The sequence below is a fragment of the Aeromicrobium camelliae genome, assembly GCF_003850045.1.
Classification (GTDB): Bacteria; Actinomycetota; Actinomycetes; order Propionibacteriales; family Nocardioidaceae; genus Aeromicrobium; species Aeromicrobium camelliae.
This window is the reverse complement of sequence record NZ_RQJX01000006.1, coordinates 57,519-148,987: the sequence shown is the minus strand read 5'-3', so window position 1 is coordinate 148,987 and position 91,469 is coordinate 57,519. Positions and strand designations below refer to the sequence as shown.

At 69.1% G+C, this 91,469-nt stretch carries 84 protein-coding genes and 1 tRNA gene (1 of these 85 only partly in view); 58 read left to right on the top strand and 27 right to left on the bottom strand.

Going from position 1 to position 91,469, the window contains the following annotated elements:
• On the bottom strand, positions 1-718 hold a 718-nt coding region (locus EHW97_RS06700), incomplete at its 3' end, for a DUF222 domain-containing protein (RefSeq protein WP_124236388.1).
• A gap of 417 nt (positions 719-1,135) precedes the next feature.
• Here EHW97_RS06700 and EHW97_RS06695 point away from each other — a divergent pair.
• From EHW97_RS06695 to EHW97_RS06570, 26 genes are all read left to right on the top strand, one after another.
• A protein-coding gene (locus tag EHW97_RS06695; protein ID WP_378079894.1) for an IS3 family transposase occupies positions 1,136-2,316 on the top strand; the annotation gives its coding sequence in 2 pieces (ribosomal slippage) (positions 1,136-1,402 and positions 1,405-2,316; 1,179 coding nt in all).
• A gap of 173 nt (positions 2,317-2,489) precedes the next feature.
• Positions 2,490-3,284, top strand: coding sequence for a thymidylate synthase (locus tag EHW97_RS06690; protein WP_124236387.1), 795 nt, complete (start codon positions 2,490-2,492; stop codon positions 3,282-3,284).
• Positions 3,281-3,769, top strand: coding sequence for a dihydrofolate reductase (locus EHW97_RS06685; RefSeq protein ID WP_124236386.1), 489 nt, complete (start codon positions 3,281-3,283; stop codon positions 3,767-3,769). The genes EHW97_RS06690 and EHW97_RS06685 overlap by 4 nt, the downstream gene beginning before the upstream one ends.
• 23 nt (positions 3,770-3,792) lie before the next feature.
• Complete coding sequence (locus EHW97_RS06680; RefSeq protein ID WP_166367415.1) at positions 3,793-4,215, top strand: MarR family winged helix-turn-helix transcriptional regulator; 423 nt, start codon at positions 3,793-3,795, stop codon at positions 4,213-4,215.
• A gap of 9 nt (positions 4,216-4,224) precedes the next feature.
• Complete coding sequence (locus EHW97_RS06675) at positions 4,225-4,740, top strand: DUF2306 domain-containing protein (protein WP_124236384.1); 516 nt, start codon at positions 4,225-4,227, stop codon at positions 4,738-4,740.
• A gap of 4 nt (positions 4,741-4,744) precedes the next feature.
• Positions 4,745-5,536, top strand: a complete 792-nt coding sequence (locus tag EHW97_RS06670; protein ID WP_166367414.1) for a thioesterase family protein — start codon at positions 4,745-4,747, stop codon at positions 5,534-5,536.
• A gap of 93 nt (positions 5,537-5,629) precedes the next feature.
• The gene (yhfZ, locus tag EHW97_RS06665) at positions 5,630-6,544 is read left to right on the top strand and encodes a GntR family transcriptional regulator YhfZ (protein ID WP_124236382.1); all 915 of its coding nucleotides are present in this window, start codon (positions 5,630-5,632) and stop codon (positions 6,542-6,544) included.
• A 14-nt stretch (positions 6,545-6,558) separates the two neighbouring features.
• Positions 6,559-6,939: a transcriptional antiterminator gene (locus EHW97_RS06660; protein WP_124236381.1), complete on the top strand. Its 381-nt coding sequence runs from the start codon at positions 6,559-6,561 to the stop codon at positions 6,937-6,939.
• Complete coding sequence (locus tag EHW97_RS06655) at positions 6,936-7,295, top strand: DUF2620 family protein (protein WP_124236380.1); 360 nt, start codon at positions 6,936-6,938, stop codon at positions 7,293-7,295. The genes EHW97_RS06660 and EHW97_RS06655 overlap by 4 nt, the downstream gene beginning before the upstream one ends.
• A 3-nt stretch (positions 7,296-7,298) precedes the next feature.
• Positions 7,299-8,690: a YhfT family protein gene (locus EHW97_RS06650; protein ID WP_124236379.1), complete on the top strand. Its 1,392-nt coding sequence runs from the start codon at positions 7,299-7,301 to the stop codon at positions 8,688-8,690.
• On the top strand, positions 8,690-9,610 hold the full coding sequence (locus tag EHW97_RS06645) for a phosphotriesterase family protein (RefSeq protein ID WP_124236378.1): 921 nt from the start codon (positions 8,690-8,692) through the stop codon (positions 9,608-9,610). The genes EHW97_RS06650 and EHW97_RS06645 overlap by 1 nt, the downstream gene beginning before the upstream one ends.
• Complete coding sequence (locus tag EHW97_RS06640; RefSeq protein WP_124236377.1) at positions 9,607-10,743, top strand: aminotransferase class V-fold PLP-dependent enzyme; 1,137 nt, start codon at positions 9,607-9,609, stop codon at positions 10,741-10,743. The genes EHW97_RS06645 and EHW97_RS06640 overlap by 4 nt, the downstream gene beginning before the upstream one ends.
• Positions 10,743-11,906 carry an alanine racemase gene (locus EHW97_RS06635; protein WP_124236376.1) on the top strand — a complete coding sequence of 388 codons (1,164 nt, stop codon included), beginning with the start codon at positions 10,743-10,745 and terminating at the stop codon, positions 11,904-11,906. The genes EHW97_RS06640 and EHW97_RS06635 overlap by 1 nt, the downstream gene beginning before the upstream one ends.
• Positions 11,903-13,162 (top strand): phosphopentomutase, encoded by a 1,260-nt coding sequence (locus EHW97_RS06630; protein ID WP_124236375.1) that lies wholly within the window; start codon positions 11,903-11,905, stop codon positions 13,160-13,162. Before EHW97_RS06635 ends, EHW97_RS06630 begins: the two co-directional genes overlap by 4 nt.
• Positions 13,159-14,178, top strand: coding sequence for an SIS domain-containing protein (locus EHW97_RS06625; RefSeq protein WP_124236374.1), 1,020 nt, complete (start codon positions 13,159-13,161; stop codon positions 14,176-14,178). Before EHW97_RS06630 ends, EHW97_RS06625 begins: the two co-directional genes overlap by 4 nt.
• 53 nt (positions 14,179-14,231) lie before the next feature.
• Positions 14,232-15,146 carry a 4-hydroxy-tetrahydrodipicolinate synthase gene (dapA, locus tag EHW97_RS06620; protein ID WP_124236373.1) on the top strand — a complete coding sequence of 305 codons (915 nt, stop codon included), beginning with the start codon at positions 14,232-14,234 and terminating at the stop codon, positions 15,144-15,146.
• A 16-nt stretch (positions 15,147-15,162) separates the two neighbouring features.
• Positions 15,163-16,842, top strand: coding sequence for a ribonuclease J (locus EHW97_RS06615; protein ID WP_124236372.1), 1,680 nt, complete (start codon positions 15,163-15,165; stop codon positions 16,840-16,842).
• Between the two features lie 184 nt (positions 16,843-17,026).
• Positions 17,027-17,674 carry a sirohydrochlorin chelatase gene (locus tag EHW97_RS06610; protein WP_124236371.1) on the top strand — a complete coding sequence of 216 codons (648 nt, stop codon included), beginning with the start codon at positions 17,027-17,029 and terminating at the stop codon, positions 17,672-17,674.
• Between the two features lie 51 nt (positions 17,675-17,725).
• Entirely contained in the window at positions 17,726-20,200 is a 2,475-nt protein-coding gene (locus EHW97_RS06605; RefSeq protein WP_124236370.1) for an FtsK/SpoIIIE family DNA translocase, read from the top strand.
• 59 nt (positions 20,201-20,259) lie between these two features.
• Positions 20,260-20,856 (top strand): CDP-diacylglycerol--glycerol-3-phosphate 3-phosphatidyltransferase, encoded by a 597-nt coding sequence (pgsA, locus tag EHW97_RS06600; protein WP_124236369.1) that lies wholly within the window; start codon positions 20,260-20,262, stop codon positions 20,854-20,856.
• Entirely contained in the window at positions 20,853-21,347 is a 495-nt protein-coding gene (locus tag EHW97_RS06595) for a CinA family protein (RefSeq protein WP_124236368.1), read from the top strand. Before pgsA ends, EHW97_RS06595 begins: the two co-directional genes overlap by 4 nt.
• Before the next feature lie 37 nt (positions 21,348-21,384).
• Positions 21,385-21,681 (top strand): helix-turn-helix transcriptional regulator, encoded by a 297-nt coding sequence (locus EHW97_RS06590; protein ID WP_124236367.1) that lies wholly within the window; start codon positions 21,385-21,387, stop codon positions 21,679-21,681.
• Positions 21,681-21,875, top strand: coding sequence for a DUF3046 domain-containing protein (locus tag EHW97_RS06585; protein WP_124236366.1), 195 nt, complete (start codon positions 21,681-21,683; stop codon positions 21,873-21,875). Before EHW97_RS06590 ends, EHW97_RS06585 begins: the two co-directional genes overlap by 1 nt.
• A 175-nt stretch (positions 21,876-22,050) precedes the next feature.
• Positions 22,051-23,136, top strand: coding sequence for a recombinase RecA (gene recA / locus EHW97_RS06580; protein WP_124236365.1), 1,086 nt, complete (start codon positions 22,051-22,053; stop codon positions 23,134-23,136).
• A complete protein-coding gene (locus EHW97_RS06575; protein ID WP_124236364.1) occupies positions 23,136-23,651 on the top strand; it encodes a regulatory protein RecX in 516 nt (171 codons plus the stop codon). The genes recA and EHW97_RS06575 overlap by 1 nt, the downstream gene beginning before the upstream one ends.
• Before the next feature lie 21 nt (positions 23,652-23,672).
• On the top strand, positions 23,673-24,134 hold the full coding sequence (locus tag EHW97_RS06570) for a hotdog fold domain-containing protein (RefSeq protein ID WP_124236363.1): 462 nt from the start codon (positions 23,673-23,675) through the stop codon (positions 24,132-24,134).
• Between the two features lie 6 nt (positions 24,135-24,140).
• Here the strand turns inward: EHW97_RS06570 and EHW97_RS06565 are convergent, their stop codons facing one another.
• From EHW97_RS06565 to EHW97_RS06550, 4 genes are all read right to left on the bottom strand, one after another.
• Positions 24,141-24,980, bottom strand: a complete 840-nt coding sequence (locus tag EHW97_RS06565; RefSeq protein ID WP_124236362.1) for an amino acid ABC transporter permease — start codon at positions 24,978-24,980, stop codon at positions 24,141-24,143.
• On the bottom strand, positions 24,980-25,624 hold the full coding sequence (locus EHW97_RS06560; protein ID WP_124236361.1) for an amino acid ABC transporter permease: 645 nt from the start codon (positions 25,622-25,624) through the stop codon (positions 24,980-24,982). The genes EHW97_RS06565 and EHW97_RS06560 overlap by 1 nt, the downstream gene beginning before the upstream one ends.
• Before the next feature lie 71 nt (positions 25,625-25,695).
• Positions 25,696-26,586 carry a glutamate ABC transporter substrate-binding protein gene (locus tag EHW97_RS06555; protein ID WP_124236360.1) on the bottom strand — a complete coding sequence of 297 codons (891 nt, stop codon included), beginning with the start codon at positions 26,584-26,586 and terminating at the stop codon, positions 25,696-25,698.
• Positions 26,587-26,605: 19 nt separating this feature from the next.
• Positions 26,606-27,334: an amino acid ABC transporter ATP-binding protein gene (locus EHW97_RS06550; RefSeq protein WP_133424837.1), complete on the bottom strand. Its 729-nt coding sequence runs from the start codon at positions 27,332-27,334 to the stop codon at positions 26,606-26,608.
• A 341-nt stretch (positions 27,335-27,675) separates the two neighbouring features.
• Between EHW97_RS06550 and miaB the strand changes: the two genes are divergently transcribed.
• The 4 genes from miaB (at position 27,676) to pyk (ending at position 36,871) form a co-directional block, all read left to right on the top strand.
• Positions 27,676-29,160, top strand: a complete 1,485-nt coding sequence (gene miaB / locus EHW97_RS06545; RefSeq protein ID WP_124236358.1) for a tRNA (N6-isopentenyl adenosine(37)-C2)-methylthiotransferase MiaB — start codon at positions 27,676-27,678, stop codon at positions 29,158-29,160.
• A 155-nt stretch (positions 29,161-29,315) separates the two neighbouring features.
• The gene (gene gltB / locus EHW97_RS06540) at positions 29,316-33,851 is read left to right on the top strand and encodes a glutamate synthase large subunit (protein WP_243696325.1); all 4,536 of its coding nucleotides are present in this window, start codon (positions 29,316-29,318) and stop codon (positions 33,849-33,851) included.
• On the top strand, positions 33,844-35,307 hold the full coding sequence (locus EHW97_RS06535; RefSeq protein ID WP_124236357.1) for a glutamate synthase subunit beta: 1,464 nt from the start codon (positions 33,844-33,846) through the stop codon (positions 35,305-35,307). The genes gltB and EHW97_RS06535 overlap by 8 nt, the downstream gene beginning before the upstream one ends.
• 106 nt (positions 35,308-35,413) lie before the next feature.
• Complete coding sequence (gene pyk / locus EHW97_RS06530; protein WP_124236356.1) at positions 35,414-36,871, top strand: pyruvate kinase; 1,458 nt, start codon at positions 35,414-35,416, stop codon at positions 36,869-36,871.
• A 354-nt stretch (positions 36,872-37,225) separates the two neighbouring features.
• On the opposite strand, the gene EHW97_RS06525 is transcribed toward pyk, so the two are convergent.
• Positions 37,226-37,308 (bottom strand) — tRNA-Leu (locus EHW97_RS06525).
• 32 nt (positions 37,309-37,340) lie between these two features.
• Between EHW97_RS06525 and EHW97_RS06520 the strand changes: the two genes are divergently transcribed.
• The 3 genes from EHW97_RS06520 to EHW97_RS06510 all read left to right on the top strand — a co-directional run bounded on the left by EHW97_RS06520 (position 37,341) and on the right by EHW97_RS06510 (position 39,744).
• Positions 37,341-37,946: an ANTAR domain-containing response regulator gene (locus EHW97_RS06520; protein ID WP_279432304.1), complete on the top strand. Its 606-nt coding sequence runs from the start codon at positions 37,341-37,343 to the stop codon at positions 37,944-37,946.
• A gap of 138 nt (positions 37,947-38,084) precedes the next feature.
• Positions 38,085-39,344, top strand: a complete 1,260-nt coding sequence (locus EHW97_RS06515) for an ABC transporter substrate-binding protein (RefSeq protein WP_124236355.1) — start codon at positions 38,085-38,087, stop codon at positions 39,342-39,344.
• Positions 39,345-39,468: 124 nt separating this feature from the next.
• A complete protein-coding gene (locus EHW97_RS06510) occupies positions 39,469-39,744 on the top strand; it encodes a hypothetical protein (RefSeq protein ID WP_124236354.1) in 276 nt (91 codons plus the stop codon).
• Between the two features lie 56 nt (positions 39,745-39,800).
• Here EHW97_RS06510 and EHW97_RS06505 read toward each other — a convergent pair whose 3' ends face one another.
• The 4 genes from EHW97_RS06505 to EHW97_RS06490 are packed head-to-tail and all read right to left on the bottom strand — an operon-like array spanning position 39,801 to position 43,787.
• Positions 39,801-40,586: an ABC transporter ATP-binding protein gene (locus EHW97_RS06505; RefSeq protein WP_124236353.1), complete on the bottom strand. Its 786-nt coding sequence runs from the start codon at positions 40,584-40,586 to the stop codon at positions 39,801-39,803.
• The gene (locus tag EHW97_RS06500; RefSeq protein ID WP_124236352.1) at positions 40,579-41,493 is read right to left on the bottom strand and encodes an ABC transporter ATP-binding protein; all 915 of its coding nucleotides are present in this window, start codon (positions 41,491-41,493) and stop codon (positions 40,579-40,581) included. The genes EHW97_RS06505 and EHW97_RS06500 overlap by 8 nt, the downstream gene beginning before the upstream one ends.
• On the bottom strand, positions 41,483-42,472 hold the full coding sequence (locus tag EHW97_RS06495) for a branched-chain amino acid ABC transporter permease (RefSeq protein ID WP_124236351.1): 990 nt from the start codon (positions 42,470-42,472) through the stop codon (positions 41,483-41,485). The genes EHW97_RS06500 and EHW97_RS06495 overlap by 11 nt, the downstream gene beginning before the upstream one ends.
• 4 nt (positions 42,473-42,476) lie before the next feature.
• Positions 42,477-43,787, bottom strand: a complete 1,311-nt coding sequence (locus EHW97_RS06490) for an ABC transporter permease subunit (protein ID WP_208001923.1) — start codon at positions 43,785-43,787, stop codon at positions 42,477-42,479.
• 227 nt (positions 43,788-44,014) lie between these two features.
• On the opposite strand from EHW97_RS06490, the gene EHW97_RS06485 reads away from it, so the two are divergent.
• Both EHW97_RS06485 and polA read left to right on the top strand, forming a co-directional pair.
• On the top strand, positions 44,015-44,620 hold the full coding sequence (locus EHW97_RS06485; RefSeq protein WP_166367412.1) for a GNAT family N-acetyltransferase: 606 nt from the start codon (positions 44,015-44,017) through the stop codon (positions 44,618-44,620).
• A 43-nt stretch (positions 44,621-44,663) separates the two neighbouring features.
• Positions 44,664-47,330, top strand: a complete 2,667-nt coding sequence (gene polA, locus EHW97_RS06480) for a DNA polymerase I (protein WP_166367411.1) — start codon at positions 44,664-44,666, stop codon at positions 47,328-47,330.
• A gap of 7 nt (positions 47,331-47,337) precedes the next feature.
• Here polA and EHW97_RS06475 read toward each other — a convergent pair whose 3' ends face one another.
• On the bottom strand, positions 47,338-48,540 hold the full coding sequence (locus EHW97_RS06475) for an oligosaccharide flippase family protein (RefSeq protein ID WP_124236347.1): 1,203 nt from the start codon (positions 48,538-48,540) through the stop codon (positions 47,338-47,340).
• A gap of 161 nt (positions 48,541-48,701) precedes the next feature.
• On the opposite strand from EHW97_RS06475, the gene EHW97_RS06470 reads away from it, so the two are divergent.
• The 6 genes from EHW97_RS06470 to coaE all read left to right on the top strand — a co-directional run bounded on the left by EHW97_RS06470 (position 48,702) and on the right by coaE (position 56,080).
• A complete protein-coding gene (locus tag EHW97_RS06470) occupies positions 48,702-49,232 on the top strand; it encodes a hypothetical protein (RefSeq protein ID WP_124236346.1) in 531 nt (176 codons plus the stop codon).
• Positions 49,233-49,234: 2 nt separating this feature from the next.
• Positions 49,235-51,439: a hypothetical protein gene (locus EHW97_RS06465; RefSeq protein ID WP_124236345.1), complete on the top strand. Its 2,205-nt coding sequence runs from the start codon at positions 49,235-49,237 to the stop codon at positions 51,437-51,439.
• Between the two features lie 68 nt (positions 51,440-51,507).
• A complete protein-coding gene (locus tag EHW97_RS06460; RefSeq protein ID WP_124236344.1) occupies positions 51,508-52,761 on the top strand; it encodes a M18 family aminopeptidase in 1,254 nt (417 codons plus the stop codon).
• Between the two features lie 209 nt (positions 52,762-52,970).
• Positions 52,971-54,431: a 30S ribosomal protein S1 gene (rpsA, locus tag EHW97_RS06455; RefSeq protein ID WP_124236343.1), complete on the top strand. Its 1,461-nt coding sequence runs from the start codon at positions 52,971-52,973 to the stop codon at positions 54,429-54,431.
• Positions 54,432-54,584: 153 nt separating this feature from the next.
• Entirely contained in the window at positions 54,585-55,481 is an 897-nt protein-coding gene (locus EHW97_RS06450; protein ID WP_124236342.1) for an SH3 domain-containing protein, read from the top strand.
• Positions 55,478-56,080, top strand: a complete 603-nt coding sequence (gene coaE / locus EHW97_RS06445; protein ID WP_124236341.1) for a dephospho-CoA kinase — start codon at positions 55,478-55,480, stop codon at positions 56,078-56,080. The genes EHW97_RS06450 and coaE overlap by 4 nt, the downstream gene beginning before the upstream one ends.
• 1 nt (position 56,081) lies before the next feature.
• Here the strand turns inward: coaE and EHW97_RS06440 are convergent, their stop codons facing one another.
• From EHW97_RS06440 to EHW97_RS06430, 3 genes are all read right to left on the bottom strand, one after another.
• A complete protein-coding gene (locus tag EHW97_RS06440) occupies positions 56,082-56,978 on the bottom strand; it encodes a sigma-70 family RNA polymerase sigma factor (protein WP_124236395.1) in 897 nt (298 codons plus the stop codon).
• A gap of 156 nt (positions 56,979-57,134) precedes the next feature.
• On the bottom strand, positions 57,135-59,240 hold the full coding sequence (locus EHW97_RS06435; RefSeq protein WP_124236340.1) for a S9 family peptidase: 2,106 nt from the start codon (positions 59,238-59,240) through the stop codon (positions 57,135-57,137).
• Entirely contained in the window at positions 59,237-60,559 is a 1,323-nt protein-coding gene (locus EHW97_RS06430; RefSeq protein WP_124236339.1) for a DNA polymerase IV, read from the bottom strand. The genes EHW97_RS06435 and EHW97_RS06430 overlap by 4 nt, the downstream gene beginning before the upstream one ends.
• A gap of 123 nt (positions 60,560-60,682) precedes the next feature.
• On the opposite strand from EHW97_RS06430, the gene EHW97_RS06425 reads away from it, so the two are divergent.
• The 3 genes from EHW97_RS06425 (at position 60,683) to EHW97_RS06415 (ending at position 64,547) form a co-directional block, all read left to right on the top strand.
• Positions 60,683-61,675, top strand: a complete 993-nt coding sequence (locus tag EHW97_RS06425) for a DUF4192 domain-containing protein (RefSeq protein ID WP_166367410.1) — start codon at positions 60,683-60,685, stop codon at positions 61,673-61,675.
• A 21-nt stretch (positions 61,676-61,696) separates the two neighbouring features.
• Positions 61,697-63,175: a glutamate-cysteine ligase family protein gene (locus tag EHW97_RS06420; protein ID WP_124236337.1), complete on the top strand. Its 1,479-nt coding sequence runs from the start codon at positions 61,697-61,699 to the stop codon at positions 63,173-63,175.
• Between the two features lie 112 nt (positions 63,176-63,287).
• A complete protein-coding gene (locus EHW97_RS06415; protein WP_208001922.1) occupies positions 63,288-64,547 on the top strand; it encodes an RNA polymerase sigma factor in 1,260 nt (419 codons plus the stop codon).
• 251 nt (positions 64,548-64,798) lie between these two features.
• On the opposite strand, the gene EHW97_RS06405 is transcribed toward EHW97_RS06415, so the two are convergent.
• Positions 64,799-64,999 carry a DUF7455 domain-containing protein gene (locus EHW97_RS06405; RefSeq protein WP_378079898.1) on the bottom strand — a complete coding sequence of 67 codons (201 nt, stop codon included), beginning with the start codon at positions 64,997-64,999 and terminating at the stop codon, positions 64,799-64,801.
• Positions 65,000-65,181: 182 nt separating this feature from the next.
• On the opposite strand from EHW97_RS06405, the gene EHW97_RS06400 reads away from it, so the two are divergent.
• Positions 65,182-67,257, top strand: a complete 2,076-nt coding sequence (locus EHW97_RS06400) for a DNA gyrase/topoisomerase IV subunit B (RefSeq protein ID WP_124236335.1) — start codon at positions 65,182-65,184, stop codon at positions 67,255-67,257.
• 57 nt (positions 67,258-67,314) lie between these two features.
• On the opposite strand, the gene EHW97_RS06395 is transcribed toward EHW97_RS06400, so the two are convergent.
• Genes EHW97_RS06395 through EHW97_RS06380 form a run of 4 tightly spaced genes read right to left on the bottom strand, consistent with a single transcriptional unit; the run spans position 67,315 to position 72,695 of the window.
• Positions 67,315-67,818 (bottom strand): beta-class carbonic anhydrase, encoded by a 504-nt coding sequence (locus EHW97_RS06395; RefSeq protein ID WP_124236334.1) that lies wholly within the window; start codon positions 67,816-67,818, stop codon positions 67,315-67,317.
• Positions 67,815-69,512 carry an MFS transporter gene (locus EHW97_RS06390; protein ID WP_124236333.1) on the bottom strand — a complete coding sequence of 566 codons (1,698 nt, stop codon included), beginning with the start codon at positions 69,510-69,512 and terminating at the stop codon, positions 67,815-67,817. Before EHW97_RS06390 ends, EHW97_RS06395 begins: the two co-directional genes overlap by 4 nt.
• Positions 69,509-70,219: an LppX_LprAFG lipoprotein gene (locus EHW97_RS06385; protein WP_124236332.1), complete on the bottom strand. Its 711-nt coding sequence runs from the start codon at positions 70,217-70,219 to the stop codon at positions 69,509-69,511. The genes EHW97_RS06390 and EHW97_RS06385 overlap by 4 nt, the downstream gene beginning before the upstream one ends.
• Positions 70,220-70,223: 4 nt before the next feature.
• The gene (locus EHW97_RS06380; protein ID WP_124236331.1) at positions 70,224-72,695 is read right to left on the bottom strand and encodes a DNA gyrase/topoisomerase IV subunit A; all 2,472 of its coding nucleotides are present in this window, start codon (positions 72,693-72,695) and stop codon (positions 70,224-70,226) included.
• Positions 72,696-72,790: 95 nt separating this feature from the next.
• Between EHW97_RS06380 and EHW97_RS06375 the strand changes: the two genes are divergently transcribed.
• From EHW97_RS06375 to EHW97_RS06360, 4 genes are read left to right on the top strand one after another with little or no spacing between them, the layout of a single operon-like run.
• Complete coding sequence (locus EHW97_RS06375) at positions 72,791-75,484, top strand: bifunctional acetate--CoA ligase family protein/GNAT family N-acetyltransferase (RefSeq protein WP_124236330.1); 2,694 nt, start codon at positions 72,791-72,793, stop codon at positions 75,482-75,484.
• A complete protein-coding gene (locus EHW97_RS06370) occupies positions 75,481-76,062 on the top strand; it encodes a DUF5998 family protein (protein ID WP_124236329.1) in 582 nt (193 codons plus the stop codon). Before EHW97_RS06375 ends, EHW97_RS06370 begins: the two co-directional genes overlap by 4 nt.
• Positions 76,059-77,144, top strand: a complete 1,086-nt coding sequence (locus tag EHW97_RS06365) for an alkaline phosphatase family protein (RefSeq protein ID WP_124236328.1) — start codon at positions 76,059-76,061, stop codon at positions 77,142-77,144. The genes EHW97_RS06370 and EHW97_RS06365 overlap by 4 nt, the downstream gene beginning before the upstream one ends.
• 15 nt (positions 77,145-77,159) lie before the next feature.
• A complete protein-coding gene (locus EHW97_RS06360) occupies positions 77,160-77,816 on the top strand; it encodes a thymidine kinase (protein WP_279432303.1) in 657 nt (218 codons plus the stop codon).
• A 161-nt stretch (positions 77,817-77,977) separates the two neighbouring features.
• Here the strand turns inward: EHW97_RS06360 and sepH are convergent, their stop codons facing one another.
• The 4 genes from sepH to EHW97_RS06340 form a co-directional block, all read right to left on the bottom strand.
• Complete coding sequence (gene sepH / locus EHW97_RS06355) at positions 77,978-78,835, bottom strand: septation protein SepH (RefSeq protein WP_166367409.1); 858 nt, start codon at positions 78,833-78,835, stop codon at positions 77,978-77,980.
• 84 nt (positions 78,836-78,919) lie between these two features.
• Positions 78,920-80,107, bottom strand: coding sequence for an MFS transporter (locus EHW97_RS06350; RefSeq protein ID WP_124236326.1), 1,188 nt, complete (start codon positions 80,105-80,107; stop codon positions 78,920-78,922).
• Positions 80,108-80,143: 36 nt separating this feature from the next.
• Entirely contained in the window at positions 80,144-81,553 is a 1,410-nt protein-coding gene (locus EHW97_RS06345; RefSeq protein ID WP_124236325.1) for an FtsX-like permease family protein, read from the bottom strand.
• Positions 81,550-82,284: an ABC transporter ATP-binding protein gene (locus EHW97_RS06340; protein ID WP_124236324.1), complete on the bottom strand. Its 735-nt coding sequence runs from the start codon at positions 82,282-82,284 to the stop codon at positions 81,550-81,552. The genes EHW97_RS06345 and EHW97_RS06340 overlap by 4 nt, the downstream gene beginning before the upstream one ends.
• Positions 82,285-82,436: 152 nt before the next feature.
• Between EHW97_RS06340 and EHW97_RS06335 the strand changes: the two genes are divergently transcribed.
• From EHW97_RS06335 to EHW97_RS06325, 3 genes are all read left to right on the top strand, one after another.
• On the top strand, positions 82,437-83,477 hold the full coding sequence (locus EHW97_RS06335; RefSeq protein WP_124236323.1) for a ferrochelatase: 1,041 nt from the start codon (positions 82,437-82,439) through the stop codon (positions 83,475-83,477).
• Positions 83,474-84,268: an inositol monophosphatase family protein gene (locus EHW97_RS06330; protein WP_243696324.1), complete on the top strand. Its 795-nt coding sequence runs from the start codon at positions 83,474-83,476 to the stop codon at positions 84,266-84,268. The genes EHW97_RS06335 and EHW97_RS06330 overlap by 4 nt, the downstream gene beginning before the upstream one ends.
• 64 nt (positions 84,269-84,332) lie before the next feature.
• Positions 84,333-84,632, top strand: coding sequence for a DUF4193 domain-containing protein (locus EHW97_RS06325; protein WP_121794849.1), 300 nt, complete (start codon positions 84,333-84,335; stop codon positions 84,630-84,632).
• On the opposite strand, the gene EHW97_RS06320 is transcribed toward EHW97_RS06325, so the two are convergent.
• Together EHW97_RS06320 and EHW97_RS06315 are read right to left on the bottom strand one after the other, a co-directional pair.
• Positions 84,633-85,031, bottom strand: coding sequence for a DUF4235 domain-containing protein (locus EHW97_RS06320; protein WP_124236322.1), 399 nt, complete (start codon positions 85,029-85,031; stop codon positions 84,633-84,635).
• Positions 85,032-85,086: 55 nt separating this feature from the next.
• Positions 85,087-85,533, bottom strand: a complete 447-nt coding sequence (locus EHW97_RS06315) for a DUF3093 domain-containing protein (protein WP_166367408.1) — start codon at positions 85,531-85,533, stop codon at positions 85,087-85,089.
• Between the two features lie 51 nt (positions 85,534-85,584).
• On the opposite strand from EHW97_RS06315, the gene dut reads away from it, so the two are divergent.
• From dut to EHW97_RS06295, 4 genes are read left to right on the top strand one after another with little or no spacing between them, the layout of a single operon-like run.
• The gene (gene dut / locus EHW97_RS06310) at positions 85,585-86,064 is read left to right on the top strand and encodes a dUTP diphosphatase (protein WP_124236320.1); all 480 of its coding nucleotides are present in this window, start codon (positions 85,585-85,587) and stop codon (positions 86,062-86,064) included.
• Positions 86,064-86,714, top strand: coding sequence for a DUF3710 domain-containing protein (locus EHW97_RS06305; protein ID WP_124236319.1), 651 nt, complete (start codon positions 86,064-86,066; stop codon positions 86,712-86,714). The genes dut and EHW97_RS06305 overlap by 1 nt, the downstream gene beginning before the upstream one ends.
• A gap of 26 nt (positions 86,715-86,740) precedes the next feature.
• A complete protein-coding gene (locus EHW97_RS06300) occupies positions 86,741-87,100 on the top strand; it encodes an OB-fold nucleic acid binding domain-containing protein (RefSeq protein WP_124236318.1) in 360 nt (119 codons plus the stop codon).
• Positions 87,097-87,762 carry a DUF3159 domain-containing protein gene (locus EHW97_RS06295; protein WP_124236317.1) on the top strand — a complete coding sequence of 222 codons (666 nt, stop codon included), beginning with the start codon at positions 87,097-87,099 and terminating at the stop codon, positions 87,760-87,762. Before EHW97_RS06300 ends, EHW97_RS06295 begins: the two co-directional genes overlap by 4 nt.
• A 2-nt stretch (positions 87,763-87,764) precedes the next feature.
• Here EHW97_RS06295 and EHW97_RS06290 read toward each other — a convergent pair whose 3' ends face one another.
• Together EHW97_RS06290 and EHW97_RS06285 are read right to left on the bottom strand one after the other, a co-directional pair.
• Positions 87,765-88,427, bottom strand: a complete 663-nt coding sequence (locus EHW97_RS06290) for a potassium channel family protein (RefSeq protein WP_124236316.1) — start codon at positions 88,425-88,427, stop codon at positions 87,765-87,767.
• A complete protein-coding gene (locus EHW97_RS06285; RefSeq protein ID WP_378079897.1) occupies positions 88,427-89,071 on the bottom strand; it encodes a potassium channel family protein in 645 nt (214 codons plus the stop codon). Before EHW97_RS06285 ends, EHW97_RS06290 begins: the two co-directional genes overlap by 1 nt.
• Positions 89,072-89,164: 93 nt before the next feature.
• On the opposite strand from EHW97_RS06285, the gene EHW97_RS15510 reads away from it, so the two are divergent.
• Together EHW97_RS15510 and EHW97_RS06275 are read left to right on the top strand one after the other, a co-directional pair.
• Positions 89,165-91,177, top strand: coding sequence for an APC family permease (locus EHW97_RS15510; RefSeq protein ID WP_124236314.1), 2,013 nt, complete (start codon positions 89,165-89,167; stop codon positions 91,175-91,177).
• A 77-nt stretch (positions 91,178-91,254) separates the two neighbouring features.
• Positions 91,255-91,469: the start of a class I SAM-dependent RNA methyltransferase gene (locus EHW97_RS06275; RefSeq protein WP_424922779.1), read on the top strand. Its footprint extends 913 nt past the window's final position; only the first 215 of its 1,128 coding nucleotides appear in the window; it begins with the start codon at positions 91,255-91,257; its stop codon lies off the right edge, out of view.

The following is a 91,469-nucleotide window of genomic DNA, read 5'->3' as shown; positions in this document are numbered from 1 at the left end:
TCGCGAGGTTCGGGGTGCGGGCGGGTTCGTTGTCGGGGTCGATGTGGTCGAGCGCGTCGACGAGCAGGTCGGCGCGGCGCTGGTGCAGGGTCCGGTCGTCCTCACTGAGTGACTTCGCTGCGTGGTCGAGTCGCTGATCGATCCCCGCGAGGACATAGGACGGGAGGTTCTCCGCGAAGAGGTCGCCGGTGCCGTCCTCATGATGATGAATCGTGACCGACCGTTCGGTGACGATGTCTTCGTAGCGTTTCTCGACTTCGTCGGGTTCGTGGCGTGCGATGAACCGCTTGACCCATCGGCGCAGCTCAGCGACGGTGTGCGTGGCGGCGTAGGCGACCGATCGTGCGTCAAGCCGCTCGATGAAGCGCTGCTTCGTGAGCTTCCACGCGCCGTTCGCGATCACCGACATTCGCGCGGCGTCGATCTTGCCCGTACTGAACGCCTTCCAGACGGTTGGCAGGTCGTCACGCGCGGTCTCGGCTTCGTGAATCCGACCTGCGACCTGGTGCTCAGACCAGCCGTTCGCCTGCGCGATCACCGAACGGACGGCCGCGAGCGCGAGGTCCTGCTGCTGCGGCTCCACCTCCCGCTCGATCCGAACGCGTTCGGTATCGAGAACCTGGAGCATCGCGGCCCAGCGTCGGTAGTCCAGCTGAGCACTCTCGCGCCGCAGTTCGGCCATGAAGGCCACCTGCGCGTCGGGAGTGCTCTCGATCATGTTCCTAATCTAGAGAAGACCACCGACACTTTTCGTCCCTTGTGCACAGCGCCTGACTGGGTGGTCGAGTAGGCCCGAGGAACGAGGGCCGTATCGAGACCACATCACGTCAACTGGTCTCGCTCCGTCGCGGCTACGCCCCTTGTGCCACGGCTCCATCACGGCTCGCAGAGCTCGTCGCTACTCGACCACCTACAAGCTCGCTGCTTGCCCTACTCGATGACGTACCCGCATGGGCGGTCGAGTAGGAGGTTGTATCGAGACCGGGTTGCGTTGCTGGTCTCGATGCGCCGCTAGTGGCGTCCCGCATAGTGGTGTAACTGCTCGGTGGTCGGCCCCGTCGTGAACGGGCGTGAGGTACGGATCGGTGACAACTGATCGTTAGTGCCGGGAGGCGCTGGCGGGAAGGATGTCATCATGCCCGGTCCCTATCCGAGAGAGTTCCGCGAAGACGTCGTCGCGGTCGCCCGCCGCCGTGAGAGCGGCGTCACCATCAAGCAGATCGCCACTGACTTCGGAGTCAGCGAGGCGACGCTGCAGAACTGGCTCCGCCAAGCAGATGTCGAGGAAGGCAAGCGTCCCGGTCAGACGGCAGACGAGGCCGCCGAGATGCGAGAGCTGCGCCGCCGTAACCGTCTCCTCGAGCAGGAGAACGAAGTCCTCAGGAAGGCAGCGGCATATCTGTCGCAGGCGAACCTGAAACTGGGTGGCTCCCCAAAATGACGTACCCGCTCGTTGCCGAGCTCGCCGAGGCGGGGATCCCCGTCACGGTGTCGTGCCGGGTCCTGAAGCTCGCAAGACAGCCCTACTACCGGTGGCGCAATGACCCAATCCGCGACGCGGACGTCCTCCGCGCGTATCGGATCAACGCCCTCCACGACGCGCATGAGGACGACCCGACGTTCGGTTACCGATACCTCGCTGACGAAGCACGCCGCGCAGGGTGGCGGATGAGTCGCCGGACGGCGTGGAAGCTGTGCTCGCAGGCTGGGATCCTCTCCTCCGCGCAACGCCGCCGGCGCGGGAAGGGCAAGAAGGCCGGCCCACCCGTGTTCGACGACCACGTGCAACGCGTCTTCCGGGCCGATGCCCCGAACCGGGTCTGGCTCACCGACATCACCGAGCACCGCACGACGACCGAAGGCAAGCTTTACTGCTGCGCGATCAAAGACGTCTTCTCAAACCGGATCGTGGGGTACTCGATCAGCGACCGGATGACCTCGAAGCTCGCGGTCGACGCACTCCGCAACGCCGTCGCCCGCCGCGGCGATATCGCCGGATGCATCTTGCATGCCGACAGGGGCAGCCAGTTTCGAAGCCGCGCCATGGCCCGGGAACTGCGCCGGCACGACATGGTCGGTTCGATGGGCCGAGTCGGCGCCGCGGGCGACAACGCAGCTATGGAGAGCTTCTGGTCGCTCCTGCAGACCAACGTCCTCAACCAGCAGCGGTGGACCACCCGGCAGGATCTGCGGCTCGCCATCGTCGTCTGGATCGAGCGGAAGTACCACCGGCAACGAGCCCAGGACTCCCTCGGCGGCTTGACCCCCATCGAGTTCGAGTCCAAGCTGGCCGAGCCGCTCACCCTCGCGGCCTAAACCACACCTGTCACCAGTTCATTCCTCACGCCCATAGGCGCGCCGTCCCGCGGTCTCGATAGGCTCCCTCGTTCCTCGGTCGCTACTCGACCACCTGCGACGGACGACGTATTCGCGAGATCGGCGCGTGTGGTGCGTCCGGGGTGTCCCTGGTCGGCGGTAGTCTGAGCGTCATGCGGGCCTACCTCGATCTCGTGCAGCGCATCCTCGATGAGGGTGTCGAGAAGTCCGATCGCACCGGCACCGGAACGCTCAGCGTCTTCGGGCACCAGATGCGATTCGACCTGTCCGAGGGCTTTCCGCTCGTGACCACCAAGAAGGTCCACGTCCGTTCGGTCGTGGGGGAGCTGATCTGGTTCATCTCCGGCGACACCAACATCGGGTACCTCAAGGACAACAAGATCTCGATCTGGGACGAGTGGGCCGACGACGCCGGTGATCTCGGTCCGGTGTACGGCCACCAGTGGCGTTCGTGGCCGGCTCCCGACGGTCGTCACATCGATCAGCTCGCGCAGGTCATCGAGAACCTGCGACGCGACCCCGACTCGCGGCGGCACCTGGTGAGCGCCTGGAACGTCGCCGACCTCGACCGCATGGCGCTGGCCCCCTGCCACGCGTTCTTCCAGTTCTACGTCGCGGACGGCAAGCTGTCGTGCCAGCTCTACCAGCGATCCGGCGACGTCTTCCTCGGCGTGCCGTTCAATATCGCCTCCTACGCGCTGCTCACGCACATGGTGGCGCAGGTCGTCGGGCTCGACGTCGGCGATTTCGTCCATACCCTCGGCGACGCCCACCTCTACCTCAATCACCTCGACCAGGCGCGCGAGCAGCTGACCCGCGATCCGCGGCCGCTGCCGACGCTCCGACTCGATCCCTCGATCCAGTCGATCGACGACTTCGCGATCGAGTCCGTCGAGATCCTCGGTTATGACCCGCACCCGGCCATCAAGGCGCCGGTCGCCGTATGACCGTCACCCTCGTCGTCGCGGTGGGGGAGAACGGCGTCATCGGCCGTGACGGTCAGATGCCCTGGCCGCGCACCGGCGACCAAGTGCAGTTCAAGGAGCTGACCTGGGGCCACCCCATCATCATGGGCCGCACGACCTACGAGTCGATCGGCCGTCCGCTCCCCGGACGCACGTCCATCGTGCTCACCCGCGACCCCTCGTGGCAGGCCGTGCCCGAGGTGCGCGTCGTCCACGACGTCGACGCGGCGCTCGCCGCCGCCCGCGAACTCGACGACGAGGTGTTCGTCATCGGCGGCGCCCAGGTCTACGAGGAGCTACGGTCCCGGCGACTGGCTGACCGGATGGTGGTCACCCATGTGGCGCTTGCCCCCGACGGGGACGCGTTCTTCGGCGCGATCGACCCCGGCGAATGGCAGGAGTCGTCGCGCGAGGCCTACGGCGGCTACGACATCGCGGTCTACGAGCACAGAGACTTGCAAGAGTAAGTTTCGGGTGTAAAGTACTGAGCGTGGATCACGCTCACCCTTCTCCTGCTCACGCCCTTCACGTGCTCGTGGCGCGTCTCGACCGCGCCGCCGACCGCATCCTGGGGGAGCGCGCGGGTATCACCTACACGCGGTTCCTGGCGTTGCTGACCATCGACCGGCTCGGCCCCAGCACGCAGCGCGCGATCGCTGATGAGCTGGCGGTCTCCGAGCCGTCGGCCAGTCGCATCCTCGCCGCGCTGGCGGGCGACGACCTCGTGGAGGTGGCGCGTGTGCCCGGCGGCGGAAATCGCCGCACCGTCACGTTGACGGACAAGGGCGGCCGGCTGTTGGCCGACTGCTCGCAGGTGCTGGAGGGGGCCTTCGCGTCCCTTGCGGACTCCGCCGGCATTCGCCTCAGCGACATCGACGACCCCGTACAGCGGCTCCTCGCCGTTCTCTCCTAAGGAGTGCTCATGTGGACACCGTTGCTCGCCTCGCACGCGGCGGCTGCGCTGGTGGCGCTCGGTCTCGGCGCCTGGCAGCTCTTCGGCTCGGCCAAAGGCACGCCCGCGCACCGGCTCATCGGCCGGGTCTGGGTCGGGCTCATGCTCTTCGTGGCCGTCTCCTCGTTCTGGATCACCGAGATCCGGCCCGGGAGATTCAGTGCGCTGCACATCCTCAGTGCCGTCACGATCGTCACCGTGACGCTCGGCCTCGTCGCTGCCGTGCGAGGGCAGGTGCTCGCGCACCGTGGTCACATGACCGGCAGCTGGCTCGGCCTCGTGGGTGCCTTCGTCTTCGCCGTCGCGATCCCGAGTCGCCATGTGCCGCAGTTCGTCCTCACCGAGCCGCTCGGCGCCGCGACCGCCGGTGCGGCGATCGTGCTGACCACGGCCGCTGTCGTCATCGCCGGTCACCTGCTTGCCCCCGCAAGCCCGCGTGGCGGTGAACCGGGGGCGGCCAAGCTGCCGACGGGTCGGGCAGGATGAGGTCGTGACCGACGACACGTACGCACAGGACACCGCCTCCCGGCCGATCGCACCCGGCCGCCGCCAGCTGACGCTCACGGACCGGTGGAACACCCCGCTGGGCAAGCCGAACGGGGGATACCTCCTGGCCGCCATGCTGCGCGGTCTGGCCGCCGAGGTCGAGGGTGCGGGCGATCCGCTCGTGGCGTCGGTCAGTTACCTGCGGTCCCCCGAGGCCGGCGAAGCGGAGCTCGTCACTGAGCCGATCCGCGTCGGCCGTCGCGTTCAGACCGCCTCGGCGACGCTGAGCCAAGAGGGGAAGGGGGTCGCCCACCTCGTCGCCAACTTCGCCGGCCGGCCCGATGGGGGTCGCACCGAGGAGTTAGGTGAAGCGCCGCAGCTGCCCGATCCCGAGCAGTGCTTCGACCCGCTCGCCTCCGGGATGAAGCCCGAGGGCATCTTCGGGCAGGTGGAGTACCGGCTTCCGGGCGCACCGGGATGGGCCACGGGTGCTCCGTCGGGCGACCCGAGCGCCCTGTTGTGGCAGCGGCTGCGTGGCGGCCGGGAGGTCGACTTCCCGGCTCTGGCGCTGCTGTGCGACTCCTACGCGCCTCCGGTCATGGAGATCGGGGAGTCGGTGTCGATGACGGTGCAATTGACCGTGCACCTGCATCGGCTGCCCGCTCCCGGCTGGATCGCGACTCGCCTCCACACTCGCCACGTGGTCAACGGCTTCCACGAAGAGGACTGCGAGCTGTGGGACAGCGAGGGCAAGCTCGTCGCGCAGTCGCGGCAGCTCGCCATCCTGCTCGGCTGATTCTTCCCGGCATTTCCTCACCGGAGCGACCGCGCTGAGACGCGGTCTGTTCCTCCTCTAGTCAATATCCAGAATATTGGATACAGTCACGGCATGTCCCGCATGCAGGTGCTCATGTCGAAGGCGGGTGCCGTCGCGCACCAACTCGCCGTCGAGCTGTCGAGCGCCGCGCCCGGCGACCGCATGGCCACCGTGCAGGAGCTCAGCGAGCGACACGGCGTCGGCAAGGGAACGGTGCAGGCCGCGTTGGCGCTGCTGGAGGAGGCGGGCGCAGTGCGCATCCGTCCGCGGGGGAAGCTCGGCACGTTCATCGCCGAGATCGACCACAGTCTGATCTGGGAGCTTGCCGGCGGACAGTCCGTGTCGGTCGCCATGCCGCTGCCGTACTCCCGGCGGTACGAAGGCCTCGCGACAGGCCTGCACGCCGCCTTCGGCCGCGCCGGCGTTCCGCTCACGCTCATGTTCGTCCGTGGCTCCATCGACCGAGCCCGAGCGCTTCACCAGGAACGCGCCGACTTCGCCGTGATGTCGCGGTTCTCCGCCGAGGCCGAGCCGGGCGTCGAGATCGTGCACGACTTCGGACCGCACACCTACGTCGGCGCGCACGGTCTCGTGGTCGTCGAAGGACGCGACCCCGACGACCCGGATCTTCGCGTCGCCGTCGACCCGGCCTCGGTCGACCAGCGGGAACTGACGATGGCGCGGTTCCCCGACCTGCCGCCCGAGCGACGCGTCGAGGTGTCCTACAACCAGCTCACCCGCTACTTCGCCGAGGGCCTCGTGGACGCCACGGTCTGGAACCTCGACGAGATCGACGCTCACATCTCGATTCCCGTGACGGTGCACCCGCTCGACGGCGTCGACGACCACGCCACCACGTCGGCGGTCATCGTCGCCCGCAGCGGGGCCGACGCGGTCCCCACGCCGGTGCGCGCCGCACTCGGCGACGACTTGATCATGGAGTCCGCCGACGAGGTCGTCGCCGGGCGCCGCATTCCCACGTACTGACAGGACGCCCCTTCATGGATGACCCGCTGCGCCAACGGCTCGAGCTGTTCCGCGCCATGCCCGACACCCCGCCGGGAGTCGTCGACTTCGTCGAACGAGAGCTGCACCGGCTCGAGAGCGACTACCTCGTCACCGAGGCGACCGCCGGATCGCTCACGTCGCACCTCGTGGCCGCGCTCGGGCGGATGATCCGCGAGGAGCCGGACATCGATCCGCCGGGCGACACCGTCTACCGCGAGGTCGTCGATGCGTTCCCCACCGCGGTCGACGCATCCGCCGACCTTTCCGCCCGCGCCCACCAGGAGCTGGGAACCGGATTGTCGGCGATCGAGCAGCAGTACCTGAGTCTTCACCTGGGCACCCTCGCCCTCACCGCACGCAAGGAGAAGTCATGAGAATCATCGCTGGGGGAGTGGCGAAGGCCGAGGTGGCCGAAGCGCTGCGCCCGTTGCTCCGCGACGAGGACACCGTCGTCATCGGCACCGACATGGACGCGGCCGTCCAGCTGAAGTCCGGCCAGGCCGACTACTACCTCGGCACGTGCCACACCGGCGCCGGGGCGAGCCTCGGCGTGCTCGTCGGATTCCTCGGATCGGACAAGACGCACACCTTCGGCCGCACCGTGCCGAGCGCCCAGGCGGTGCAGGACGCCGTCGACGCGGGCAACCTCGCCTTCGGTTTCGCGCTCGACCAGGTCCAGGACGTGGTGCCCCTGCTGTGGGCGGCGCTCGACGCGAAGCGTGAGGGCTGACCCATGACCCTTCTCGCTGCGGAGACCACCACCGTCTCCTTCGACCCCTGGCAGGCCGTCTTCGTCATCGTCCTGTGCGCCTTCGCGGCCGTCATCGCCAACGCGGCCCTCGCCGTGTTCAACGACGGTGCGCGTCCGTTCCTGCTCGACTACATCCAGGGCCGCTCCACCCGGCTCGCGACCGCCACGATCGTCTTCGGTCTGTCGGCCGGCTTCATCTTCGGGCTCGGCGCGCCGATGGCGCTGTCGACCGGCGTCCTCAACCCCTGGCTGGTCTTCCTGCCGGTCGAGATCCTCGGCCTGCTCGCTCCGTGGCGTTCCCTCGCCGCGGTCGCCGGTGCCGCTTGGGGCGCGGTCTGCGTCTTCGGACTCAACGCCGCGAACTCGGCCGCCACGGCCCTGCCCATCGACTTCATCACGTCGCTGCAGCAGATCTCGACGCCGATCCTGTGGCTGTTCACGATCTTCCCGGTGCTGGCCATCACGCGCCAGTTCGGCCGGGTCAAGGGCCTCATCACCTTCGTCGCCGAGATCGCCGTCGTGCTGCTGTCGATGAAGCTGTGGCCCGACCTGTTCGCCGGCTCCATCGCCATGGCGCTCGGCGTCATCCTGCTGCTGGTCTTCGCCGTCACGCGCGACCGGGCGACAAAACGGGTCGCTGTGCTCGAACTCGCCGGCAAGTCCGAGGCAGAGCGGCAGGCCTACGCCGACCAGCAGGCCGCGTCGGCCGCCGCGTCGGACCAGCTGTTCGGACCCAACGCCGACCGGCTGCGCAAGAACGTCGTGTGGCTGGCCGTTCTCGGCGGACTCGTGTGCGCGCTCGCCGCGAGCGGCGTGTTCGGCGGTGGCGAAGCGACGAGCTTCCTCGTCGCCGACGGCTCCTACGCCGAGGCCGCGCAGGTCGACTTCCTCCGTGCCTTCGGCTTCGTCCCGCTGATCGCGACGACCGCGCTCGCGTCCGGCGCGTACGCGATGGCCGGGTTCACCTTCGTCTACCCGGTCGGTTACCTCACGCACCTGCTGGTGGACCAGTGGGCGCTCGCACTCATCATCGCGTTCGTGCTCGGCGCCATCATCATGAGCGCCGAGGTGCTGCTGCTCAGTGCTCTCGGCCGCTGGCTGCAGCACTGGCCGAGCGTCCGGGACGCCGCCGACCACATCCGCAACGCGATCACCGAGTCGCTGTCGCTCGCGATCCTCGTCGGTTCGCTCATGGCCGGCCTGGCGATGGGTGGCGGCCTCGGCATCGCGATGGTCGGTGGACTGTACCTGCTGAACGAGTCGATGGGACGTCCGATCGTGCGGATGGCCGCCGGTCCGACCGCCGTCATCGTGAGCGGTGTGGTGCTCAACCTGCTGTACCTCGTCGACCTGGTCGCGCCGGTGGCGTCCTGATGCCGATCCGCACTGTCAACGGGCTCCTCGAGCCCGACGAGGTGAACGGGCCGGTACTGGCGCACGAACACCTCACGCTCGACCTCACCACGGCGGACGACCCGTCCGCCGTGGTGAGCGACCGCGACGCCGTGGTCGCAGAGCTGGCGCGCGCGAAGGACGAGCACGGGCTCGCTCTCGTCGTCGACCTGACCTGTCGAGGGATGGGCGGCGACGCCGCCGCCGTGCGACGCATCGCTGAACGCGCCGGTGTCGAGGTCGTCGTGGCCACCGGCTGGTACTACGAGCGGTTCCATCCGCAGGGCGAGCCCGGTGACTCGGTCGAGCGGGCCGTCGAGCTGCTCGTCCGTGACATCCACGACGGGGTGGGCGAGAGCGGCCTTCGCCCCGGCGTCCTCGGGGAGATCGGCAGCCACGGTGCTGCGAGCCCGGCGGAACGGACGAGTCTGCTGGCCTCCGCACGTGCCGCGGCGCAGACCGGCCTGTCGCTCGCGACCCACGCTCACCTCGGCAGCGGCGCTCTCGAGCAACTCGAGCTGCTGACGTCGCAGGGCCTCGAGCCCCATCGGATCTCGATCGGCCACCAGGACCTCAGCGACGACGGCGACCAGCATCGCCGTATCGCCGAGGCCGGCGCGTACATCGCGTTCGACACGGTCGGCAAGACGTCGTATCAGGCCGACGAGCGCCGCCTGACCATGCTGCTCGACCTCCTCGAGGCAGGGTACGGCCGCCACATCCTGCTGAGCAACGACATCTCACGCGACAGCTATCTCACCGTCAACGGCGGCCAGGGTTTCGGGCACGTGCTCGGTCCCTTCCGTGCGGCGCTCGACCGCCACGGGGTCGACGACGCAACCGCCGATCTGCTTTACCGCGCCAACGCGCTGCGCTGGCTGAATGGAACGGAGAAACCATGAGCTCCCTGGCTCACGGCAGCACGGAACGTCCCACCCTGCCGCCGACGACCCCGCTGCCGATCGCCACCGCCGAGGACGCGATCGACGCGCAGCAGCGTCTGGTCGAGGCGATCGCCGAGCATTTCCCCGACGGGGCGATGTTCCGCGCCGACGTCGGAGTGCTGCCCGGGCTCGGACAGCCGGACACCACGCGTCGGGCCGAGCTGACGCTGGCGCAGGCCTTCGGCGCCGAGGACGCCTGCCTGGTCCAGGGCGCAGGTACCGGTGCGATCCGTGCGGCGCTCTCCGCCGGGCCCTGGGCCCGTGGCGAACGGCGGCTCCTGGCGCACGCTGCTCCGGATTACTCGACGACGGGCACGACCTTGCACGACGGCGCGGCCGAGGTCGTCCGGGTCGACTTCGATGACGAGGCGGCGTTCGACCGGGCCCTCGCCGAGGATCCCGCGCGCTGGGTGTACGTCCAGCACACGCGGCAGCGGTTGACCGATCAGCACCAGCCCGGAGACGTCATCGCGCGCGCTCGGGCCGCTGGACGGCACGTCATCGTGGACGACAACTACGCGGTCTACCGCACGCCGCGGATCGGTGTCGAGTACGGCGCGAGCGCCTCCGCATTCTCGCTGTTCAAGCTCAACGGACCCGAAGGTGTCGGGGTCGTGCTCGGCGATGCGGCCATCGTCGAGCAGGCGCGAGCGGCCAACTACTCCGGCGGCGGACAGGTGCAGGGCGGTCAGGCCCTCGCCGCGCTGCAGGCGCTCGTCATGGTCCCCCTGAACTGGGCCGCCCAGGCGCGCGCTTCGGTGGAGCTGGCCGAGCTGCTGGTGTCGGGTGAGGTTCCCGGCATCGTGGACGCGCGTCTGGCGAACGCCCAGGACCTCTGCGTGATCGCGCTGCTCGACCGCCCCGTCGCGGGCGACGTTCCTCAGCGGGCCGCCCGCTTCGGTGCGGCGCCCTATCCGGTCGGATCGAACTCGCGGTACGAGATCACGCCGCTCGTCTATCGCCTCTCCTCCTCGACGCTCGACGCGCAGCCGGAGCTGCGTGACTGGGCCGTGCGGATCAACCCGATGCGGGGCGGAGCGCGCCTGACCGCGCGGATCCTGCGGGACGCGCTTGCCGGGGGCGACCGCTGATGTTCCTCACCATGACGGAGCGGCGCAACCCTGCGCTGATCGACGTCGCCGTGGCGCTGCACCAGTCCGGCGCGATCGAACCCGACACCTACGTCATCGACCGCGATACGGTCGGTGCCAACGCCGCGGCACTCGCCGAGACCGCGCGGGCCCACGACGTCGGCCTGTGGTTCGTCTCCAAGCAGTACGGCCGCAACCCCCTGATCTCCGAGACGATCGCCGAGCACATTCCGGCCGCCGCCGCCATCGACCATCGTGAGGCCGACGCCGTGCTCGCCGCAGGGGCACGATTGGGCAATCTGGGGCACCTCGTGCAGGTACCGCGTCGTCGGCTGCCTGCTCTGCTCAGCCACGACCCCGATTTCGTCACAGTCACGGACACGGCCAACCTCGAAGCAGTCGACTCCGTCTCCGGCGAGCTGGGCCGTCGCCAGCGGATTCTGCTGAAGATCCGCGGAACGCAGGAATCGACGTACCCCGGCCAGGACGGCGGGTTCGAACCCGACGCCGTGGCGGCCGTCCTCGACCGGTACGCAGGACTGAGGGGAGCGGAGATCGCCGGTGTCACCGGCTTCCCGTGTCTCAGCTTCGAACCCGAGACAGGGCGTCCCGAGCCCACGCCCACGCTCGACCGCGTGCAGGCGGCCGCGAAGGCGATGCGTGAGGCGGGGATCGACCCGGTCGTGTCGCTGCCGAGCCACACCAGCGTCAGTTCCATCCCCGAGATCGCGCGACTGGGTGGCGCGTTCGGTGAGCCGGGTCATGCCCTCACCGGGACGACTCCTCAGCATGCCGTCGACATGGACCTGCGCGAAGTGCCGGCGCTCGTGTACGTCTCCGAGATCGCCCAGCTGGGCACTGCTCCGAGCGTGTTCGGAGGCGGCTTCTACCACCGCGGACATGCCCGTCACGTGATCGTCGCGACGCCCCGAGGGCGGCGGCGTGCGGTACTGCACAAGGCCCCGGCAGCGAGCATCGACTACTACCGGCGATTCACCTGGGTCGATGACGGTCCCGAGGCCACGATCGGTGACACCGCCGTCATGGCCCTCCGGACGCAGATCTTCGTCACCCGGTCCCGGGTCGCGGTGGTCTCCGGAGTCGGGACCGGACGGCCGCAGCTGGACGGCATCTACGACCCCGTGGGAAGGCGTGTGGCATGACCGCTGGCTCGCACCGATCGGCGACGATCCTCGTCCTCGACGGTTTCGGTATCGGCGCGATGCCCGACGCCGCCGCGCTGCGCGTTGAGGACGCGTCGGCGGACACCCTCGGGGCCGTCGCCGACTGGTCGCTGCGTGAGCGCGGCCGGCCGCTGCGCGTCCCGCATGTGGCCGGGCTGGGGCTCGTGGAGGTCCGGCCCGACCTCGCCGCCGGCCTCGCCGCTCCCGCGCCGTCGCTGCGGACGACCGGCGCGCGCACCGGGCTCGGCTATCCCGGCGCGGACTCGTTCGCGGGCCACCAGACCCTCATGGGCGCGGACATGTCCCACGTGGTGCTGTGCAAGCTCGCCGAACGGCTCGATGTCGTGTCCGAGGCGTTGCAAGCGCGTGGCCACGACGTGCAGACCCTCGACGGGCGCCCCCTGCTCGTCGTCGACGGTGCCGCGCTCGTGCACGACAACCTCGAGGCCGACCCCGGCCTCAACTGGAACGTCTCGTGCCGTCTTGAGGACTTGGACTTCGACGCGATTCTCGAGATCGCTCAGATCGTGCGCGGCGTCGCGCCCGTCGCGCGCGTCATCGCCGTCGGCGGCCATGCGGACGGAGCGCTCAGCGACGCGGTACGCGACGGAGCCGACGGCACAGTCGGACTGGATACACCGGCGAGCGGGTTCTACCGCAACGGCGGGCTGGAGGTGCAGCATCTCGGTGCGGCCGTCGACCATGCCCGGCAGCTTCCCGAGGCGGCAGCACGGGCCGGCCTTCCCGTCACTCTGATCGGCAAGGCCGCCGATCTGCTGGTCACCGATGCCGAGGTGGACCGTCGTCCGGCAGTCGACACGGCCGAGATCATGGCGGCTGTCGCGGCGACTGCGGGAACGGGCCTCGTCGTCGCGAACGTGCAGCAGACCGACCTGGCCGGCCACTCGCAAGACGCCCGGGCGTTCGCCGACCACCTCGAACTCGTCGACGAGGCGCTCGCCAGCGTCGTCGAGCGGCTCGGCCCCGAGGATCTGCTCGTCATCACCGGCGACCACGGCAACGACCCGTCGGTCGGCCACCCCTTCCACACCCGCGAGTGGGTTCCGGTGCTCCTCGCGACGGGCGGCGAGCCGCGGACTCGACGCGGCTCGGACGCCGACTCGCTCGCTGACGTCGGTGCCGCCGCCGCACACTGGCTCGGCCTCCCGGAGGGAGCCCTGGCGATCGGCGATCCTCGAGCACTTCTCGAACCCGACCCTGAAAGGACGACATGACCCAGATCGGCGGCGCGATGCGCCGGGAGATGCAGGACCAGCCGGAGGCGCTGGCCGCGATGGCCGGACGACTTCCCGGCCTGATCGCCGAGCTGCGCGGCGCCGGGGTGCATCGACGCGCCGGCCTGGCGATCCTGGCGCGGGGATCCAGCGACAACGCGGCGCGGGTCGCGGCCTACAGCGCCCAGGTGCGCAGTGGGATGCCGGTCAGTCTCCTCTCACCGAGCGTCTACACCTCGTTCGGCCAGACGACCGAACGGTACGGCGACTGGGTCGTGCTCGCCGTGTCGCAGTCGGGACAGACTCCCGAGATCGTGGACCTCGCGGGTCGATTCCGCGAGGCAGGGTCCCTCGTCGTGGGCGTCACCAACGACGAGAACTCCGCGTTGGCGCAGACCGCGAGCGTTCACCTCGCGCTCGGCGTCGGGCCGGAGACGGCAGTGCCGGCCACCAAGACGGTGACGGCGCAGATGCTCGCGGGAACGGCCGTGGCTGCGGCGGCCAGCGACGCCCAGCTCGACCCGGCTGCCGTGGCGTCGCTCGGCGACCACGCCGCGGCGCTCCTCGACGACGCGTCGGCGCTCGACCCGGCCGTCCGGGCCGTCACCGCGGCAGGGAAGGTGGCGATGGTCGGCCGAGGTTTCGCGGCGGCCGCCGCCTTCGAGTCCGCGCTGAAACTGCAGGAGACGACGGGAATCCTCGCCCACGGCTTCTCGACGGCCGACTTCCGTCACGGTCCGGTGCGGCTGGCCGTCGGCGGCACGCCGGTCGTCGCCTTCGCCGGATCGACCGCGCCCGATGCCGACACGACGGCGCTCGTCGCGGACGTGGCCGCTCATGCACCGGCCCTGCTCGTGGCGCCGCACGGCGACGTCACCTTCGCGGCGACCGAGCCGGAGTTCGAGGCGATCCTGGCGACCATCCGCGGCCAGCAGCTCGCGCTCGCGGCATCGCTCGCCTTGGGGCTCGATCCGGATCACCCGAGCGGCCTGTCCAAGGTGACGATGACCGAGTGAGTTGCGGCGATCCTGACCGCTCTCGACGGCGGCGCAAGCGGTAGCCTCGGAACATGACCTCGCCCCTCGCCTCGACGTCCGCGCCGTTCGGCCGGGTGCTGACCGCCATGGTCACGCCGTTCGCTGCCGACGGTTCACTCGACCTCGACGCGGCGCAGAAGATCGCCACGCATCTGGTCGACCACGGCAATGACGGAATCGTCGTGAGCGGCACGACGGGGGAGTCGCCCACGACCACGGGCGCCGAGGACGGCCAGCTGCTGGCTGCGGTGCTCGAGGCGGTCGGCGACCGGGCGAGTGTCGTCGCGGGCGTCGGCACCAACGACACGCGGCACTCGGTCGAACTGGCCGAGCAGGCCGCACGGGTGGGGGCCGACGGACTGCTGCTCGTCACGCCGTACTACTCCAAGCCGCCGCAGTCCGGGATCGTGCTGCACACGCAGGCCGTGGCCGACGCCGGGGGCGGCCTGCCGATCATGCTGTACGACATCCCCGGTCGCACCGGCCTGCAGATCGCCGAGGAGACGTACCCCCGCCTCGCTGCGATCGAGCCGGTCGTCGCCGTCAAGGACGCCGTCGGTGACCTCGAGCGAGGAGCGTGGCTCCTGCGCGAGACCGACCTCGCCCTGTATTCGGGCGACGACTCGCTCAACCTCGCGTGGCTGACGATCGGCGCTGCCGGCGTCGTCAGCGTCGTCGGCCATGCCGCCGGCGACGAGTACCGCGCGATGGTCGAAGCGGTCGACGCCGGCGATCTCGCCACTGCGCGCCGCATCAACCTCCAGCTGTTGCCCCTCGTCCGGGCCCTCATGAACCACGTCCAGGGAGCGATGTCGGCCAAGGTCGCGCTCCATCTGCTCGGCGTCCTCGACTCCGTGGCGGTGCGCCCGCCGCTTCCGCCGGTCGAGGACGCGGACATCGCCGTGGTGCGCGAGGGTCTGGTCGCCGCCGGTCTTCTCGACCGCTGACCCATGTAAGGACCCTATGAGCCACATGCACACCGAGCTCGGACCGCCGCCACCTCTGCCCGACGACGCGTTGCGGGTCATCCCGCTCGGCGGTCTGGGGGAGATCGGCCGCAACATGACGGTCTTCGAGTTCGGCGGCAAGCTGCTGATCGTCGACTGCGGGGTGCTGTTCCCCGAGGAACACCATCCCGGCGTCGACCTGATCCTCCCGGACTTCGGTCCGATCCGCGACCGCCTCGACGACGTCGTCGGCATCGTGCTCACCCACGGCCACGAGGACCACATCGGTGGCGTGCCGTACCTGCTCCGCGAGCGTGGTGACATCCCGATCATCGGCTCCAAGCTGACGTTGGCCCTCGTCGACCCGAAGCTCAAGGAGCACCGTCTCAAGGAGGTCCCGCGCTACGTCGTGGCCGAGAACGACGTGCTGTCCTTCGGTCCGTTCGAGTGCGAGTTCGTCGCGGTGAACCACTCGATCCCCGACGCGCTCGCCGTCGCGATCAAGACTCCGGCGGGCGTCGCACTGCACACGGGCGACTTCAAGATGGACCAGCTGCCGCTCGACGGCCGCATCACCGACCTTCGTGCGTTCGCGCGGCTCGGCGAGGCCGGGGTGGACCTGTTCCTCACCGACTCGACCAACTCCGATGTGCCCGGCTTCACCACCGCGGAGCGTCAGATCACCCCGGCGATCGACGCCGTCTTCGCCAAGAGCAAGAAGCGCATCATCGTCGCCTCGTTCGCCTCGCACGTGCACCGCGTCCAGCAGGTGCTCGACGCGGCCGCCAAGCACGGCCGCAAGGTCGCGTACGTGGGCCGTTCCATGGTGCGCAACATGCAGATCGCTCGCGAACTGGGCTACCTGCACGTTCCCGACGGCGTCGTCGTCGACCGTGTGGACGCCGCCCCGCCGGAGAAGATGGTGCTGATGTCCACCGGTTCGCAGGGCGAGCCGATGGCCGCGCTCTCGCGGATCGCCAACCGCAGCCACCAGCAGGTCAGCCTCGAGCCCGGCGACACCGTGCTCCTCGCGTCGTCGCTGATCCCCGGCAACGAGAACGCGGTGTACCGGGTGATCGACGGCCTCACCAAGCTGGGGGCCAACGTCGTGCACAAGGGCAACGCCCTCGTCCACGTCTCGGGTCACGCGTCGGCCGGCGAACTGCTCTACTGCTACAACATCGTCAAGCCGCAGAACGTCATGCCCGTGCACGGCGAGATCCGGCACCTGCACTCCAACGCCGAACTCGCACGCGCCACCGGCGTCCCGAACGTGATCCTGGCCGAGGACGGCTACGTCGTCGATCTCATCGACGGTCATGCGCGCATCGTCGGCGCCGTGGACTGCGGTTACGTGTACGTCGACGGCTCGTCGGTCGGCGACCTCACGGACAGCGAGCTCAAGGACCGCCGGGTGCTGGGGGAGGAAGGGTTCGTGTCGGCCGTCGTGGTCATCGACTCCACCACCGGCAAGATCCTGTCCGGCCCGGAGATCCACGCCCGCGGCCTGGCCGAGGACGACCGGGTGTTCGACGAGATCCAGCCGAAGCTCGTCTCCGCATTGGAGGAGGCCCTCGGACAGGGGACCCGCGACGCCAACCAGTTGCAGCAGATCATGCGCCGCGTGCTCGGTTCCTTCGCCGGTCGCAAGCTGCGACGCCGCCCGATGATCATCCCCATCGTCCTCGAGGCCTGACACGGGTTGTAACGCAACCCGGCCACCGCTTTAACCCCTGCGAAACAGCCGCTGAGCAGCCTTGAACCATGAGGCGGCCAGTCCGGCGGCACCGTGGCGGGGGTGGTGGAGGGTGAGACCGACAGTGATCGTGTGCGCGCGGGGTTCGCATTCGCACGCGGGACGATCATCACTCGCCGCGACCGTGCACGCGGTCCGGCGCGAGTCACGGGACGTCGACGTCGTCGACGCGTTCGTCGACCTCCAACAGCCCGACATCGCCGACGTCGTGCAGCAGACGCAGGGGCGGCGCATCGTCGTGCCGCTCACGCTCTGGCACGACGACGCCACCGCGCGCGAGGTGCACGGACTCGCTTCGGGAGACGCGGACGTCACCGTGACCGCGCCGATCGGGCCGGACTGGGTGCTCGCCGAACTGGGGGTGCGGCGGCTCATCGAGGCGGGCGCGCGTCCCACCGACACCATCGTCCTCGCCGGGGGGCCGGCGGACAGCGAGCGCGCCGTGCGTGACATCGGCAAGGCGGCGCGCCTGCTCAGCGCGGTGTGGGGTGGCCGCGTGCACGTGGGGACGACGTACGGCGGGCTCGGCTCTCCGCTCGCCGAGGCGATCGACATCGCGCGGGCCTATCAGCGGCGGGTGGTCGTCTCGATGTACGCGCTCACCGCGCCGGCGACGGTCCGCGGGATCGGCGACCTCGGGGCCGATGTCGTGACCGGTCCGCTGCTCGCCCCGGGTGCCACCGACCCGACCGTGGTGTCGCTCATCCTGGCTCGCGCCGCCGCACGCGGTTCCTGGGTCCCGGTCGGGCGCGATCCGGCCCGCGGAGCCTGACACCGCGCGTCGGAGCCGGGCAACCCTCGAGTCGTGGTTTAGCCTTGGAGCATGGCGACCCGAACGTCTTCCCCGTCGCGCAAGCGACCGTCCGGAGGCCAGGCCAAGAAACCTGCGGCGAAGAAGCCGCAGGCACGTAAGCCTGCACCCAAGTCCACGACGCGGTCCGGCCCGAGCGCGGGCGGCACCGCGGTCCAGGCCGTCGGCCGCGGGGTGGCAGCGGTCTGGTCGGGAATCGCCGGTGCCACCGGCGCTGTCGTGCGCAGCGTCGGTCACGGTGCCAAGGAACTCGACCCCGCGCAGCGCCGCGACGGGGTGGGCTTCGCCATCCTCGCGCTCGCCATCGTCACCGCCGCCGCGGTCTGGTGGGACATCTCCGGGGCTGTTGGACGAGGCGTGCGCCAGGCTGCCACGGGCAGTGTCGGACTGCTCGCGTGGGCGATCCCGATCGTGCTCGCGGTCGTCGCCTGGCGGACCTTGCGTCATCCGGACCGCAATGGCCCGGCCGGTCGCCAGGTGATCGGCTGGAGCGCGATCTGCGGTGGCGTCCTCGGGCTCGTCCACCTGGCGCACGGTGTGCCGCGCCCGGGCGACGCGGAGGGCAGCATGGGCGAGGCCGGGGGAGCGGTGGGCTTTCTGTTCTCGGCGATCCTCGTCGACCTGCTCAAGAGCCCGTTCGTCGTGGCCCCCCTGCTCGTGCTGCTGACGCTGTTCGGCGTGCTCGTCGTGACCGGTACCCCGGTCTACGCCATTCCCGAACGCGTCCGCGCCGCTCGCGACCGAGTCCTGGGGCGTTCCGCCGTCGTCGACCCCGAACCCGAGCCGGAACCGGAGAAGAAGCCCGCGCGCAAGCGCCACCCTCGCACGGCCTTCGAGGCGGACGAACCGTTCGAGAACCCGCTCGTCGAGGGTCCGGACGAGCCGGACGCCATCGACGTCGCGAGCGCCGTCGGTCGGCCGGAGCCGGTCGTCGAACCCGAGCCCGAGCCGGTCGCGGAAGCGCCGCACCGCCCGATCGAGCCGATCCCGGTGCGTGCGGAGCAGCTCGCCCTCTCCGGCGATGTCGTCTACACGCTGCCCGACCCGAGTGCGCTGCGCGAGGGAACGCCGCCCAAGGCGCGTTCGGCGGCCTCCGACGCGGTGGTGGAGCGACTCACCGAGGTGCTCGAACAGTTCCAGATCGACGCCACGGTGACCGGTTACACCCGCGGCCCGACGGTCACTCGGTACGAGGTCGAACTCGGCCCGGCGGTCAAGGTCGAGAAGGTCACCGCGCTCAGCAAGAACATCTCGTACGCCGTCGCGTCGAACGAGGTCCGCATCCTGAGCCCCATCCCGGGCAAGTCGGCCATCGGCATCGAGATCCCGAACGTCGACAAGGAGATGGTCTCGCTCGGCGATGTGCTGCGGTCGAACAAGGCCCGCAGCGACCACCACCCGATGGTGATCGGCCTCGGCAAGGACGTCGAGGGCGGCTTCGTCGTCGCGAACCTCGCCAAGATGCCGCACCTGCTGGTCGCGGGTGCGACCGGCTCGGGTAAGTCCAGCTTCGTCAACTCGATGATCAGTTCGCTGCTCATGCGGGCGACGCCGGACGAGGTGCGCATGATCCTCGTCGACCCCAAGCGAGTCGAGCTGACGGCCTACGAGGGCATCCCGCACCTCATCACGCCGATCATCACCAACCCCAAGAAGGCCGCCGAGGCGCTGCAGTGGGTCGTGCGCGAGATGGACATGCGCTACGACGATCTCGCCAACTTCGGCTACCGTCACATCGACGACTTCAACAAGGCGGTGCTGGCCGGCAAGGTGCAGGCGCCTCCCGGCAGCGAGCGGGTCATCGCTCCGTATCCGTATCTGCTCGTCGTCGTCGACGAGCTCGCGGACCTGATGATGGTCGCGCCGCGCGACGTCGAGGATTCGATCGTGCGCATCACGCAGCTGGCGCGCGCTGCAGGTATCCACCTCGTGCTCGCGACCCAGCGTCCGAGCGTCGACGTCGTGACCGGTCTGATCAAGGCCAACGTGCCGAGCCGGCTCGCGTTCGCCACCAGCTCGCTCGCCGACAGCCGCGTCATCCTCGATCAGCCCGGCGCGGAGAAGCTCGTCGGCCAGGGTGACGGTCTGTTCCTCCCGATGGGCGCGAACAAGGCGATGCGCATGCAGGGTGCGTGGATCAACGAGAGCGAGATCGAGACGATCGTCGCGCACTGCAAGGAGCAGCTGAAGCCGAGCTACCGCGAGGACGTCACGGTCGCGCAGCAGAGCAAGCGCGAGCTCGACGACGACATCGGCGACGATCTGGACCTGGTGCTCCAGGCGGTCGAGCTGGTCGTCAACACGCAGTTCGGCTCCACGTCCATGCTGCAGCGCAAGCTGCGGGTCGGGTTCGCCAAGGCGGGCCGGCTCATGGACATCCTCGAGAGTCGTGGCGTGGTCGGGCCGAGCGAGGGCTCGAAGGCGCGCGACGTGCTGGTCAAGCCCGACGACCTGGAAGACGTGCTGGCGAGCATCCAGGCAGGCTGAGCCCTCTCGGCACTGCCCGGGGCGCTCCGGCGTTGCAGCGGTGGCCCATACTGAACGTCATGGACGACAAGGCTGCCGCACCGAGCAACCTCAACATCGCCAACGTTCTCACGGTCATCCGCATCCTCGGAGTGCCGCTGTTCGGGTGGCTGTTGCTCGTCGACGGCGGCCAGGACGAGTCGATGCGGCTGTGGTCGTGGCTGGCTTTCGTGCTGCTCATGGCGACCGACAAGGTCGACGGCGACATCGCGCGCAAGCGCGGTCTGGTCACCGACTTCGGGCGCATCGCCGATCCGATCGCCGACAAGGCGCTGACCGGCATGGCCTTCGTGGGACTGTCCATCATCGGCCTGCTGTGGTGGTGGGTCACGATCCTGGTGCTCGTCCGTGAGTGGGGCATCACCCTCATGCGCTTCTTCATGGTGCGTCGTGGGGTCGTGATGCCGGCCAGCCGGGGCGGCAAACTCAAGACCGTGCTGCAGGCCTTCGCCATCGGCGGCTACCTGCTGCCCTTCGAGCTGTGGGACAACGTCGTGGCCGAGGCGGCCCGCTGGCTCACGCACGGCCTCATGGCCGCAGTCGTCGCGGTCACCGTCGTGACCGGCGTCCAGTACGTCATCGAGGCCCGTCAGCACGCCAAGGAGCCGATGCGGTGACGGTCGCCCGCGCCGTGATCGAGGCGCTGCGAGCGCAAGGAGCGACGGTCGCGACGGGGGAGTCGCTGACGGGCGGTCTGGTGTGCGCCGCCCTCGTCGACGTTCCCGGCGCCTCCGACGTGGTCCGCGGAGGAATCGTCGCCTACCAGGCGGAACTGAAGACGGTGCTGCTGGACGTCCCTGCCGGTCTGATCGCCGACCGCGGCACCGTCGACCCCGACGTGGCTGCCGCACTTGCTCGCGGAGCGCGGTCGCGGTGCGCCGCGACCTACGGCGTGAGTACGACCGGCGTCGCCGGCCCGGGGCCGTCGGAGGGGAAGCCCGAGGGAACCGTCTACGTAGCGGTGGCGGGCCCGGGCGATGACACGCATGTCGAGGAGCTGGCTCTCGACGGCGACCGCGACGCGGTCCGCCGCGGCGCGGTTGCCGCCGCGCTGTCGGCATTGGCCGGTAGGCTGAGAAGGGAAGAAACCGACACCGGAACGCGTTGAGACCGGTGATGAGGCACGAGAAAGAGGGTGGCGCGCGATGACCACGATGCGACAGCTCGTCGGCGAAGTCCTGCGCGCCCGCCGGCTGGCCAAAGGACTCACGCTGCGCGACGTCTCCGGCAAGGCCCGCGTCAGCCTCGGGTACATCTCCGAGGTGGAGCGCGGTCAGAAGGAGCCCAGCTCCGAGCTTCTCGCGGCGCTCGCTGCCGCACTCGACGTCCCGCTGAGCAAGGTGCTGCTCGACGTCAGCGCGCTCATGGAACTCGAAGAAGCCGCCGAGCTGGCGAGCGTCTCCTCCATCGCCCCGGGCGAAGTCGAGGCCTCCGCGGCGTGATGCGGCACAGCGAATTCTGGGCCCGGATGGAGCATCATCTCGGCGCCTCCTATGCCGCATCCTGGGCGAGCCAGCAGTCGATCGCCTCGCTCGGCGACCGTACGGTCGACGAGGCGCTCGACGCCGGGGTGCCGCCGCAACAGGTGTGGCGTGCGGTGCACGCCGTACTGGAGCTTCCCGCCTCCGAACGCTGACACGACTCGGCGTGTCGGCCTCGTATCGAACACCTGTTCGTACTACTGTGGTGCACAGGTCGGACGAGGAAGAGCAGCTTTCCACAGACCGGGTCGAGCAGGCCCGACGTGTCAGTGGGTTCTTCTAACGTCGAAGATGGCCCGCCACCCACGACAAGAACAGGAACCGCCTCTCATGGCCAAGAACGCTCCCTCACCGCGTGTCACTGCTGCTGCCGCCGGCGACAAGGACAAGGCTCTCGACAACGCAATCGCACAGATCTCGCGGTCCTACGGCAACGGTGCCGTCATGCGTCTGGGTGATCAGACCCGCGCGCCGATCGAGGTCATCCCCACCGGCGCCGTCGCGCTCGACGTCGCGCTCGGCATCGGCGGGCTCCCACGCGGACGCATCGTCGAGATCTACGGTCCGGAGTCATCCGGTAAGACCACCGTGGCGCTGCACGCGGTCGCCAACGCCCAGCGCAACGGGGGAGTGGCCGCCTTCATCGACGCCGAGCACGCCCTCGACCCCGAGTACGCTCGCAAGCTCGGTGTCGACACCGACGCGCTCCTGGTCTCCCAGCCCGACTCCGGCGAGCAGGCACTCGAGATCGCCGACATGCTCGTGCGCTCCGGCGCCCTCGACATCATCGTCATCGACTCCGTCGCCGCGCTCGTGCCGCGCGCCGAGATCGACGGCGAGATGGGTGACAGCCACGTCGGTCTGCAGGCGCGTCTCATGAGCCAGGCACTCCGCAAGATGACCGGCGCCATCAACGGCTCGGGCACCACGGCGATCTTCATCAACCAGCTGCGCGAGAAGATCGGCGTGATGTTCGGCTCGCCCGAGACCACCACCGGCGGTAAGGCGCTCAAGTTCTACGCATCGGTTCGCATGGACGTGCGCCGTATCGAGACGCTCAAGGACGGCACCGACATGGTCGGTAACCGGACCCGGGTCAAGGTCGTCAAGAACAAGCTCGCCCCGCCGTTCAAGCAGGCCGAGTTCGACATCATGTACGGCCAGGGCATCAGCCGTGAGGGCAGCCTGATCGACCTCGGTGTCGAGGCCGGTTTCGTCCGCAAGGCGGGTGCTTGGTACACCTACGAGGGCGATCAGCTCGGCCAGGGCAAGGAGAACGCGCGAAACTTCCTGCGCGACAACCCCGACCTGGCCAACGAGCTCGAGAAGCGCATCAAGGAGAGCCTCGGGGTCGGCGCACAGGTCGACGAGCCTGCCCCCGACGATGATGGCGACCTCTCCGCCGCCGACTTCTGATGGCACCGCGGACTGCCGAGGGACTGTCCGGGCTGGCTCTCGAGGAATTCGCCCGGACGGTGGCCCTCGACCGGCTCACTGACCGCGACCGCAGCCGTGCCGACCTCGCGCAGGCGATGGCCAAGAAGGCCGTCCCCGCCGAGGTCGCCGCGGCGGTGCTCGATCGGCTCGAGGCCGCCGGCCTCGTCGACGACGAGCGCTTCGCGCGGTCCTGGGTGCAGTCCCGTCAACGGGTCAAGGGCCTGGCGGCTCCCGTCCTCGCCATGGAGTTGCGGCGTCAGGGCGTCGACGACGAACTCGCGCGGCGGGTGCTGGAGGAGGAGACCGACGCCGACGCCGAGCGCGAGGCCGCGCATCGGCTCGTGCAGCGCAAGCTCCGCAGTCTCCGGGGCCTCGACCCGTCGGTTCAGGTACGTCGCCTCACCGGGATGCTCGCCCGTAAGGGTTACGCGCCTCAGGTCGCGTTCGACGTCGTCCGCGCCGAACTCGATGCGGACGTCGAACTAGCCGACTGAGCCAGGCACTACGCTCTGGGCATGAGTTCCACCCTCGGTCTCTACCGTCGCGTGACCCGGTTGCCGTACGGTGACCGCATCTTCTCGCGCATGTTCAGTCTCAAGGCGCCCTACTTCGCGACGGTGCGCCCGCAGGTGACGGCGATGCGGCCGCACTTCGCCGAGGTCGCCATCGCCAAGCGACGCCGCGTGCACAACCACATCGGAACGGTCCACGCGATCGCGGTGTGCAACGGCTTGGAAGCGGCGATGGGGCTGCTCGCCGAAGCGACCGTGCCGGCCGGCCATCGGTGGCTGCCCAAGGGGATGGAGGTCGACTACCTGGCGAAGTCGACGTCGGACCTGGTGTGTCGGGCCGAGACCACGCCGGCCGACTGGGAGGGTGCGCCGGACGTCCCGGTCACGGTGACGGCGACCCGCGACGACGGAACCGTCGTCGTGCGCGGCGTGATCCGGCTGTGGGTCACGCCGCGCACGACCTGAGGCGCGTCAGGGCTTCTCGGCCACGCCCGGGTTCTTCTGCAGCGACTGGGCGGGACGGGCACCCGTGATGTGCTTCTCCGCCCAACGACCCAGAGCGGTCAGCAGCAGGTTCAGCACGATGTACAGCAGTGCGAGCACCAGCGCGGTCGCCAGACGGTTGTCGAACGTCCGCCAGATGTCGCGGCCGATCGTGGTGAGTCCGGGCGCCAGAATGTAGTAGCCGAGGCTGGTGTCCTTGAGCGCCACGACACACTGGCTGATAATCGCCGGCGTCATGATCTTGATCGCCTGCGGGAGCTGCACGATCCGCATGACCGCCGACTTGCGCAGTCCGATCGCGTAGGCCGCCTCGACCTGGCCCCTTGGGACCGCGTTGATCCCCGCTCGGAAAGTCTCGGCGAGGACGGAACCGTTGTAGAGGATCAGACCGATCACGAGGGGCGCGATCGTCCCGAGCTGCGTCTCGAAGGCGTAGAACCAGATGAAGATGATCAGCAGCAGCAGCGGCACCGCGCGGAAGAACTCCACGACGACCCACGCGACCCAGCGGACGGGTGCGTGATCGGAGAGCTTCGCTGTCCCGAACACGAGGCCGAAGACGAGAGCCCCGGCGATCGACAGCACCGCGATCCACAACGTCTGGAGCATGCCCTCGGCGAGCAGGCTGATGAAGCGCGGGGTGTAGAACACCTCCCACTTCTCGGCCGTCAACTGGTCCTCGGCCCACAACTTCCAGACGATGAGAGCGAGCACCGCGATGACGCCGATGATCGTGAGGATGCCGAACAGGCGGTGCCGGGCCTGCGCTTTGGGGCCAGGCGCGTCATAGAGGACTGTCGAACTCATCAAGCCACCGCCCATCGACGTTCGAACGCCGAGGCGACCCACGAGATCACCGCGACGATGAGGATGTAACCGAGCGAGATACCCAGGAAGATCTGGATCATCTGCGAGGCGTAGTCATTGAACAGACCGCGCATGCGGAAGGTCGCCTCGGCGATACCGAAGGTGGCCGCGAGCGAGGTGTTCTTCGTCAGCGCGATGTAGACACTCGCCATGGGCGGGACGACCAGGCGGAACGCCTGCGGCAGCACGATGTGCCGCATCGACTGCGTGAACGGCATACCGATGGCGCGCGCCGCCTCCGCCTGTCCGAGCGGAACGCCGTTGAAGCCCGAACGAATGGCCTCGGCCACGAAGGCGGCCGTGTAGGTGCCCATCGCGAGGCTGATGTTGATGAAGAAGCCGAAGTCGATGCCGATCTCGGGCAGCCCGTAGTAGGCGATGAGGATCAGCACCAGCAGGGGAGTGTTACGGAAGATCGTGACGTAGAACGCACCCACGCCGCGCAGGATGGGCACCGGGCTGACGCGGGCGAGCGCCACCAGGGTGCCCACGACGAGCGCCAGCGCGCCGGACACCCCGAGCAACCGCAGCGTCTCGCCGAAGCCGCGCAGGATGTTGACGTAGTTGTCGGTCAGCCAGTCCATGGATCACCTCCTCGACAGTCATGCGTGGGCTGGGGCGGGAAGGCTCCCGCCCCAGCCCACCGGAACGAACGTTAGGACTGGCAGGGATCCAGCGCCGGCGGATCGCCCGCCTCGCTGCCGCCCTTGCCGAGCGTCGCGTCGAACGCCGACTCCCAGTCGCCGTCCTCGAACGCGGAGGTCAGCGAGTCGTTGATGAACTCGCACAGCTCCGGGTAATCCTTGCTGTAGCCGATGCCGTAACGCTCCTCGGAGAAGGGCTCGCCGACGACCTTGAGCTGGCCCTCGTTCTCGGCGGCGTAGCCGAGCAGGATGGCCGCGTCGGTCGTCACCGCGTCGACCGAACCGTTGAGGAGCTGGTCGACGCACTCGGAGTAGGTGTCGAAGCCGGCCGGGGTCGCGCCGTACTCCTCCTCGATCAGCTTGATCGGGGTCGAGCCGGTGACCGAGCAGACCTTCTTGCCCTCGAGGTCGTCGGGACCGTTGATCGAATCGTCGTCGGCGGCCACGAGCAGGCTCTGGCCGGTGACGTAGTACGGACCGGCCTGGCCGACGACCTGACGGCGATCGTCGGTGATGGAGTAGGAGGCGATCACGAAATCGACGGTGCCGTTCTGCAGGAACTGCTCCCGGTTGGCCGAAATCGTCTCGACCCACTCGATCTTGTCGGCCTCGATGCCCAGCTTGGCGGCGAGGATCTTGCCGATCTCGGGGTCGAAGCCGGTGGGCTCGTCGGACCCGGCCGCGCGGAAGCCGATGCCGGGCTGGTCGAACTTGACGCCGATCTTGACGGTGCCCTGCTCGTTCAACTCCGCCATGCGGGTGCCGTCGTCGAAGGTGACGTCCTCGACCTCGTAGCCGGGCGCGTCCGAGCTGTCGTCGGTCGAACCGGCGTCACCGCACGCGGCCAGGGTGAGCGCCGCGACGGCGGCGACCGCTGCCCAGCGGGCCTTGATGGATGTCATGTGCTGTTCCTCCTGGGACTCAGTGCTTGAGGATCTTGCCGAGGAAGTCCTTGGCGCGATCGCTCTGGGGGTTGGTGAAGAACTCCTCGGGCGTGTTCTCCTCGACGATGCGGCCGTCGGACATGAACACGACCCGATCGGCCGCGGTGCGGGCGAAGCCCATCTCGTGCGTCACCACGATCATCGTCATGCCGCCCTTGGCAAGGTCGATCATCGTGTCGAGGACCTCTTTGATCATCTCCGGGTCGAGCGCCGACGTGGGCTCGTCGAAGAGCATGACCTTGGGGTCCATCGCCAGCGCGCGGGCGATCGCCACGCGCTGCTGCTGACCACCGGACAACTGGGCGGGGAGCTTGCCGGCCTGCGCCTCGACGCCGACGCGCTCGAGGAGCTCGTGGGCGCGCTTCTCGGCATCGGCCTTCTTGACGCCGCGGACCTTGATCGGACCGAGAGTGACGTTCTCGAGGACCGTCTTATGGGCGAAGAGGTTGAAGGACTGGAAGACCATGCCGACGTCGGCGCGCAGCTCGGCGAGCTGTTTGCCTTCGGCAGGGAGCTTCTTGCCGTCGACCTCGATCGTGCCCTCGTCGATCGTCTCGAGACGGTTGATCGTCCGGCAGAGCGTGGACTTGCCCGATCCGGACGGACCGATGACCACGACGACCTCGCCGGGGGCCACCTCGAAGTCGATGTCCCGCAGCACGTGCAGCTCACCGAACCACTTCTGGACCCCGCGCATGGCCACCATGGGCGTAGCTGTGTCGACCATGGGCCCTAGCCAATCGGAACCGGCGAAGGAGTGCAACGTCGCCACCCCCGTGGCGACCGGCCGTTACCGAAACGTAATCGCTCGGAGGCGCGAGCGACACGTCATCGCGAGGGCGAAGACCTCCACGTCGGGACCGCGCCGGCAAGCAGGCCGGCACCGAGGAAACCGAGCAGCGAACAGGGCGAGCCTGCACGCGAGCCCCGCACTCAAGGTCGCGGCCACGACCTCCTGCCAACGCTGCTCCTTGGTCCTCGGCTCCGCTGCCCGTACGCGGCACGGGCGCCAGGGTAATGGTGGAGGCGGCGTATCCTGGTCGGGTTATGGCGAAGACGTATGAGGTGCGCACGTACGGGTGCCAGATGAACGTCCACGACAGCGAGCGTCTGTCGGGACTGCTGGAGACCGCGGGTTACGAGCCGGTCCAGCAGGGGACGACTCCCGATCTCGTCGTCTTCAACACCTGCGCGGTGCGGGAGAACGCCGACAACAAGCTGTACGGCAACCTCGGTCACGTCGCCAGCGTGAAGGCGCAGAACCCCGGCATGCAGATCGCCGTGGGCGGCTGCCTGGCGCAGAAGGACAAGGAGACCATCACCCGCCGTGCGCCGTACGTCGACGTGGTCTTCGGAACGCACAACATCGGCTCGCTGCCGGTGCTTCTCGAGCGCGCCCGCATCGAAGCCGAGTCGCAGGTCGAGATCCTCGACGCCCTCGAGGTGTTCCCGTCGACGCTGCCGACCAAGCGCGACTCCGTGTTCGCGGCGTGGGTCTCGATCAGCGTCGGGTGCAACAACACCTGCACGTTCTGCATCGTGCCGAGCCTGCGCGGCAAGGAGAAGGACCGCCGTCCGGGCGACATCCTCGCCGAGATCGAGGCCCTCGTGGCCGACGGCGTCGTCGAGGTGACGCTGCTCGGCCAGAACGTCAACAGCTACGGCGTCGAGTTCGGCGACCGTCAGGCGTTCTCCAAGCTGCTGCGCGCCTGCGGTGAGATCGAGGGTCTCGAGCGGGTGCGATTCACCAGCCCGCATCCGCGTGACTTCACTGACGACGTCATCGCCGCGATGGCCGAGACCCCCAACGTCATGCCGCAGTTGCACATGCCGCTTCAATCCGGCTCCGACCGTGTCCTCAAGGCGATGCGGCGCTCGTATCGCCGTGACAAGTTCCTCGGCATCCTCGAGCGCGTTCGATCGGCGATGCCCGAGGCGGCCATCACCACCGACATCATCGTCGGCTTCCCCGGTGAGACCGAGGAGGACTTCCAGCAGACGCTCGAGGTGGTGCGTGAGGCGCGGTTCAGCAGCGCCTTCACGTTCCAGTACTCGCAGCGGCCCGGCACTCCTGCCGCCGACTTGCCCGACCAGCTGCCCAAGGCGGTCGTGCAGGAGCGGTACGAGCGGCTCGCGACCTTGGTCGACGAGGTCGCGTGGGCGGAGAGCCGCCGGCTCGAGGGCCAGGTGGTCGAGCTGCTCGTAGCGGACAAGTCCCATGCCGGCGGCCGCAAGGACGCGGAGACGCAGCGGCTCAGTGGTCGCGCCCGTGACAACCGGCTCGTCCACTTCGCGCCCGGCGATCACGAGGTGCGTCCCGGCGACATGGTCATCACCCGCGTCACCCACGCGGCACCGCACCACCTCGTCGCCGACGACGCGCCACTGGAAGTGCGGCGCACCCGCGCCGGCGACGCGTGGGAGGCGCGCCAGGGCAAGACCGACGTGCGGCCCGGCGCGGTGGGCCTCGGGATGCCGAGCGTCGGTGTCCCGGCACCTCTCCCGCCGGCCCCGTCCTGCTCGCTGACCTGACCCCTCGGCACGTCCTGGGCCGCCCCCGACTGAACAGCCGCCCCAGCCTCCTCGTGTAGACTGTGTCTGCTGTCCGTGGCCAACGTCGTCCCCGGTGCCCAGCACCGAGCACAGCGCATCTCCCTGCATCTCCTGACGACGTGAGGACGGTTCCTGTGACCCGTGGCTTCTCATCGCTTCCCGCAGCGCAAGGTCTGTACGATCCGCAGTTCGAGCACGACGCCTGTGGCGTCGCGTTCGTCGCGACCCTGACCGGCGAGGCGAGCCATACGATCGTGGCGCAGGGCCTCACCGCCCTGCGCAACCTCGATCACCGCGGCGCCGTCGGCGGCGAGCCCACGACCGGCGACGGCGCGGGCATCCTGATCCAGACCCCGGACCGCTTTTTGCGCGCCGTCGGTCCCGACCTGCCCGCGCTGGGCACCTACGCCGCCGGCATGGCGTTCCTGCCGGTGGGCGATGTCGACGGGGCCAAGGTCGCCGTCGAGCGCATCGCCGACGAGGAAGGACTCGTCGTGCTCGGGTGGCGCGAAGTGCCGACCCAGCCGGACATCCTCGGCACGATGGCGCACTCGGCCATGCCGGCGTTCGAGCTGTGCTTCGTCACCACCAAGGACGGCTCCCGTTCGGGCGTCGAACTCGACCGGCTGACGTACGCGCTCAACAAGCGCTCCCACCACGAGGCGGGCGTGTACTTCCCGTCGTTGTCCAGCCGCACGCTCGTCTACAAGGGCATGCTGACGACCGACCAGCTCGAGGAGTTCTTCCCCGACCTGCTCGACGAGCGGATGGAGTCGGCGCTCGCGATCGTGCACAGCCGGTTCTCCACCAACACGTTCCCGAGCTGGCCGCTGGCCCACCCGTTCCGCTACATCGCGCACAACGGCGAGATCAACACGGCCCGCGGCAACCGCAACTGGATGCGGGCGCGCGAGGCGCTGCTGGAGAGCGACCTCATCCCCGGCGACCTCACGCGGCTGTTCCCGATCTGCAGCCCTGACGGCTCCGACACCGCGTCCTTCGACGAGGTGCTCGAGCTCCTCCACCTCGGTGGCCGTTCGCTCCCGCACGCCGTGATGATGATGGTCCCCGAGGCGTGGGAGAACGACGCCGAGATGGACCCCGCGCGTCGCGCGTTCTACGAGTTCCACTCCACGGTCATGGAGCCGTGGGACGGTCCCGCCTGCATCTGCTTCACCGACGGCACGCAGATCGGCGCCCTGCTCGACCGCAACGGTCTGCGCCCGGGTCGCTACTGGGTGACCGAGGACGGGCTCGTCGTGCTCGCGTCCGAGGCCGGCGTCCTCGACATCGACCCCAAGACGATCGTCCGCAAGGGCCGCCTCGAGCCCGGCAAGATGTTCCTGCTCGACCTCGACGAGCACCGCATCATCGAGGACGAGGAGATCAAGAGCCAGTTGGCTCAGGAGCACCCCTACGAGGAGTGGCTGTACTCCGGGCTCGTGCGCTTCGAGGATCTCCCCGACCTGGAGCACATCGTGCACACGCACGCCTCGGTCACCCGGCGCCAGCAGGTGTTCGGGTACACCGAGGAGGAGGTGCGCCGGCTTCTGGCGCCCATCGCCCGCACGGGCGCCGAGGCCATCGGCTCCATGGGCACCGACACGCCCATCGCCGCGCTCTCGGATCGTCCCCGCCAACTGTTCGACTACTTCTCCCAGCTGTTCGCGCAGGTCACCAACCCGCCGCTCGACGCCATCCGCGAGGAGGTCGTCACCTCGCTCGCCGGCACGATCGGCCCGGAGCGAAACCTCCTCGCGCCGAGCCCGGCCAGCTGCCGCATGCTGCAGCTGCCGTTCCCCGTCATCGACAACGACGAGCTGGCCAAGATCCGCCACATGAACCGTGACGGCGACATGCCCGGGTTCTCCGTCCACGTGGTGCGCGGCCTGTACGACGTGCATGGCGGCGGAGACGCGCTGCGCGCCAAGATCGACGAGATCTGCGCGGACGTCTCCGACGCGATCGTCAACAAGGGCGCGCGCATCATCGTGCTCTCGGACCGGCACAGCAACGCCGATCTGGCCCCCATCCCGTCGCTGCTGCTGACCGGCGCGGTGCACCACCACCTCGTGCGCGAGAAGCTGCGGACGCAGGCCGGTCTGCTGGTCGAGGCGGGCGACGTGCGCGAAGTGCACCACGTCGCGCTGCTCATCGGCTACGGCGCCACTGCGGTGAACCCGTACCTCGCGCTGGAGACGGCGGAGGACCTCGCTCGCGAGGGCGTGTACGTCGAGGGCATCGAGCCGCAGCAGGCGGCGCGCAACATCGCGTACGGCCTCGGCAAGGGCGTCCTGAAGGTCATGAGCAAGATGGGCGTCTCCACCGTCGCGTCGTACACGGGCGCGCAGATCTTCGAGGTCGTGGGCCTCTCCCACGAGGTCGTCGACCGCTACTTCACCGGCACGGCGAGCAAGCTCGGCGGCGTCGGGCTGGACGTCCTCGCAGAGGAGGTCCGCGCCCGTCACCTCAAGGCGTACCCCACCATGGGCATCGTCGGCTCGAGCCGCCAGCTCGAGGTCGGCGGCGAGTACCAGTGGCGCCGTCAGGGACCCGAGCACCTCTTCGACCCCGAGACGGTGTTCCGCCTGCAGCACTCCACGCGCACCGGCCGCTACGACATCTTCAAGAAGTACACGCAGCGCGTCGACGAGCAGAGCGAACGGCTCATGACGCTGCGCGGCCTCTTCCGGTTCAAGGAGGGGGAGCGCCAGCCCGTCCCGATCGACGAGGTCGAGCCGGTCAGCGAGATCGTCAAGCGCTTCTCGACCGGCGCGATGTCGTACGGCTCGATCAGCCAGGAGGCGCACGAGACCCTCGCGATCGCGATGAACCGTCTCGGCGGCAAGTCGAACACCGGCGAGGGTGGCGAGGACCCGGACCGTCTCTACGATCCGGAGCGCCGCTCGGCCATCAAGCAGGTCGCCTCCGGACGCTTCGGTGTGACCAGCGAGTACCTGTCGAACGCCGACGACATCCAGATCAAGATGGCGCAGGGCGCGAAGCCCGGCGAGGGCGGACAGCTGCCCGGACCGAAGGTCTACCCGTGGGTGGCCAAGACGCGACACTCCACGCCGGGGGTCGGCCTCATCAGTCCGCCGCCGCACCACGACATCTACTCGATCGAGGACCTCAAGCAGCTCATCCACGATCTGAAGAACGCCAACCCGTCGGCACGCGTCCACGTCAAGCTCGTCTCCGAGGTCGGCGTCGGCACGGTCGCGGCCGGTGTCTCGAAGGCCAAGGCCGACGTCGTGCTGATCTCCGGTCACGACGGCGGCACCGGCGCCTCTCCGCTCACGTCGCTCAAGCACGCGGGCGGTCCGTGGGAGCTCGGCCTGGCCGAGACGCAGCAGACGCTGTTGCTCAACGGCCTGCGCGACCGCATCGTCGTGCAGTGCGACGGACAGCTCAAGACCGGGCGCGACGTCGTCATCGCCGCGCTGCTCGGTGCTGAGGAGTTCGGCTTCGCGACGGCTCCGCTGGTGGTGAGCGGCTGCATCATGATGCGCGTCTGCCACCTCGACACCTGCCCGGTCGGCGTCGCGACGCAGAACCAGTCGCTGCGCGAGAAGTACTCGGGCAAGGCGGAGTACGTGGTGAACTTCTTCGAGTTCATCGCGCAGGAGGTGCGCGAGCACCTGGCCGCGCTCGGCTTCCGCTCGATCGACGAGGCCGTCGGCCACGTGGAGGCGCTCGACGTCTCGCAGGCCGTCGACCACTGGAAGGCCAGCAGCCTCGACCTGTCGCCGATCTTCTTCCAGCCCGAGCTGCCCGAGGGCGCGTCGCTGCGCTGCACCACCTCCCAGGACCACGCCCTGGACAAGGCGCTCGACCGTGAGCTCATCGCGCTCAGCGCCGATGCGCTCGAACGCGGCGAGCCGGTGCGCGCCCAGGTCGAGATCCGCAACGTCCACCGCACCGTGGGCACGATGCTCGGTCACGAGGTGACCAAGCGCTACCGCGGTGAGGGACTGCCCGAGAACACCATCGACCTGACCTTCCTCGGCTCGGCGGGCCAGTCGTTCGGCGCATTCGTGCCGCGCGGCATCACGCTGCGGCTCGAGGGCGACGGCAACGACTACGTCGGCAAGGGTCTGTCCGGTGGCCGCATCATCGTGCGTCCGCCGCGCGAGGCGCAGTACGTGGCCGAGGAGCAGATCGTCGCCGGCAACGTCATCGGCTTCGGCGCGACGTCGGGCGAGCTCTTCCTGCGCGGACGCGTGGGCGAGCGCTTCTGCGTCCGCAACTCCGGTGCGACCGCGGTCGTCGAAGGCGTCGGCGACCACGCGCTCGAATACATGACCGGAGGCCGGGCCGTCATCCTCGGCCCCACCGGCCGCAACGTCGCCGCCGGAATGAGCGGCGGACAGGCGTACGTGCTGGACCTCGATGAAGATCTCGTCAACCCCGAGATGGTGGAGGTTCGCACCGTTCCCGAGGACGCCGCCCGCTGGCTGCGCGAGATCGTGCAGCGGCACGCGGAGGAGACCGGCTCCACGGTCGCCGAGGCGCTGCTGCGGGACTGGAACGCCGCCCTGCCGCGCTTCCGCGAGATCATGCCCGTCAACTACCGCATGGTGCTCGAGGCGCGCGACGCCGCCGAGGCCGAAGGCCTCACCGAAGAACAGACGACCGCACGCATGATGGAGGTGGCCGCTCGTGGCTGATCCCCGTGGCTTCATGACCACCCCGCGCCAAGTGGCCGAGCGTCGCCCGGTCGAGGAGCGGGTCAAGGACTGGAAGGAGGTGTACCCCGGCGGTCCGGGGCGCGCCCTCCTGCCGATCATCACCGAGCAGGCCGGACGCTGCATGGACTGCGGCATCCCGTTCTGCCACCAGGGCTGCCCGCTGGGCAACCTGATCCCGGAGTGGAACGACCTGGTCTGGCGCGACGACTGGGACGACGCGATCGAGCGGCTCCACGCGACGAACAACTTCCCGGAGTTCACCGGGCGGCTGTGCCCCGCTCCGTGCGAGACCTCCTGCGTCGTCGGCATCAACCGCGATCCGGTGACGATCAAGAACGTCGAGGTGTCGATCATCGACAAGGCCTGGGAGGACGACAACGTCAAGCCGCAGCCGCCCGAGTGGCTCACCGGCAAGACGGTCGCGGTCGTCGGGTCCGGGCCTGCGGGTCTCGCCGTGGCGCAGCAGCTGACCCGGGCGGGTCACACCGTCGCGGTCTACGAGCGTGACGACAAGCCCGGGGGACTCCTGCGCTACGGCATCCCCGAGTTCAAGATGGAGAAGGTGCAGGTCGACCGCCGCATCCAGCAGATGCAGCGCGAGGGCACCGTCTTCCGTACGGGCGTGCAGGTGGGGGAGAAGCTCACCGGTGCCCAGCTCAAGGAGCGTTACGACGCGGTCGTGCTCGCGATCGGCGCGACGGTCCGACGGGACCTGCCGATCCCGGGCCGCGAGCTGGCCGGCATCCACCAGGCGATGGAGTACCTTCCGCAGGCCAACCGCGTCGCGGTGGGCGAGGAGGTCCCCGACCAGATCGTGGCGACCGGCAAGGACGTCGTCATCATCGGTGGCGGTGACACCGGTGCGGACTGCCTCGGCACGGCCATCCGCCAGGGTGCCAAGTCCGTGACGAGCCTGGAGATCATGCCGCAGCCCGGCGAGGACCGCCCGGAGAACCAGCCGTGGCCGACCTATCCGATGATCTACCGGATCGCCTCCGCCCACGAGGAGGGCGGCGAGCGCCTGTACGCGGTCTCGACCAAGGAGTTCCTCGGCGAGGACGGCCACGTGTCGGGTCTTCGCCTCAGCGAGGTCGAGATGCGCGACGGCAAGTTCGAGGAGGTGCCGGGCACCGAGCGGGTGCTCCCGGCGCAGCTCGTGCTCTTCGCGATGGGCTTCACGGGGCCGCAGCGCGAGGGCCTCGTCGAGCAGCTGGGGCTGGAGCTGGACCAGCGCGGCAACGTCGTCCGCGACGCCAACTTCATGTCGAGCGTGGAGGGCGTCTTCGTCGCGGGTGACTGCGGGCGTGGACAGTCGCTCATCGTGTGGGCCATCGCCGAGGGTCGCTCGGCGGCGTCCGGTGTCGACGCGTACCTCACGGGTTCGTCGACGCTGCCGCGTCCGGTCAAGCCGACCGATCGGCCGATGACGGTCTGAGTCGTCGGCACACGTGACGGCGGGCTCTGGGTCGAAAGGCCTGGGGCCCGCCGTTCGCGTCGAGCCGGACTCGCGAGTAGCTTCTGCGCGCCACTAGGCTGGAGGCGTGCGTAGAGCCAAGATCGTCTGCACCCTCGGACCGGCCACTGACACTGCTGAGCGCATCCTCGAACTCGCCATCGCGGGCATGGATGTCGCGCGGCTCAATATGAGCCATGGCGACCAGGATGAGCAGCTCAAGCGACTGGAGCGCGTCCGCCGGGCCGCCGAAGCGACGGGCAAGGCCATCGCCGTGCTCGCCGACCTCCAGGGTCCCAAGATCCGGCTCGGCCGCTTCAAGGACGGACCGTATGAGCTCAAGTACGGCGACACCTTCACCATCACCACCGACGACGTCGTCGGTGACCAGACCCGGGCGTCGACGACGTTCAAGGGTCTGCCCGGAGACGTCGCTCCCGGCGACGAGATCCTCATCGACGACGGGCGCGTGCGCTTGCGTGCCACCGAGGTGACCGACACGGACGTCGTCACGACCGTCGAGGTGCCGGGCCCGGTGAGCAACAACAAGGGCATCAACCTCCCCGGCGTCAACGTCAGCGTTCCGGCGCTCAGCGAGAAGGACGTCGACGACCTGCGGTTCGCGCTGCGCGCCGGCGTGGACTTCATCGCGTTGTCGTTCGTGCGCAATGCCGCCGACGCCGAGGACGTGCGCCGGATCATGGCCGAGGAGGACGTGTTCGTCCCCGTCATCGCCAAGATCGAGAAGCCCCAGGCGGTCGAGAACCTCGACGACATCATGGACGCCTTCGACGGCTTCATGGTCGCTCGCGGTGACCTCGGCGTCGAGCTCCCGCTCGAGGACGTGCCGCTCGTGCAGAAGCAGATCATCGAGAAGGCTCGCCGCAACGCCAAGCCGGTGATCGTCGCGACGCAGATGCTCGAGTCGATGATCTCCGCGCCCCGTCCGACCCGCGCCGAGGCCTCGGACGTCGCCAATGCGGTGCTCGACGGCGCGGACGCGGTCATGCTCTCGGGCGAGACGAGCGTCGGCCAGTTCCCGGTCCAGACCGTCAAGATCATGTCGCGCATCATCGCGTCGACCGAGGATCACGGTCTTCCGCGGATGGCGGCCTACACGTGGAAGGCGCGCACGAAGCGCGGCATCATCTGCCGCGCCGCTGCCGAGGTCGCCGAGGCGGTGCAGGCCGAGTACGTCGTGGCCTTCACCACCAGCGGCGACACCGCGCAGCGCATGGCGCGCTACCGCTCGTACATCCCGGTCATCGCGTTCACGCCGCACGAGAAGGTGCGCAACCAGCTCGCGCTGACCTGGGGCGTCGAGACCTTCCGGGTTCCCGAGGTCCGGCACACCGACCAGATGGTGCTGCAGGTCGACCGCGCGCTGCTGGAGATCGGCAAGTGCGCCGAGGGCACCAACGTCGTCATCGTCGCCGGCGCCCCTCCGGGCATCCCCGGCTCGACCAACGCGCTGCGCGTCCACCAGATGGGCGATGCGATCAACAAGGTCGTCCCGGCCTACGAGCTCGACGAAACCCCGAGCTGACCCGCGGCCGCCCTCTCGCAACCTGCGCGGGTCGCCAGCCCTCGCGACTTCTGGCCAGTTGTGGCCCTTTTCCGGGCTGGATCAGGGCCACAACGTGCCAGAAGTTGAGGGAGTGGCGCCGCAGCTTCCGCCATACGAGATCAGCGGGGCGGATTACCAGGTGACGTGGGTTTCTCGTCACTCCTCCGGGTGAGTTCACCTGGAGAAGTGCGAGAAACCCACGGGGAGACAACGAGGGTCGCGGCGGAACGCGCGTGCCCACGCAACGGTGCCGGCAAGGCCGGCCCGCGGCTCCGCCGGTAGATCGGTCGCCTGGCCCCGGATCTCACGCGCCGAGTTCGGCCGCGTGGGACGTGCCGGGTGCGGGATTCGAACCCGCACGCCCTTGCGGACAATGGTTTTTGAGACCATCGCGTCTACCATTCCGCCAACCCGGCTCGCACCCTAGGTGCGGCGATAACCTTACGGGGTGACTTCCCAGACGAATGCCCCGACCCCTCCGCGCGTCGTGATCGCCGAGGACGAGGCACTCATCCGCATGGACATCGCCGAGATGCTCGCCGAAGAGGGCTATGAGGTCGTGGGGCAGGCCGCCGACGGTGAACAGGCGGTCGCTCTCGCGATGGAACATCGCCCCGACCTCGTCGTCATGGACGTCAAGATGCCCAAGCTCGACGGTATCGCCGCGGCATCCCAGATCGCCCGCGCGCGCATCGCTCCGGTCGTCATGCTGACCGCGTTCAGCCAGCGCGAGCTGGTCGAGCGCGCACGCGAGGCCGGCGCGATGGCCTATCTCGTCAAGCCGTTCACGCCCTCGGACCTGGTTCCCGCGATCGAGATGGCCCGGAGCCGGTTCGCCGAGATCGCCCACCTGGAGGCCGAGGTCAGCGATCTGTCCGAGCAGTTGGCGGCACGCAAGGCCGTGGAGCGGGCCAAGTCGGTCCTGCAGTCCACGCTCGACCTGAGCGAGCCGGATGCGTTCCGCTGGATCCAGAAGACGGCGATGGATCTCCGGCTGTCGATGCGTCAGGTGGCCGAGGCCGTGATCGAGCAGGGGCCGTCGCTTGGGCGCTGAGTGTGTCGTCGATTACAACTTGACTACGAAACACAGCAATCACGCAGGAGTGCGCCCAACGTCACAAAAGCGCATTAGATTTTCTCCAACGCGTGCGGGATACCTGCCTGCGCGCCGTATCACTCACACGGAGGATTGATGAAGCGCACACGCAACACGCTGCGCCTTGCCGCCGTGGCCAGCGCGAGTGCTCTCGTGCTGGCTGCCTGCGGTGGCGGTGGCGGCAGTGACGACGAAGCCGGTGACAGCACCGAGATCCCCGAGGGCGACGGTGTCCTGACCATCGGCGCGCTGTTGCCTCAGACGGGTGACCTCGCATTCCTCGGCCCTCCGGAATTCGCGGGCGTCGACCTCGCGATCCAGGAGATCAACGAGGCGGGCGGCGTCCTCGGCCAGGAAGTCAAGGGCGTCAAGGCCGACTCCGGTGACGGCACCCCCAATATCGCACCCGGCGAAACCGACAAGCTGCTCAACGCCAACGCGGACGTCATCGTCGGCGCGGCGGCCTCGGGCGTCTCGCTCGCGGTGATCGACAAGATCGTCGGCGCCGGCGTCTTGCAGATCTCGCCGGCCAACACCTCGACGACCTTCGACGAGTATGACGACAAGGGCCTGTACTTCCGCACCGCCCCGTCCGACATCCTCCAGGGTGCGGTGATGGCGAACCTGCTGGCCGAGGACGGCGCGCAGAACGTCGCCATCCTCGCCCGTCAGGATGCCTACGGCGAGGCGCTCTCGGACCAGATCGAGAAGGTCTTCACCGATGCCGGCGGCGAGGTGGGCGCGAAGGTGCTCTACGACGCCAACGCCTCGACCTTCGGTTCGGAGATCCAGGAGGTCGCCAACGCCAAGCCCGACGCGGTGGTCCTGGTCGCCTTCAACGAGACGACCAAGATCATCCCCGAGCTGATCAGCGCTGGTGTCGGCCCGCAGGACGTGCAGACCTACTTCGTCGACGGCAACACGGCCGACTACAGCGGTGATCTTCCCCCGGGCACGCTCGAGGGCGTCCGTGCGACCTACCCCGGTGCCGAGCTCAGCGATGACCTGCGGCAGCGACTGCTGAGCGTCGACCCGAACCTCGACAGCTTCACCTACGGTCCGGAGTCCTACGACGCCACGATCCTGGTGGCGCTGGCCGCGATCGCCGCGGAGAACGACTCGGGCCAGGCCATCGCGTCGAAGATGCAGGACGTCTCCTCGGGCGGTACCAAGTGCACGACGTTCGCTGAGTGCAAGGAGCTGCTCGAGCAGGGCGAGGACATCGATTACGACGGTGTCTCCGGCCCGATCGAGTTCGGCGACACAGGTAGCCCGACCGCTGCGTCGATCGGTATCTACCAGTACAAGGCCGACAACACGTTCGAGCCAGTGGAGTTCAAGGAAGGTCAGATCTGACCGGACCCACTCCGCATGAGCGATCGCCCCGGGCCTCGGCCCGGGGCGATCGTCGTCGCGGCGGGCGTCGAACGCATCGGCGGCCGCCCTGGCTAAGGTGAGCGGAACGACAGGAGGTGGGCCAGTGTTCTCAACGGCCAAGGGTCTCGTGGCCTCGGGCGTACTCGTCCTCGCCGTCACAGCAATCGGGCGAGCGTCATACAGCGCCGTCCTCTCCTGGTTGACTCAACTGCTCGCTGCGGGCGAGCAGCGAGTCACCGACACTGCGATCGTCCTGCCCGACGTCCTTCTCAGCTTCGGCGCACCGTTCGGCGCCGCCCTGGTCGCCGCGGGCTTGGTCGTCAGAGCGCTCTCACCGGCCAGCGGCGCCGATGTGCACTCGCGTCCCGCCGGGAACTGAACCGCGACGAGGGCCCCGGGAGCATGGCTCCCGGGGCCCTCGTGCGCTGCTACGGCTCAGCCGGCGTCGCGCTGCCCGAGCGTGCCGAGATAGAGCTCGATGACCTTGGGATCGTCGGCCAGTTCGCGGCCCGTGCCGGTGTAGGCGTTGCGGCCCTGGTCGAGAACGTAGCCACGGTCGCAGATCTGCAGGCAACGACGTGCGTTCTGCTCGACCATGACCACCGAGACCCCGGCGCGATTGATGTTGCGCGTCTGGACGAAGACCTCGTCCTGGAGCACGGGGGAGAGCCCGGCGGACGGCTCGTCGAGCAGGAGCACCGACGGGTCCATCATGAGCGCCCGGCCCATCGCCACCATCTGCCGCTCGCCGCCGGAGAGCGACCCGGCGCGCTGCTTGCGCCGCTCGCCCAACCGCGGGAACAGGTCGGTGACGAAGTCGAATCGCTCGGCGAACCTCTTGGGCTGCTGGTAGCAGCCCATCTGCAGGTTCTCCTCGATGGTGAGGCTGGGGAACACGTTGTTGGTCTGGGGTACGAAACCGATGCCCTTGGTGACCAGCTGGTCGGCCCGCAGGTTCGTGATGTCCTCGCCCTTGAGCTGGACGGTGCCGGTGTGCACCGTCACGAGGCCGAAGAGCGCCTTGAGGAGGGTCGACTTGCCTGCGCCGTTCGGGCCGATGATGCCCACCAGTTCGCCGGGCTGGCAGTACAGGTCGGCGCCGTTGAGGATGTTGACGCCGGGCAGGTAACCGGCGATGAGGTTGTCCGCCCGCAGGATCGCGCCCTCCGCCGCGGCGAGGTGCGCCTCCCGCTCGGGGGTGGTGGTCGCGTTGTCAGTCATTCTTGGCCTCCTGGTCGAGCTCGGCCGTGGCCTCGGCCTCGATCCGGGCTTCGTCGAGCTCGCTGAGGTCTGCGTCGTGGTGGGCGCCGAGGTAGGCGTCGATGACCGCGGGGTCCGCCATGATCTGCTCGGGTCGCCCCTCCGCGACGATCTTGCCCTGCGCCATGACGATGACCCAGTCGGAGATGTCGCGGACCATGTCCATGTCGTGCTCGACGAAGAGGACGGTGCGACCCTCCTCGCGCAGCGACTTCACGTGCCCCAGCAGAGACTGCTTGAGCGCCGGGTTCACGCCGGCCATCGGCTCGTCGAGCATGATCAGCTCGGGGTCGACCATGAGCGCGCGCGCCATCTCGAGCAGCTTGCGCTGGCCGCCCGAGAGCGATCCGGCGAAATCCTCGCGTTTGGCGTCGAGCTTGAACCGCCGCAGCAGGTCGTCGGCGCGCTCGGTGTTGGCCTGCTCCTGAGCTCGCCACAGCGGCGGGAGCATCGACAACCAGAAGTGCTCGCCACGCTGCCCGGTCGCGCCGAGGCGCATGTTCTCGATCACGGTGAGCTTGGAGAGCACCTTGGTGAGCTGGAACGTGCGGACCATGCCGAGCCGGGCGACCTTGAACGCCGGGAGCCCGGCGAGTCGGTTCCCGTTGAAGGACCAGTCGCCCGCGTCCGGCTTGTCGAACCCGGTGAGCAGGTTGAACAGCGTGGTCTTGCCCGCGCCGTTCGGGCCGATCAGGGCGGTGATGACGCCACGCTGGATCTCGATGTGCTCCACGTCGACGGCGGTCAGGCCGCCGAAGGTGCGGGTGATGCCGTCGCCGACGACGATCGGGTCGGGTTTAGGGGCCCCGGGCGTGTTCGGCACCGAGGCGAGGGCCTCCCGGCCCTTCGCTGAGGTCTCAACGTCCATCGATCGCGATCTCCCTACGGTCTCCGAAGATGCCCTGTGGCCGGAAGATCATGAGTGCCATGAGCCCCGCGCCGACCAGGATGAAACGAACCAGGCTGGCCTGAATGTCGGACATGACCACGTCCGGGATCAGGTCGATGGACGCCGCGGAGCTGAAGAAGCCTCCGAGGAACGTCATGAGGAACCAGAAAATGATCGCACCGATGACCGGCCCCAGCACGCGGCCGGCGCCGCCGAGCAGGAGGGCGGTGTAGGCGAAGAAGGTGATGTCCGTGGCGTAGTCGGTGGGAATGACCGACTGCTGCTTGATCGCGAGCATGAAACCGGCCAGCGCACCGAACATGCCGCCGAGGATCAGCGCCTGCATCTTGTACGAGAACACGTTCTTGCCCAGCGAGCGCACGGCGTCCTCGTCCTCGCGGATCGACTTGAGGACACGGCCCCACGGGCTGCGCATGAGCGACCAGACGGCGAGGCAGCTCAGCGCCACGAGGAACCAGCCGACCGTGAACACCCACGCGTCGTTCGCGCTGAAGCTGAAGAGGCCGAAGTCGAGCCGGCTCGAATACGGGTTCATGTCATAGAAGGTGTTGGCGAACTGCTGGCGGCCGTTGCTGCCGCCGAACCAGTCCGACAACGTGACCGAGCCGAAGACGAGGCGGAGGATCTCCGCGCTCGCGATCGTCGCGATGGCCAGATAGTCGGCGCGCAGCCGGAGCGTCGGCACACCCAGGAGAAGGGCCAGCAGCAGCGCGGCGCCGAAGCCGATCGCGATGCCGACCCAGAACGGCAGCCCCCAGGTGGCCACACTGGCGGCCAGGCCGTAGGCGGCGACGGCCATGAAGCCCGCCTGACCGAAGTTGAGCAGTCCGGTGTACCCGAAGTGCACGTTCAGGCCGATGGCGGCCAAGGCGTAGACGATGGCATCGGGCCCGAGGGCCGAGGCCATGGCGTTCGAGAAGATCGATCCCCAGTCCATGTCGTCATCCGATCCGCTCGCGACGTCCGAGGATGCCCTGTGGCCTCACCAGAAGGATGAGGATGAGCACCAGCAACGCCGGGGTGTACTTGAGTTCTGCCGGGACGCCCAGCACGGGGGAGACCTCGACCATGATGCCGACGACCATGCTGCCGATGAGGGCGCCCCAGACGGTGCCGAGGCCGCCGAGGGTGACGCTCGCGAAGACCAGGAGCAGCATCTTGAAGCCCATCTGGAACTCCACCTGCTGGTCGACCGCGAGCAGGACGCCGGCCAGACCGGTCAGCGCGGTTCCGACGATCCACACCGAACCGATCACGCCGTCGACGCGCAGACCCGACGACGAGGCGAGAGCCGGGTTGTCCGCCACCGCGCGCGTCGCCTTGCCGAGGCGCGTGGTCATCAACGCGGCGCAGACCAGAGCGATCGCGACGAAGGCGATCGCCATGATCGCCATCTCCTTGGGCGCGAGCGAGATCGGACCGAGCGAGACGCGCTGCTGGGACACGTACTGCGAGAGCGACTTGGTGTTGCCGCCGAACACGTACTGGTAGACGTTGCGCAAGAAGAGCGCGAAACCGATCGAGACGATCATCATGGCGACCAGCCCGGTACCGCGCCTGCGCAGCGGCCGCCAGAGCCCGCGTTCCTGGACCCAGCCGAATCCGGCGGAGACGATGACGGTGAGGATGCCGGCGAGGACCACCGGCAGCCCGAGGCCGCGGTTGAAGCCGTAGACGACGAGGCCACCGAAGGTGATGAGCTCGCCGTGGGAGAAGTTGGTGAGGCCCGTCGTTCCGAAGACCATCGAGAGGCCGAGTGCGGCGAGACCGATGATGAGGCCGAACTTCACGCCCGACACGGCTCCGGTCATCAGTTTGCTGACGAAGCCGGCACCTGCGGCGCGCTCGTCGGCGATCGGGAACTGGACGCGCATGTCGCCGGAGATCACGACGTTGACGGTGCGCTCGTTACCTCCCTCGCCGCTGAGCTGGGTGTCCTCAGGAAGCGTGTCCTCGTCCACCGTCACGGTGTACGAACCGAGGCCGGGGATGGGGATGGACGCGCGGCCCTCCTCGTCGGTGGTTCCTTCGCCCACGGTTCCCGAGTCGTCCGACACCTCGATGTCGACATCGGGCACAGGCTTGCCGGACTCGCCGGCTTCGGTGCCTCGGGTGTCGATCAGGACGACGGTGATCGAGTTGTCCGAACTCTCGCTCGGCAGCGCGGCGGGCGATGTTCCATATGCGCCACCGGCACCGAGGAGGATCGCCCCCAGCATCAGTACGCATGCCGCAGCTAGTCGCTGTCGCACACACTTCTCCTGTGTCTCGTGTCCGGGCACGGTACTGCCCGCACGTTCCGCATGAGCATAGGTCTATTCGCGGCGGCTGTGCAGTAAACGCTGGTAACAGTTCGGTTTCATTCTTCGGACGTGACCGTCCGTCCCCAGGGACGGGGACGAGGGCTGTCCGACGGGCGGCGAGAAGGCGTACGCTGTGCCGTGGTCGGGGGGCTGGTAAGCGGACGGAAGGGTGGGGCATGGGAGCACGGCCGCCGGTGACGCTGCGGGACGCGACGATCGATGACGCCGAGAACCTGATCTGCCTGTGGGCTGCCTGCGCGGCCGCCGCGGGCGACGAGGGCTCCGAGGCGTTCAGTCAGCAGACGCTGTGGCGCGAGCCCACATGCGAGGAGGCCGCCGAGGCCCTCGCCTTCAACTTCGCCCATCGCGCACGCCGCATCATCGTCGCGGTCGACGAGGAGGAACGCGTCGTCGGTGCTGTCGTGGGCGACCTCGCCACCCTCACCCCGGTCAGCCGGTCGCGCGTCCTCGTCGTGACCGACCTCCAGGTCGCCCCCGAATGCCGCCGCAAGTCCATCGCAGCGCTGTTGTTGTCCGCCATGGCGGCCCACGCCGAGGAGCAGGGCTGCGAGATCATCCTGTCGACCGTCTCGGCGCACGCGCGCGAGTCGAACCGCTACATGGCCAAGCTCGGCTTCAACCAGATCGCGGTGCTCCGAGCCGCGCAGACCAGCCTGTTGCGGGCGCGCCTCGACGGCAAGGTCGCCCATTCGAAGGTCACCGGACGTCTTCTAGCAGTGCGTCGCACGCTGCGGCGCCGGGTCGGCACCCCCGTCGGCTGACCGTCGCTCCTTCGTGTCGGTCCGGCGGTCTAGGGTGGCTGTCGTGGACCGACTCCTGCTGATCGACGGCCATTCAGTCGCCTACCGCGCCTTCTTCGCGTTGCCGGTGGAGAACTTCTCCACCACTACCGGGCAGAGCACCAACGCAGTCTTCGGGTTCACCTCGATGCTCATCAACGTGCTGCGCGATGAGAAGCCCACGCACGTCGGGGTGGCGTTCGACGTCTCCCGCGCCTCGTTCCGCACCGAGCAGTACGCCGAGTACAAGGCCAACCGCTCGGCCTCCCCGCAGGAGTTCAAGGGACAGGTCGAACTCGTCAAAGAGGTCCTCGACGCGCTCGGCATCCAGTACCTGGAGAAGCCCGGTTACGAGGCCGACGACGTCATCGGCACCCTCGCGCGCCAGGCCGAGGACGCCGGCATGGAGGTGCTGATCTGCACCGGCGACCGCGACTCCTTCCAGCTGGTCAGCGACCGCACCACCATCCTCTATCCCAAGCGCGGCGTCTCCGACCTCTCGCGCATGACGCCTGCCGCGGTCGAGGAGAAGTACGGTGTGCCGCCGCAGCGGTACCCCGACCTCGCCGCGCTGGTGGGGGAGTCCAGCGACAACCTCCCGGGCGTCCCCGGGGTGGGACCCAAGACGGCCGCCAAGTGGATCAACGCCTACGACGGCCTCGACGGCGTCGTGGCGAACGTCGACGCGATCGGGGGCAAGGCCGGCCAGTCGCTGCGCGACCATCTCGACGACGTCCTGCGGAACCGGCGGCTCAACGCGCTGGTGTGCGATCTGGACCTGCCTGCAGGGCCCACCGATCTCGGCTTCACCACCGAGTGGAACCGCGACGCCATCCACCGCGTGTTCGACGCCCTGGAGTTCTCCGCCTTGCGCGAGCGGTTGTTCGACTACCTCGGCGGCGGCGACGAGAAGGCGTCGGCCGACGCCGCTGTCGCGCTCGACCTCGCCCTCCCTGGGGAGGGGCAGGTCGGTGCCTGGCTCGACGAACACGCGGCAGCGGGCACCGTCGTGGGTGTCGACGTATCGGGCGTCTTGCGTCCCTCGGGTGCGCGGGCCGACACCATCGCCGTGGCCACCGCCGACGGCCACGGCATGTGGGTCAGCACCGACGCGCTGACGGTGCAGGACGACGCGGCGCTCGCCGCATGGCTGGCCGATACGACCCGGCAGAAGGTCTTCCATGACGCCAAGGGCCAAGTCCACGCGCTGGCCGCGCAGGGCTGGAGTGTCGACGGCGTCGTCGCCGATACCGCCCTCGCCGCCTACCTCGTGCGCCCTGACCAGCGTTCCTACGATCTCGCTGACCTCGCGGTCCGCTATCTGCACCGCGAGATCAGTACGAGCGACGACTCCGGTCAGTTGGCGTTCGACGACGACTCCGCCGGCGCGCAGAGCGCGGTGCAGCGCGCCCGCGCGGCGGTCGACCTCTGGGCCACCCTCGAGCCGCAAGTGGAGCAGCACGGCGCGCTGGACCTCTTGCGCTCGGTCGAGTTGCCGCTGATCCGGGTGTTGCGGCAGATGGAGTCCACCGGCATCGCCGTCGACGGCGCGCATCTCGACGCCCTGCATCAGGAGTTCACCCATCGCATGCTCGGGGCGGCGCAGGACGCGTACGCGGTGATCGGCCGGGAGGTGAACCTCGGCTCGCCCAAGCAGCTGCAGGTCGTCCTGTTCGAAGAGCTGGCCATGCCCAAGACCAAGCGCACCAAGACCGGTTACACCACCGATGCTGACGCGCTGCAGTCCCTCTACGCCAAGACCGAGCACCCGTTCCTCGAGCACCTGCTGGCCCACCGCGACGTCACCCGCTTGCGGCAGACGGTCGAGGGCTTGCAGAAGACGGTGCAGTCCGACGGCCGCATCCACACGACGTACTACCAGACGATCGCGGCCACCGGCCGACTCAGCTCGGCCGACCCGAACCTGCAGAACATCCCGATCCGCACCGAGTCCGGTCGCCGGATCCGCGAGGCCTTCTGCGTGGGTGAGGGCTTCGAGACCCTGCTCACCGCGGACTACAGCCAGATCGAGATGCGGATCATGGCGCACTTGTCCGAGGATGCCGACCTCATCGAGGCGTTCCGGTCCGGCCATGACTTCCACACCGTCATGGCGGCCAAGGTGTTCGACCGCGCCCCCGACGACATCGACGGCGGCTTGCGCGCACGCATCAAGGCGATGAACTACGGCCTCGCCTACGGCCTCTCGTCGTACGGCCTGGGGCAGCAGCTCGGTATCACCCCTGGCGAGGCTCAGGTCCTCATGGACGACTACTTCCAGACCTTCGGCGGGGTGCGCGATTACCTGCAGGGCGTGGTTGACGATGCGCGCCAAACCGGGTTCACCGAGACGATCATGGGGCGTCGTCGCTACCTGCCCGACCTGCAGAGCGACAACCGTCAGCGCCGGGAGATGGCCGAGCGCATGGCGCTCAACGCCCCGATCCAGGGGTCGGCGGCCGACATCATCAAGGTCGCGATGCTCGGCGTCGATCGTGCGCTGCGCGAATCCGGGCTGCGGTCCCGGATGCTGCTGCAGGTGCACGACGAACTCGTCCTCGAAGTAGCGCGCGGCGAGCTGGACCGGGTGGAGAGCCTCGTGCGCGAGCAGATGGCGGGCGCCGCGCAGCTCTCGGTGCCGCTCGACGTCTCCGTCGGCATCGGCCGGACCTGGCACGAAGCCGGGCACTGAGCGTTCGTCAGGGCGTGCGAGCCGGTGCCGACCGGCGTTCGGTCAGCAGCGGCAACGCCAGCAGGACGACGCACAACCCCCCGGAGCATCCGGCCACGATGAGCACCAGGCCGGTAATGCCGACATCGAGGGTGTAGGCGAGCGCCACGACGAGGGCGAGCGCCGCCCAGATGAGCACGGTGGCACCCTTCGAGCGACGGGCCAGTGCGTCGAACACGAGCATATGCGCCAGTGCGAGGAACGAGCCGGAGAGTGCGAAGAGCCACAGGCGCCCGGAGATCTCGGAGTACTGCGGTCCGCCGACGAGGGCGAGGGCGAGCTGCGGCAGCACCAGCGTGCCTCCGATGACGCAGATCCCGAGGAGCGTGACTGCGCCGGCCGCGAGCATGCGCGAGCGGTGGCTTTCGTCGCGAGAGAGCGTGGGGAAGAGCACCACGCTGACGAACTGGGGTAGGAACAGCGTCGCTTTGGTGAGGATGAGCCCGGCCGCGTAGAGGCCGCTGTCGTGCGGGTCGAACAGGTTGCGGGCGATGAGTGCGTCGGCGTTGCTGAGCACGAAGTACGACAGCAGGGCGAAGGCGGAGCCGGCCGTCTCGGTGAGCAGAAGACGGATGTCGTCGTGCTCTCCGCGGATGCGCAGCAGTCCGAGGCCGGCGATGACGGGCAGCCACGCCCCGACGGCCAGCCCGAGCATCGCGCCGGCCGCGCTGGGTAGCAGCAGGATGCCCGTGCACCCGCCGACCAACCGGCCGAAGCCGTTCCCGAGGTAGATGGCCGACAGCTTGTGCCAGCGCTCCGTGCCCTGCGCGACGCCGGCCTGCGCGCCCATCACCGTCAGGGGCACGATCATGGCGCCGCACAACAGCACGGGAACGGGGGAGTCGAGGCGCAGCAGCGGCGTCATGACGACCGTCGAGCACGCGACCACCGCACCCACGGCGGCCGACACGCTCCACGTGACGCGGGAAGCGGCTCCGATGATGGCGGCCCGGCGCTCGAGCGGCGCGACGGAGAGCTTGCGGGCGATCGTGGCCTGCAGCCCCAACGAGACGACGTTCGCGACGAGGATGATGCTGAGCAATGCGGTGACCGCACCGAATTCGGCGGGGATCAGCATGCGCGCTGCCACCAGGTTGAAGCCGTAGGTGACGACGTTCATGACCATCATCGCAGCGGCGACCAGCGTCGCGGAACGGAGATGGAGCTGCACGATTACCGAACTTACGGCAGGAGTACCAACTCCGCCGACACCGGACGCGGACTCCTCCGTCAAGGTCATACCCAAAACGACGAAAGTGTGATCTGATTCACTCTCGAGAAGGGAGTTCTCGGGCCTCACCCCCATCGTTCTGGGGCCCGAGTAGTCACACAATGACCAAGGGAGAGTTGGTCGCCGGTGCCCTGTTGGCGCTGGCGGCCGTTGTTTTCGTCATGCTCGGCGAGAGTCTGGATCTGGGAATCGCGTTCGTGGTGATCCTCGGGATCGGGCTCGGCGCCGTGATCGCTCTGGTGCCACACGCGTCGCTCGCATCGCGCGTCGTTGCGTTCGCCGTGGGCCTTGCCGTCGCCTGGGTGGGTTACGCGCTGCGCGTCGCCGTCCTTCCGGACACGTCCGTCGGCCGCGCCGTGACCGTCGCGGGAGTCATCCTCGTGCTGACTGCCATCACGGCCATTGCTCGCGGGCGCCTGCCGTTCTGGTCCGTGCTGCTCGGCGCCGCCGGTTTCGCCGGAGCCTACGAGCACGTGTTCGCCGAGAACCCGCCGCTGTTCGCCACCGAGTCCGTGTCCACGATGACGAGCCTCCTGCTCGCCGTCGTGGTGGGACTCGTCGTGACCGTGCTGTGCGTGGATCCGGGGTCGCGGTCGCGCTCGACCGCGGCCGAAGAGAGGGAGTTGGTCTGAAGATGTCGAAGCGCAAGTACGCGGTGGCCACGATGGCCGCTGTCAGCGGATGCCTGCTGGTCGCGGCCCAGGCGCCCATCGCCGGGGCGGTCGCGGCCGCGTCCGGAGTGTCCGGCGACGTGTCGATCACCAACACGGAAACCGTCGACGCGAAGCTCACCGCGGACGGCAAGGTGTCGTCCCAGCGGATCTACGACCAGCTCGTGCTGAAGGGCGACGGGTCGGTCGAGGTTGACAACCCGGTGGCTGACGGCGCCCGCAACCTCAACGGGTTCGGAGGCTTGTCCATCCGTGACGGCAAGCAGCGCATCGCCACGAAGGTCAATGGAGAGAAGGCGTACCGCACGGTGGCTGATTACGACGGTGAGCTGCCGGTCGACGTGCGGGTCGAGTACCGACTCGACGGCGAGAAGGTCGAGCCCAAGGAGATCGTGGGCAAGAGCGGCACTCTCGAGGTGACCTATCACGTCCGCAACATGACCGGTAAGCAGCAGGACGTCACGTACGTCGACGGCGAAGGCAAGACGAAGAAGTCGACGATGGCGGTCGTGGTGCCGCTAGTCGGTTCGATGTCGACGGTTCTGCCGGCGAACTTCACGAACGTGCAGTCAGAACAGGCCAACGCGGGAGGCGACGGCAAGGGCGGCACCCTGCTGTCCTTCACGATGACGTTGTTCCCGCCGATCGGCTCCGACCGCACGACCTTCGGCTACACCGCGGAGATCGAGGACGGTCTGGTGCCGGAAGCGAGCATGTCGGTGCTGCCGGTCAATCCGCTGAAGAGCCCCTCGTTCGCCGGTGGCGCGGCCAGCTACAAGGGCGGCGCCGACTCCGGCGTCGAGCTCACCGAAGGCGCCGCGACCATCGACCAGAACCTCCTGAAGATCCGGGACGGCGCTGAGGAACTCGTCGCCGGCATCCTCCAGCTCGACGCGGGCGCGGGAGAGTTGAAGAGCGGTACCGGGGAGTTGGCGGCCGGTGCCAAGAAACTCAGCGGCGGAGCCGGCGAGCTGAACGCCGGCGCCCAGAAGCTGAACGCCGGCGCGGGAACCTTGAACTCCGGTGCTGCGGAGTTGAATGCCGGGGCCCACAAGCTCAACGCAGGTGCGGGGGAACTGGCGGGTGGTGCGAACCAGCTGGCCGCCGGTCTCGGAGACGCCCAAGCCAAGGCGCCGGCTCTGCTGGATGGTGTCGCTCAGCTGGGCGCGGGGTTGGCGAAGCTGCAAGCAGGTATGGACACAGTCGAAGCCAGTATTCGTGCAAGTGGCGAGAAGGCAAAGGGCGAGATGGGAGCGGGCATCAGCGGATTCTCGAACACCGACGTCCGGCCGATTCTCGCGAACGCGCAGGTCCCGCTTCGAGAGCTCCTGGCAGCGGCTAGCGCCCCAGATGCATCGCCGGAGCTGAAAGCAACGGCGACTCAGTTGACGGCCGCGCTCACCGCGGTCGGCGTCGCGGACGCCACGCTCCACCAAGGGATTCCACAGGTGGTCGGTAAGGTCCAGGCCGGCGTAGATCAGCTCACCAACGGGATCATTGCTCAAGGCCTTGGCAGTGCCACAACGGAAGGAACCCTTCGTAACGGAGTTGCCCAGCTGCAAGCTGGCGTCGGAGAGTTGCAAGCCGGTGGTAACGATCTGCTGACGGGTCTCGGGCAGCTCAAGGCGGGAGCCGACAAACTGAACGGCGGCGCAGGTCAACTCGCCGCGGGCGCCGGTGACCTCAGCGGCGGTACATCACGCCTTGCGGCGGGAACCGGTGAACTTGCGGCCGGCAGTGGACAGCTCGCGGCCGGTACGGGCGAGCTTGCTCCCGGTGCGCAGGAGTTGGCCGCCGGTGCGGGCAAGCTCGACGCGGGTGCCGGACAACTGGCGGACGGTCTCGGCCAGGCCGCGGGCTCGGCCCCGCAGCTCCCCGAGGGTGCACAGCAACTGTCCGACCAGGGCACGTCGCAGCTGAAGAACGTCGGCAACGCGACGGCGATGGACTACGGCCAGAAGTACGCGCTGATCGAAGCGGGCGCTGAACGGGCCGCCGAGTTGCAGCCGTACGGAAGCCCCGAGGGGGCCGTGTCGCGGGCGGCGTACAAGCTGACGTTCGCGGCCGAGGACGGTGAGGATCGCGCCAACCTCCTGCGTGGAGGGGCAGCCGCGGCCATCGCACTGCTCGGACTCGGTGGACTCGCCATCCGGCGCAAGCTGAGCTGACGCAACCGCACGAACCGGGATGCGCTGGTCACGGCCGGCGCATCCCGGTTCGTCGTTACAGTGGCGGCATGGTGAACGCCGCTGCTGCCGACCTGTGCCGTTTCGTCGACGCCTCGCCGAGCCCGTTCCACGCGGTGCAGACGGCGGCGGCCGAACTGGACGCCGCCGGGTTCCAGCGTGTCGAGGAGACGGCGGCGTGGCCCGCGGGAGGCCGTTACTACCTGCAGCGCGGTGGATCGCTCATCGCCTGGGCGACAGCCGAAGGGGCTCCTGCTCATGCGGGCTTCCGCGTCGTCGGGGCCCACACCGACAGCCCCAACCTGCGGGTCAAGCAGCACCATGAGGTGCGGTTCGACGGCATGGGTGTCGTCGCACTCGAGCCGTACGGCGGCCCGATCCTCGAAAGCTGGCTCGACCGGGATCTCGCCCTGGCGGGGCGGCTCGTGCTCAAGGGCGGCCGCGAGGTGCTCGTGCACACCGAAGAGCCGGTGGTGCGCGTTCCGCACCTGGCGATCCACCTCGACCGCGGTGGCAGCGAACTCGACCGGCAGCGTCACCTCAACGGCATCTGGAGCCTGGGGGAGCAGAACCTCCTCGCATCGATCGCCGAACGTGCCGGAGTGCCGGGCGACGACGTTCTCGGCTTCGAGCTGATGACCGCCGACGCTGCGCCGAGCGCGCTGTTCGGTCCGCAGGACGAGTTCGTCGCCGCGCCGCGGCTCGACAACCAGGCCACGTGTTTCGCCGGCCTCCGCGCGTTCCTCGACGCGGGGGAGTCTGCTGGTCCCCACCACACGATGCTGGTCCTGTTCGACCACGAGGAAGTGGGCAGCACCTCCGAGCGCGGGGCCCAGTCCGACCTGCTCGCCACGACGATCGAGCGCATCGTGCTCGCCGCCGGTGGCAGCCGCGACGACTACCACCGCGCCATCGCCGCGTCGGTGTGCGCGTCGGGCGACATGGCCCACGCGACCCACCCCAACTACGCGGACAAGCACGAGCCGCTGCACCGCATCACGATGGGCGGCGGTCCGGTGCTCAAGGTGAACCAGAACCTCCGTTACGCCACAGACGCTCGCGGCACCGCCATCTTCGCGCAGGCCTGCGACGAGGCCGGGGTCCCGCTCCAGCGCTACGTCCACCGTGCCGACCTGCCATGCGGCTCGACCATCGGACCGCTGAGCGCCGCGCGCACGGGCATGCTCACGGCCGACGTCGGCGCTCCGCAGCTGGCGATGCACGCTGCGCGCGAGACCATGGCGTCGGCCGACATCGAGCTCTACGCCCGCGCCTTGGCTGCGTTCCTCGCCCCGCTCGGCTGATTCGGGAACAAAATCTGCTCGCCCCGGGTTATGTGTGACGACGAGCGTGGCGTACGCTTGTAGATGCGCTGGCGACCTGTGCGTTCCTCGGACGGAGCAGGATCGCAACTCGCGTCCCGAGGTGAGCCCTTCGGCATCATCCCGGTTCACGATCCAAGGGGAGCGAGCGCTCGATAACTCTATCCATCATCCATCGGAGCCCATCCCTTATGACTTCTGGCCTCGCAACTCCTTCTGCGGCCCCGCAGGTTGCGGTCAACGACATCGGCAACGAGGACGACTTCCTCGCAGCCATCGACAAGACCATCAAGTACTTCAACGACGGCGACATCGTCGACGGCACCATCGTCAAGGTGGACCGTGATGAAGTTCTCCTCGACATCGGCTACAAGACCGAGGGTGTCATCCCCTCGCGCGAGCTGTCGATCAAGCACGACATCGACCCCAACGAGGTCGTCGCTGTCGGCGACAACATCGAGGCCCTGGTCCTGCAGAAGGAGGACAAGGAAGGCCGCCTGATCCTGAGCAAGAAGCGTGCTCAGTACGAGCGTGCCTGGGGCGACATCGAGAAGATCAAGGCCGAGGAAGGCGTCGTCGAGGGCACCGTCATCGAGGTCGTCAAGGGCGGCCTCATCATGGACATCGGTCTTCGTGGCTTCCTGCCGGCCTCGCTCGTCGAGATGCGTCGCGTCCGCGACCTCGACCCCTACATCGGGCAGAAGCTCGAGGCCAAGATCATCGAGCTGGACAAGAACCGCAACAACGTCGTCCTGTCGCGCCGCGCGTGGCTGGAGGAGACGCAGTCCGCGGTCCGCCAGAACTTCCTGACCGAGCTCAAGAAGGGCCAGGTCCGCAAGGGCGTCATCAGCTCCATCGTCAACTTCGGCGCGTTCGTCGATCTCGGCGGCGTCGACGGCCTCGTGCACGTCTCGGAGCTGTCGTGGAAGCACATCGACCACCCGAACGAGGTCGTTCAGGTGGGCGACGAGGTCACCGTCGAGGTCCTCGAGGTCGACATGGAGCGCGAGCGCGTGTCGCTGTCGCTCAAGGCGACCCAGGAAGACCCGTGGCAGCACTTCGCTCGCACGCACCAGATCGGCCAGATCGTTCCGGGCCGCGTCACCAAGCTCGTCCCGTTCGGCGCCTTCGTCCGCGTCGAGGAGGGCATCGAGGGCCTGGTCCACATCTCGGAGCTCGCCGAGCGTCACGTCGAGATCCCCGAGCAGGTCGTGCAGATCGGCGACCAGGTCATGGTCAAGATCATCGACATCGACCTCGAGCGTCGTCGTATCTCGCTGTCGCTCAAGCAGGCGAACGAGACCGCTGTCGCCGAGGACGTCGAGGACTTCGACCCCACGCTCTACGGCATGGCGTCCTCGTACGACGAGAACGGCAACTACATCTACCCCGAGGGCTTCGATCCGGAGACCGGCGAGTGGCAGGAGGGCTACGAAGAGGCCCGCGCCACCTGGGAGAAGCAGTACGCCGAGGCGCACGAGCGCTGGGAGGCGCACAAGCGTCAGATCGCCGACGCCGAGAAGGCCAACATCGACGCTGGCGAGGCCCCGGCGGGTGGCTACTCCTCCGAGGCTCCGGCTCCCACCGGCGGCTCGCTCGCCTCGGACGAGGCGCTGCAGGCTCTGCGCGAGAAGCTGACCGGCGGCGAGTGATCGCTTCCCCTCAGCGAGGGGAACCGGCTCATGGGAACGGCCCCGGACCATCTGGTCCGGGGCCGTTCCCATGTCGCGGTGTGGACACCGCCCTTGACCGTTTGGGACGGGTCCGTAGGGTAGGTCGGGTTGTCAACCATCTAGTGAGGTGCTGTGTCGACCCCCGGACACCGCAAGGTCACATCCCGTCGCCGTTTCGATTCTCGGCGGCTCACCCGGACAGCCGCGGCTCCCGCCATCGGCATCACTGCCGTCGCCGCTGCCGCACTCGCCACCCTTGGTGGCGCGTCGCCGGCCCAGCCGGCAGCGGATGCCGCCTCCCAGCAGTCCGACATCATCTCGGCGTCGCTGCTCGGCGCGCGCACCGAACCACCGGTCAGCCGCAGCGTCGAACGCCCCCCGCTTCCCGGTGACGGTGAAACGAACCAGGTCGGCGCCATGTTCCTCCTCGAGGACGTCGACGTGCGCTCCGCGGCCGCGGACGACGCCCCCGTGCTGGCCTCGCTCGGCAAGGGCGGGCAGGTCACTGTCACCGACGTGGAGGCGAACGGCTATCGCCAGATCGTGCACAACGATCTGCCGCGCTGGGTGCCCGCCGACGTTCTGTCGGAGACGGAGCCGAAGCCCGAACCCTCACCGGAACCCGAACCGGAGCCCGAGCCGGAGAACGTCGGCCTGTCCAGCGCACCGTGCGCCACCGGCTCGGACGTGGAGAGCGGTCTGCTGCCGGACACCATCGCCGTGCACCGTGCCGTGTGCGCCGCCTTCCCTGAGGTGAGCACCTACGGCGGCGTCGCCGGCCGTCACGAGCACGCCACCGGACAGGCACTCGACATCATGGTGACGGGCGAGAGCGGCTGGCGTATCGCGGAGTTCCTGCAGGCGCACCAGGCGGAGCTCGGCGTCGAGTATCTGATCTTCGAGCAGAAGATCTGGTCGGTCGAGCGCGCCAGCGAAGGCTGGCGCCCGATGGAGGACCGTGGTGGCACGACTGCCAACCATTACGACCATGTGCACGTGACGACGTACGGCTCGGCGGGCACGCAGTGACGCTGCGCGTCGGGCTCACCGGCGGTATCGGATCGGGCAAGAGCACCGTCAGTGCGCTGCTGCGTGAGCGCGGTGCTGTGGTCATCGACTACGACCAGCTGGCTCGCGACGTCGTCGAACCGGGCGAACCGGCGCTGACGGCGATCGCCGAGCGATTCGGCGCGAGCGTGCTCCACCCCGACGGGACGCTCAACCGGCCCGCACTCGGTGCGATCGTCTTCACCGATCCGGATGCCCGGCGCGACCTCGAGGCCATCACGCACCCGGCGATCCGTGATCGGGCGGCGCAGTTGGAGCGCGAGGCGGGAGAGGACGGCATCGTCGTCCACGACAATCCGCTGCTTGTGGAGATGGGTGCGGCCGAGCACTGCGACGTCGTGCTGGTCGTCGACGTTCCCGAACAGATTCAGATCGACCGGCTGGTGCGTGACCGTGGCATGAGCGAGGACGACGCCCGTGCTCGGATCGCCGCCCAGGCGTCGCGCGAGCAGCGTGCCGCTGCCGCCGATCACGTGATCGACAACAGCGGCACAAAGAACGAGCTCGTCCACACAGTCGGGGGTCTGTGGGACGAGCTCGTCCGGTCGAGCGCGTCGTAGTTTACGCGGCGAGTTCGGGGTCGGCGATCGCTCGGAGCTTGGCCAGCGCCTGACGCTCCACCTGACGGACGCGCTCGGCGGAGATGCCGTGGCGACGGCCGATGTCGGCGAGCTTCTGCTGACGGCCGTCGAGCAGGCCGTACCGCGCCTTGACGATGTCGGCCTCGCGCTCGTCGAGGTGATCGACGAGGTTGAGCAGCTGATCACGCGCGGCGTGGTCGAGCGCAGCGGCGTCCGGGCCCGGCATCGGGTCACGCGCGATCAGGTCACCGAGCGACGTGTCGCCCTCGTCGTCGACGGGGGAGTCGAGGCTCACGTGATCGCGGCCCCACGACAGCAGGTCGATGACACGATCGACATCCATGCCCAGCTCGGCCGCGATCTCGGCCGGCTCAGGGTCGTACCCGAGCTCCCGCTCGAGGTTGCGGCGGGCGCCGGAGACCTGGTTCAACTCCTCCACGACATGCACGGGAAGGCGCACGACGCGGGCCTGCTGGGCCACGCCGCGGGTGATCGCCTGGCGCACCCACCAGGTGGCGTAGGTGGAGAACTTGAAGCCCTTGACGTAGTCGAACTTCTCCACCGCGCGGATGAGCCCGGTGTTGCCCTCCTGGATGAGATCCAGCATCGGCATCTGAGCGCGCCCGTACTTACGGGCGATCGAGACGACGAGGCGGAGGTTGGCCTGGATGAACTCCTGAAGGGCGCGGTCGCCCTCTTCGGCGAGCCACTCCAGCTCCTCACGGGTGGCGCGCTTCGGCGCACCGCCCTTGGCGCGACCGACACGGCCGCTCTCGAGGAGATGACGCGCGAACAGACCGGCCTCGATGGTCTTGCTCAGCTCGACCTCACGCTCTGCGTCCAGCAGAGGCGTGCGGGCGATCTCGGCGAGGTACATGCCGACGCTGTCCTTGCCTTCGATGTCGGTGTTGTGGTCCACGGAGGGTCTCCCATCACTTGGTTGCACCTGGTACAACGGCAGGCGCCCCCTGGGGATTCCGCTCTCAGCGGGTTCTTAGCAAGCTTGTGACGGACGTAACGAAACGGCCGGAACCTATGTCGTGGGGGCCGCGCCGGCAGCGTCGAGGATCCAGGCGAGCTCCCAGGCCCGCTCGCGCCACGCGGCGTAGCGGCCGCTCACACCGCCGTGCCCGGCGGACATCTCGGTCTTGAGCAGGATCGGCTGATCGGTGACCGCGACGCTGCGCAGCTTGGCCACCCATTTGGCCGGCTCGACGTACAGCACGCGGGTGTCGTTGAGGCTGGTGACGGCGCAGATCCTGGGGTAAGCGTGGGGACCGACGTTCTCGTACGGGGAGTAGGACTTCATGTACGCGTAGACGTCGGGATCGTGCAGCGGATCGCCCCACTCGTCCCATTCGATGACCGTCAGCGGCAGCGAGGGGTCGAGGATCGAGGTGAGGGCGTCGACGAACGGGACCTCGGCGAGGATGCCGGCGAAGGCGTCTGGCGCCATGTTGGCCACCGCGCCCATGAGCAGACCCCCGGCGCTGCCACCCTCGGCGACCAGCCGGTCGGCGGTCGTCCATCCGGCGTCGACGAGGTAGTGCGCGCAGGCGATGAAGTCGGTGAACGTGTTGCGCTTCGCCAGCAGTTTGCCGTCCTCGTACCAGTGGCGCCCCATCTCGCCGCCGCCGCGCACGTGCGCGACGGCGTACACGAAGCCGCGGTCGAGCAGGCTCAGCCGCGGGATGGAGAAGCCCGGGTCCATCGACGCCTCGTAGGACCCGTACCCGTAGAGCAACGCGGGGGCGGTGCCGTCGCGCGGTGTGTCGTGGCGGTAGACGATGGAGATCGGTACGCGCGTGCCGTCGTCGGCGGTCGCCCAGGCGCGTTCCTGGCGGTACTGCGCCGGGTCGTAGCCGCCGAGCACCGGGACCTGACGCCGCAGCACCAGCGTGCCGCTCGCGAGGTCGTAGTCGTAGACCGAACCGGGCGTGACGAACGAGGTGTATCCGAGGCGTAGGAACGGAGGGTCCCACTCGGCGTTGGCGCCGACGCCGCAGGAGAACAATTCCTCCTCGAACGTGATCTCCTCGAGCGGGCCGAACCCGCCGTCGACGATCGGCATGATGGCCACGCGGGTGAGCGCCTCGCGGCGATAACTGACGGCCACGAACCGCTTGAACACGTCGACGTCGTCGAGTCGCGTCGTGTCGTCGGCGGGGATCACGACCGTGCGCTGAGTCGGATCGTCGACGGGGACGACGGCCAGCTCGAAGTTGGGCGCGCCCTCGTTGTGGAGCAGCAGGAAGTGGTCCTGTCCGTCGACGACGACGTGCTCGATGCCGTACTCGACACCCTCGCGGCGCGGCAGGACGACGCGGAACTCACCCGTCGGGTCGTCCGCCTCGAGTACGCGGGATTCGCTGGTGATCTTGGACCCGACGCTGATGACGAGGTACCGCTCGGACTGCGATCGGCCGACCCCGACGAAGTAGCGCTCGTCGGGCTCCTCGAACACGAGGACGTCGGACTCGTCGGCTCCCACCCGGTGGCGCCACACCTGGTACGGCCGCCAGGCGTCGTCGACGACGGTGTAGAACAGGTGGCTCCCGTCGGCGGACCAGGTGGCGCCGGCGGCCGCCCCGGTGATCTCGTCGCCGAGCAGCTTTCCGGTGCGGACGTCCTTGATCCGGATGGTGTACCGCTCGTCGCCGGTGGTGTCGACCGACCACGCGAGCAGGGCGTCGTCGTCGCTGAGGCTGAAGGCGCCCAGCGAGAAGAACTCGTGCCCCTGCGCCTCCACGTTCGCGTCGAGCAGGATCTCCTCGCCCTCGATGGGGGCCTCACCGTCCAGCGTGGGAGGGGTCCAGTCGTCGCGGTCGGTGATCGGGCAACGGCAGCGGATCGCGTACTGCTGTCCCTCGCGGGTGCGGGTGTAGTACCACCAGTCACCGTGCCGGACCGGGACGGAGAGATCGGTCTCCTGCGTGCGCGACTTGATCTCGTCGAAGATCTGCTCGCGCAGACCGGCCAGGTGCGCGGTCTGCTGCTCGGCGTACGCGTTCTCGGCCTCCAGATACGCGATGGTGGCCGGGTCCTCCTTGTCCCTGAGCCACTCGTACTCGTCGACGACGGAGTCGCCGTGGTGGACGCGAGTCGTGGGGCGGCGTTCGGCGAGCGGGGGCTGGGTCATGCCTCGACCGTACCGGCCGGGGCGGACGCGCGAGCCGAGAGTGCGGGGTCGTCGTCGGCGAACGTCATGATGGGTCCGGACGGCGTCAGCCGTGTCTCGAAGCGCACCGTGACGCGCCCGAGCCCGGCGCCCCACACCCACCCGTCGCCGTGCTCGGTGTGGGTGACGTCCATGCCGGCCACCCATGTGCGTTCGGGTTGATGCCGGACGGCGCGGCGGGGGAGGGGTGCAGTGTCGTCCTCGTCGCTGGGCGGCTCGCTGAAGAGGTCGTCCTGCACCCAATCGGTGAGCCCGGAGACCCCGACACCGAGCAGCCGGAGGCCACCGGTGACGTCGGCCGCCGCGAGGAGACCCAAAGCGGTGTCGGTGATGACCCGCGGATGATCGGTGGGTCCCGGCAGCGTGATGGAGCGGGTGTGCGTCTCGAAGTCGTGCCGGCGCATCTTGAGCGTCACCGTGCGGCCTGACTGTCCGGCGGCGCGGAGGCGGCGCGCGACGGTCCGCGCCAGCGTGTCGGTGACAGAGGCCAGCTCGGCACGATCGGCGATATCGACCGGGAACGTGTCCTCGACGCTGACGGACTTGGCCTCACGATGCGCCTCGACAGGACGGTCGTCCTCGCCGCGGGCGAGATGGAACAGCGAGCGACCGCTCGCCGTTCCCAGCGAGCGCGTCAGTTCGTCGAGGCTCAGTGCGCGCAGCTGCTCGATCGTCTCGACGCCGAGGCGCCGCAATCGTTCGGCCGTCGCGGGGCCGACGCCGGGGATGGCGGTGACCTGCATCGGCGCCAAGAGTTCGAGTTCGGTTCCTGGATGGGCGATGAAGTGGCCGTCGGGCTTGTTGAGTTCGCTGGCGATCTTGGCCAGAAACTTCGAACTGGCCACGCCCACCGAACAGGTGAGCCCGTGAGTCCGTTCGGTGATGTCGGCACGCAGTTGGACGACGAGCGATTCGAGGTCGTCGGGATCGAAGTCCGGGTTGGCGGCAAGGTCGACGAATGCCTCGTCGAGTGACAGCGGCTGGACCAGGGGTGAGAGCTCGCGTAGCCGTTCCATGACGATGCGCGACGCCTCGCGGTAGGCGTCGAAGCGGCCGGCGAGGAACGCCGCGTGCGGACAGCGCCCGCGAGCCTCGGCCATGCTCATGGCGGACCGGACACCGAACCTGCGCGCCTCGTAAGAGGCGGTGGAGACCACGCCGCGGCCGCCGATACCCCCCACGATCACCGGCTTGCCGCGCAGCGACGGCTTGTCACGCTGCTCCACGGCTGCGAAGAAGGCGTCGAGATCCACATGGAGGATCGATGCCGTGGCGCGCATGAGTCCATTGTGTCGTGCACTCCGGACAGTTCCCGCATCCACAAGCATGAGCTCACCTCCGCGCGTCCACAGGCTGCATCGGGGCTTCTTCACCGCGGGCGCTGCGACGTCGAGGCTCGGGATATGACTCGATCCCAGGACCCGCCCCTGTACCGCGCCCATACCTTCGAAGATCTGCTCAACGCCGTGCCCGCCCTCTTCGGCTTCGTGCCCCGCGAGTCGATCATCGGGCTCTGCGTGAGCGGCCCCCGCAACCGCTTCGGCTTCCGGTTGCGCATCGACATCCCCGAGCGGCGTTCCGACGACGAGCAGGTCGCAGCCGTCGTCGCCGAGCACCTGCGGCGCAACGCCGACGAGGCGGTGATCCTCATCGGGCTGAGCGAGAACCCTGCGGTGGCCGAGGAGTTGCTGCATGCGGTCGGCGAGCGGCTCGGGTCGCTACCGGTGCGCCTGAAGATCTGGGCGACCGACCAGCGTCTGTGGACCGATCTTCCCGACTGTCCGTCCGAGGGGGAGCCCTACGAGTTGTCCGACGTGCACGCCGCACGTGTATCCGCCGTAGCGGCCGGGCTGACCGTGCTCGAGGACCGCGACGCGCTCTACGACGAGATCGCGCCGTTGAGCGGTCCGCGGCAGGACTGGATGCACGACGCCGCGTTCACCGCGCTCGAGGACGCGTGCCATCGAGGCGACCCCGCGGGCGAGATCGGCCAGGTCGAGCGTCTGCTGGCCGGTGATCACGATTACGCCGACGGCGAACTCGTGCGGCTGGGCGTCCTCGTCACCTCGATACCGGCGCGGGACGCGGCGTGGCTGCGCATCGACCGGGAGAACGCGCCCCGGATGCATGGTCTCTGGTGCTCGGTGGCGCGGCGGATGCCCGAGGCCATGTCGGTGCCCGCACTCTGTCTTGCCGGGTTCTCCGCGTGGATATGGGGCGACGGAGCGCGTGCGGTGGTGGCGCTGGAACGGGCGCAGCGGATCGCCCCCTCCTACTCGATGGCCAACCTGTTGTTGACCCTCGTCTCGCATGGCGTGAACCCGGCGCGATGGGCCGACTTCGCGCAGGCCGACGCCGATGTCGGACCTGACGTCGTCACCCGACGGAGTGCGTGATTCTTCTCTACGCTGACGTGCATGGGACAAGACGTCGACGCCCGTGAGTTCACGCGGGAGGACCGCACCCGTTACCGCGCCAAGGTCCGCAGATGCCTGGACGCCCTCGCCTCCATGCTGAGCGAGGAGGACTTCTCGGTCGATCACCCCCAGATCGGCATCGAGGTGGAGTTCAACCTCGTCGACGCCGCCGGGGACCCCGCTCTGCGCAACGCCGAGGCGCTGGACCGCATCGCCGACGAGGACTTCCAGACCGAACTCGGCCTCTTCAACCTCGAGGTCAACGTGCCGCCCGTGGAGATCGGTGGCCGGGGGCTCGCGAAGATCGCCGACAAGCTGCGCGACGACCTCATGCACGCCGATCGCCGGGCGACGGCCGTGGACGCCCGCCTCCTGATGATCGGCATCCTGCCCACGCTGCAGGAGTCGCACTTCACGGGCGACGCGATCTCCGCCAACCCCCGCTACCACCTGCTGTCCGACCAGATCCTCGCCGCGCGCGGAGAGGACATCGAGATCGAGATCGACGGCGTCGACCGGCTCGCCACGACGACCGACACGATCATCCCCGAGGCCGCGTGCACGAGCACCCAGCTGCACCTGCAGGTCGAGCCGGACGAGTTCGGCGCGGCCTGGAACGCCTCCCAGGCCGTCGCCGGGGTCCAGCTGGCAGTGGGCGCCAACTCGCCGTTCCTGCTCGGGCGGCAACTGTGGCACGAGACGCGCATCGCGCTGTTCGAGCAGGCCACCGACACCCGCAGCGAGGAGCTCAAGGTGCAGGGCGTGCGTCCGCGCGTGTGGTTCGGTGAGCGCTGGATCACCTCGGTCTTCGACCTGTTCGAGGAGAACTCCAAGTACTTCCCGGCGCTGCTGCCGGTCGTTGAGGAGGAGGATCCGGTCGAGGAACTGGCGGCTGGACGCATCCCGAGCCTGGCCGAGCTGAAGTTGCACAACGGCACGATCTACCGCTGGAACCGTCCCATCTACGACGTTGCGGACGGCCGGCCGCACTTGCGGATCGAGAACCGGCTGCTGCCGGCCGGTCCTACGGTCGTCGATGCGCTGGCGAACGCTGCGTTCTTCTACGGCCTCGTCAAGGCCCTGGTGCTGGCGGAGCGGCCGGTCTGGTCCCAGATGCCGTTCGCGGCGGCCGAGGAGAACTTCCACGCCGCCGCCCGCACGGGCATCGAGACCGAGCTGGTGTGGCCGAACGTCGGTGCCGTGCCAGCCCGCGAACTCGTCTTGCGCCATCTGCTGCCGCTCGCGCACGCCGGTCTGGAGTCCAGCGCTGTGGACCAGGATGTCGCCGATCGGCTTCTCGGCATCATCGAACAACGGTGTCTCACGGGACGCAACGGAGCGACCTGGATGATCGAGGCATTCCGGCGTCACCCGATGGCCGCGACCGACCGGCTCGCGGCTCTGCGCGACCTCACGGTGGAGTATCGAGAGCACATGTTGACCGGGGAACCAGTGCATACCTGGCCCCATCGCGGCTGAACCGCCGACGGGTGATTCACGCGTTGGGGTGGCGTGGCACACTAGTGCGCAGAGGTTGACCAGAGGGCTCTTTGTTGCGCCCTCGACTCGATGATGCGAGGTTGATGTCCCGGTGACTCCAGCAGCTGGCTCGACGAAGAAGACGGCCGCCGCCAAGGCTCCCGCCAAGAAGGCAGCCGCAGCCAAGAAGCCGGCGGTGAAGAAGGCACCAGCGAAGAAGCCCGCGGCCAAGAAGGCCGCAGAGGTCCTGGAGGAGACGATCGACCTCGCGGGCGCGCTGGAAGTTCCCGAAGCCGCCAAGGTCGATGCCAATGGCAAGAAGGTCCTGCCCGATATCTCGGACGAGGAGTTCGAGAAGGATCTGGCGACCGACCCGACGCTGAAGGAGGACGAGGAGTCCAGCTTCACGCTGTCGACCGCCGACGACACCGATGAGCCTGCCCAGCAGGTCATGGTCGCCGGTGCCACGGCCGACCCGGTCAAGGACTACCTCAAGCAGATCGGCAAGGTCTCGCTGCTGACCGCCGGCGAGGAGGTCGAGCTCGCCAAGCGCATCGAGGCCGGCCTGTTCGCCGAGGAGAAGCTCGCCAAGGGCGGGCGCATCTCGGACAAGACCCGCGAAGAGCTCGAGTGGATCGTCGTCGACGGGCGCCGGGCCAAGAACCACCTGCTCGAGGCCAACCTGCGTCTCGTCGTCTCGCTCGCCAAGCGCTACACCGGCCGCGGCATGCTGTTCCTGGACCTCATCCAGGAGGGCAACCTCGGTCTGATCCGCGCGGTCGAGAAGTTCGACTACACCAAGGGCTTCAAGTTCTCCACGTACGCCACCTGGTGGATCCGCCAGGCGATCACCCGTGCGATGGCCGACCAGGCCCGCACGATTCGCATCCCGGTGCACATGGTCGAGGTCATCAACAAGCTCGCTCGTGTCCAGCGGCAGATGCTGCAGGACCTGGGTCGCGAGCCCACCCCGGAGGAGCTCGCCAAGGAACTGGACATGACGCCCGAGAAGGTCGTCGAGGTCCAGAAGTACGGCCGCGAGCCGATCAGCCTCCACACGCCCCTCGGCGAGGACGGCGACAGCGAGTTCGGCGACCTCATCGAGGACTCCGAGGCGATCGTCCCGGCCGATGCCGTGTCCTTCACGCTGCTGCAGGAGCAGCTGCACGCGGTCCTCGACACCCTCAGCGAGCGTGAGTCCGGCGTCGTGTCGATGCGCTTCGGCCTGACCGACGGCCAGCCCAAGACGCTCGACGAGATCGGCAAGGTCTACGGCGTGACGCGTGAACGCATCCGTCAGATCGAGTCCAAGACCATGAGCAAGCTGCGCCACCCGTCGCGCTCGCAGGTTCTGCGCGACTACCTGGACTGAGATTCTCAGCACGGAGAAACGCCCGGTCCTGATCGGACCGGGCGTTTCGCATGTCACAGCACGTAGTGGGCGATCATCCGGCCGATGCTGCGGATGTCGGCGCTGCCCTCGAACTCGAACCGCACCTTGCGCCCAGCCCGCTGAACCAGAGCGCCAACTCGGCGTCGAGGTCGAAGGTGCCGGCGGTCCCGATGGAACGCGAAGGGCCCCGACCGGCTGGTCGGGGCCCTGCAGCGTCTCGGGACGAGAGATCAGGCGTTCAGTCGGCCCGACTCGTCGTGGATGTTGATGGCGACCTCTCGCAGCTTGTCCTCGTGCTGGCGAGCATGGTGCGCACAGAACAGCAGCTCGGCGCCCGCCGTGAGTTCGACACGGACGTACGCCTGAGCGCCGCAGCGATCGCAACGGTCACCGGCGGTGAGGGCGGAGAGTTCAGCGGTTGCTGTCACGATGTCCTCTTTCTTCAGGCGGTCTCGGTCACGTCAACGTGCGTCTCGGCGGTGATATTCCGCGTCGTGGGTCGACCTTACGACATGAATACTCCCTCCTCGACCCAAGTCCGCGACAACACGCTGCATCGGCATGGCAACCGCGGCGTGTCGGTACGGGTCGATAGGCTGAGAAGCGCTGACATCTGAGGGGAAAGGACGCCACCATCTCCAGTTACGACGCTCGCAACCTGCTCGTCCTCGAGGGGCTCGAGGCGGTTCGCAAGCGACCGGGCATGTACATCGGCTCCACCGACACCCGCGGTCTCATGCACTGCCTGTGGGAGATCATCGACAACGCGGTCGACGAGGCGCTCGGCGGTCACTGCGACGAGATCGTCGTCGTGCTGCACCGCGACGGCTCGGTCGAGGTGCGCGACAACGGGCGCGGCATCCCCGTCGACACCGAGACCAAGACCGGCCTGTCCGGCGTCGAGGTCGTCTTCACCAAGCTCCACGCCGGCGGCAAGTTCGGCGGCGGCTCCTACAACGCGACCGGCGGTCTGCACGGCGTCGGCGCCTCGGTCGTCAACGCGCTGTCCTCGCGCCTCGACGTCGAGGTCGACAAGGGTGGGGCGACGTGGGCCATGTCGTTCCGCCGCGGCACCCCCGGCGTCTACGCCGGCGAGGGTCCCGACGCCGACTTCACGGTCGACAACACGCTGCGCAAGGCCGGCAAGGTCGCCAAGGCCAAGACCGGCACCCGCGTGCGGTACTGGGCCGACCCCCAGATCTTCATCAAGACCGCCGAGTTCTCCTATGACGACCTCGTCGCCCGGGCCCGGCAGACGTCGTTCCTCGTGCCCGGCCTGCGCATCGTCATCCGCGACGAACGCGGCGAGGAGGTGCACGAGGAGGACTTCCAGCACGACGGCGGCATCTCGGAGTTCTGCGAGTTCCTCGCGCCCGGTGAGCCGGTCACCGATGTGCTGCGCCTCCAGGGCGAGAGCACGTTCACCGAGACCGTGCCGATTCTCGACGAGGCCGGACACATGACGCCGCAGGACGTCGAGCGCAACCTCGGCGTCGACATCGCCGTGCGGTGGGACAACGACTACGACTCGCGATTGCGGTCCTTCGTCAACATCATCGCCACCCCCAAGGGCGGCACGCACGTCAACGGCTTCGAGCGCGGGCTCACCAAGACGTTCAACGAGGTGCTGAAGAACACGCGGCTGCTCAAGAACGGCGACCCGGACATCGTCAAGGACGACATCCTCGAGGGACTCACCGCCGTCGTCACCGTCCGGCTCGCCGAACCGCAGTTCGAAGGCCAGACCAAGGAGGTCCTCGGCACGCCGCCGGTCACGCGCATCGTCAACCAGATCGTCGCGCGCGAGCTCAAGGCGTTCCTGACGTCCTCCAAGGCGGCCGACAAGGCCAAGGCCCGCCAGGTCATGGAGAAGGTCGTGGGCGCCGCGCGCACGCGCGTCGCGGCCCGCCAGCAACGCGACAACCAGCGCCGCAAGAACGCGCTCGAGTCGAGCGCGCTGCCCGCCAAGCTGGCCGACTGCCGCAGCAGCGACGTCGATCGCACGGAGCTGTTCATCGTGGAGGGTGACTCCGCGCTGGGCACGGCCAAGTCGGCCCGCGACTCCGAGTTCCAGGCGCTCCTGCCCATCCGCGGCAAGATCCTCAACGTGCAGAAGGCCAGCGTGGGCGACATGCTCAAGAACGCCGAATGCTCGTCGATCATCCAGGTCGTCGGCGCCGGCTCGGGCCGCACCTTCGACATCGACGCCGCCCGCTACGGCCGCATCATCTTCATGGCCGACGCGGACTCCGACGGCGCCCACATCCGCTGCCTGCTGGCGACGCTGTTCTTCCGGTACATGCGCCCGCTGGTCGAGGCCGGCCGGGTGTTCACCGCGGTGCCGCCCTTGCACCGCATCGAGCTGGTCAACCCCAAGAAGGGTCAGGACAAGTACGTGTACACGTACTCCGACCCGGAGTTGCAACGCAAACTCGCCGAGCTCAAGCGCAAGAACATTCGCTGGAAGGATCCGGTGCAGCGGTACAAGGGACTCGGCGAGATGGACGCGTCGCAACTGGCCGAGACCACGATGGACCCGCGGCACCGTACGTTGCGCCGACTCACGGTCGACGACGCCGAGGAGGCCACCGAGGTGTTCGAACTGCTGATGGGCAACGAGGTGCCCCCGCGCAAGGAATTCATCGTCCAAGGCGCGTACGAGATCGACGCCGACCTCATCGACGCCTGAGTGTGATGATCGGGCCCCATCCGGGCGGTGCGTGACGACGCACCGCCCGGACCGAGGTCACGCCTCCACGACCGGCTGCAGCAGTCCGGAGTCCACGTCGTAGATGAACCCGCCGACGCTCACGTCGGCCGGGACGAGCGGGTGACTGCGCACGCGGTGCACGTCGGCGCGAATGGTCTTCTCCTGGTCCTGGATCGCACCGAGCGACATCCACGTCGAATCGGTGCCCATGAAGTCGCTGATCCGCTCGTGCAGCTCATCTTCGGTGGAGGAGGCCATCGCGCACCGGGTGTGCTCGACGACGAGCACCCGCCGCACGTTCAGCAGCGTGACTCCCAGGACGACCGCGACCAGCGCCTGGTCGGTGACCCGCCCGCCGGGATTGCGCAGGATCTTCGCATCGCCGGGGGAGAGGCCGATCATGCGGAGAGGGTCGATCCGCGAGTCCATGCAGGTCACCATGGCGACACCCGCGTGGGCGATGCCGTCGAAGCCCTTGAGGTCATGGTGCTCGGCGTAGGTCCGGTTGGCGTCGAGAAGATCGTCGAAAGCACTGCTCATGTTCGTACGCTAGCGCTGCGCGATCGAAGCAGCAGCACGGCCAGGAGCGCCGCCGCCAGAGCGCAGACCATCGCGCCCGTGAAGACCGCCTGAAGCTGCGCGATCCCGGCCTCGCGCACGGCGTCGTTGTACGCCGGACACACCGAAGCGTCGCCGCACAGTTCCTCGATCGGCGGCATCGCGTCGGCGGCGGATCGGAAGGCGCGAAGACCGATGGCGCTCAAGGCCGAGACCCCCACGAGCATCCCGACCATGCGGGCGACGACGAGGAGGGCGCTCGCTACCCCGTGCACGCCAGCGGCAGTGTGGTCGAGCAGCGCTGCGTTGACCGGAGCGATGGCCACGCCGAAACCGAGCCCGGCGAGTACCAGCACCACGTCGCTCGTCAGGTGGGTCAGTGCGTCGGCCTCCCACTGCGCCATGATCGCGAACATCGCGGCGCTCAGCAGCATCGCTGCGGTGGTCACCAGGGACGCGGCGACGCGACGGGTCAACCACCCGCCGAGGACCGCTCCGACCGGTAGCGCGACGAGGAACCGCACGAGGACGAGCGCCGCGTCGAGCTGCGAATCCGGGGCGACGGTGAGCCGGGCGAAGAACGGGATGTCGACGAGTGCGGCGATGAGTGAGGCGCCGATGAAGAACGACACGACGAGGGCGCCGACGGCGACCCGGTCACGCAGGGCGCCGCGCGGCACGATGGGTTCGGCCGCCCGGCGCTGCCGCCATACGACGACCGCCGCGGCCAGCACGGCGAGGAGCAGCAGCCACGGCGCGTGCGGGGAGACCGCGCCCGATTCGGGCTCGGCGGATGCGAACGTCACGATCACGGCACCGAGCGCGACCGACATCGCCAGCGCTCCCCATGGGTCGGTCCGCGCGAGGGCCTGCCGCCAGCCGGCCCAGTCGACAAGGGGATCGCGCGCGGTCGCCTGGCGGACGACGAACGCGAGTAGCAGAACCACTGCGGCGACGCCCACCGGCGACCACCACCGGGACTCGCCGGAGAACGGGACGAAGCCCAGGCCGAGGGTGACGTCGGTGACGAGGGACTGCGGCTGCAGCATGACGAGGAGCCCGGCGGCGGCGGCGAGGGTCACCAGGAGGAGTCCGGGCAGGTCGCGCCACCGGCGAGCGGAGCCCCGTTGCGGCCACAGCGCTGCGGCGATGATCAGTCCCACGGCGCAGTTGAGCCAGAAGATGTCGCGCCAGGTGCCGAACGCCAGGACCACGGCTCCGTAGGGCGGCCCGAGCATGCTGCCGAGTTCTTGAACCGCGCCGACGAGCCCCAGCGGCAGGCCGCGGCGTTCTGGCGGCCAGCGGTCGGCGACGAGGGCGAGCGTCGGCGGGATGAGTCCGCCACCGCCGAGGCCCTGGAAGAACCGCCCCGTGACGATCGTGGTGAGGTCGTAGGCCGCCGCCGTGACGACCGATCCCGCGGCGAAGACGACCAGACAGCCGATGAGCACCGGCACGCGGCCGCGCAGGTCGGCGATGCGGCCGATGAGCGGCAGGATGCCGACGTAGCCGAGCAGGAAGCCGGAGACGATCGGCGCCGCCCGCTGAAGTTCGTCCAGGTTGAGCCCGCTCGCCGTCATCATGTCCGGCAGGGCCAGCACGACGACGTACGTGTCGGCAGCAGCGAACCCGATGGCGACGGCCGCGAGGCCGAGGAGCAGCCGCGGTGCCGTCACCGGGCCGTCGGGCGCTTCGGAGCGGTGATCTCGACGGGGGAGTCGAGGGCCGTGATGGTCAGCGTGTAGGTGACGTCGTCGCTGCCGGCGTAGAAGGGGCCGGTGACGACGACGTCCCGCAGGGCGTCGTCGTCGGTGAGCCGGAACTCGGCGTCGAAGTCGCCCTTCTCGTCGGCCGTCGTCAGCAGTCGTGCGACGTCGGCACCCGGGATCGTGCCGGTGATCGTGGTGAGGACGTCGCGGCCGTCCCGCACCTCGTCGCCCTCCTCGAGTTCGGTGGCGCTCGTCAGCAGCGACACCGCACTGTCCTCACCCGAGCCGACGAGCTGCGCCGGATCGGGAACACCGAGCTGAGCCGGGTCGATCGTGAGGAAGTCCGAGGAGAAACCGGTCTTGGCCCAGAGCTGACCGTCCACGGCCACGACCTCGGCCGGCAGTGCTGCGCCACCGGCCGAGACACGCGCCTCGCCGCGGAAGGCCGGTGAGTCGTTGCCCTCGCCCTTGACCGACAGCAGACCGGTGACGCCCGAGGGGAGCCGGTCCGTGGCTAGGGAGAACTCGATGGCCGGTGCCGCCGTGATGGTGTCCGCGGCGGCCTGCAACCGGGCCGAGGGATCGGAGTCGGGCTGGTCGGTGTCCTGCGACGAGCACGCGGTCAGGACGAGCGCCGCGACGGTGGCGATGAGCAGACGAAGCGAGGTACGCACGAGGTCAGTGTGACACGGCTCGCAGTGCCACCGAGACCGGTGACGCGACCGCCAGGATGGGCTGGGCGACCGGTTGGCCGGAACCGTCGCGGCGCTCGGACGGGGGCGGCAGCTCGACCGGAGATCCGCTCGTGGCACACGCTTGTGGTTCGCCGTCACCGATCCAGGCACCGATCAATCGGTCCTCGCCGGCGAGGAGGCGCTGGCACCGTACGCCGCCGGTCGCGCGACCCTTGGCCGGGTAGATGCGCAACGGGCTGACCTTGACCGAGCCGTTCTGGGTGCCCGGGAGCGCGTCGCCGTGCCCGGCAATGGTCACCACGTGCGCCGACTCGACGTCCGCCACCGCTCCGAACGCGACGACCTGCGCACCGCTGCCGAGCTTGATGCCGCTGACACCGCCGCCGGTACGGCCTTGCGCGCGCACGAGCGAGGCAGAGAATCGCAGGAGTTGAGCGTCGGAGGTGACGAAGGCCAGTTCCTCCTCGCCGGTGGCGAGCGCGACCGCACCGACGAGCCGGTCGTCGTCCTCGAGCCGGATGATCTCCCAACTGTCACGGTTGGTGAGGTGATCGGGGCGCACGCGCTTGACCACTCCCTGACGCGTGCCGAGCGCCAGACCCGGGACGTCGTCGTCGAAACTCATCAGCGCGAGCGGCCTCGCCTCGACCGCGAGCAGTTCGCTGAGCGGGACGCCGCCCTGGATGTGAGGAGCGTCCGCGGTCGGGGGCAGGGCGGGAAGGTCGAGGACGTCGAGGCGGTGCACCGTGCCGTCGTCGAAGACGACCCCGATCTGGCCGCGGGCGGTCGACCCGACCGAGCTGACGATCACGTCGTGCTTGCCGCGTCGGCCCACGGGGCCGAGCGGTGCGGCGTCGCTCGTGCGCGCCATGAGGCCCGTGGCCGACAACAGCACCCAGCACGGGTCGTCGGCCACTTCGACGGAGAGCTTGGCCGCGCTGACCTGCTGGCCGGCCGACTCGAGCAGGACGGTGCGCCGCGGCGTGCCGAACCGCTCCGCGACCTCGGCCAGCTCGTCGCCGACCAGGGCCCGGAGCGCCGACTCGTCGGAGAGGATGTGGTCGAGCTCCTCGATGCGGCGGCGCAGGTCCTCGGCTTCCTTCTCCAGCTCCAGGCGGGAGAACTTGGTGAGTCGGCCGAGCTGCAGGTCGAGGATGTAGTCGGCCTGCGGCTCACTGAGATCGAAGACCGTGCGCAGACGCTCGCGTGCCTCGCCGCGGTTGTCGCTGGAGCGGATGAGCTGGATGACCTCGTCGATGTCGAGGATGGCGATGAGCAGGCCGTCCACGAGGTGGAGGCGGTCGGCAGCCTTGCGACGTCGGTAGGCGCTGCGCCGGCGCACCACGTCGATACGGTGCTCGAGGTACACCTGCAGCAGTTCGCGCAGCCCGAGGGTGCGCGGCTGGCCGTCGACGAGAGCCACCGCGTTGATGCCGAACGAGGACTCCATCGGCGTCAGCTTGTACAGCTGCTCGAGGATCGCCTCGGGGACGAAGCCGTTCTTGAGCTCGATGACCAGGTGCAGGCCCTTGTGGCGGTCGGTGAGGTTCTTGATGTCCGAGATGCCCTGCAGCTTCTTGTTCTGGACGTACTTCTTGATCGCCTCGATGACCTTCTCGGGACCGACGTTGAACGGCAGCTCGGTCACGACGATGCCCTTGCGGCGCGGGGTGATCGACTCGATCCGCGCGGTGGCGCGCATGCGGAACGAGCCGTTGCCGCTCTCGTAGGCGTCGCGGATGCCGTCCAGGCCGACGATCTTGCCGCCGGTCGGCAGGTCCGGGCCGGGCACGAAGCGCATGAGGTCGTCGAGCGAGGCGTTCGGGTGGTCGATGAGGTGACGCAGCGCTTGCACGACCTCGACGAGGTTGTGGGGCGGCAGGTTGGTGGCCATGCCGACGGCGATGCCCGTGGCGCCGTTGACCAGCAGGTTCGGGAACGCCGCCGGGAGCACCGCCGGCTCCATCTCACGGCCGTCGTAGTTGGGCCGGAAGTCGACGGTGTCCTCGTCGATCGACTCCGTCATCGCCTCGGCCGGCGTGTCCATGCGGCACTCGGTGTAACGCATGGCGGCGGGCGGATCGTCCTGCGACCCGAAGTTGCCGTGGCCGTCCAGCAGCGGCAGGCGCAGCGACCAGGGCTGCACCATGCGCACGAGCGCGTCGTAGATCGCGCTGTCGCCGTGGGGGTGGAACCGACCCATGACGTCGCCGACGGGGCGGGCGCTCTTGACGTGGCCGCGGTCGTGCCGCAGGCCCATGTCCTCCATCGTGTAGAGGATCCGCCGCTGCACCGGCTTGAGTCCGTCGCGGGCGTCCGGAAGCGCCCGCGAGTAGATCACGGAGTAGGCGTACTCGAGAAAGCTCGAGCGCATCTCGTCACTGACGTTGGTATCGACGATGTGCTCGTCGAAGTCCTCCGGCGGTGCGGGCGGGGCGGCTTTGCGGGCAGCCATGCATCCTCTCCTCGATCGGGAACGACGTCCTATTCTCCCCGACGTGGCGGGCGAGGCTCGCACCGCCACGCCGCCTGACCCGGTAGGTTGGTGGCGTGGACGACGTGGACCCTGTGGATGCCTGGGAGGCCGACGTTCTGCTCAAGGACGGCAGGGTCGCGCAGATTCGCCCCATCGTCCCCGAGGACGCCACCAAGTTCGTGGAGTTCTACGACAGGGTGTCCGCCGAGTCCAAGTACTTCCGGTTCTTCGCACCGTACCCGCGCCTCTCGCAGCGCGACATCAAGCGGTTCACCGAGGTCGACTACGACCGCCGGGTCGCGTTCGTCGTCACCCAGCACGACGAGATCATCGCCGTCGGCCGCTACGACGCCACGAGCCCGACCGAAGCCGAGGTGGCGTTCCTCGTCGAGGACGCCCACCAGGGTCGGGGCATCGGTCAGCTCCTGCTCGAGCACCTCGCGCAGGCGGGGCGCGAGCGGGGCATCCACGAGTTCACCGCGGAGGTGCTGCCCGAGAACGTCCGGATGATGCAGGTGTTCCGCGAGATGGGCTACACCATCTCCGGCCAGCTCGAGGGCGGCGTGCAGCAGCTGCGATTCCGCATCGACCCCACGCAGTCGGCGATCGGCGTGATGCGTGCGCGCGAGCAGCGCGCGGAGGCCGCCTCGATCGAGCGCATCTTCGACGCCTCCAGCATCGCGGTCGTCGGCGCCAGCCGGCGCCAGTCCTCCATCGGGCAGACGATGGTCCGCAACCTCGTGCTCGGTGACTACAACGGCACGGTGTACGCGGTCAATCCGCTGGCCGATTCCGTCTCGGGCCTGCCTGCCTACCGGTCGGTGCAGGACATTCCCGGTGAGGTGGAGGTCGCGATCGTCGCGGTGCCCGCCGACTCGGTCAACGACGTCGTCCTGGACTGTGCGGCCAAGGGTGTGCACGGCCTGGTGGTGATCTCCGCCGGCTTCGCCGAAGAGGGTCCCGAAGGCCGAAAGCGCCAGGAGGAGTTGCTGCACCTGTGCCGTACGCACGGTCTGCGACTCATCGGCCCCAACTGCCTGGGCGTCATCAACACCGCCCCGGAAGTGCAGCTCAACGCCTCGCTGTCGCCCACCATGCCCCCGCAGGGCCGCGCCGGGTTCTTCTGCCAGTCCGGGGCGCTCGGTTCGGCGATCCTGGAGACGGTCTCGCGGCGCGGACTCGGCCTGTCGACGTTCGTCTCGGCGGGCAACCGCGCCGACGTCTCCGGCAACGACCTGCTTCAGTACTGGCAGAACGACGACGCCACCGAGGTCGTGCTGCTGTACCTCGAGTCCATCGGCAACCCCCGCAAGTTCTCGCGCATCGCCCGCCGGGTGTCGGAGCAGAAACCCATCGTCGCGGTCAAATCGGGACGCTCCACGCAAGGTGTCCCCGTCGGCCACCGGGTCAAGCGCACCTCCGCGCCGCAGAAGGCCGTCGACGCGATGTTCAGCCAGGCGGGCGTCATCCAGGTCGACACCCTCGACGAGATGTTCGACGTCGCTCAGCTCCTGGCCCACCAGCCGTTGCCGCGCGGCAACCGCATCGCGGTCGTCGGCAACTCCGACGCCGTCGCCCTGATCGTCACCGACGCCGCCAAGTCCCAGGGCCTGCAGGTGGCGCCCCCGATCTCGCTCGGCGCGAACGCCGGGGCCGAGGAGTTCGAGGTCGCACTCGAGGCCGCGCTCGTGCGGTCCGACGTCGACGCGCTCGTCGCTGTCTACACGCCACCCATCAACACCGGCGGCGAGGACGTCGCGAACGTCCTGGCCGCGATCGGCGAGCAGTCGGACAAGCCCATCGTGTCGACGTTCCTCGCCAGCAAGGGCATCCCGGTCCTGTTGCGCGTGCCTGATCTGCAGGGCGGCTCGGCCGGTCGCGGCTCGGTCCCGTCGTACGCCTCGCCCGAGGCGGCGGTCCGCGCGCTGGCGCGCGCCGTGAACTACGCGGAGTGGGCGTCGCGCGACCATGGCACGTACCAGGATTCGGAGCAGTACCGCACCGGCGACGCCAAGACCCTCATCCGCAGCGTGCTCGAGCTCGCCCCTCGCGGTGCCGTGCTGTCCACGGAGCAGGTCCACTTCCTGCTGTCCTGCTACGGCATCGATCTGTGGACCTGGATCATCGTCCACAATCGTGAGGAGGCCATCGCCGCCGGCGAGAGCCTCGGCTGGGACGTCGTGCTCAAGGCGGGGAGCGAACGCCTGCGCGCCCGCCCGGACCTCGCCCACGTGTGGCGCGGCATCCACGACGCCCAGGACATGACCGAGGCATGGGACAACATGACCACGTGGAGCGGCGTGGGGGAGGACACCACCTTCTTCGTGCAGCGTTCCGCCCCCGAGGGCGTCCCCGTTTCCTTCAAAGCGGTCGAGGACCCGCTGTTCGGTCCGCTCGTCTCCTTCGGGCTCGCCGGTGCGCCGAGCGAGTTGCTCGACGACCGCACGTACGGCATCCCGCCGCTGACCGACGTCGACGCCGAGCAGATGGTGCGCGGCGTCCGTGCGGCGCCGATGCTCTTCGGCTACCGCGGCTCCCCGGCGGTCGACGTGGACGGTCTGCGCGACGTCATCTTGCGGATCGCCGCGTTGAAGGACGACCTCCCCGAGGTCGCCGAACTCGACCTCGAGCCGGTGTACGCCACCCCCGGCGGGTTCTACGCCCTGAGCGCCCGTGCCAAGGTCGTCCCGTCCAACGACCGCCGTGGCGAGTGGTACGTGCGTCGGCTCAGCAGGCCCGTGCTGTCGGGCGATACCCTGAACCGGTGACTTCCCACCTCGATCGATCCGACGAGTTGTTCGCGGAGATCTCCCGTGCGGGGTACTACCCGGAGATCGTCGCGGCGGGTATCCGCGACGCTGTGGCCGGCGAGCCGGTCCGCGCGTTCGTGGTGCACCACGAACCGACGTTCGAACGCGACGAGATCCGCCGGCACATGACGGTGCTGACGTTGACGCCCACGCGCGTCATCGCCACGCACACCGACGAGCATCCCGGCGACGACCTCCTCCCGCGTCCGTACACCTCGACCACGTCGGAGGCGGTGCCGATCGCGCGGGTGTCCTCGGTCCTCGTCACGCGCATGGTCGCGACGCACTCGCAGCAGCTGGAGGAGGCCGTGCTGACCATCTCCTGGGGCGCGATCTCCCGGGTGGAGCTCGCCCCGGCCCGTTGCGACGACCCGCAGTGCGAAGCCGACCACGGTTACTCCGGCAGCATCACGGGCGACGACTTCACGCTGCGGCTGAGCACCGCCGCTGACGGCGGCGCCGCCGTCGAGCGGCTGCTCGACCTCGCTCGGCAGCTCTCCGCGGCGACCTCGCAGCACCAGCCGGCGGGCCGATGAGCCGGCCCGGTATCTGGAACATCTTCGGTTCAGTCGGTCTGGCGCTCGGCGCGGAAGCGCTCGACGCTCCGCTGGAGCTTCCGGCGGCGCGAGGCTACGTGGTGGTCGTCGTCGACGGGCTGGGTGAGCTTCTGTTGCGTGAGCACGCACAGCTCGCGCCCTGGCTGTCGGCCCGGCAGTCCATCGACGGCGTGACCTCGACGATCCCGTCCACGACGTCGGTCAGCCTGACGTCGCTGGGCACTGGGCTGCGACCGGGCATGCACGGCATGCCCGGTTACACGTGCCGCGTTCCCGGCACGACCACGGTGCTCAACACGCTGTCATGGAAGGCCGATGTCGACCCCGAGACGTGGCAGCCCCACCGCACCGTCTTGGCGCGGCTCGCCGACGACGGCATCGCCGCCACGGTGGTCAACGACCGCCGGTTCGCCGACAGCGGACTGACGCGCTGCAGCCAGCGCGGCGTCCCGTTCGTCGGTGTCGACTCCGTGTGGGAGCGGCTCGACGCCGTAGTGGAGGCGAGCGAGAGACCCGGTCGCACGGTCGTCTACGCCTACGAGTCGCGGCTCGACCACACCGGGCACAGCAATGGCGTGGACTCCGACGAGTGGCGCGAGATGCTGCAGACGATCGACCGCGAGCTCGAACAGTTGCGGTCCGCGCTGCCGCAGGACGTCGTCATGCTCGTCACCGCGGACCACGGGATGGTGGACATCGGTGCCGACGACCGGTTCGACGTCGACGACCATCCCGAGCTGCGCGACGACGTCACGGTGCTCGCCGGTGAGGCGCGCTTCCGCCACCTCTACACCCGCACGGGGGCCGAACTGGACGTCGCCCAGCGGTGGAAGGAGCGTCTCGGCGACCGTGTCCTCGTCACGCTGCGCGAGGACGCCCAGGACTGGTTCGGGCCGCTCGATCCCGCCGTACGGGCGCGCTTCGGGGACGTGCTGGTGGCGTCGCTGGACGACTTCGCCGTGTTCTCGTCGCGCGACTTCTCGGTGGAGCTTTCCCTGCGCGGCTTCCACGGATCGGTGAGCGACGCCGAGATGCGCATCCCCGTTCTGCTCGCGCCGTGATCGGAAAGGAACGCCGTGGCGGCTGAACTGCTCTTCTACTCAGGGACGATGGACTCCGGCAAGAGCACGCTGGCCTTGCAGGTCGACCACAACCACCGCGCGCGTGGACGCCGTGGTCGCATCTTCACCTCGCACGACCGCGCGGGCGAGGCGACGCTCTCGAGCCGGCTCGGACTCTCTGCCAGCGCCGTCGAGGTCCACGAAGGGCTGTCGTTCTGGTCCTACATCGTCGATGAACTCACCCGCGGGGCGCAGATCGACTACGTGGTGTGCGACGAGGCCCAGTTCTACACACCGGCGCAGGTCGACGAGCTGGCCAAGATCGCCGACGAGCTCGCGATCGACGTGTTCTGCTTCGGCATCCTCACCGACTTCCGCACGCGGCTCTTCCCGGGCTCGGCACGGCTCGTCGAGCTGGCCGACCGGGTCATGCCGTTGCAGGTCGAGGCCTTGTGCTGGTGCGGGGCGCGAGCGACGCACAACGCGCGCACCGTCGACGGAGAGATGGTGACCGAGGGCGACGTCATCGTCGTCGGCGACGTAGAGCAGCAGGGTGAGCCGACTCCCGCGGTGGGCTACGAGGTGCTGTGCCGGCGCCACCATCGACGCCGGATGACGGCCGCCCGCGCGCACGCGGCCGCGCTATCGCCGGACGTCCTGCCGTTCGACTAGCGGGTGCCGAGCGGCGAACGCGGGCTACGGACTGCCGAGGCGGGTTGTACGAGGTCGCTCAGCGGCCGACGTATCGAGACCAGATTCGCGGTGGGACGTGGTCGCGATACGCCTGCTCGCAGAACTCGCCGGCTACTCGACCACCAGGGTGCAGGCGAAGTTCAGTCGCCGCGCTTACCGCCGAACATGATCTCGTCCCAGCTGGGAACGCTGCGGCGCGTGTTCTTCTTGCGCGGAGCCGGAGCGGGCTCGTCGTCGGTGGTCTCGGCTGCCGGCTCCTCGACCTCGAACTGGCCGAGAGCGCGGCGGTCGCGCGCTTCCTTGAGCGAGTGCACGGGCGCGTGGTCGACGATCTTCTCGGTGTCCTCGACGTCTTCAGCAGCGACCTCGTCGGTGCCGCGCACCGCGTCGGCGATGGCCATGTCGAGGGAGTCCTCGGAGGCGAGATCGCCGACGAGATCACGAGCCGTCGGATCGTCCGCGAGGACGTACCGGCTCTTGTGGTCGAAGCAGAACACCGCCGCCTGACCGTCCGGGAGCACCACCTGAACCGTCCAGCGGCCGTCCTCGCGCCGCCAGGCGTCCCAGGCGGCGTCCTCGGGCGTGATGCCGCGGCCGACGAGAGCCTCGTCGACGAGGGCACCCAGCGCTACCGGGGTGCCGCTGACGTGCTTGCGGCGGACCGAGGTGGTGCGTGCCTGGTCGACCATATGCTCACGTTCGGCGATAACCGGCGTGGCGAAGCCCATGATCTGCTCGACCGACGTACCCGCGGCCTCGGCCACCTGCTCGACGCTCTCGCCTCGGCGGATGCGCGTCTGGATGTCGCGGGGGCTGAGGGAACTCTCCATGGGGATCTCCAACTGGCCGGGGGAGCGGTGGCTGTCACGGGTCGAGCGCTCGACCGTGGTGGCGAGGCGTCGGTCGACGCGCAGCCGGAACCGGGCGCCCGAAGCGGGATCACGAGTGATGAGGTACCGGCCGTCCTCACTCGGGCCCACCAGGGCGAGATCACGCATCATTGCCTCCGGACGCTGCAGTTCGACCTGACTTCGATCCTAGTCTCGGGGTGACCGCTGCCGTGGGACGTCGCCGCGCGTGTTTCACCCCGTCGGATGCGCGACCGGCAGGGGGCGGCGGTACGCGACCGCGATGGCCGAGGCGGCCAACGCGGCCACGCACGGCACCAGGAAGCCCGCGGAGGCGCTGACCTCGTCGACGACGATGCCCGACAGCGAGGCGCCCGGCGCCACCCCGATGGAGAGCCCGGCACCCGTCCACATGAGCGCCTCGGTCAGTCGCGCCGGTGGCATCGTCGCCTCGACGAGGGTGGTGGCGGCGATCAGGGTGGGAGCGACCATGAAACCCGTCACGAGCATGCCCGCCGCGAGCAGCGCGACATTGGGCGCCCAGGGCAGCGGGAGGAACAGCAGGCCGAGCACCGCAGTCGTGGCGCGCAGGCGACCCAGCGGCGACGCAGGCGCCGGGAGAGCGCCGACGATGACACCGGCCGCGAGACTTCCGACGGCCCAGAGCGCGAGCACGAGACCGGCGAGCCCGGGCCTGCCCTGTTCGTCGGTGAAGGCCACCACGAGGACCTCGGTCGACCCGAAGAGGACCCCCATGCAGGCGGCGGCCACCACGACGACCGCGAGAAGGCCCGCGGGGAGACGTTCCGAGGAGCCCCGAGCACCGCGGTGGGTCGGAGGGGCCGAGGACCGGTGCGCCGCCAGGCCCCAGCTTCCGGCGCAGGAGCAGGCTGCGGCCACGAGGAGTCCCGCAGGCTCGGCCACGGAGATGGTCAGGAAGGTGACGAGGACCGGGCCGACGATGAACACGGCCTCGTCGAGGACCGCCTCGAGCGCGAAGGCCGTGCTGAGCCGTGCCCGGTCGGCGGCGAGGAGATGCGACCAGCGGCGCCGGGCCATGTTCCCCGTCTGCGGGGCGCCGAGTCCCGCGACCGCGGCGCACAGCATCGCGACGGTCGTGGGCCCGCCGGCGGTCGCCAGGATCAGTCCGGCGCCGGCCGCGAAGATCAGACTCGCCGCGACGAGCACCGGAGCCTGACCCCAGCGGTCCGCCACCCGGCCCTGAATCGGTGCCGCGACGGCCGCCGCGAGGATGTACCCCGCGGCGACCACGCCTGCCTGCGCGTACGAACCGGTCCGCTCGACCACGAGCAGCACGATCCCGAGCCCGGCCATCGACAGCGGAAGCCGGCCGAGTGTCGCGGCGAGCGAGAACGCGGCCGCTCCGGGAGTGCGCAGCAGCGCGGCGTAGGTCGAGAGCATCGCCAGCAGCGTAGACCCCCGCGAGATTCGCGGTGGTCAACCGACCCGGTCGGGACGCGCACGCACCGCGGTCACGACGGGGCGGGTGGCCACGAACGCGAGCCCCACGAGCGTGAATCCGACGGCGAACGTGCCGACGACCACCAGGACCGAGAGCGGCGCGACGAAGACCGCCATCCCCATGAGCGGCAACGTGAGGACGGCGCCTGCGGCCGCTCCGCCGAGCGCGGCCATCCGCATCGGCACCATGACGGCGATGCGGCGCGAGCGCTCCAGCATGGAGATCGGCATGCCGAGTCGGTCGAGCCCGACGATGAGTTGGGCGTCGTCGAGGATCGCCGCCGCCTGTGTCACGCCGACCGAGCACGCGAGCATGACGAACGCGATCGCGAGGGTCAGCAGCACGCCCGTCGTCATGTCGGCGGCGATGAGTCGGCCGGCACGGTCGACGTCACCGTCCGACATCGCGGACGCCAACGACATCCCGACCCCGCCCACGACGGCCACGAAGGAGATCATCGACAGCGCTGAGACCCTCCGCCACGCCGGTCCGCTGTGCTCGGCCAGCTGCCGGCCGGCGATGAGATGGGACGGAGTCTTCGCGCGACGGGCCATCGCGCGGCCGCGCGCGGCGACGACGGGCGGACCGATCAGGTTGAGCAGCGCCAGGCCTGCGCCGAACACGACGAACACGAACGCGATCATCACCGCCATGCCCAGCGCGCTGCCGATGAGGCTCATCTGCGAGACGCCCGCGGCTCCGAGCAGGATGACGCCGATTCCGGCGAAGGCCCACCGCAGCGGCCGGTGCGGCACCTCGGCACGAGTACGGACGCCGAGGGGAGTCAGCCGCACCCGGCGTAGACCGAGTACGGCGCTCGTCGCGGCCATGAGGGCGACCGCCCCGAGGACGCCGCCTACGGCGGGCCAGCCGGCCCAGACCGCGGCGACGCCGATGCGTTCGCCGAAGAAACGCAGTTGCCCCAACGCCGGCAGCAGGAGCGCGTACAGCGCCGTGCCCAGGAGGCTCCCCGCGACGGCGATGGCGGTGGCCTCGACGACCGTGATCAGGCTGACGTCGCGGCTGGATGCGCCGAGCAGTCGCAGCGCTGCGAGCCGGTCGTCGCGGCGCCGCGCGGAGAGTCGCGCTGCGGAGGCGCCGAGGGACAGCGTCGGCACGGCAAGAAGCAGGAGCGCGACGAGGCTCAACTGCAGGTACATGTCGCCGAGGTCCTCGACCTGGGCGCGCGGGTCGTTCGCGAACATGAGCGTGCCGCCGACGACCGTGAGGAGCAGAGCGGTCGTGACCGCGAACGCCGCGAGGGGCAGCACCACGGCGGCGCGCCCCTGTCGGCTGGGCCGGGCGAGCAGCACGGTGAGCGCGGCCAAGCGGCGGGGTGCTGACAGGGTCGGGCTTGAAGCCGACGGGAGCGTGGTGGTGCTCATCGGACCGGCTCCTCCTCGCGGACGATGCGCCCGTCGCTCATGTGCAGGACGCGGTCGCAGCGCTGCGCGACGCGCGGGTCGTGCGTCACGACGACGAGGCTGCGTCCCTGGCCCTTCGTGGCGTAGAGCAGGGCGTTCATGACGTCGTCGGACGTCGCCGAGTCGAGCGCGCCGGTCGGCTCGTCGGCGAAGACGACCGGTGCCGCTGTCACCTGCGCACGGGCGATCGCGACGCGCTGGGCCTGCCCGCCACTGAGCTGTCCGATGCGTCGCTGCTCCATTCCGGCCAAGCCCAGCGCGGCCAGCCATGGCGCCGCAGCCGACTCCGCGGCGTGCCGCGGGTGTCCGTTGACCATGAGCGGCAGTGCGACGTTCTCCAGCGCCGTGAGTTCGGGCAGCAGCATCCCGTTCTGGAACACGAAGCCGAACCTTGTCCGGCGCAGCTGCGAGCGTGCCTCCTCGTCCAGGCCCGCGATCTCGGTGGCGTGACCGTCCACGGTGAGCTGGACCGACCCGCTGTCGGGACCGATGACCGCAGCCATGCAGTGCAGCAACGTCGTCTTGCCCGACCCCGACGCTCCCATGACGGCGACGGCCTCGCCGCGGTGGACGCGCAGACTCGCGCCGTCGAGGGCGGTGGTGGGGCCGTATCGCTTCACCAGGGCGGTGGCCGTGAGGACCGCCGTGGGAGTGCCGGCGGTGGGGGCTGGGGAGGAGTGCTGAAATTCCATGCTGCGAGTCTCGGCCGTCGGACCCCTCCGGACATCGGCGCCGTGGACCATTCGACAACGCCCTCCTCATCCCGTGGGATGACGTCGCCGTGCGTCCGCAGGAGGGTGATGTGGCCGCGCGGCCGGCGGGGCGTGGATGAGAGACTGAGGGCATGGATCCACGCCCCTTCGACGCCCTGCTTCTCGTGTCCTTCGGCGGCCCGGAGAAGCCCGATGACGTGGTGCCGTTCCTCGAGAACGTCACCCGTGGCCGCGGCATCCCGCGCGAACGACTTGTGGAGGTGGGAGAGCACTACTTCGGCTTCGGGGGCAAGTCGCCGATCAACGACCAGAACCGTGCGCTGATCGCCGCGATCGAGGCGGACTTCGCGGAGCACGGCCTGGACCTGCCGGTCTACTGGGGCAACCGCAACTGGGATCCGTACCTGCGCGAGACGACCGAGGCGATGGCGGCCGACGGCGTTCGCCGCGCCGTGTGCTTCGTCACGAGCGCGTACTCCTCCTACTCCGGGTGCCGTCAGTACCGCGAGAATCTGTACGAGGCGCAGCTCGACCTCCCCGTCGAGCTGGCCAAGCTGCGGCATTACTACAACCACCCCGGATTCGTCGGCCCCTTCGTGGAGCAGACCCGCGACGCGCTCGCTGCGGCACCGGAGGGCACGCACGTGGTCTTCGTGACGCACTCGATCCCCGACGCGATGAACGAGGCGAGCGGCGGCCCCGGCGCGCAGGCTTATCTGCGCCAGCACGAGTCGGTCGCTCGTATGGTGGCGGGCGAACTCGGTCACGAGGCGTGGTCGCTGGCGTTCTGCTCCCGCTCCGGGGCGCCGCACATCCCCTGGCTCGACCCCGACATCAATGATCACCTCGAGGAGCTCTCCGCCCAGGGTGTCCATTCGGTGGCGGTGGTGCCGATCGGCTTCATCTCCGATCACATGGAGGTCATCTACGACCTCGACACCGAAGCGGCGCAGACTGCCAAGGACCTGGGCCTGGACTTCGTGCGCGTCCCCACCCCGGGTGTGCATCCGGAGTTCGTCGCGCTGGTTCGTGAACTCGTCCTCGAGCGTGCGGCGAGCGAGCGCGGGGAGCAGCCCGAGCGTCCCGCGCTCGGTGACCTCGGACCGTGGCCCGATCACTGCCCGGCGCAGTGCTGCGTCAACGCCGGCGCCGACCTGCCGGTGCTTCCGTGAGCCGGGACCTGCTCGACCTCGCCCGCACCGTCGGCCGCGAGGCGGCCGAACTCGTCCGGACGCGTCGGCCCGCGGGCCGCGTGGGGGTGACGGCGACCAAGTCGACGCCCACCGATGTCGTCACCGAGATCGACGAGGCTTCCGAGCGGCTCATCCGCGCGCGCATCCTCGACGCGCGGCCTGAGGACGGGTTCCTCGGCGAGGAGGGAGAGGAGATCGTCGGCACGAGCGGTGTGCAGTGGATCGTCGACCCGATCGACGGCACCGTGAACTTCGTCTACGGCATCCCGGTGTACGCGGTGTCGATCGCCGCCCGGATCGATGACGGCGACGTGGCGCTCGGCTATGTCATCAATATCGCCACGGGCGAGGAGTACGCCGCGCTCTCCGGTGAAGGCGCATGGCGCTGGGACGGCGACGAGCGGATCGCCCTCCAGGGTCCGCCGCCGGCCACCCTCGACCAGATGCTCGTCGCGACCGGCTTCAATTACGCCGCCGAGGTGCGTGAGCAGCAGGCGCGCGCGGTGCTGCAGCTGTTGCCTCGGGTGCGCGACATCCGGCGCATCGGCGCGGCGTCGCTGGACCTGGTCGCCCTCGCCGACGGTCGCATCGACGCCTACGTCGAGCAGGGCCTCAAGCCCTGGGATCTGGCCGCCGGAGGGCTCATCGCGCGGGAGGCGGGCCTGGTGCTCAGCGGGCTCGACGGCCCGCCGGACGAGCGCCTCGTCGTCGCCGCGCATCCCGTCATCTTCGAGGAATATTTCGCGCTCGTTCGTGCTTGTGGGTTCTGAGCGCGACGCCCTTGGTGCGGTATGACAGAATCGCGCCGGTTGACACGCACGAGACGGAGAGTACATGGCCACCGATTACGACGCCCCTCGCAAGACCGAAGAGGATCAGTCCGAGGACAGCATCGAGGAGCTGAAGGCGCGTCGGCACGAGCAGAATTCGGGCAAGGTCGACGAGGACGAGGTCGAAGCGGCCGAGTCCTTCGAGCTGCCCGGAGCGGACCTGTCCCATGAGGAGCTGGCCGTTCAGGTCGTTCCCAAGCAGTCCGACGAGTTCACCTGCATGTCGTGTTTCCTGGTGCACCACCGCAGCCAGCTCGCCCACGAGAAGAACGGGCAGCCCATCTGCCGCGACTGCGCCGACTGATCAGCGCCTCGGCGACATGGAAGACCGGTCCTTCGGGGCCGGTCTTCCCGTTTCTGCGAGCTTCTTCATGCCCGGCGGCAGATCGCCGGTGGACTTGACCCAATAGCTGGCGACTCCACGGCGCACGACCGTGCGCACCACCTGCACGGTCGCGCCGCCCAGCGCTGCCCATCCGATCGCCTCGGCCGTGCTGAGATCGGGATGCCGGGAACTGGCGGGGGCCTTGCGGCCGGTGATCGCGCGCCACGCCAGGTTCGAGACGCGGGGCGCGAGGGCAGCAGCCAGGACCGAGGAACTCGTGTCCATCACCTTCCACGTGCCGCGACCGAGGCGGCGCTGTGCCTTGACCTCCGCGCCGCTGGTCGTGCTGGCGTCTGGCGTGCTCTTGCGCTTGGCCACGGGTCCTCCTGTCGGTGACGGTCAGGACCATTGTGGCGCAGGTCGCGGGTCGGCGTCAGTCGCCGTGGCCGAGGGCCCGGGCGACTGAGGCGGGAAAGCGCGTCGAGACGAGCCAGAACGGCGTGGGGTCGGCCGGGTCCTCGAGGGTCACGCGGACGCCGGTCCGGATGTACGGGCGGGTGAAGGTGAACGCTCGGAGGTCGCCGTCCTCGCCGAAGGCCCGTGACCAGCCCTCAGCGTCGAGCGGCTCGACCGTCCCCAGGTGCGCACGGTCGAGCCAGGCGCGGCCCGCGCGAAGGCCCTCGTCCGACGCCTGCACGGTCGCGGCTCCGTAGGCGGCGACGACCGTCACGGCGGCCGCAGCCGTGACCACGGCGACGACGAGGCCGATCTCGAAGGTCGTCGCGACACGGACCAGCCATCCGGTGAAGGCGCCCGCGCCCACGGCGACGAGCCACCAGGGGAGCGGGGCGGTGAGGCGTTCGCGATGCTCGGCGTTCACGCCTCTACTGTGCCGGAGCGGCCGAACCCGCCTTGGGTAAGGTCGGGCGACATGAGCACCGACGTGCAGATCCAGCGTCTCGACCCGGGCATCGAGCCACCGCGGTACGCGCGGCCCGACGATGCCGGTGCCGACCTGGTCTCCACGGTCGATGTCGAGCTCGCCCCCGGCGAACGCGCGCTCGTGCCGACTGGCATCGCGATCGCCCTGCCCGAGGGATTCGCTGCCTTCGTCCATCCGCGGTCCGGGCTCGCGCTGCGCCACGGCCTGTCGGTCGTCAACACCCCCGGGACGATCGACGCCGGGTACCGCGGAGAGATCAAAGTCCTGCTCATCAACCACGATCTGCACGAATCCGTGACGATTCACCGCGGCGATCGCATCGCGCAACTGGTCGTGCAACGTGTCGAGCACGTCCGATTCGTGGACGTCCCCGCACTCCCCGTGTCCGAACGCGGGGAAGGGGGCTACGGTTCATCGGGTGGCCATGCGTCGTTGACGCCCGCACGAGAAGTACGAGAGGAACGCTGATGTTCGGTCGACGCAAGAAGGATGCGGCGGCAGCAGAGCACACCGAGACCCCCGACGTCGCCGCGGAGGTGACCGTCCCGGCGACCCGGTCCGCCGGACCCTGGGACTCCTCCGAGCGCGATCCGGACGGCCCGGGATACGTCGACCTCGGCGCGTTGCGCATCAAGGGCCGTGACGGCGTCGGACTGCAGCTTCCCACCGAGAACGGCCAGTTGACGTCCGTGCTGGTCGTCGTGGAGGGCTCCGCGATGGAGTTGCGCATCTTCGCCGCCTCGCGCTCCGGCGGGGAGTGGGGCGACGTCCTGACCGACCTCAAGCGCGAGGTCGAGCGCCGTGAAGGTGACTGGAAGGACGCCGACGGTCCGTTCGGTCCCGAGCTGCACTTCCGGGTGGAGGTGACGGCCCAGGACGGGCGGACCGGCGTGCAGCAGAGCCGGATCCTCGGTGTCGAAGGTCCGCGATGGCTGCTCCGTGCCACGCTCCTCGGTCAGGCCGCCACGGACGAGACCGCAGCGGAGCCGCTCCTGGAGATCCTCCGGGACGTCGTCGTGGTGCGCGGCAGCGATCCGCGCATGGTGCGGGAGCCGTTGCCGTTGCGCATGCCTCCGGGCGTCACGCCGCAGTCGTCTCAGCCGTCGCAGGAGGCCTGAGCCGTTTCGCGGCCTAGGATCCAGATATGGCGGGAATCCTCCATCGCGTGGTCGACCGCTGGTCGTCGACCGACCAGCAGGAGAGCGACGAACTGCTGGTGCACTGCGCTCGGGCCGGGTGCCGGCCGATTCGAGAACAGCCGGACCGCGACGTCGTCTCCCTTCACGGCGTCGTGCGGGCGATCACGTTGCGACCGGTCGGTGAGGCGACGGCCCTCGAGGCCGAGCTGTATGACGGCTCCGGCACTGTGACGCTCGTGTGGCTCGGGCGGCGCCGGATCGCCGGTATCGACGCCGGACGTGAGCTCACCGCCACGGGACGGCTGAGCGAGCGCGGCGGCGCTCGGGTGTTGTACAACCCGCGCTACACGCTGGACGCCGCATGAGCGGCGACGCGGCCGTCCCCAGTCCGGCGAGTGCCGAGACCGTCGAGCAACTGGTTCGTCAGCGGCTCGCCGAAGCCTTCGGCGGGGCACGCGGGGTGGTCGAGAGCGCCATTCCCACGATCGCCTTCACCGTGTGCTTCATCGTGAGCGATCAGCTGCGGCTGAGCCTCATCGTCAGCGTCGCGCTGACGGTGGTGCTGCTGGTCGCACGTGTCCTGCAGCGGTCCAACCCGCAGTTCGTGCTGAACGCTCTGGTGGGCATCGCCATCGCGACCATCTTCGCGTCGCGCTCGGGGGAGGCCCGGGACGTCTTCCTTCCCGGAATCCTCTACAACGCCGGGTACGCGGTCGTGTTCACGATCACCATCCTCATCGGATGGCCGGCAGTCGGGTTCCTCATCGGTGCTGTCGTGGGCGACTTCACCGCCTGGCGCGAGGACCGCGGCATGCGGCGCCTCTGCGCTCAGATGACATGGCTGTTCGTGCTGCCGTGCGTCCTTCGCGTCGTCGTCCAGTACCCGCTCTACGTGGCCGACGAGGTCGCGTTGCTCGGCACCGCGAAAGTCGTCATGGGGTGGCCGCTGCAGGTCGCGTCGCTCCTCGCGATGGCCTGGATGCTGAGCCGCAACCGGACCCCGCTGGAATCGCCGCCCTCGTCCTGAGCTCAGGGCCGCGGTGACAGGAGCGCGCTGATCTCGGCCTCCTGGTCGTCCGGGGTCACGAACAGCAGCTCGTCGCCGCTCTCGAGTGCGCGGTCCGGGTCCGGCGTCAGCGGAGTGCCGTCGCGCAGGATCGCGACGAGCACGACGCGCTCCGGCCACGGCACGGAGCCCACGCGCGTGCCGATGAGCGGGGAGTCCGCGGGCATGGTGAGCTCGACGAGGTTGGTCGAACTCTGCCCGAACGTGAAGAGGCGCACCAGATCACCGACTGCGACGGCCTCCTCCACCAGCGCGGCCATCAGCCGGGGCGTCGATACGGCGACGTCGACACCCCACCCCTCCCCGAACAACCACTCGTTGCTCGGGTGGTTGACGCGGGCGACGGTGCGCGGGACACCGAACTCGGTCTTGGCCAACAGCGACGCGACGAGGTTGGCCTTGTCGTCACCGGTCGCGGCGATCACGACGTCACAGCGCTGCAACTGCGCCTCGGTCAGCGACGAGAGCTCGCAGGCATCGGCGAGCAGCCACTCCGCCTCGCGGACGCTCTCGCGGCGGATGGCCGCCGGAGACTTGTCGATGAGCAGGACGTCGTGGCCGTTGGCGACGAGTTCTTGCGCGACCGAACGGCCGACGGCGCCCGCTCCGGCGATCGCGACGCGCATCACTCCACCGGGCCTTTCTGCAGGATCGTCTGCGCATGCGCCGCCCGATCGTCGTGGACGAACACGCTCAGGAAGTCGCCCTCTTGGATCACCGTGTCGGCACCGACGATGCTGCCCTGACCGAGCCGCGTGAGGAACGGGACACGCACGCCGGCGGCGTCCTCGAGCGCGCCGATCCGATGTCCCACCCAGGCGGCAGGCGCGTAGAGCGTGTCGAGACGGATGTGCCCCGTCGGGTCGCGCCAGGTCGGCTCCGTTCCGGCGGGCAGCAGGCGCCGTAGCACCTGATCGGCCGCCCACGGCACGGTCGCGACCGTCGGTACGCCCAGCCGCTCGAAGACCTCGGCCCTCCCCGGGTCGTAGATGCGCGCGACGACGGTGGGCACCTCGAAGAGCTCCCGCGCGACCCGCGCGGAGATGATGTTCGAGTTGTCACCGCTCGACACGGCCGCGAACGCGTCCGCGCGTTCGATCCCGGCCTGGCGCAGGACGTCGCGATCGAACCCCATCCCGGTCACCGTGATGCCGCCGAACGACTCGCCCAGGCGGCGGAACGCGCTCGGGTCGACATCGACGACCGCGGTGGAGTGACCGCGGTCTTGCAGACTGTGCGCCAGACTCGAGCCGACCCGGCCGCACCCCATGATCACGACGTGCACAGACGCACGCTACACCGCGATGGGCGTCACCACCGGCTCCCGTGGTTTTTGCCGCCGCACGGGCATACGATCTGGCGAGTGAGCATCACCGGCGCCGTCAAACGGGCGTTGATCGGTCGCAAGCTGCGCAGCGCGCAGCTCGGCGAAACACTGCTACCCAAGCGCACCGCTCTTCCCGTGTTCGCGAGCGATGCCCTGTCGTCCGTGGCCTATGCGCCGGACGAGATCTTCCTGACCCTCTCGCTCGGTGGTTTGTCGGCCTACGCGTTCAACTGGCAGATCGGGTTGTGCGTCGTCGTCGTGATGTTGACGGTCGTCGCGTCCTACCGCCAGAACGTCCACGCGTACCCGTCCGGCGGCGGCGACTACGAAGTGGCGACCGTGAACCTGGGGCCGAGCGCGGGCCTGACGGTCGCGAGCGCCCTGCTGGTCGACTACATCCTGACCGTGGCAGTGTCGATCTCCTCGGGCGTGCAGAACGCGACGGCGGCGTTGCCGTGGCTCAACGGCCACGAGGCGACGGCGGGAGCTCTGCTCGTGCTGGCGCTCATGGCGGTGAACCTGCGCGGAGTCAAGGAGTCGGGCACAGCGTTCGCGATCCCCACCTACCTGTTCATGGGCGCGATCGCCGTGATGGCGATCTGGGGTTACGTGCGTTATGCCACAGGGGACCTTCCCCGGGTCGAGAGCGCGGCCTTCGAGATCGCCCCCGAGGCGCAGTTCGAGGGTGCTGTGACGGGGCTCGCCATGGCGTTCCTGCTGGCGCGGGCCTTCTCGTCCGGCTGCGCCGCACTCACCGGCGTCGAGGCGATCAGCAACGGCGTGCCGGCCTTCCGCAAACCGAAGAGCCGCAACGCCGCCACCACGCTGCTGCTGCTCGGTTCGATCTCCATCGCGATGCTGATGAGCATCATCGTGCTCGCCGACCTCATGCACCTGCGGTACGTCGAGGATCCCGCGCACCAGTTGCTGCGCGACGGCGAACCGCTCGGCCACGACTCCGGTTACGTGCAGGACACGGTGATCGGCCAGCTGGCGAAGGCGCTCTACGCGGACTTCCCGCCGCTGTTCTATCTCACCATCGCCTGTACGGGCATCATCTTGATCCTGGCGGCGAACACCGCCTTCAACGGGTTCCCCGTCCTCGGCTCGATTCTCGCCCGCGACGGCTATCTGCCGCGGCAGATGCACACCCGCGGTGACCGGCTGGCGTTCAGCAACGGCATCGTCATGCTGGCCCTCGCCGCCGTCGTGCTGATCCTCGTGTTCGACGCCGAGGTCACACGCCTCATCCAGATGTACATCGTCGGCGTGTTCGTGTCGTTCACGCTCAGCCAGCTCGGGATGATCCGTCACTGGTCCCGCCTTCTCGCGACCGAGACGGATCCCGGCGAGCGGCGCCGCATGCTGCGGTCGCGCGCCATCAACACCTTCGGTCTCACGATGACGGGGACCGTGCTGGTGATCGTCCTGATCACCAAGTTCCTCGCGGGCGCATGGATCGCGATCAGCGCCATGGTCGCGCTGTTCGTCATGATGCGCGCCATCCATCGCCACTACCGCCGCGTGGCCGAGGAACTGGCGATCGACGACAGCGACGTCACGTTGCCCTCGCGCGTGCATGGGATCGTCCTGGTGAGCAAGGTTCACAAGCCGACGATGCGCGCGATCGCCTATGCCCGCGCCGCGCAGCCGAGCCGGCTAGAAGCGGTCACGGTCGAGCTCGACGCCGAGGAGACCGCCGAGGTGCTGCGGCAGTGGGACGAGCACCGGGTGCCTGTGCCGCTGACGGTTCTCGATTCGCCGTACCGCGAGATCGTGCGACCGATCGTGAGGTACGTGAAGACGCTCCGGTCGGAGAGCCCGCGCGATGCCGTGACGGTCTACATCCCCGAGTACGTGGTGGGTCGCTGGTGGGAGCAGCTGCTGCACAACCAGACCGCCTTGCGTCTCAAGAGCAGACTGTTGTTCATGCCCGGAGTCATGGCGGTCAGCGTCCCCTACCAGTTGCGGTCGGCGCACCACGCGCACCCGCTCGACGACCGTCCCGCTGCCGGCGACGTGCGCCGGGGCATCCGGCCGCGCCGGTGAACGCCGAGTTGCCCGTCGTCGAGGTGGGGCCGGTGGCTCACGGCGGTCACTGTGTCGCGCGGCTGGACGGACAGGTCGTGTTCGTACGTCATGCGCTGCCGGGCGAACGTGTGCGGATCGCGATCACCGAACGCACGAAGCGCTTCCTGCGGGCCGACGCGGTCGAGGTGCTCGAGGCCGCACCCGACCGGGTGACTCCACCGTGTCCCTTCGCGGGCACGTGCGGCGGCTGCGATTTCCAGCACGTCAGCCCCGAAGGCCAGCGGCGTCTGCTCGGCCAGGTAGTCCGCGA

Bases quoted from the DNA above. Each gene is read 5' to 3' on its own strand.
- EHW97_RS06650 (WP_124236379.1), top strand. From the start codon at position 7,299: ATGACCCTTCTCGCTGCGGAGACCACCACCGTCTCCTTCGACCCCTGG.
- EHW97_RS06605 (WP_124236370.1), top strand. From the start codon at position 17,726: ATGGCGACCCGAACGTCTTCCCCGTCGCGCAAGCGACCGTCCGGAGGC.
- EHW97_RS06350 (WP_124236326.1), bottom strand. From the start codon at position 80,107: ATGCTCTCGACCTACGCCGCGCTGCTGCGCACTCCCGGAGCGGCCGCG.
- EHW97_RS06435 (WP_124236340.1), bottom strand. From the start codon at position 59,240: ATGACCCAGCCCCCGCTCGCCGAACGCCGCCCCACGACTCGCGTCCAC.
- EHW97_RS06440 (WP_124236395.1), bottom strand. From the start codon at position 56,978: ATGTACCTCGCCGAGATCGCCCGCACGCCTCTGCTGGACGCAGAGCGT.
- dut (WP_124236320.1), top strand. From the start codon at position 85,585: ATGAGCACCGACGTGCAGATCCAGCGTCTCGACCCGGGCATCGAGCCA.
- EHW97_RS06615 (WP_124236372.1), top strand. From the start codon at position 15,163: ATGAGCCACATGCACACCGAGCTCGGACCGCCGCCACCTCTGCCCGAC.
- EHW97_RS06630 (WP_124236375.1), top strand. From the start codon at position 11,903: ATGACCGCTGGCTCGCACCGATCGGCGACGATCCTCGTCCTCGACGGT.
- EHW97_RS06345 (WP_124236325.1), bottom strand. From the start codon at position 81,553: ATGAGCACCACCACGCTCCCGTCGGCTTCAAGCCCGACCCTGTCAGCA.
- EHW97_RS06460 (WP_124236344.1), top strand. From the start codon at position 51,508: ATGGTGAACGCCGCTGCTGCCGACCTGTGCCGTTTCGTCGACGCCTCG.
- EHW97_RS06430 (WP_124236339.1), bottom strand. From the start codon at position 60,559: ATGCGCGCCACGGCATCGATCCTCCATGTGGATCTCGACGCCTTCTTC.
- EHW97_RS06635 (WP_124236376.1), top strand. From the start codon at position 10,743: ATGTTCCTCACCATGACGGAGCGGCGCAACCCTGCGCTGATCGACGTC.
- EHW97_RS06560 (WP_124236361.1), bottom strand. From the start codon at position 25,624: ATGGACTGGCTGACCGACAACTACGTCAACATCCTGCGCGGCTTCGGC.
- EHW97_RS06570 (WP_124236363.1), top strand. From the start codon at position 23,673: ATGAGTTCCACCCTCGGTCTCTACCGTCGCGTGACCCGGTTGCCGTAC.
- EHW97_RS06395 (WP_124236334.1), bottom strand. From the start codon at position 67,818: ATGAGCAGTGCTTTCGACGATCTTCTCGACGCCAACCGGACCTACGCC.
- EHW97_RS06550 (WP_133424837.1), bottom strand. From the start codon at position 27,334: ATGGTGGCCATGCGCGGGGTCCAGAAGTGGTTCGGTGAGCTGCACGTG.
- recA (WP_124236365.1), top strand. From the start codon at position 22,051: ATGGCCAAGAACGCTCCCTCACCGCGTGTCACTGCTGCTGCCGCCGGC.
- EHW97_RS06625 (WP_124236374.1), top strand. From the start codon at position 13,159: ATGACCCAGATCGGCGGCGCGATGCGCCGGGAGATGCAGGACCAGCCG.
- EHW97_RS06340 (WP_124236324.1), bottom strand. From the start codon at position 82,284: ATGGAATTTCAGCACTCCTCCCCAGCCCCCACCGCCGGCACTCCCACG.
- EHW97_RS06565 (WP_124236362.1), bottom strand. From the start codon at position 24,980: ATGAGTTCGACAGTCCTCTATGACGCGCCTGGCCCCAAAGCGCAGGCC.
- EHW97_RS06485 (WP_166367412.1), top strand. From the start codon at position 44,015: ATGGGAGCACGGCCGCCGGTGACGCTGCGGGACGCGACGATCGATGAC.
- EHW97_RS06290 (WP_124236316.1), bottom strand. From the start codon at position 88,427: ATGCGCGTCGCGATCGCCGGAGCGGGCGCCGTCGGCCGTTCGGTCGCG.
- EHW97_RS06515 (WP_124236355.1), top strand. From the start codon at position 38,085: ATGAAGCGCACACGCAACACGCTGCGCCTTGCCGCCGTGGCCAGCGCG.
- EHW97_RS06675 (WP_124236384.1), top strand. From the start codon at position 4,225: ATGTGGACACCGTTGCTCGCCTCGCACGCGGCGGCTGCGCTGGTGGCG.
- EHW97_RS06325 (WP_121794849.1), top strand. From the start codon at position 84,333: ATGGCCACCGATTACGACGCCCCTCGCAAGACCGAAGAGGATCAGTCC.
- pgsA (WP_124236369.1), top strand. From the start codon at position 20,260: ATGGACGACAAGGCTGCCGCACCGAGCAACCTCAACATCGCCAACGTT.
- EHW97_RS06555 (WP_124236360.1), bottom strand. From the start codon at position 26,586: ATGACATCCATCAAGGCCCGCTGGGCAGCGGTCGCCGCCGTCGCGGCG.
- EHW97_RS06690 (WP_124236387.1), top strand. From the start codon at position 2,490: ATGCGGGCCTACCTCGATCTCGTGCAGCGCATCCTCGATGAGGGTGTC.
- EHW97_RS06305 (WP_124236319.1), top strand. From the start codon at position 86,064: ATGTTCGGTCGACGCAAGAAGGATGCGGCGGCAGCAGAGCACACCGAG.
- EHW97_RS06590 (WP_124236367.1), top strand. From the start codon at position 21,385: ATGACCACGATGCGACAGCTCGTCGGCGAAGTCCTGCGCGCCCGCCGG.
- EHW97_RS06285 (WP_378079897.1), bottom strand. From the start codon at position 89,071: ATGGGGTGCGGCCGGGTCGGCTCGAGTCTGGCGCACAGTCTGCAAGAC.
- EHW97_RS06420 (WP_124236337.1), top strand. From the start codon at position 61,697: ATGGGACAAGACGTCGACGCCCGTGAGTTCACGCGGGAGGACCGCACC.
- EHW97_RS06585 (WP_124236366.1), top strand. From the start codon at position 21,681: ATGCGGCACAGCGAATTCTGGGCCCGGATGGAGCATCATCTCGGCGCC.
- EHW97_RS06660 (WP_124236381.1), top strand. From the start codon at position 6,559: ATGGATGACCCGCTGCGCCAACGGCTCGAGCTGTTCCGCGCCATGCCC.
- EHW97_RS06655 (WP_124236380.1), top strand. From the start codon at position 6,936: ATGAGAATCATCGCTGGGGGAGTGGCGAAGGCCGAGGTGGCCGAAGCG.
- EHW97_RS06640 (WP_124236377.1), top strand. From the start codon at position 9,607: ATGAGCTCCCTGGCTCACGGCAGCACGGAACGTCCCACCCTGCCGCCG.
- rpsA (WP_124236343.1), top strand. From the start codon at position 52,971: ATGACTTCTGGCCTCGCAACTCCTTCTGCGGCCCCGCAGGTTGCGGTC.
- EHW97_RS06380 (WP_124236331.1), bottom strand. From the start codon at position 72,695: ATGGCTGCCCGCAAAGCCGCCCCGCCCGCACCGCCGGAGGACTTCGAC.
- EHW97_RS06470 (WP_124236346.1), top strand. From the start codon at position 48,702: ATGACCAAGGGAGAGTTGGTCGCCGGTGCCCTGTTGGCGCTGGCGGCC.
- EHW97_RS06645 (WP_124236378.1), top strand. From the start codon at position 8,690: ATGCCGATCCGCACTGTCAACGGGCTCCTCGAGCCCGACGAGGTGAAC.
- yhfZ (WP_124236382.1), top strand. From the start codon at position 5,630: ATGTCCCGCATGCAGGTGCTCATGTCGAAGGCGGGTGCCGTCGCGCAC.
- EHW97_RS06300 (WP_124236318.1), top strand. From the start codon at position 86,741: ATGGCGGGAATCCTCCATCGCGTGGTCGACCGCTGGTCGTCGACCGAC.
- EHW97_RS06295 (WP_124236317.1), top strand. From the start codon at position 87,097: ATGAGCGGCGACGCGGCCGTCCCCAGTCCGGCGAGTGCCGAGACCGTC.
- dapA (WP_124236373.1), top strand. From the start codon at position 14,232: ATGACCTCGCCCCTCGCCTCGACGTCCGCGCCGTTCGGCCGGGTGCTG.
- miaB (WP_124236358.1), top strand. From the start codon at position 27,676: ATGGCGAAGACGTATGAGGTGCGCACGTACGGGTGCCAGATGAACGTC.
- EHW97_RS06505 (WP_124236353.1), bottom strand. From the start codon at position 40,586: ATGACTGACAACGCGACCACCACCCCCGAGCGGGAGGCGCACCTCGCC.
- EHW97_RS06685 (WP_124236386.1), top strand. From the start codon at position 3,281: ATGACCGTCACCCTCGTCGTCGCGGTGGGGGAGAACGGCGTCATCGGC.
- EHW97_RS06500 (WP_124236352.1), bottom strand. From the start codon at position 41,493: ATGGACGTTGAGACCTCAGCGAAGGGCCGGGAGGCCCTCGCCTCGGTG.
- EHW97_RS06365 (WP_124236328.1), top strand. From the start codon at position 76,059: ATGAGCCGGCCCGGTATCTGGAACATCTTCGGTTCAGTCGGTCTGGCG.
- EHW97_RS06465 (WP_124236345.1), top strand. From the start codon at position 49,235: ATGTCGAAGCGCAAGTACGCGGTGGCCACGATGGCCGCTGTCAGCGGA.
- EHW97_RS06575 (WP_124236364.1), top strand. From the start codon at position 23,136: ATGGCACCGCGGACTGCCGAGGGACTGTCCGGGCTGGCTCTCGAGGAA.
- EHW97_RS06335 (WP_124236323.1), top strand. From the start codon at position 82,437: ATGGATCCACGCCCCTTCGACGCCCTGCTTCTCGTGTCCTTCGGCGGC.
- EHW97_RS06425 (WP_166367410.1), top strand. From the start codon at position 60,683: ATGACTCGATCCCAGGACCCGCCCCTGTACCGCGCCCATACCTTCGAA.
- sepH (WP_166367409.1), bottom strand. From the start codon at position 78,835: ATGCGTGATCTCGCCCTGGTGGGCCCGAGTGAGGACGGCCGGTACCTC.
- EHW97_RS06495 (WP_124236351.1), bottom strand. From the start codon at position 42,472: ATGGACTGGGGATCGATCTTCTCGAACGCCATGGCCTCGGCCCTCGGG.